We start from the raw sequence: 112,481 nt of genomic DNA, 5'->3' as shown, positions 1-112,481 counted from the left end.
TAGGGATCTTCGACCGACTTGAGCCTGTGGCCCAGTGCCGCGAGACCCTCGACTGCCGAAGCGTTCATGCTTGCCTCCAGGTCCACGGAAGAGTCTCGATTCACTTTCCAACGGGGTGCATCGCAGGCGGCTTGCGGCTGCTGACCATAGTCGAGCATGCGCACCAGCGTCTGGACATGGCCCTGGGGCTGCATATCGCCACCCATTACCCCAAAGCTCATCTGCGGCCGCCCTGCGCGCGTGAGGAAGGCCGGGATGATGGTATGAAAGGGGCGTTTGCCAGGAGCAACGACGTTGGCAGACCGCGGATCACTGGAGAAGCCGGCGCCCCGGTTCTGCAGACTGACACCATAGCCGGGAACTACCACCCCCGACCCAAAGCCCATGTAGTTGGACTGGATGAAGGACACCATCATGCCGTCATCGTCTGCGGCGCTTAGATACACGGTTCCCCCGGCCTTGGGTATCCCGGCGCCAGGGATCTGCGCCCGACCTGGATCGATGGCCTTGGCCCGCTCCTTCAGGTAGCCCGGATCGAGCATCTGCTCGGGGCTAACTTCCATGCTGCGCGGGTCGGCGACGTAGCGATAGACGTCGGCGAACGCGAGTTTCATGGCCTCGATCTGCAGATGCTGGGATTGCACCGAATCCACCGGCAGCGACGCCATGTCGAATTGCTCGAGTAGCCCCAGTGCGATCAACGCAGCGATGCCCTGGCCGCTCGGCGGGATCTCATGCAATTCGTGACCTCGATAGCCCTGGCTGATCGGCGTCACCCATTCCGGCTGATAGTCGCGTAGATCCGCCGGGGTCAGGGTGCCCCCAGTGGCCCTTGCGTGTTCGAGAATCGCCTGGGCGATCTCGCCTTCATAGAAGGCGCGCCCGCCTTGCTCGCCGAGCAGCCGCAAGGTACGGGCCGCGTCGGCGAAAACGAACTTCTCACCGGTACCAGGGGCGCGTCCGGCCGGCATGAAGGTATTGGCGAAGCCAGGCTGATCTCGCAACTCGGGAACTGCCGCGGCCCACTTGTGCGCCACGATTGGAGCGAGGGTCACGCCGCGCTCGGCGACCTCCGCTGCAGGGGCCAGCACCTCGGCGAAAGGCCGGCGACCGAAGCGCTCGTGCAGCGCCGCCCAGCCGGCGACCGCTCCCGGAATAGTCACCGCATCCCAGCCTCGCACGGGCCGCCGCGCATGACCCTGGCCGTCCTCGCCATAGCGCTGCCGGAAATAGTCTGGCGTCCAGGCAGCGGGTGCCGTGCCGGAAGCGTTCAGGCCATGTAGTTGCTGGCCATCCCAGAGAATGGCAAACGCATCGCTGCCCAAGCCGCAGGAAACCGGTTCAACCACGGTTAGCATGGCCGCGGCAGCTATTGCCGCGTCTACGGCATTGCCACCGGCGAGCAACAGCCGGACGCCAGCCTGAGCGGCGATGGGGTGCGAGGTGGACACCACGTTACGCGCAAACAATGGAATGCGGATGGTGGGATAGGGGTTACGCCAGTCGAACATTGGAATCTTCTCCGTCAAGGTGTGCCGCGCCGGGCGGCGCCAGGCTCCCAGAAAACAACCTGCCGCTGCAGCCAACGGATACCCTGGGTCCCGCCCAGGCCGATAACTGCCAGCAAAATGACCCCGGAAAACATCGTCGCCAGGCTCATGCTCACCGAGCTTGCGGCGATGAGGTAACCCAGGCCGCGCTGGGCCGATAGGAACTCGCCGACCACTGCACCGATAAGGGCAAGGGACACGCCAATCTGCAGGCCGGCGAAGATGTCGCCAGCGGCCGCTGGCAGCTTTACATGCAACATGAGGTACGGCCGCGAGGCCGAAAAGGCGCGGCAGGCCTCGAGCAGATCGGGGTCGGTCCGACGCATACCGTTGATAGTGTTGACAAAAAGCGGAAAGAAGCAGACCAGTGCCACCAGAATGACCTTGGACGCCATGCCAAATCCGAACCACACCAGGATCAGGGGTCCCAGGGCAACCTTGGGCGTAGCCTGCAGGCCTATGAGCAAGGGATAGACGAAGCGCTCGAAAGTCCGCGATTCCGCCAGCAGTGCGCCGAGCAGGACCGCCAGTAAGCAGCCAATGGCGTAGCCGCTGAGCATTTCTCCGAGGGTGGCACCGACATGCGGCCACAGGCTGCCATCAGCGAATCCCTTGACCAAGGCGGCCTGCACCGCCGCCGGCGACGGCAGCAGGTAATCGGGAATGGTAAACAGGCGGATCGACAGGTCCCATGCCAGGATAAGCAGGGCCAGGCTGATCAGCGGATAGAGGATGGGTAGTAGTCTACGCATGAACAAAATGTCTCCTGAGTTGCTGGCAGAGCCCATTGAATTCAGGAGTGGCAAGCGTGTCCGGCGTCCGCGGGCGCGGCAGCGCGATGTTCACGGTGTCGACGATTCGCCCAGGCGTCGCCGACATCACCACGACCCGATCGGCGAGGAATACTGCCTCGGGAATGCTGTGGGTGATGAACAGTACCGATTTGCGTTGCCGGCTCCAGATGCGCTGCAGTTCCAGCGTCAAGCTTTCGCGAGACAGTGCATCCAGCGCGGCGAAGGGTTCGTCCATCAGCAACAGGGCGGGATCGTGCAGTAGCATGCGGGCGATACCGACACGCTGTTGCATACCCCCGGACAGCTCGAAGGGATAGTCTTTCGCGAAAGCGGCCAGCCCAACCAGCTCCAGCAAGGCCGTGGCTCGCTCCAGCGCCGCGGCTTTGGGCAGATTCAAGGTGCGGGCAGGCAACAAGACATTGGCCAGCACGCTTTGCCACGGCAGTAGGTTAGGTCTCTGGAACACCACACCGGTCTGCCGGCTGGGCCCGGCGACTGAGATACCCCGCACCTTGACTTCGCCGGTGCTCGCGTCGAGCAGACCGGCGGCGAGCTTGAGCAATGTCGACTTGCCACACCCGGAAGGCCCGAGTACAGCGACGAACTCGCCTTCGGCGATAGTGAGGTCTACACCATCCAACGCCTGGATCCGGCCGCGCCGGGTTGGGTAGCTGAGCCCGACGCTATGCAGGGCGAGTGCCGCCGTCATGGGTGGTGCTCCTGCGACGCCACGGCCTCGGCGAGAAACTCCAGTACGCCCTCCCAGCTCAGGCGGCTGGCGCGGGCATTACTGGCAGGGCTGCCGCCGCCGCTGATGAGCACTCCGGCCACCGGATGGACCTTGGCGATCTGGGTAGCGGGAACGAAGGGGATGCCTATGGCATGGCCCGCGCCTTCGTGACACAGATGCCTTACCGGCCAGGGATGCCTGCTGGCCGTCAGCTCAGCCTGGATACGAGCGCTGTAGGTACTGGAAGGCCAGAAACCATCGTCGGTACCTGAGATGAGCAGGATGGGACCGGCGATCCGCTCCACGGGGATGCGCGCCGCCGCCACGCTCTTGGCATGACCATCGACAGCGACGAAGGCCGCCACCTGGCGAATCGGTGCCCCTTGGACGGGCGCTACGTCGAAGGCCCGCCAATCGGCCAGAGGGTTGCCCTGCCAGACGTTACGCAGCGGCTGGTCGCGCCAGGTCCAGGCTGGCGCATCACGCGGTTCTTCCGGCTGCCCTGCTCTCAGGGTGCCATGCACTACCGCGCTGGGTACATAAGCGATCACCGCACGGATCCGTTCGGGGAAGGTTGCGCCAAGCAGCAGGGCCAGCTCGCCACCTCGCGACAGCCCGGCGACGGCGATAAAATTCCGGCGTGGCCGCAGTTCCCGTTGCGCCCAGGCAAGGGCATTCTCGAAGTATTCGAGGGGTGTGGCTGACAGATAATCAGGCCGGCCCGGCGCCTTGAAGTAGGCTAGGGCGAAGGCGGTGTAGCCATGCGCGGCATAGAGCGCGGCTCGCTGTTCCGGTGTCCCCCCGCCGGATCCATTGAGGACGATCACCACGGGATGCGGTCCGCTGCTCGCGGGGGTGAAGACCGTCCCCGACAGTCCTTCCTCTCGGATCTCCCGACGCTCGACACCAGCGGCGAGAAAGTGCTGGACCAGGCGTGCGGTCGCCGTGGCACCGCGCGCATCCTCGACGACCAAGGTCAGGGTCCGTGGCTCGAGGCTATTCTCGGCCTCCGCCGTTGTGGGCGCCCCCACCGGATTCAGCGACCAGATCGGCGCGAGCGGCTCGCGAGTCTGCCAGTCCCCCCCGATGGGCAGGTGAGCCTCAACGTCGAGCAGCCCATCGTCACCGATTGCGAAGGTCGCCTCGCTCTGCCAGCGGCTACCATCCGGATAGTCGAGCCAGGTGCCAAGACGTGCGGGGCCTGGTGCCAAGCCCCGCACGCGGATGTGCCGGGCCTGGTCGATCAGGCCTTCGCGGTGATCAATATCGAAGACCGGGCTCATTCCGCCGCCTCCGCCCGATGACGCAGGGCCTCGTGGTCGAAATCATTGAAGGCGGCGACGAAATCGTTGGAAAAGATTTGCTCCAGCGGCACATCGGCACTACGGATCTCACCGCTCTCGGCCATGGCTGCTACCGCTCGCCGAATAGCCGGCAGGTCATACTGGCCGGGCGTGCGGGGACGGCCATCGGCGAAGTACAGGGTCCGCTGCAGACGGCGACTGAGCAGCAGGCGAGCCTCTTCCAGGCCCTTGCCCTCGGCGTCGGCCGGCTTGCTCTCGGGATGCTGACGCCAGAAGGCCCGGACACAGAACGTTGGATTCGCCTCGCAGACGTATTGCGCCTCGGTGTAGGCCCGACCGAATCGACGGATTAGATCAGGGTGCTTGGCAAAGGTCTCTTCATGGGCGATGAAGCCATTGCCCGGCGACTCCTGGAACACCTCGGGATAGGCGATCCGGCGGATTGCCGTGCCGGAGGACTCGAGCATGTCGCCCCAGCTGCTGTTGAAGTTCAATGCATCCACCTGGCCACCGCGCAGTGCCTGGAACCCCGCACCGAGCGCGCCTACGGCGACGAACTCGACGTTCGCACCCGGCTCCAGGCCGGCCAGGCGCAAGGCAGCGCGGCTATTCGGCAGGGTGCCCCAGGTAAGGGCGCCCACGCCGATCCTATGCCCCCTGAGATCCTCCAGTGTCTTTACCGGCGAATCCGCCAAGACCTGGTACTCCATGGTCTGGCTGGGGACGCCATTGTAGAAATAGCGAAGCGGCAGGGGGTCCTTGCCATTGAGGTAGCTGGAGATGACGGGCTCGGCCACCGGGAAACCGAAGGTCACCCGCTGGCTGGCGACCTGGGGCAGCAGGGTGCCGGCGCCCTGGAAAACCAAGGTCTTGACCGCCAGTCCCTGTGCGGCGAAGAGCCCCAGTTCTTCCGCTGCGGCGTAGGCCGCGCCATCGTGGACGGCGGGCGGAATGGCCAGCGCGACGGTAACCTCATCCAGGGCTTGCGCCTGGCTGGCGACGGCGCTGCCCAGGGCGAGCCAGCAAATGAATGCCAAACGCATGGATACTATCCTCGGGGGCTGAAGGTAGCGAAGGTCTCGCGGGCGAGGCCCTCTAACGGGAGGGACTGACGTGCCCTTTCTCGCAGGGCGCGCCGATCGACCTTGTGGGTGGCGGCGAGCGGTAAGCTGTCGAGCGGCCATACCCGGCGCGGATGCTGGTAGGCCGGGGCTCGCTCCAAGACGAACGCTTTGAGCTCGTCCTCAGTCACCGTGGAGCCTGGCCGCAGGACGACAAAGGCCACTGGCTTGCAACCCTTGATCTCGTCCTCGACCGGTACCACACAAGCCTGCTGCACCGCGGGATGGCGCTCGAGCAACTTCTCGACCTCGCCCGGATAGATGTTCTCGCCCCCGCTGACGAACATGTCGTCCCGGCGACCGACGAAGGTGTAGAAACCCTGGGCGTCGCGACGGAAGACGTCACCCGTCACGTAGAAGCCGTCTGCGGTGAAGGGCGAACCGAGGTCCGGGCGCCGGTGATAGCCCGACATCAAGCCAGGGCTCCTGAGTTCAAGCACCCCCTCCTCCGCCAATTGGCCGTCGGCCGCGCGCAGCCGCACCTCTACCTGGGGATGGGCATGGCCAACCGCGAGCGGTGGCGCTGGCAGCCCCTGCGGATGAGGTCCGAAGACCACCGGCCCACCTTCGGTGGTGCCATAGGCATTGATGACCCGCGCGTCGGGCAGCAGTTGCTGGAGTTGTCCGAGTAGACTGCTGCTGACCGGCGCGGAGCCCATCCGTACCACCCTCACCGAGGATAGGTCGCTGCCCGCCAAGAGGCTGCGCTCGCGCAGGAGCATGGCAATCATGGGTGGCACTGCCGTGAGCCAGGTACAGCGATAGCGCGCGATGGCCGTTAGGTAAAGGTTGGCGCTGAATTGCGGCAGCAGGATGGCAGTGGCACCACTGGCCAGCGTCAATAGACTCAGGGCCAGAGCATTCATGTGATACAACGGCGCGGCGATCAGCGTTCGCTCCTCGGATAGAGGGGTAGCCTGCAGGCGGGAACGGACCACCCACAGCTGAGCGGCATGGCTGAGCACTACGCCCTTGGGACGTCCCGAGGAGCCCGAGGTGTAGAGCATCAGCGCGGGATCCGTGGCGCCGGGGCGGAAGGCCGTGAAAGCTCCCGGCTCGGCGAACGTGCTGAGCGCCGCCGCTTCCAGTGAGATCGTCGGCAGCGGGGGGGCGTCCGCGGCGTGGGCCGCATCGCAGAACAGCAGCAGTGCGCCGCTATCAGCGATCACCTCATGGATCAAGGCCCGGGGAAAACGATGATTGATCGGCACCGCGACCAGGCCGGCACGGAGGATGCCAAGGATGGTGGCGAGGCTGGCGATGGAATTGAAACCGAGCAGGGCAATCCGGCTGCCTGGCGGCATGCCGCGGGCCGTGAGCGAACGGGCGATACCATCGGCCAGCGCATCGAGTTCGCCGAAGGTGCTACGGGTCTCCCGGCCACTGTCATCGAGACTGATGAACGCCAGGCGCGACCCCGGGCTGCCGGGGCCGACCACCCCGCCGAGATTGACGGTGTCGGGACTCACGGCTCGAACTCCAGCAGGGTTTCGAAACGCGGCAAGCCCACCAAGAGGCGCTCGCCCGCTCGTTGCCAGGGGAGCTGCAAGGCAGCCGCGCGGCGTTGCAGCTCCGCGACGTTGCCTCCGCGCAAGGTGATGGCGGCGAATCTTTCGGGACGCCGACCGCCGCCGGGATCGAAACCGGCCAGGTGCTCCCGCCAGCGAGCCTCGTCGAGCACCTCCACGGCGAAATCGCCGGTGAAACGGCCGAGACGCTGGTACTCAGCCGCCGCGCGTCGAGGATCGGTGCTGAGCACCTTGAGCCGCGCCACGCCATGGACGCCATTGGCATGCTCGATCCACTCCGGCCGCCATACCAACTCCGGGGTCTCGTGGTGGCAGAAGTACACCCGCCCCGCCTCGAACTGCCCCGGCGCCAGGCGAACCGTGGCGAAACGGGCCGTGTGATCCGCCCCGTCGATCGGCACCGGTCGGGAGAAATGCTGCACTTCCTGAACCACGAATCCTTGGCGCTGTAAGTCCGCGTACGTCTGGTCGGGATCGGCGCTGGCCAGCACCAGGCCATCGAGTCCTTGCGGACTATCCAGCAACTCCTGGCGGAGCCATTCGCCATTCGGCGGCAGTCCGATGAGCTCGATATAGCCGGCGCCGAACATGAGCAGATGATTGATCGAGCCCAGCGTGTGATGCCCGCGCGGTGTCAGGGTGAAACCCAAGCCGGCAAACAACCGCGCGGCCTCGTCGAGCTCGAAGCGCGCATTGATCACCAGATGATCGAGGACGGCGCGCATGCTCAACTCCGGGGCGCCGGCGTGGCATAGACGCCACGGCCGCTGGCGACCAGTTGGCCCTCGGCATCGAATACCTGTGCCTCCGCCACCGACACCAGCTTGCCATGTTTGATGACCGTCCCCTTGACCCGCAGATCGCCTCGGGCCGGACGGTGGTAGTCGACCCGCAGGTCGATGGTAGGGACACCCTTGCCGGTACGGGCGACAAGTGCCCAGTCTGCGGTCAGATCCACCAACGCCGCGAGCACACCGCCATGGGTATAGCCGCCGTCAGGGTTCACCACCCAGTCTTCGCGCCAGCGCGCCGTGAGTTCGATACCATCGGCACTGACCGCCAAGACTTCGAGGCCCAGCCAGCGATGGTAAGGGGCTTTGAGCAGCCGCGCTTGAATATCGGCGGCGCTCGGTAGAGACGTATCGGTCATGTGCAAAATCCTCTAGGGGTGCCCACCGGGGCGCTTGGCCGGGATGGAGCGATTGGCGCTCAAGGCGCGACGATCACCTTGCCCAGCACCTCGCGGTCCTGGATAAGCGCGAGGCCCGCGGCCGCCTGTTCCAACGGCAGTACGCGGTCGATCAGGGGCTCTATGCGGCCACTGGCGACCAGTTCGAGTAGGCCGACCAGATTGTCTTCGTAGAAACTGTTCGAGCCTTTGATGTTGAGTTCGAAGCTCCAGACGTAGCGCAGGTCTTCCTGGGGCGCATGGCCGGCGGTAGCGCCGCAGACCAGCAGAGTTCCGCCACGCTTCAGGCACTTGAGTGAAGGCACCCAGGTATCGCCGCCGGTGAAATTGATCACTACGTCCACCCCGCCGTCGTGGGTGCGGCGCTGGGGCTTGCCATAACGGGCGATGGCCCACTTGGAAAAATCCGTTTCCCGATAGTTGATCACCTGGTCGGCGCCCAGCGCCCTGAGTCGTTCGCCCTTCTCCGCGCTACCCGCGCAGGCGATGACCTCGGCACCCAGCAGCTTGGCGAGCAAGACGCAGGCGGTGCCCACGCCACCGCTGGCGCCGAGGATCAGCACCCGGTCGCCCGGCTGCACGGTGCCATGGGTGACCAACATACGATGCGCCGTACCATAGGCCACCGGCAGAGCGGCCGCCTGGGCGAAGCTCACTGCCGCAGGAAGGCGGATCAGCTGCCGGGCATCGACCCGGGCGTACTCCGCCATGCCGCCGTCGACCATTTCTCCCATCAGACCAACATCGGGCTTGAGCGGATTGACCAGCACCCGGTCGCCCGGCTGCCACCCGGCCACCCCCTCGCCCACCGCGATGATAGTGCCGGCGAGGTCCAGGCCGATGATCACCGGTAGCGGCACCTTGATACCCGGCATGCCCTTGACGGTGAAAACATCGTGATAGTTGAACGACGAGGCGCCCACGCGAATCACCACGTGGCCGTGATCGGCCACGGGGAGCGGCTTGTCGGTGACGACGCGCAGACGGTCGAGATCGCCGTGCTCGTCGAGTACAAGGGCTTTCATGGTCTTGCTCACAGGTAGTGGGTCTCCGCTATCAATGGATGTGCTTGGCACGGGTATAGGGCTCAGTGGCGAACAGCGCGTCCTGCAGTTCGCCTTTGATCAGGCCACCGTCGACGAAGACGGCATGCTGGCGCCTCAGGGTTTCGAGATCGGCTGGCTCGAAGGCGACGCGGTTCATCGCCTCCCATTGGCCGACATAGATGCGGGCATCCTTTTCCGGCAGGTTCGCGCTTTGCTTGAGGATCTCGACGACCTCGTCCGGATGCGCCTTGCCCCAGGCCAGGGTGTCGCGCAAGGCAGCGATGACCCGGGCCACGGCATCGGGATTGGCGTCCACCAGCTTGGCGCTGGCGGCCCCTACGCCGATGTAGGGCACCGTGGTGGACTGGGTGAGCGCCTGCCACTCCTCAGCGAAGCTGGTGAGTCGCCGTAACTTGAGTTCGCCGTCGAGCTGGGCGATGGTCACCGAACGGAGCGCGGCGCCGTCCACTTGATCTTGCGCAAGGAACTGCGCCAGCCGTGATTCGTTGCCACCTACCAGCGCGAAATCGGCACTACCGATGCCGTGGTTGCCTGACAGCACGGCACTGGCAATGGCTGCCACCGAGGAGCCAGCGGGCGACATGCCAATCTTTTTGCCCTTGAGCTGGTCCAGCGACCGCACGGGTGAATCGGCCGGCACCACGAACTGCACGTCAGCCGGTTGGGTGGCGGCGAAGATCCGGATCGGTACCCCCTCCGCCGCCGTAGAAAATACGCCGGCGAGCGGCGCGCCGAAAGCCAGGTCGATGGACCCAGCCGCCAACGCCCTTAGCGGGGCGTTGACGTCGGGAAAATGGACGAATTGCGCCTCGATGCCGCGCCGAGTTAGGAAATCCTTGGCTTCGAGCACGGCGCCGTAGCCCAGGCTCACACCGCTGGTCCAATAGCCGATTCGGATCTGGTCGGCCGCCTGCACCAGCGGCGGCAAGATCGCAGCGATGGTCAGCGCGGCGGCGGCTAGAAATTTGCGCATGCGTATGCTCCTTGCGAATGAGAGGGTCAAAGGGCTTTCCAACGAAACAGCCAGCGTTCCAGAGGCTTGAGCACTCCGCCTTCGAGCGCCAACATCAGTGCCACCAGCAGCACCGTCCAGGCGAATACCTGGTCGCTCTGCACCAAGTCCGCTGCCTGACGTAGGCGGTAACCAATCCCGTCTGAAGCACCGAGCGTCTCGGCCACCAGAGAAACCCGCCATCCAAAGCCAAAGGCCAGCCGGGCACCGGCGAAAAAATGCGGCAGGATACTGGGCAGCGAAATCTTCAGCAGAATCTGCAGGCGTGACTGCCGAAAAGAGCGCGCCAGCTCCACGTATTGCTGCTCCACGGTCTGGGCGCCCTGCCATACGTTGGTGAGAATCAAGGGCATGGCGGTCATGAACACCACGAATACCGTGGTGGCATCGGAGATGCCGAACCAGATGATGGCGAAGATCGCCCAGATCGCCGACGAGACCGTGTTAAACACCGCCAGCACAGGCTCGAAGAAGCGCGCCAGGGCCCGGTTGCCTCCCAGCGCCAGGCCTAGGGGCGTCCCTACCAGGGTGGCCAGCACAAAACCACTAAGCACTCGACTGAGCGTGGCACCCAGGTCATGCAGGAAACTATCCTTCTGCAGCAGGTCGACCAGCGCACCGGCAACCCGCTCCGGTCCCGGCAGGACAAAGGACGGCAGCTGGCTAGCGGCATACCACCACAGCATCCCGACCACCGCGACGAGGGCCAGGCGCTGTAGGACAAGACGGGCAACACGGCGGGCAACCTTCATCTCAGAGTTCCAACCGCAGGCGGCGAATTTGCTCGCTCACCGCTGGATCGGTAGGTACGCGTGGCTTCGGCAGCAGCAGGCGCTGCAGCGCCTTGATCCGGCCCGGCCGCGGCTCCAGCACCACGACGCGGTCGGCCAGCACCACCGCCTCCTCCACGTCGTGAGTCACGAAGAGGATGGTCATGCCGGCCAACACCTGCAGCCGTAGCAGCTCCTCGTGCATCTGGGTGCGCGTTTGTGGATCGAGCTTGGAGAAGGGTTCGTCCATGAGCAGCAGCCGTGGCTGTCCGACCAGGCTCCGGGCCAGCGCAGCGCGGCTGCGCATGCCGCCGGACAACTGATGCGGCCAGGCCTTGGCGAACTCGGTGAGTCCTACCAGATCCAGCGCTTCGGCCACCCGCCGCGCCCGCTCGGCCTTGTCCAGTCGGCCCTCCAGACCAAACCCAACGTTGGCTTGTACGCTTCGCCAGGGTAGTAGGCGATCTTCCTGGAACATGTAGGCCACCTGCTCCCAGGCGGTGAAGCTGGCGGCCGGCGCGCCGAACAGCCGCAGGTCGCCACCATCGGCGCACAGCAGACCGGAGACGATATTGAGCAGGGTGCTTTTGCCACAACCGGACATGCCGAGTAGCGCGACGATCTCACCCTGATCAACGCTGAAGGAAACATCGTGCAGCACCTGCAGCTGCTCGAAGTGCTTATCGATGCCGCTCAATGCCACCGCTGGCACCGGCTGTTCGATGGTAACGGCGGCCGTCATCGGGCGAACCTCGCCGCCAACAGCGGTAACGAGGCTCCCGCCTCGCTTAGGCTGGCGTAGACCTTCTCCATGGTCATGCTTTGAAAGGTCTCGATGTGCCGCCGGGCGATCAACTCGGCACGCTTGCCGTCGCCTTCCTCGAATGCCGCGATCATGGCGTTGTGATCATGCTTGATCTCCGGCTTGGTGCCCTGGACGTTGAAACCCAGGGCGACCAGTCGGCTCATCTCATCCATCAGGCCGGACAGGGTTCGCAACAGGCGCTCGTTACCGGTGGCACGAGCGATCTCCAGGTGGAAAGCCTTGTTGGCATCCATGAAGACGTCGATCTGATCGTGCAGGGGGACGGCATAGCGCACTCGGCAAGCAGCCTCCAGCACCCTCAAACGCACGATGTCCACTCGCCCAACGGCTAGCCGCGCGGCCATCGGCTCCAACTGCACCCGTAAGGCGAATACTTCCTCGACGTCTTTCACCGTGACTGGCGCTACCTGATAACCCTTGCGTGGCCGGGACAGCACCAGGTGTTCGTGGCTCAACCGGGTCAACGCGATCCGGCAGCTGCTTTTGCCAATCCCGTAGCGCTCCATCAAGCCGGGCTCGGTGATCAAAACGCCGGGCATCAGCAGGCACGAGAGGATGTCGCGCCGAATGCGCCGATAGGCGGCCTCGGCTTGACTGTCTGCAGTGTTGGTTGAGCGAGAAGTCACGAGCGATGTGCATCCACGTTGATTGTGAGCAGCTCACAGCAGATGTCTGTGGCGATCACTGAGGCGCACCAGGCTACGTGAGCTAAACCAGCGGTAGAAATAACGCTTCTGGCTAAGGATCGAGGTATGGCGTCTATCGTGAGCCGCTCACACGGAAGGGATCGCGATCGCGCTGCGCGACGAAAAAATTCATCGTGGGTAACACGGGAAGTCGCACAGCGACCTGAATGAAACAGGCTGTGGCCGGTATGTCCCTCACCGGCAATGGATTCGTATCGAAGCTCAGGATCAGCTAGTACGGCGCTATGCAGAAGCCGTTCCTAAGACGTCAATTTGGTGCCATCGCATGCCGAACAGGACCACCTCAGCCCGCCTTGAACACCCCGCTCAAGACAAAGGCATAGCGTTCCGGCCGGATGTAGAAAGTGGTCAGGTCGCAACAGCGGCCGTCGGCGAAGCGCGAGGTGCGTTCGAGCACCAACAGCGCCGTCCCGCGCTTGACCTCGAGGCACTCGGCGAGCATTCGGTCAGCGGACTGGGCGCGGATCGCCAGGTCGGCGCGGGCCACCGGCTGGCCGGTGAGTCGTTCGAGTAGCGAGTACAACGGCACCTGGCCGAGGGCCTCCCAGTCCACGTCACCGAGTTCGTCCACCAGGTGGCTGCTGGCATAGGCGATGGGTTCGTCGTCGACCAGATGCACTCGCTGCACGGCCAGGCAGGTGCCGCTGAAAAGGTCGCACAACGAGTCAGGCACCATGATCCGCCGCTGACCGAGCAGGCGCATGCTGGGATTCAAGCCCTGCAGCAACAAGGCCTCGTGAAAGCTGCGCAAGGCATTCAGTTCATGGCGTACCTGGCGGGCGGCGACGAAGGTGCCCTTGCCTTGCTTGCGTTCCACTACCCCTTCCGCCTCGAGCCGGCCCAGGGCCAGGCGGATAGTGACCCGACTCACGGCGAAGCGCTGCACCAGCGCGGCTTCCGAAGGCAGCCGACCACTGGGGCCAAAGGCGCCCTGGCGGATTTCGTCGAGCAGCTGATTACAGATTTGCTCGTAGAGCGCGGTGGAGCTGTCTCGTTGCAGGGTCACGCAGGTCATCCTATCCAACGCTGAGCACTGGCCCTTTGCCTCTAAGGTTAGAAGGAAGGGTTCTTAGGCCAACTTGTATTAATACGTATTATTGCAACCATCCATTGTAAAGCAGTTGGGTCAGGTTGCCATGACGTCCATTCCCGCCACCGCCGCTTGCTATCCACCCGCCCTGAGTGTGGCCGCGGTGGAATTCGCCTATGCCAACGGTCAGCCGGTGTTCCAAGGGCTCGACCTGGCGGCGCAGCCTGGAGAATTCGTGGTCCTGCTTGGGCCTTCAGGGTGCGGCAAGACCACCCTGCTCAATCTCCTGTCCGGCTTCCAGCAGCCCCAGGCGGGCGAGGTGCTGATCAATGGCGCCCCCGCGCGCCCTGAGCTGCCTGAACTTGGCTACGTGTTCCAGAGCCCGCAACTCTTTCCCTGGCTGAGCGCCCTGGAGAACGTCCGCTTCGGCCTGCGGCTGGCCGCGCAGCTATCTGCCGCCGCCCAGCGGGAACGAGCCCTGGAGTATTTGCGTCTGGTCGGATTGGAGCAGGTCGCCCATCGCCTGCCGCGCCAGTTGTCCGGGGGCATGCAGCAGCGGGTCGCCCTGGCGCGCGCCCTGGTGCTGGAACCCAAGGTACTGCTGATGGACGAGCCCTTCGCAGCGCTCGATGCCATCAGCCGCGCCAGCCTCAACGAGGAAACCCTGCGGCTGTGGTCCCGCCTGGGCCAGACCGTGCTGTTCATCACCCATGACATCGACGAGGCCGTGTTTCTCGCCGACCGTGTCGTCTTGCTGGACGTGGCGCCCCGCGGCCTCCACAGCGAAGTGCGCATCGACCTGCCTCGGCCACGTCGCAATCTCGAGACTCGCCGCCTGCCCGCCTTCTTCGACTACCGCAACGAGCTGACGGAACGCATCGCCACCGTGATGGCGAAGACTTCGTCGCTGCCTGTGCCCTCCCCCTGAATACCTCGCCGAGTCCACACTGCCATTATCAAGAAGCTGCTCCTGCCCCTCGCCCTGGCCTGCACCACGCTGCTGGGCAGTGCCCAAGCTGCCGAACCCCTGAGGATCGGCTACGTCTTCGCCATGGCCAACGCGCCCGTGCTGATCGCCGAGCGCCTGGGCTATTTCAAGGAAGAAGGCCTAGCGGTGGAGGTCAAGCCGCTGGGCGACGGGCCGGTCATCCAGCAGGCGCTGGCCGCCCATGAACTGGACGTGGCCTACGTCGGTACCCCGCCGGTCTACCAGTGGTACGCCCGGGGCCTGAAGAGCGTGATCCTGGCCAAGGTGAACTACGGCCAGGCCGCCGTGCTGGCCGGAGCCCAGAGCGGCCTCCAGGACCTGGCCGGGTTGAAAGGCCACACGCTCGCCGGGGTCAAGAAGGGCAGTGGCATGGACGTGCTGCTGCGCGGTTATGTGCTCAAGGAGCACGCCGGGCTCGATCCGGATCGTGACTTGACCATCGTCGACCTGCCGCCGGGCAACATGAACGCCGCGCTGGACCGCGGGATCGTTGATGCCGCCTTCTCCTGGGAACCCTTCGTCAGCCAGGCGCTCCTGCGCGGTTCGGCGCGACTGCTGCTGGACGTCAACCAGGCGTTGCCGCAGTACCCCTGGTACGTGGTGATCGGCCTACCGGAAACCCTGCGCGACCGCCCCGACGACGTGGTCAAGCTGTTGCGCGCCCACCGCCGCGCCATCGCCTTCCTCAACGAACATCCCGCTGAAGCCAACCGCATCATCGCCGACGCCTTCAAGCTCGAACCCGTACAGCGCGCCGATGGCAGCACGGCGGACGGGGTGGCCATCGTCGCCGAAGCCCGTCACCGGCTGGGCTGGTCGGCGGACCTGGCACCCGCGGACCTGGCGTTCATCCAGCGGCTGATGGACTACTCGCGTGCGCTCAAATTCATGGACACCCAGGTGCCGCTCGCCGACCTGGTGGACACCGCCTATCTGCAACGTGCCAGCCAGTGACGCCGCCATGACTCTGCCACGCCCACATTGGGGCTGGGCTTCGCTGCCCTGCCTGCTCCTGGTCTGGATCGCCCTGGCCAGCCGCTTTCCCAGCTATGTGCTGCCGCCGCCCTGGATGGTGGCGGCCGAAGCCTGGCGCTGGCTGCAGGACGGCTCGCTCTGGCTGCAATTCAAGGCGAGCGTCCTGGAGGAATTGGCCGGCTTCGGCGCGGCGGTGCTGGTAGCCGTCCTGCTGGGAACGACGGCCGGCCTGTCGCGGCATTTCCGCGATTTCGTCGCACCGCTCAACAGCCTGTTCATGGCCATACCACCCATCGCCTGGGCGCCGCTGATCCTCATCGTCTTCGGTCTGGGTTTCTTCTCCATCGTCCTGGTGATCTTCATCGCCGCGGTCTTTCCCATGGCGGTGACCATCCAGGAGGGGGTGCTGGGCATCCGCGACGGCGAGGTGCGCGCCGCTCGCACCCTGGGCGCCAGCCGCTGGCAACTACTGGGTTACGTCTATCTCCCCGCCTCCCTGCCCTTTCTCACCGCGGCACTGCGCATCGGCTTCAGCCAGGGCTGGCGGGCCTTGGTGGCGGCGGAAATGATCGGCGCGTCCCAGGGCATCGGCTGGATGGTCTCCATGGGCGGCCAGATCGGCAACGCCAGCCAGGTGCTGCTGGGCATCACCCTCATCGGCCTGCTGGCCTGGCTGATGGAAAGCCTGGTGTTCCGGCGGCTCGAGCGTCACTACCAGGCCTGGCGAGCGGCCTGACGTCCCTTTCCTTTTCCCTTCCGAGGTAACCTCAGTGACCCAGACCTTCGATCCCCGGGACGCCGGCGACTACATAGCACCGCAGGGCCTCTATGCGCGTAACAAGGCGCGGCCCTTCCTCGGCAGTATCCAGTGCGATCGCCAGACGCTGGTAGCCGGACAATGGGACGAGTTGACCTTCGTCTACGAGGTGGGCGCGAGCGGCCTGGCCGATGGTGCCTGGCTCAAGCTGGCCTTCAAGTTCTATTCGGACTGGGCGTTGTTCCAGACCTCCGACCCGAGCGGCCCCAACTACGTCAGTGCCGAATACCAGGCGGGCGAACTAGTGCCGGGCCAGAGTCCCGCTACCGTTCAGCACCTGCAGGTTCGCTTCGACCAGAAGGGCCATGAGCGGCCCTTCCAGAAGGCCATCCTGATCGATATCGTCGACGGCTACCTGAACCCCGGCGATCGCATCGTCATCCGCCTTGGCGACCGCCGCCAGGGTGGCGCTGGGACCCGGGTGCAGAGCTTCGTCGAAAAGGACTTCCGCCTGCGGCTGTTCATCGATCCGCTGGGCAGCTCCAAGTTCGCCGAGGTACCTGGCGACCTGCTGCTGGACATCGTCCCCGGGCCACCCGTGCGCCTGCAGGCCATCGCGCCGCGGCTGGTCGGGCGGACGCAGCCCTTCGATATCCTGATCCGCGCCGACGACGCCTGGGGCAACACCTGCCGGCAACTGCCCTTGAACGGCCTGCTCACGCTCAGCGGACCTCAGGACCAGCGCCGCACCCTGCCCCTCACCCTGGCCGAACAGGGCTGGGCGGTGGTGCGCCTACCCGCCGTGACCCTGGACGCTCCCGGCGAGTGGTCGATCACTGCGGAAACGAGGCACGCGGGTGTGGCCAGCGCCCAGGCTTACCTCGACGTTGAGGCCGCCGTCACCGGTCTGCGGCCACTTTACGCCGATCTGCACGTGCATTCGGACGATACCGTGGGCACCAACGACACCCTCTACAACCTGAGCTACGGCCGCGACGTGGCCGGCCTGGACGTGCTCGGCTACACCGCCAACGACTTCAACATCACCGAGGCGCGCTGGGACGCGGCCGTAGCGCTGATCGGCGAACTCAACGAGCCCGGTCGTTTCGTCTGCTATCCCGGTACCGAATGGTGCGGCAACTCCTGCGCCGGCGGTGACCGCAACGTGATCTTCCTGCATGACGGCAAGCCCGAGTTCCCCTTCGACGCCCAGGGCCGCCTGGTGCGCTCCTTCGAGTGGAACGAATTCACCGCCGGCACCCTCAAGCCCGGCGCCTGGCCGGTGGACGAGCTCTATGCCGCCTATGCCAAGGACCCTGAGGGTCACCTGATGATGCCCCACGTCGGTGGCCGCCGCTGCAATCTCGACTGGCATCACCCGGAACTGGAACGCCTGGTGGAAGTGGGCTCGGCCTGGGGCCAGTTCCACTGGGTCTATGCCGAGGCGCTGCAAAGGGGCTATCGGGTCGGCGCCGCCGCCAACAGTGACGAGCACCAGGGGCGTTGCGGGGGCGGTGTGCCGGCGACGGCGGTCTTCGGCTCCCGGGGTGGTCTCACCGGAGTCCTTGCCGAGTCCTTCGACCGCGCCGGGGTCGGCCGCGCCTTGCGCGCCCGGCATACCTTCGCCACCACCGGCGAGCGCAGCCATGCCGAATTGCGACTGGGTGATCAGCTGATGGGCGACGTGGTGCGCGCGACCGCGGCAGATCGCCTGGACTATCGCCTGCTGGGCGATGCCGGCTGGGAGAGCCTGGAACTCTATCGGGGCGAGGCGCGGCTGTGGTCGCGCAACCTACACCGGGAGCTGGGCCTGGCCCCCGCCCGTATTCGCCTGCGCCTGGGCGGTGCGCGGATTAAGGATCGCTACCGCGGCGCCTACTGGAGCGGCGAGTTGCGTATCCTCGGGGCGACGCTCCAGGGCTTCCGCCTGCTGGGTGCCGATCACCCCGAGCAGTGCGTCTGGCGCCAGGATGCTACTACCCTGGCCTTCCGCACCGACACCAACGGCGACACCGACAGCCTGGAGATCGACCTGTCGCACCTGGAGGGCGTGCGTTTCGAGTTGGCCGTCCGTATCAATGGCTATATCAAGGTGGGCGATCCCCTCACGCCCCAGCCCCACGTGCAGGCGCCTCGCCTTGACCGCCGCATCGAAGGCGCCGAGTTGCTGGCCCGGGGCGAAGTGGTGGAGTCCCTGGCCGGCGCCGAGCTGCAGGTGGCCCTGGAGCGTGTCACCGACCAGTCGCTGCCGCGCGAGCTGAGCGGCAGTCTGGCCCTGGCCGATCTGGAGCTGGCAGCGGGCCGCGAACACCCGCTGTTCCTGGTGGGCCGTCAGCGCGATCAATCCCGCGTCTGGACCTCGGCACTGTTCGTTACCCTGTAGTGGGCACTGCCAGACACCCGGCAACGGGTGTCGGTAGCCACCGAACGGCATTACTCTGTCGCCTCGACACTATTTAGGGATTGCCGCCGATGATCGCCGTGCCGGGCACTGCCGCTTTCCTGGAGAGCACAGCGTGGAGCTGAACCTGCTGGGTCTCTTCGCCCTCGCCTTCACGGCCGCGGTCGCTTTGCCAGGGCCCAATGTCGCCTTCGCCGTCGCCCTGGTGTTGCGCCATGGTCGCGGCACCGCCCTGCCCGGCGCGCTCGGTTTCGCCCTGGCCACGGCGCTGCACGCTGGCGCGGTGCTGGCCGGCCTGGGGCTGCTGATCCAGCAGCACCGGGACAGCCTGCTGTACCTGCGCTGGGCGGGAGCGCTCTATCTGGTCTATCTCGCCGTGCGCGCGTTGCGCAGCTCCGCCGATCCAGGCGCATCCCAGGCCGCACCGCCAGCTGCCAGACGCCTGTTCCTGGATGCCCTGCTGATTTCCCTGAGCAATCCCAAGGGTTGGCTGGCCAGCCTACTGACCTATCCTGCCTTTATCGACCCGCAACGGCCCTACGCCCCCCAGGCCCTGCTGCTGACCCTGACGGCAGTGGCCATCTCGCTGTCGATCTACGGCGGCTACATGCTCCTCGCACATCGCGCCCGCGCCGCCTTCGCCAAGGAAACCCAGCTCAATCGCCTCTCGGCCATCATCTACCTGCTGGTGGCGCTGGGCCTGGTGCTGCTACCTCACTAGTCCTGCAAGGCCGCATCCAGGGGCACGCGATACCCCGTGGCCAGGCGATTGGTCTCGTTGGCCATGCCCACCACCGCCTGCAGCTCGCCGAACATGGCGTCCGTCATCCCCGCCCGGCGCGCGGCGGCCAGGTGCGAGGCGATGCAGTAGGGGCAGTTGTTGGTCACGCTGACCGCCATGTAGATCAGCTCCTTGGTGAGCGGGTCCAGTGCCCCGGGTTGCATCACCTCCTTGAGACTCTCCCAGGTCCGCCTGAGGGTCGGCGGGTGGGCCGCCAGGCACTTCCAGAAATTGTTCACGTCCTCGACCTGGCGCACCCGCTTGATGTCGTCGTACACCGCACGAACGTCCGCCGAAGCCTGTGCATATTCGATCAAGTGCTTGGACGTCATGGCGTTTGCCTCCTAGTTTTCGACGACACCTCATCGCCGGACAAGGAACCAGCCTAGATGCCAGCCACTCGCCTCGCCACTGCCCTCTGCATCGCCCTCTCGTGCGCCGGCCTTGCGCCGGTCCAGGCCGCCCAACCGGGCCTCTGGGACACCTATGCACAACTCAAGACCAAGCGCTGGGTCGACCTCACGCACCCGTATGATGAGAACGTTCCGCACTGGAAAGGCTTCCAGCCCGCCGAGCGCAAGCGCCTCTACAGCATCGAGAAGGACGGCTTCGCCGTGGATCAATACACCCATGTCGGTCAATGGGGGACCCATGTCGATCCGCCCGCGCACTTCCATACCGGCAAGCGCACCCTGGACCAGATCGAGGTCAAGGTGCAGTTACTGCCGCTGGTGGTACTCGACGTCCATCGCCAGGTGGCCGGCAATCCGGACTACCAGGTGACGCTCGCCGACGTCCAGGCCTGGGAAAAGCGCCACGGACCGATTCCCGCAGGCGCCTTCGTCGCCCTGCGAACCGACTGGTCCCAGCGCTGGCCAGACCAGCAGCGGATCCAGAATCTCGATGCCCAGGGGGTGGCCCACTACCCGGGCTGGAGTCGCGAGGTCCTCGCCTACCTCTACGAAACGCGCAAGGTCACCGCCTCCGGGCACGAGACCACGGATACCGATCCGGGCGTTGCCACCAGCCGCGACGACTATTCGCTGGAGTCCTACATCCTCGGGCGCGATCACTACCAGATCGAGCTGCTGGCCAACCTGGACCAGGTCCCCGAGGCCGGCGCCCTGATCTCCGTGACCTTTCCCAGGATCGCGCGGGGCACGGGCTTTCCAGCGCGGGCGTTCGCCATCCTGCCCGACTAGCTAGGCACTGGCGCGCCAGGCGGCTGCCAGGTCCTCGATCAGGGTGCTGGCGTCTTCGAGCCCGATATGCAGGCGGATCACCGGCCCCACGATGCCCCAGGGTGCCGGTCGCTCGCTGAAGGTCACCGGCATCACCAGGCTTTCGAAACCACCCCAGGAGGCGCCCAACCCGAACAGCCGCAGCCCGTCGACGAAGGCCCGGAAGCGCTGGGGATCGGCATCGCGCAGCTCGAAGGACAGCAGGCCATTGCAGCCGTGGAAATCGCGCTGCCACAGCTCATGGTCGGGATGCTCCGGCAAGGCGGGATAGAACACCCGTGCCACCTCCGGCCGGCCTTGCAGCCAGAGCGCCACGGCGGTGGCCTGGCGCTGGTGTTCGGCGAGTCGCACCCCCAGGGTACGGGCGCCGCGCAAGACCAGCCAGGCATCGTCAGGGCTGACGGTATTGCCCAGGGTATCGCTCGCCCGCGACAGCGGCGCCCAGGCGGACTCCCGGGTACAGACGCTGCCGAGCATGGCATCGCTATGGCCGCCGACATACTTGGTCAGCGCCATCACCGAGATGTCGGCGCCCAGCGCCAGTGGCCGGTAGAGGTAGCCGGAGCCCCAGGTGTTGTCCACCGCCAACAGCACGTCACGCGCCTGGCAGGCCTGCGCCAGGGCCGGCAGATCGCACAGTTCGTACAGGCCCGACCCCGGCACCTCGGTGTAGACCATCCGGGTGTTGGGACGCCAGCGCCCGTCGAGGTCATGGGCGGTAGCGGGAAAGAATTCCACCTGGATGCCCAGGGGCTCCAGCAGCTCGGCCGCGACGCGGCGGATCGGCCCATAGACGGCGTCGGTGACCAGCAGGTGGTCGCCGGGGCGTAGATAGGCCAGCAGCATCTGCGCCGCGGCGGCAAGGCCGGTGGGATAGAGCTTGGTGCGATAGCCGCCCTCCAGCTCGGTCACCAGGTCTTCCAGGGCGAAGGCGGTTGGATTGCCCCGGGCGCCGTAGCTGAGCAGGCGCTCCTGATCGCGGCGCCGACGGGCGTCCTCGAGGGCATCCAGGCTGTCGAAGAGCACGGTGCTCAGGCGCTCCACCGGCGGATTGACCGCGTAGCCACCGCTCGCTCGCTGAGGACGAGCGCCATGCACCAGTCGGGATTGCAGATCCTTCATGCCCTCCCCTCCGCCAGCAAGGGCCGGAAGCCGGCGCGTTCCTCGGCGCCGAGCTGGTCGAGCAAGCCCAGTTCCCAGGCCAGGTACTGGCGCGAGGCGGCCTTGTCGCCATCGTGGCGGCCATGGGTGAAGAACAGGAAGTCGCAGCGCTCGGCATCGCTCAACGGCGCGCCGCCCTGGCTCACGGCCAGGCCCGCGGCGTTCCAGGCGTCGGGACCGTCCAGCAGCACCTGTGCCCTGGCGGCCTGGGCGGGCGGCAATTCGCCCAAGGCCAGCGCGGCCACCGTGGGATCGCTGGCGATCAGCACCAGCGGCCGTTCCTCCTCGGCCAGGTCGGCCGCGAGGCGCGGGCGAATGGACCAGCGCGCGCCGGTCAGCCGGCTGGCAAGAAAGGCGGCGCTGGACCGCAGATCGACCAGGGCAACGGTGGCACCCAGGGCCGCCAGCGCCGCGCTGTCCACGATCGCCACGGGTGGCGTGACCGGCGCCTGCGGCGGAGCGAGCGCCAGGTCGCCATGGATACCCTGGCTCAACACATAGGCCTCATGACCGAGCTGGCGCAGCCAGCTGGCGGTGGTCGCCGCGCGGACGTCATCGGCGTCGACCAGCACCAGCCGCGCGCCGCGCACGCCCACGTACTGATCGGTCGCCTGCACCAGTTGGCCCCCTGGTGCGTGCTGCGCGCCCGGCAGACTGCCCGCGGCGAATTCTTCCGGGGTCCGGACATCGCAGAGGAACAGGCTACGGTCCGGCTCCGCCGCCCAGCGACGTACCTGGGCGGCGTCTACCCAGCGTACGCCGGCCCGCTCGGCCAGCTGCCGCGCGCTACCGGCCAGTGGCTGGGCATCGCCGGCCGGCCCCGTGGCATGGCGGCGCGTGGCGCCATGCTCCAGGTCGAGATCGGCGAGGAACCAGCCCTGGGTGCCGTTCTCCAGCGCATACACCGGGTTCTTCACCCCGAGATTGATCAACGTCTGGGCGCCGATGATGCTGCGGGTCCGGCCGGCGCAGTTGATGACGATGGGAGTGCTCTCGTCCGCCACCAGCTCGCCCAGCCGATAGGCCAGCTCGCCGTTCGGGCAGCAGCGCGACCCGGGAATGGTCATCTTGCGGAATTCTTCGAACGGTCGCCCGTCGAGCAGCAGCAAGGGCTCACCCCGCGCCTGGCGTTCGTGCAGTTCGTGTGCCGTCAGGTGCGGGGTATGGCACTGCAGCTCGACCAGTTCGCCGAAGGTCTTGGAGGGCACATTGACACCGGCGAACACCTCGAAACCGGCCTCCCGCCACCCCTGGAGTCCGCCCGCCAGGCGCCAGACCTGGCGATAGCCCAGGGCGCGCAGCCGTTCCAGAGCCCGCGGCGCGACGTCGTCGCCGCTTCCGTCGTAGATCACCAACCGGACGTTGGAATTGGGCGCCAGCCGGCCGACGTCGAGCTCCAGGCGGCTGTAGGGCAAGGAGACCCCGTAGAAGAGATGATCGGCGCCATAGTGGCCGTGCTCGCGCACGTCGAACAGCGCGATCTCGGCGCCATCGTGCAACCAGGTCTGCAGGGTATGGGGTGAAACCAGAGCGTTCATGGGCGGCCCGTGAGTGGCTGGAGGGAGGTCATTCGAGGTTCAGCGACGCTTCGCTGGGCGCGAGCGCGCGGCCGCGCGCATAGGCTCGCTGGATGGCCGGACGCGCCTTGAGGCGTTCGCGCCAGGCGGCGAGCTGGGGAAAGTCGGTGAGCCTGAGTCCCTGGCGCCGTGGCTGGATCCAGGGAAAGATCGCCATGTCGGCGATGGAATAGCCACCGGCGACATACTCGGCACTGGCCAGCCGCCGTTCGAGCATGCCGTACAGCCGCTCGGCCTCGCGTTGCAGCAACTGCTGGGCGAACACCTGCGGCTCCGGCGCCTTTTCACGCAAGACCTGCAACTGGCTCAGATAGGGCGTCACGTGGCCGACCTGCCAGAACAGCCATTGCTGGACCTGCCATGGATCGCCGGCGCCCTGGAAGCGTCCGGCCTTGGCGGCCAGGTAGCTCAGGATGGCACCCGACTCGAACAGCGCCAGGGGGCCCTCGCCGGTGGCCGGCTGGTGATCGACGATGGCCGGAATCCGCCCATTGGCGCTGATCGCCTGGAAGTCGGCGGCATGCTGCTCGCCCGCGCGGATGTTGACCGGCACCAGCCGATGGGGCAGCTTCAGCTCTTCGAGCAGGATGGCGATCTTGAGGCCGTTGGCGGTCGGCCAGAAATGCACGTCGATCATGCCCGTGGGACCGCCACCGAGGGTTCCATCTGCGACCTGTTGTAGTTCTGCACCCGCCCTTCCGGGCTCACGCCGAAGCGCCCGTCCAGGGCCTCCAGGGGGCGCCCGTAGAGGTGGAAATGCAGGGTCGGCTGGCTGCCTTCGGTACGGATGTCGTGGATGTCGTCACCGAGGAATTCGATGCTGGTCCCCGGCTCCACGGCGACCTCGCGGTCCAGCGCCAGGTCAGCGAAGGCCGGGTCGCGGCCGTCGTCACGGCGGCGGTAGACGCGATTGAATTCCTGGCCTTGGACGGCAACGATGATCGCCCAGGTCTCGTGGTTGTGCGGCACGGTCTGCTTGCCCGGCAGGAGCGCGTTCAGGTAGAGCGTCGGCGCCTCGTCACCGTGGTCGTTGAAGCGGTAGCGATGGGCGGTCTTGCCGGCGTCCGGTCCGGGCACCGGGAAGTGCGCCAGGTCGAAGAGATCGCGCCGCTCGGCCAGCTGCGCCAGGCGGGCGGCGATGGTTTTCAGGCGTTCCCGGTCGATACCCTGGGCCTGGAGTTCACGGACCTCCTCCAGGAAGTCTTCGACCAGGCGATGGTGTTCGGCATAGCTCATGGGGTGTCCTCGGGTGACTCAGACCGACAGGCTGCGCGGGCTGATGTTGACGATGAAGGGATCGGGGTTGCGGCGCGCCTGGGCGGCCGCGCGGCCCGCGCCGTGGCGCAGGAAGGCCTGGGTGCGCTCGTGGCGCGGCGCGTTGAACAGCTGCCATGGCTCGCCGTGCTCGACGATCACCCCGTGCTCGGTGAAGTACACCTGATCGCTGATCTCCTCGGCGAAGCTCATCTCGTGGGTGACCAGCACACAGGTCATGCCCTCTTCGGTGAGCTGGCGGATCACCGCCAGCACCTCGCCGACGGTTTCCGGATCGAGCGCCGAGGTCACCTCGTCGAACAGGATCAATTCCGGACGCATCGCCAGAGCGCGGGCGATGGCCACCCGCTGCTGCTGGCCGCCGGAGAGCTGGCCGGGAAAGGCTTCGGCCTTGTCCGCCAGACGTACCTTGGCCAGTAACGCCAAGGCCTCCTCACGGGCGCTGCCGGCTTCGCGGCCGAGCACCTTGCGCGGGGCGATCATCAGGTTGTCCAGCACCGACAGATGGGGAAAGAGGTTGTACTGCTGGAAGACGAAGCCGACCCGCTTGCGTAGTTCCAGGTGCGCAGCGTCGCCCTTCAGGCGGTGTACCTCGGTGTCACCGACGCGGATCTCCCCGGCTTGCGGCTTGAGCAGCCCGGTGATGCAGCGGAGGATGGTCGACTTGCCCGAGCCGGACGGACCGATGATGGACACCGCCTGGCCCCGCGCGACCTCCAGGTCGATGCCGCGCAGCACCTGGGTCGCGCCGAAGGCGAGCGTGACGTCCTTGAGGCTGACCAGGGGTCCTTCAGTGGCAGGCATAGCGACGCTCCAGATACTGGGTGAAACGCGAGATGGGATAGCAATAGGCGAAGAACAGCGCCATGACGCCGAAGTAGATCGCCACGGTGAAACCCACCTGGTTGACGGTGTTGCTGGCGATCTGGGCGGTATCGAGCAGATCGTGCACGCCCACCAGCGACGCCAGCGCGGTGCCCATGGTGATGATGGCGTAGAGGTTCATCCACGGCGGCAGCATGCGTGTGCAGCACTGCGGCAGGATGATCGAGCGAAAGATCTGCCCCCGGGTGAACGCCAGGGAACGCGCGGCCTCCCACTGGGTCGCCGGGATGGAATTGATCGCCCCACGCAGGATTTCCGCCACGTTGGCGCTGGCCGGCAGGGCCAGGCCGACCACCACCTTGAGCCAGTCCGGGAACGGCAGGTAATGGCCGGCCAGGTGCAGCTCGAAGGGAAACACATAGGTGGTGAAATACAGCAGGACCAGCCAGGGCGCGTTGCGGAACACCTGGATCCACAGCCGCGCGGGCCAGCGCAGGAGGCGCGTGCCGGACAGGTTGAGCACGCCCACCAGCAGGCCCGCCAGGGTGCCGAGTCCGATCGCCAGCAGGCTGATGAGGATGTTCAGGGCAAACCCCGCGCCCAGGGCCGGTGACCAGCGCCATAGCGGCTCGACCAGGCTGCGCGACGGCGCGCCCAGCGCCAGCCAGCCCAACACCAGCAGCGGCAGCAGCCACAGGGCCGGTCGACGCAACGGCCAGACCCGTCGTGGAGCGAGCGACGCGATCAGTTCAGTGGCCATAACCCGGCATCCTCAGGCGCGCTTCCAGCAGGCGCCCCAGCAGATTCACCACGAAACTGAGCAGGCCGAAGAAGGCCAGCAGCAACACCATCAGCTCCAGCACGTTGTCGCGCTGGGTCCAGATCATGATCGACGCGTAGGTGATGTCGTTGACGGCGATGGCCGAGGCCACCGCCGAGGACTTCACCAGGTCGATCAGGTTGTTCACCAGCGATGGCAGGGCGAAGCGGGTCGCCAGCGGCAACTGGACCTCGAGGAGCAGCTGCCGCCGGTTGAAACCCAGCGACGTCGCCGCCTCCAGCGTCACCGACGGCACCGCCTCGATGCCCGCGCGCAGGGCTTCGGCATGGAAGACGCCCTTGTGCAGCGAGAGCACGATCACCACCCAGGCGAAGGGGCCGATGGGACTGCTGGCGCCGTCCAGGCCGCGGACGATGAGCATGTTGAGGACCAGGAAGGCGCAATACAGCTGCACCAGCGTCGGGGTGTTGCGGGTGATCTCGACGAACACCCTGGCCGGACGAACCAGCCAGGCGCGCCCGGAGGTGAGCGCGGCGGCGAGCAGCACCCCCACCGCCAGGCTGCCGACGATGGTCAGCAGGCAGATCGTCACGGTGGTCAGGGCGCCGTCGAGGAAGGCATCGCGTTCGTAGGCGCTGGCGAGAAAGCGATAGTCCAGGCCGAGGTGGGCGACGGCGCCGACGATGGCCTCCAGCGGCTGGCTCATGGCGCTGCGCCCTCGGTGAGTTGCGCGCAGGCCGCGGCGATCCGTTCACCGGCCAGGACGACGCTGTCGGTCGCGGTGGCGATGGACAGCCGCAGGTAGGGCGACAGGCCGTAGGCACTGCCAGCCACGCCGGATACGCCCTGCTCCAGGAAGTAGGCCAGGACGTCCGCCTCGCTGGCGAGCAGCGCACCGTCGGGGCGACGCTTGCCGAGCAGTCCCGCGCAGCGCAGGAAGACGAAGAAGCCGCCTTCCGGGACGAGGAATTCGAGGCCGGCCACAGGGGCCAGGGCCGCCAGCAGCAGGTCGCGCCGCTGGCGATAGGCGGCGACCTGGGGCGCGAGGAAGTCCAGTCCGCCGCGGTAGGCCGCCAGGGCGGCCGCCTGGCTGATCGAGCAGGCACCCGAAGCGGCCTGGGACTGCACCACCACCATGGCCTGGGCCAGTGCCGCCGGCGCCGCGCCGAAGCCGATGCGCCAGCCGGTCATGGCATATGTCTTGGAGACGCCGCCCACCAGCAGGCTGCGGGCCTGCAGGTCCGGCGCGACCTGCAGCAGGCCCGGTGCGCGCTCCTCGGCGAACTGGATGTGCTCGTAGAGTTCGTCGAGCAGCACCCAGACCTGCGGATGGCGCCGCAGCACCGCTGCCAGGGTCTCGAGTTCCGCGGGGCGATAGACCGCGCCGCTGGGATTGCCCGGCGTATTGAGGATCAGCCAACGGGTGCGCGGGGTGATGGCCGCTTCCAGCTGCGCCGGCGTCAGGCGATAACCCTGCTCCAGCGGACAGGGCAGGAACACCGGCTCGCCGCCATTGAAGCGGACGCTGTCGGGAAAGGTCGGCCAATAGGGAACCGGCACCAGGACCTCGTCATCGGGCTCCAGGGTGGCGGCGAAGGCATTGAAGATCACCTGCTTGGCACCGTTGGCGATGACGATCCCGGCCAGGGGATAGTCCAGGCCGTTTTCCCGGGCCAGCTTCTCGCGTACTGCCTCGCGCAGCGCCGGGACGCCGGCGGTGGGCGTATAGCCGGTGTCGCCGCGGTCGATGGCGGCACGGGCGGCGGCCTTGATGTGGTCGGGGGTGTCGAAGTCCGGCTCGCCCGTGGTGAGGTCGAGCACATCGACGCCGCGCTCGCGCAATTCGGTGGTTTTCAGCTTGGCCGCGGCATTGGCCGACAGCGAGACCCGCTGCACGCGGGTCGACAGGCGCAGACTCATGAGGGGATCACCAGGACTTTTCCGGGATTGAGCAGGTTGTGCGGATCGAGCGCCTGCTTGATACGGCGCATCAGCTCCAGCTCGACGGGGCTCTTGTAACGTGGCAACACATCGCGCTTGCGCTGGCCGATGCCGTGCTCGGCACTGATCGAGCCACCCAGGGCATGGGCGCTGTCATGCACGATCTCGCTGACCGCCGCGTAGTGGGCCATGTGCGCCGCGACGCTCTGGTCCAGCGGATGGGCCACGTTGTAGTGCAGGTTGCCGTCGCCCAGGTGGCCGAAGGTGTAGTGGCGTACCCCCGGGAAACGCGCCTGCAGCAGCGCGCCGGTGCGTTCGACGAAAGCGTCGATCTGCGAGATCGGCAGCGAGATGTCATGCTTCATGTTGCGCCCGGCGCGGGCCTGGGCGTCGCTGAGGTTTTCGCGCATCAGCCACAGCGCCTGGCTCTGCGCCAGACTGCCGGCCAGCAGCGCGTCGTTGAGCAGCCCGCGCTCCAGGCCGTCGCCCAGTACCGCCTCGAGGCGCGCCTGGGCGTCGCCCTGGGTGGCGCTGGAGGAAAATTCGAGGAGCGCGTACCAGGGTTCGCGCCGCTCGGGAAAGGGATTGGGGCCCTCGGGAAATTGCTCGTGCAGCAGGGTGAGGCAATCGGCCGAGAGCAGTTCGAAGGCGGTCAAGCCCGCGTCCAGCCCCTGGCGCGCCAGGGACAGGAAGGCCACCGCCTGGGACAGCGCGGCGAAGGACACCAGCGCGGTGAGCCGGGTGCGCGGCAGGGGAAACAGCTTGAGCGTGGCCGCCGTGATGATGCCCAGGGTGCCTTCGCTGCCGATGTAGAGGTCGCGCAGGTCGTAGCCGGTGTTGTCCTTGCGCAGACCGCGCAGGCCGTGCCAGATCTCGCCTTCGGCGGTGACCACCTCGAGGCCCAGGGTCAGTTCGCGGGTATTGCCGTAGCGCAGCACCGCATTGCCCCCGGCATTGGTGGCGAGATTGCCGCCCAGGGTGCAGCTGCCCTCGGACCCCAGGCTCAGGGGAAACAGCCGGTCCACCGCCTGGGCGGCCTGCTGCACCCGCTGCAGGACACAGCCGGCCTCCACGGTGAGGGTGTCGTTGTCGGTATCGATGGCGCGGATGCGGTCGAGCCGGTCCAGGCGCAGCAGCACCGCCTGGCCACTCTCATCCGGCGTCGCCGCGCCCATCAGGCCGGTGTTTCCACCCTGCACCACCACCGGCACCCGCTGCTCGGCGCACAGCTTTACCACCGCGGCGACCTCGGCGGTATCGGCCGGCCGCACCAGCGCCTGGACCCGGCCGTGGTAGCGGCGATGCCGATCGCTCAGTTCCGCGCTGTCGGCCGGGGGCAGGGTCGCATAGCGTTCCCCTACCCGTGCGCGCAAGGCATCGAGCAAGGCGCTCATGGCTGGGCCACCAGGGGGGCATCGTTCTTGTGCTGCTCGTGCAATTGGCGCAGCGCCGCCGAGGGGTGCATGCCGGTGCGTTCGCCCAGGGCGATCAGCCAGCCGCTGCGGTGCCAGTCACGCACGATGGCGTCCAGCCTGGCCTGGATGTCGTGTTCTCCCTTGCGCACCCAGATCACCGATGGAGACGGGATCAGATCGGTCGGCAAAGGAATCTCGTAGGCGGACCACTCGGCATCGCCGAGCAGGGTGTGCATGGTCGGGCTGACATGCACCGCCGCTACGCAACTGCCACCGCGTAATGCCAGCAGCGATTCGGACTGGCTGCGGAACGCCTTGATCTGCGCGCCGTAGGTTTCGGTCAGGGGCTTGATGAAGTTGCTGCCCTGGGAGACGCAGACCGGCTGGTCCTTGAGGTCTTCCCAGCGGGTGACACCGGCGCCCTTGCGAATCAAGGCCGCGCCGCCCACTTCCTCATAGGGGGTGGGTACGAAATCCAGGATCTGGGCGCGCTCCTCGGTGAATTGCATGTTGGCCACCAGCAGGTCGACCTTGCCCTGCTGGAGGAACTGCACCCGATTGGGGGCGAGTACCGAGACGGTTTCCAGCTTCACCCCCAGCCGCTCGGCGATGCCCTTGGCCAGCTCGACGTTATAGCCCTGGGGCTCCCGGGTTACCGGATCGATGGTGCCGAACGGCGGGCCGCTGAGGATGACCCCAACGGTTACCTGCTGCCGGTCATGAATGCGGTCGAGGGTGGCGTCGGCCCTTGCCAGGGAGGTAGTAGCCAGGCCGGCCAGGGCCAGTGCAAGAAGTCGGAGCGAAAATGGGCGCATGGTCAGGTCTCGGGTCAGCGGGTGCCGGCCAAGGCCTGGTCGTGCAACTCGACCAGGGTCTTGGAGGCGGGAGTGATGGCGTTGCGCGCCTCGGTCTGGATCAGCCAGCCGGAGCGGTGCCAATCACGCACGATGGCATCCAGCTTGGCCTGGGTATCGCCCTCGCCGGGACGGGTCCAGATGACCGACGGCGCGGGATTCAGCTCCGGCTGCAGGGCGCGGTAGCCCTGCCATTCGGAATTGCTGGCGAGCAACGGGTTGATCAGGGTGGCGTCATGCACCGCTGCCACGCAGTTGCCGCCACGCAGCGCCAGGAGGGATTCGCTGGAGCTCTTGAAGGCCTTGAGCTCGGCGCCGTAGGCCGCCAGCGGGGCGACATAGCTGCTGCCCTGGGAGGTGCACACCGGCTGCCCCTTGAGATCCTCCCAGCGCTGGATGGCACTACCTGGCGGCAGGGCCGCCGTCCCGCCCACGGTGTAGAACGGCGTGGGCACATGGCCCAGCAGCTGACCGCGCTGCTCCGTCCACTCCATGTTGGCGATGAGGATGTCCACCTTCCCTTGCTGCAGGAACTGCACGCGGTTGGCCGGCAGCACCGCCACCAGGTCAGGCTTCACGCCCAGGCGGCTGGCCAGTTCTTTGGCCAGGTCCACGTTGAAGCCACGTGGCTCCCGCGTCTGCGGGTCCAGCGAGCCGAAGGGACCGCCCGAAAGCAGCACCCCCACCGTCAGTGTCTGCCGATCCTGGATTCGCTCCCAGGTCGCATCGGCATGGGCCAGAGACCCGGCCAACCCCAGGAGCGTACCCAAGAGGGCCGCGCCCAGGCAGCGCCCATCGCGCTGCTTTGCTTTCCTTTCCCCTGCGCTGTGCATGTCCTACCCCTAGCGTCCAAGCGACTTTCAGTGGCGGCGATGCTAGGGAAAGCGGCAGGCGACGAGAAAATCATCATTAGGAATATTCTTATGCGGTACTTATCGAATCGCAGGTGCAGTCCGCTGAAAGCCGCGTAAAATCTGGAATCGATAAATCCGCGCTAGCGAAATCCATAAGATCTTCTTATGGTTTTCTCTTCCTTCCTCATCGAATGAGCAGAGTTCCATGGCCGAGACGCCCGCGTTGGACATCGATTTGCTGCGCACCCTCATCGCCGTGGCCGACAGCCAGAGCTTCACCCAGGCGGCGCAACGCCTGGGGCGGACCCAATCGGCCGTGACCCAGCAGATGAACCGGCTCGAGTCCTTGCTGGCGGTTCCCCTGCTGCGCAAGGTGGGTCGGCAGAAGCAGCTGACCGAAGCCGGCCACCGCGTCCTGCTGCAAGCCCGGGAAATGGTCGAACTCAACGAGGCGCTCTATCACTCGGTGCAGGACGACAGCCTCAGCGGCGTGTTGCGCGTCGGCTCGCCCCATGACGTGGCGGACACCCTGCTGCCGCCCATCCTCACCCACGTCGCCCGCGCCGCGCCGCGGCTGCGGTTGGAGATCGACGTCGGCCGCAGCCCCTTCCTCATGGAAGACCTGCACCGCGGCAAGATCGATATGCTGATTTCGACCCGCGAGGACGCGCGCCTGGAGGGCTTCGCGCTGCGGACCTCGCCGGTCTGGTGGATCTGCTCGTCGCGCTATGTGCATTCTCCGCGCGAACCCTTGCCGCTGATCCTGGTGGACGAGCCCAGCATCTATCGGCGCTACGCCATCCAGGCACTCGACGCCCGGCGCATCCCCTGGCGCCAGGCGTACCTGGCCTCCAACCTGATCGGTATCAAGGCCGCCATCCGCGCAGGCCTCGGGGTCACCGCGCGGAGCATGGAGCTGCTCGGGCCGGATATGCGGGTGCTGGGCGCCAACGAGGGGCTGCCGGCACTACCGGAAGTCACCTACTACCTCTGGATCCGGCCGGGCAGCCTCAATCCGCTCACCCGCCGCGCCTACGACCTGATCCGGCACAACTGCCGGTTCTGACGGCCATGCGCCAACCACCCTGCGCGGACTTCCCCGTCGAGGTAGCGCCGTGCGCAACACCGTTGCCGCGCTGTTGCCGAGGCAACTTCCGTTGCCTGCCCAGGAACAGCCACGCCTTGCCGGCTCCGGCCAAAGCCCTGCGAATCAATTAGTTAGACGATTGGCACAGCGGTTGCTCCGGTACCTCCCGTTCCCGATCACCGGAAGGTAGCCATGACCGCCCACGCCTCGCCCCTCGACTTCGCCGACAGTCCCCTATCGCGCGCCTTCGCCCAGCCGCTGTTCCTCGGGCTGTTCCTGCCGGTGCAAGCGGGCGGCTGGAGTGCATCGGCGCTGCCACGCGGCACTACCTGGACCTACGACTACAATCGTGCCCTGACGCTGAAGGCCGAGGCGCTGGGCTTCGAGCTGGTGTTCGCCCTGGCGGAATGGCTCGGCAAGGGCGGCTATGGCGGTGACATCCGCTACCACGATGAATCCCTGGACGCCTTCATCACCCAGGCGGCCCTGGCCGAAGCCACCTCGCGCATCCTGCTGGTCTCCACCCTGCATGTGCTCTACGGCCCCTGGCATCCGCTGCACCTGGCCAAGTTCGGCGCCACCCTGGATCACATCAGTGGCGGGCGCTGGGGGCTGAACCTGGTCACCGGGCATCGCCACCGCGAGCATCGCCGCTTCGGCCAGGCGCCCATCGAGCATGACCAGCGCTATCGCCAGGCCGATGAATTCATCCGCATCGTCGAAACGCTCTGGCAGGCGCAGGACAACCTGGATTTCCATGGCGACCACTACCGCCTGGAAGAAGCCTACGTCAGCGTCAAGCCGCGCTACGGCCGGCCGGTCCTGGTCAATGCCACCGGTTCCAGCGCCGGAATCGACTTCGCCGCGCGTCACTCCGACATCGTCTTCACCACCAGCCCGGGCAGCGCCGAGATCGAAGATGCCCTGGCCAAGCTGCCCGACCATCTGCAGCGCATCAAGGCCGCGGCGCGTGGCCATGGACGCCAGGTGCGCACCCTGATCAATCCCCTGGTGATCTGCCGCGACAGCGACGCGGAAGCCTGGGAGTACCACGCCGCCATCACCGCGGCGGGCGATCCCGGCGCGCTGGCCGGCGCGGCTCGGGAAGCCAGCGACGCCCATGCCTGGCGCGGCCATCTCCCCGCGCAGAAGTACGTCGGCGGCAACATCCAGCTGGTCGGCAGTCCGGAGACGGTGGTGCGCGACATCATCCGGCTCAAGGAAGCCGGCATTGATGGCCTGCAGCTGGCCTTCTACGACTTCGCCCCCGAACTCGACTACTTCGGCGAGCGCGTCTTGCCGCTCCTGTACCAGGCCGGCCTGCGCCGCTGATCCGCCTTCTTCTGACAAGGACGATTCCCCATGAGCGTCACCCGCCGTCATTTCGTGGCCGGTCTTTCCACCCTCCCCCTGCTCGGTGGCCTCGGCTGGACACCGGGGGCCCAGGCTGCAGTAGAGGCACCGCCCGGTGTACTGACCCTGCTGGTCAACCCCGAACCGCCGAGCCTGTCGGCCTTCCACACCAGTGCCGGCACCTCGCTGACCGCCAGCAGCAAGGTCCTCGAGGGGCTGCTGACCTATGCCAACGACCTCAGTCCTCAGCCGGTGCTGGCCACCCACTGGGACATCGCGCCGGACGGCCTGACCTACACCTTCACCCTGCGCCAGGGCGTCAAATGGCACGACGGCCAGCCCTTCAGTGCCGCCGATGTGGCCTTTTCCCTGGACCTGGTCAAGCGCTACCACCCGCGCGGGGGCAGCACCTTCGCCAGTCTGGAGCGGGTCGAGACGCCGGACGAGCACAGCGTGGTGCTGCACCTGAGCAAGCCGGTGCCCTATCTGATCCGCGCCTTCGCCGGCAGCGAGACGCCGATCCTGCCGCGGCACCGCTATGCCGAGGGCGATCCCCTGAGCAATCCGCTCAACAACGCCCCCATCGGCACCGGTCCCTTCCGCTTCAAGAACTGGGTGCGTGGCAGCCACATCGAGTACGAGCGCAATCCAGACTACTGGCAACCCGGGCAACCGACGGTGGCGGGTCTGATCCTGCGGGTGGTGCCCGACTCGGCGGCGCGCCTGGCGGCCTTCGGCAATGGCTCGCTGCTGCTCGGCGGCGAAAGCCCGGTGCCGCTGAGCGACCTGGATCGGCTCACCCAGGGCGGCACGCTCAAGTTCACCACCGAGGGCTACCAGTACAGCGGCACCGAGACCCTGCTCGAATTCAACCTCGACGATCCGCTGCTCGGGCGGCTGGAAGTGCGCCAGGCCATCGCCCACGCCATCGACCGCGAGGTGATCAAGAAGATCGTCTACTACGGCTACGCCGAGGCCAGCGCCGCGCCGATTCCCAGCAACTTTCCCCATTACCACTACGAAGGCGCCAATCCCTATCCGCCGGATGTGCAAAAGGCCAATGCCATCCTCGACGCCGCCGGGCTGCCGCGCCAGGGCAACTGGCGCTTCCCGCTGACCCTGGACCCCCTGCCCTACGGCGACAGCTATCAACGCACCGCGGTCTACATCAAGTCGGCCCTGGCGCGCATCGGCATCGAGGTGCAGTTGCGCAACCAGGACTTCCCCTCCTATATCAAGCGCGTCTACAGCGATCGCGCCTACCAATTCGCGGTGAACGGCATGAGCGTGCTGTTCGATCCCACCGTGGGGTTGCAACGGCTGTACTGGTCGAAGAACTACCGCCAGGGGGTGCCGTTTTCCAACGGCACCCATTACGCCAATCCCGAGGTGGACCGCCTGCTGGAAGCGGCGGCAGTGGAGCCCGACGAAGCCCGGCGTGGCGAGTTGTTTCGCGCCTTCCAGGCCATCGTGATGCGCGAGATCCCTTCGCTGACCCTGGTGCTGCAGCGCCAGGTCACCCTCTACAACGCGCGGGTGGGCGGCTTCGCCGAGAACGCCTCGGGGGTCAACGGCAGCCTCGCCGGGGTGACCCTGGCCGGGCCGGAGCACGCCCATGGCTGAGCCGCGCCGCCTCTGGCGCCTGACCCGGCGCACCCTGTGGCAGGCCCTGCCGACCCTGGCGGGCATCCTGCTGCTCAACTTCGTCCTGCTGCGGCTGATCCCGGGCGATGCGGTGGACGTGCTCGCCGCCGAATCCGGCGGTGCCAACGTGGCGACGCTGGCCCAATGGCGCAGCCACTTCGGCCTGGACCTGAGCCTGCCGCAACAACTGTGGCACTACCTGGCCCACCTGGCGCGGTTCGACCTGGGGCTGTCGCCGCGCTTCAATGCGCCGGTCACCCAACTGATCCTCGACCGCCTGCCCAACACCCTGTTGCTGATGGGCTGCGCCCTGGGCCTGGCACTGGCACTGGGCATAGCGGCCGGCGCGGTCATGGCCACCTGGGTCGGCCGCTGGCCGGACCGGCTGCTGTCGCTGGTGGTGCTGGTGCTCTACTCGACCCCCGGCTTCTGGATCGGCTTGATGGCGGTGGTGCTGTTCTCGGTGCGCCTCGGCTGGCTGCCCAGCGATGGCGTCGCCACCCTGGGCCTGGACCTGCACGGCCTGGCCTGGCTGGGTGACCGACTGGCACACCTGCTGTTGCCGACCCTGGCCCTGGCGTCCTTCTACATCGCGCTCTATGCCCGGCTCACCCGCGCCGCCATGCTCGAGGTGCAGCGCCAGGACTTCGTGCGGACCGCCCGGGCCAAGGGCCTCGCGCCGCTGCGGGTAGTCCGCCGGCACGTGCTGCGCAACGCCCTGCTGCCGGTCACCACCCTGGCCGGCCTGCACCTCGCCGCCCTGCTCGGCGGCGCGGCCGTGACCGAAACCCTGTTCGGCTGGCCAGGCCTCGGTCGCCTCACCCTGGATGCCGTCCTGGCCCGCGACTACAACCTCCTGCTGGGCATCCTGCTGCTCTCCTCGTTGCTGGTGGTGGCGGTCAACGTCGCCGTCGACCTGCTACAGGCCTGGCTCGATCCCCGCATCCAACCCGACTGACCCGGAGCCCTCCCATGCCCCTCCTGCACCCTTCACCACCGCGGCTGGCCGGCCAGAGCGAACGCCTGGGCCAGGCGCTGCTGCGCAGCCCCACGGCCCTGACCGGTGGCCTGTTGCTGTTGCTGGTACTGCTGCTGGCCGCCAGCGCCGGTACCCTGTTTCCCCATGATCCGCTGGACATGGTCGGGATGCCCCTGCTGTGGCCCGGCGACGATCCCGCCTTCCCGCTGGGCACCGATTCCCTTGGCCGCGACGTGGCGGCCGGACTCGCCCACGGGGCCCGCACCTCGCTGCTCATCGCCCTGCTCGCCACCGCCCTGAGCGTGGTGCTGGGCGTGCTGGTGGGCGCCCTGGCCGGCTATCACGGTGGCTGGCTGGGCGATGCCCTGCAGCGCCTCACCGAGGTGTTCCAGACGGTGCCTTCCTTTTTGCTGGTGGTGGTCATCGTCGCCATCGGCACGCCCACCGTCGGCATCATCGCCCTGGCCATCGGCCTCGCTTCCTGGCCGACGGTGGCACGCATCGTGCGCGCCGAATTCCGCAGCCTGAAAGGCGCAGACTTCGTGCTCGCCGCGCGCAGCCAGGGTTTCGGCAACGGCGCCATCATCCTGCGCGAGATGCTGCCCAATGTGCTGGCCGCGGTGGTGGTCACCACCTCCATCCTCGTCGCCCAGGCCATCCTGGTGGAAGCCGGCCTGGCCTTCCTCGGCATGAGCGATCCCAACAGCGCCAGCTGGGGCGGCATGATCGGCAGCGGTCGCGAGCAGATCGCCAGCGCCTGGTACCTCACCGCCCTGCCGGGGCTGGCCATCGTCACCGTGGGTCTGGCCTTCAACCTGCTGGGCGACGGCCTCAACGACGCCCTCAATCCGCGCCTGCGCAGGTACCGCCCATGAGCCTGCTCGAGGTCCGCGGACTGACCGTCCACTACCAGGGTGAGGCCGCCGTGCAGCCGCTGGATTTCACCCTCGCCGCCGGCGAGACCCTGGCGCTGGTGGGTGAATCCGGCTGCGGCAAATCCACCACCGCCCTGGCGCTGATGGGTCTGCTGCCCGACACCGCCCGGGTGGCGGGTTCGATACTGTTCGAGGGTACCGACCTGCTGGCGCTGCGCCCGCGCCAACTCCGCCGGCTGCAGGGCGACCGACTGGCCATGGTGTTCCAGGAGCCGCTGTCCAGCCTCAATCCGGTGCTCACCCTGGGCGAGCAGTTGGTCGAGACCCTGCGCCAGCACACCGACCTGAGTCGCCGCCAGGCGCTGACCCGCGCCGAAGAACTGCTGGCGCAGGTCCGGCTGCCGCGCCCCGCCACGCATCTGCGCGAGTATCCGCAGCAACTCTCCGGCGGCCAGCGTCAGCGGGTGCTGATCGCCATGGCCATCGCCTGCCAGCCGCGCTTGCTGATCGCCGACGAACCCACTACCGCACTGGACGTCACCGTCCAGGCACAGATCCTGGAATTGCTCGACAGCCTGAGGCGCGCGCTGGACATGGGTCTGCTGCTGATCACCCATGACCTGGGCGTGGTCGCCCAGCAGGCCGACCGGGTGATCGTGATGCACGACGGCGCGGTCCTCGAGACCGGGCGCACCGCCCAGGTCTTCGCCCAGCCCCGGCACCCCTACACCCGGGGCCTGGTGGCGGCCTCGCTCGGCCGCGATCACCAACGCCATTATCGCCAGGAACGGCTGGTGGAGATCCGCGTGGAACGCCCTCCCGCCCAGGCGCCCCGCTATGGACTGAGTTCGGAGCGCTATGCGCCGGGCCGCCAGCCACGGCCACCGCAGGGCACCCCCTTGCTGCGCGCCGAGGGGCTACGCCTGAGCTATCCGGGCCAGCCGCAGGCGGTACTGGATGATTTGTCCTTCACCGTCGGCGTGCGCGAGACGGTTGGGCTGGTGGGCGAGTCCGGCTGCGGCAAGTCCACCCTCAGCCGCGCCCTGCTGCGGCTCCAGCCCCTGGACGCCGGACGGATCGACTTCGCCGGCAGCGAGATCACCGCCCTGGCGGAGCGGCCGTTGCGCGCCTGGCGCCGCCACGCGCAACTGATCTTCCAGGACGCCCAGGCCGCGCTCAATCCGCGCCATGACGTCGCCACCCTGCTCGACCGGGTCCAGCGCCTGCACGGCCAGGAGGATGCTGCCGAACGCCAGCGCGCCCGGCTCGCCATCCTCGATGCCGTGGGCCTGCCCCGGACCAGCCTGGGACGCCTGCCGCACCAGTTCTCCGGCGGCCAGCGCCAGCGCCTGGGCATCGCCCGCGCGCTGATCCTCAAGCCGCGCCTGCTGATCTGCGACGAGCCGGTCTCGGCGCTGGACGTCTCGGTCCAGGCGCAGATCCTCAACCTGCTGGTCGAGTTGCGCGAGGCCTTCGACCTTTCCTACCTCTTCATCTCCCACGACCTCTCGGTGGTGCGCTACCTGGCCGACCGGGTGCTGGTGATGCAGCAGGGCCGCATCGTCGAGGAGGCCACACCGGCCCAGCTCTGGCAGCAACCGCGCCATCCCTACACCCGTACGCTGCTGGCCGCCGTTCCCGGCGTGGCGACAGCACCCACCGCCCCTACCGGCCTGCGCTTCGCCGTCGGCTGGTAATCAGGAGTCCTCATGAGCAAGCGTCGCGACACCCTCAAACTCGGTCTCTTCCTGCGCGCCACCGGTCACCACGTGGCCGCCTGGCGGCATCCCGGCGCCCAGGCCGACGCCGGTATCCGCATCGAGCACTACCAGGCCCTGGCGCGCCAGGCCGAGGCCGCCGGCTTCGACACCCTGTTCCTCGCCGACAGCGTCGGCGTACGGGGCATCGACTCACCGGTGTTCGACCGTCTGATCGCCCCGCACCTGACCTTCGAGCCCCTGACCCTGCTCGCCGCCCTGGCCACCGTGACCCGGCGCATCGGCCTGATCGCCACCGCCAGCACCAGCTATTCGGAGCCCTATAACCTGGCTCGGCAGTTCGCCTCCCTGGACCAGATCAGCGGCGGCCGCATCGGCTGGAACCTGGTCACCAGCAGCGACGCCGCCTCGGCCCATAATTTCGGCGGCAGCGGCCAGGCCGCCCATGCCGACCGCTATGCTCGGGCCCGCGAATTCCAGCAGGTGGTCGACAAACTCTGGGATAGCTGGGAAGACGATGCGCTGCTGCTGGATCGCGACGCCGGGCTGTTCCTGGATCGCGCCAAGCGTCATTTCACCGAGCACCGTGGCGAGCATTTCCAGGTGCGCGGTCCGCTCAATGTGCTGCGCTCGCCCCAGGGGAAGCCGGTACTGGTCCAGGCCGGCGCCTCCGAGGACGGGCGCGAACTGGCCGCCGCCACCGCCGAGGTGGTCTTTGCCGCCCACCAGAGCCTGGGCGACGCCCAGGCGTTCTACCGTGACCTCAAGGGTCGCGCCCAGGCCCTGGGCCGCAATCCCGAGCACCTCAAGATCCTGCCTGGGGTGACCATCTTCACCGGCGCCAGCGAAGCCGCGGCCCAGGCCAAGCACCGCGAGCTGCAAGAGCTGGTACAACCAGAGGTGGGCCGCGAATTGCTCAGCGGGCTACTGGGCGGGGTGGATCTCTCCCAGCTGTCGCTGGACGCGCCGCTGCCACGCGACCTGCCGCTGTCCAACGCTTCGCGCAGCCGCCAGGAGCTGATCCAGAAACTCGCCGACGAAGGCCTGAGCCTGCGTCAGCTCTATCTGCGCCTGGCTGGCGCGCGCGGGCACTGGACCCTGGTGGGCTCCGCCGAGCAGGTGGTGGACCGACTCGAAGCCTGGTTCCAGAGTTATGGCGCGGACGGCTTCAATATCCTGCCACCCACCTATCCCGAGGGCCTGGACGACTTCATCACCTTCGTACTACCGGAGTTGCGGCGCCGCGGCCTGGTACGCCAGGGCGACTACGAAGGCCGTACCCTGCGCGAACACCTTGGCCTGCCCTACCCACAGCATCCCGCCGCCCGTCGTGGGCAGGAGGCGGTGGCATGAGCCAGCTGACATCAGAGCAAGCCCTGCTCCTCGCTCGCGACCTCAGTGCCCGCTTCGCCGTGGACGCCGCGGCCAACGACCTCGCCGGTGGGCGGCCGCTCAGCCAGCTGGCTGCGTTGCGCGAGAGCGGCCTGCTCACCGCGTTGATCCCGCAGGCCTACGGCGGCCCCGGCCTGCCCTGGTCGACGGTACTGCAGGTGGCCCGCGAACTGGCCAGCGGCGACAGCGCCGTGGGGCATCTCTACGGCTACCACTTCCTCGCCCTCTCCGGCGTCCTGCTGCGCGGCAGCGAAGCCCAGCGGCAACGCCTGCTGGGCGCCTCGGCGCGGGAGCACTGGTTCTGGGGCAACTCGGTCAACACCTTTTCCCACTCGCTGTTCGGCCAGCGCAGTGGCGAAGACTACGTGCTCAATGGCTATCGACCCTTCAGTTCCGGCTCGCACATCGCCGACCGCCTGCTGGTGGCCTGGGAAGACCAGGACAGCGACGTCCGCTTCTTCGGCAGCCTGGCCGTCGATCAGCCGGGCATCACCCTGGCCCACGACTGGGACGGCTTCGGCCAACGCCAGACCGGCAGCGGCCGGGTGCTGTTCGAGAACGTTCGCATCCCCGCGGCGGACATCTACGGCGCGGCGGACAGCGGCGCGAATCTCTTTCCCTCGCTCGGCGCGGTCATCGCCCAGCAGGTGCTCATCGCGGTCTTCGTCGGCACCGCCTGGGGCGCCCTGCGCACGGCGCGCGACTATACCCGCGAGCACAGCCGGCCCTGGATCACCTCCGGGGTGGAGCGCCATGGCGACGATCCCTGGGTGCGCCGGGTCTATGGCGAGCTCTATACCAGCACCCTGGCCGCCGAAGGCCTGGCCGACCGTTCCCTCGCCCTGTTCGACCAGGCCTGGGCGCAAGGCTCGGCGCTGACCAGCGAAGCACGGGGCGAGGCGGCGGTGGCCACGGCAGCCGCCAACGTCTTCGCCGGCGACACCGCGCTGGACGTCACCACCCGCATCTTCGAGGTGATGGGCGCTCGTTCCGCCACCAAGACCCAGGGCTTCGATCGCTTCTGGCGCAACGTGCGTACCCATACCCTGCACAATCCGGCCGAGTACAAGACGCGCAACGTGGGCCACTGGTACCTCAACGGCGACTATCCCGAGCCGGGCATCTACCAATAGCGACCGACCGGGCCGCCGCCATGACAGCGGCGGCCCGGCACTGCCTCAGGTGCGGACGGGGCGCCCGCTGACGAAATGCGCGGGGTCGTTAAAGCCCGGCGTCGAGGCGTGGCCCGGGGTGACCAGGCTGTCGATGAAGGCCTCGTCCTCGGCGGTCAGCACCACGTCCAGCGCCTCGCGATAGCTCGCCCAGTGCGCCTCGGTGCGGGGCCCGGCGATGGCCGAACTCACCAGGGGATTGGCGAGCACCCAGGCCAGGGCGAAGGCCGCCGGGCTGACGCCACGGGCCTGGGCGTGCTCGGCGATGCGCTGCGCCAAAGCCAAGGACTCCGGACGCCATTCCGTCTCCTGGATGCGGCGATCATTGCGCCCGGCGCGGGTATCGGCCGCCGGCGCGGCACCCGGGGTGTACTTGCCGGTGAGCACGCCGCGCGCCAGGGGACTGTAGGGCACGATGCCCAGGCCATGGTGCGCCGCGGCGGTGAACTGCTCGGTCTCGGCCTGGCGGTTGACGATGTTGTACAGCGGCTGGATGGCGACCGGTGTATCGACGTTGAGCCGGCGCGCGACATTGACCACCTCGGCGATCTTCCAGCCGCGGTGATTGGAGAGACCCCAGTAGCGGATCTTGCCCTGGCGCAGCAGATCGCCCAGCGCCGAGACCGTCTCTTCCAGCGGTGTCTGGTGGTCTTCACGGTGCAGGTAGAACAGGTCGATGTAGTCGGTATCCAGCCGTTGCAGGCTCTGCTCCACGCTGTGCAGCAGGTGCTTGCGACTGCTGCCGCCGTTGTGCGGCAGCCTGGAGTCGCGGCGGGTCGGGCTACCGGCCTTGGTGGCCAGCACCCAGTCGTGACGATGATGGGCGATGGCACGCCCAACCACCCGCTCGGATTCGCCGTCGTTGTAGACGTTGGCGGTGTCGATGAAATTGATGCCCTGGGCGGAGGCTGCGTCGATGATGCGCCGGGACACGGCTTCGTCGGTCGGCCCGCCGAACATCATGCTGCCCAGGTTCAGGCGGGAGACCGTCAGGCCGCTGCGGCCAAGACTGCGATAGCTCATGGATACTCCTTATCGATAGGGGAATCGGAATGGGGTCAAGAACGCGCCGACAAGCCACGCCGCCAGCGCAAAAGGCGCGCCTCCAGCAGGGCCAGCAGCGCATTCAGCGCCAGGCCGACAACCGCCAACAGCAGGATGCCGGCATACATGCTGGGAATCTGGAACACCTCCTGGGAGTTGAGGGTGAGAAAGCCCAGCCCGGAATGGGCGCCGATCATCTCAGCGGCCACCAGCGCGGTGATGGAATAGGCGCCGGCCAGGCGAATGCCGGTGAAAATCGACGGCGACGCCGCTGGCAGTACCACCTTGAGGAACAGGAAGCGGCGGTTGGCGCCCATGGACAGCGCCGAATTCACCAGTAGCCCATCCACCTGCTTCACGCCACTGATGGTGCTCAGCAGGATCGGCCAGAACGACGCCCAGAAGATGATGGCGATCTTCGAGGCCTCGCCGATGCCGAGGAACAGGATGAACACCGGGAACAGCGCCAGGGCGCTGGTCTGGCGAAACAACTGCAGCAGCGGATCGAGCAACCGCTCCAGGCGGATGAACCAGCCCATCAGCAGTCCCAGGAGCACGCCCGCCCCTATGGCCAGCAGCAAGCCGGCCAGCGAGCGCAGCAGACTGGCGCCAAGGTGCCGCGCCAGGCTGCCGTCGCGAGCCAGGTCGAGGATGCTCTGCAGCACCACCGTAGGCGGACTCAGGTAGCCGGGATTGACCAGGCCCAGTCGCGGCAAGGCTTCCCAGAGCGCCAGGAACAGCAGGATGCCGAGGCTGCCGTCGAGCAGCCGGCGGGAACGACGCAGCAGGCTCATGCCCGTACCTCCTGGCGCCGCAAGGGCGTTTGCGCAGCGGGCCCGGGCACGCCGCGCAGGGCCTCCCAGGCCTGTTGGCGCAGGGCGGCGAAGGCCGGGGTGTTGCGCAGCTCGGCCGCCCGCGGGCGCGGCAGGTCGATGTCGAGCAGCCGGTGGACCCGCCCAGGGCGGGGCGTCATCACCGCGACCCGGTCAGCGAGGAAAATCGCCTCGTCGAGGCTGTGGGTGATGAAGACGATGGTCTTGCGTTGCCCGTCCCAGATACGTAGCAGCTCGTCCTGCAGATGCTCGCGGGTCTGGGCGTCCAGGGCGGCGAAGGGTTCGTCCATCAGCAGCACATCCGGCGCATAGGCCAGGGAACGAGCGATGGCCACTCGCTGGCGCATGCCGCCGGAGAGCTCGTGCGGGTAGCGGGCGCCCTGCCCCTCCAACCCTACCAGCGCCAGATACTCCCGCGCCGTCGCGAGCCGCTCGCGGCGCCCGACCCCACGAATCTCCAGGCCCAAGGCGATGTTGTCCAGCACCGAGCGCCAGGGCAGCAATGCATAGCCCTGGAACACCACACCCTGATGCGGATTGATGCCCTGCAACGGCCGGCCGTCGATGCTCAGCTCGCCCGAGGTCTTCTGCGCCAGCCCGGCGAGAATGTTGAGGAAGGTGGACTTGCCGCAGCCGGAAGGACCCAGCACCGCCAGGAATTCGCCCTGGCGTACCTCGAGGTCGAAGTCCTGCAGCACCGGTACCCGCTCCAGCGCGCCGCTTTCGCTACGACCGTCATAGGCCATGCCCAGGCCCCGGGCGACGATCTTGGCGCCCATCAGGCCGTCCCCTGGGAGGCCGTACCCTGGGCGAAGGGATTGAAGGCATTGGTGTAGACGTCCTTGACCTGGACCGCGCCGGCCTTGAGCTTGCCTTCGTGTTCGAGGATGTCGATGTAGTACTGGATCGGCGGCTCGGTGATGACCAGGTCGTCGACGTAGGCGAAGCGCTCGACCAGCTCCAGCTTCATACCCAGGCGCTCGGCAGTGATCTTGCGGGCATCGTCGGGATGCCCGTTGACCCAGTTGGCGGCCTTGGCCAAGGCCTGCACCACGTCCCGTGCGGCCTCGGGATGGTCGCGCAGGAAGCGGCCATGGGCGCTGTAGGGCGCCATGCCGCCCAGCCCTTCGTCCAGGTCGAAGTCGCTCCACAACTTGCGTAGCGCGGGATTGTGCTCGGCGCTGCCGGAGGTGGGCGGGTGGATGATCGCCAGGTCGATGTTGCCGGTGGCCAGGGTCTGCTCGGCCTGGACGTCCGGTACCACCACCCACTTGATGGTGTCGACGTCCACCCCACGCTGGCGGAGATACTTCTTGGTGACGAACTCGGCGCAGGCACCGAAGCTGTTGAAGCCCACGGTCTTGCCTTCGAGGTCCTTGGGTGCGCGGATGCCCGAGTCGTCGCGCACGAAGTACTTCATGTGCGGCGCTTCCTGCAACGTCTTGCCGCCGGCCGCCACCACCTTGAGGTCGAGGCCGCTGGCGATGGCAGAGATCACCAGGGGCACCATGCGGGTGCCGAAATCCAGCTCCCCGGTCCCCACCAGCGGGATGATCTGCGGCGCGGCGACTTTGCCAACGAACTGGGGACGCGCCCGAGTGCCCTCGAAGTAGCCCAGGGAATCGGCGACGTAGACCAGGTCGAAGGTGGGGTTGTCGGGATAGCGGAAGGAGACCACCTGGTCCGAGCGCTGGCCGATCACCGCCGGCCCTCCGGCCTGGGTCGCGGGCTTGTCGTCACAGCCGAACAGGCTGCCGCCCAGGGCGCCCAGCGCGGTTACCGTCCCTAGCTGCCGGATGAAGCGGCGGCGACTGAGATGCTCGAGGTCCATGGAGTCTCCTGTCCTGGTTGGCGTCGGATACGACGAAGGCTAGGCATGCTGCCCCAGGCAGGAAGAGGAACCCAAAGACCCAGATTCTTTATGAATAGATCGAATAGTTAGACGAAATAATGTTTCACGCTAACTATATTCTCCAGGCTAGCCACGCGGCAGAAAACGCTGGTGTAGCCGCCGCGCCAGGAAGTCGAGGGCGAAGCCTAGCAGGCCGATCAGCAGGACCAGGGCCATCAGCTCGCCATAGGCCAGGCGGTCGCGGGTGTCGAGGATGTAGTAGCCGAGGCCGGCGCTGACGCCGAGCATTTCGCAGGGCACCAGCACGATCCAGAGGATGCCGATGGCCAGCCGCACCCCGGTGAGCACCTGGCCGAGCACCCCGGGCAACACCACCCGCCGCAGCACCTCCCAGCGGGTGGCGCTCAGGCTGTGGGCCAGTTGCAGCCAGCGCGGGTCCAGGTGGCGCACGCCGGCCGCGGTATTGAGCAGGATCGGCCAGACCGCGGCGAAGGCCAGCAGGAAGTAGATGGGCTTGTCCCCTACCCCCATGACCATCACCGCCAAGGGCATCCAGGACAGCGGCGAGATCATCCGCAGGAACTGGAACGCCGGTGTGGTGGCCGCCTCCAGCGAGCGCCAGGAGCCGACCAGCAGGCCCAGGGGGACCCCGACCAGCAAGGCCAGGCCCAGGCCGATCAAGACCCGTTCCAGGCTGACCCGGATGTGCGGCCACAGCTCACCACCGGCCAACAGGTGCCAGAGGCTGGCGAAGGTGGCGTCGGGTGCGAAGCGGCGGGTCAGGCTGCCCGGCGCCGACAAGCCGTGCACCGCCGCCCACCAGAGCAGCACGAGCACCAGCAGGCCACCACCGCCGAGCAGTGCGCGCTTGAGCGAAGCGGCCTTCACACCGAGATCTCTTCCTGGCGCGCGAAGCCTTCGGCCAGGCCGAAGGTGCCCATGCCGCCCACCGCGGCGATGGCCTGGCGCACGTAGCGATCATCCACCAGATCGGCCGCGGCGCGCTCCGGGTCCAGTCCGGCGAGAAAACCCGCGTCGCCCTGGATCAGGGTGCTTTTGAGCCGGGTCACCAGCTCGCGGGTATAGCTGGGATAGGGATAGGGCTGGAAATCGATGCGCTCGTCGTGCCAGTCCGCATGGCGGATGGCGCCATCGGCGAGATAGCGGCCGCGCGCCTCGGCATTGGGCACCAGCACCTGCCGGAGCAGGCTTTCCGGGTGCGGCATATAGCGTCCGCTGCCCTCGCGGGCGAGCAGCGCCGCCGCTTCGGCGCGGTTTTCCCGGGTCCAGACCTGCGCCTTGACGATGGCATTGACCACCCGCTGCGACCATTCCGGCCGCTCGTTGAGATCCCGTTCGTGCATGAACACCACGCAGCAGGCGTGGTTGCGCCAGACATCGCCGGTGAAGCGCTGGATGCGCCCCACCTGCTGGCTCTCGGCCAGGGCATTGAACGGCTCGGCGACGATGTAGCCGGCGATGCGCTGGCTGGCAAGGGCCGGCGGCATGTCGGAGGGCGGCAGCACCAGCAGGTTGACCTCGTCGGCCGCGAGGCGGGCATCGGCTGGCCGACTCACCGCCTTGAGCCCGTGCTGGCGCAGCAATTCCTGCAGCACTACGTTGTGGATGGAGTACCAGAAGGGAATCGCCACGCTGCGACCGCCCAGCTGGTGCAAATCCTGGATGTCCGGCGCCACGGTCAGGCCCGAGCCGCCGACGTGGTTCCAGGCCACCACCTTGGCCGGCACCTGGCTGCCGTAGCGCGCCCAGACGGTCATCGGCGACAGCAGGTGGATGACGTTCACCTGACCGGACAGGAAGGCTTCGATCACCTGCGCCCAACTGCGCAACAGCACCGGCTTCTCGGCCTGGACCCCCTCGGCGTCGAACAGACCGCGGGCATGGGCCACCAGCAAGGGGGTGGCATCGGTGATCGGCAGGTAGCCGATGCGTACCGGGGCATCGGGTTCGGCCGCCGCGCGCGCCTCCAGGCTGCGCAGCAGGGGAAAGGCACCGGCGGCGCTGAACAGCGCGGCCAGCTTGAGGAATTCACGGCGCGAGGGACGGGGATCGTGCAGGCACATGGGCAGACTCCGCTGCGGAAAGGGAAGGGATTGGTCGGCTCGCCCGCCGTAGGGTTTGCAGGATCTCGATGCGCCGGGCGCCGAGGGCCTCGATGGCCTCGGTGCGGGGCTGCGCCACCTCGATGCGCCACTCGCCGATGACCCGCGCCGGGTGGTCACCCAGTAGCAGGACCCGGTCGGAGACCAGCAGCGCTTCGTCGATGTCGTGGGTGATGAGCACCGTGGCGGTCCCCTGCTCCGCCACCAGGCGCAGCAACAGCTGTTGCATGTCGGCGCGGGTGACTTCATCGAGGGCGCCGAAGGGCTCATCCAGCAGCAGTACCCGTGGCTGCCGCGCCAGGCAGCGAGCCAGGGCGGTGCGCTGGGCCATGCCACCGGAGAGTTCGGCGGGATAGCGCCTGGTCGCCGCGGTCAACCCCACCGCGGCGATGGCGTCGTCCACCCGTTGCCGAGCCAGGGTCGCCGCCAGGCGCGGCTGGCGGCGAAAGTCCAGGCCAAAGGCCACGTTGTCACGCAGGGTCAGCCAGGGCAGCAGGCAGGGGTCCTGGAAGGCCACGGCGACCTGGGGGTGGGGTTGCTGCAAGGGTTCGCCCAAGAGGAGCACCTCGCCTCGGGCGGCCGGTTGCAACCCGGCCAGGGCCCGCAGCACACTGGACTTGCCGACCCCGGAAGGCCCCAGCAGGCTTACCACCTCACCGGGCGCGACATCCAGGTCGAAGCCTTCCAACACCGGCTGCCAACCGTCCGCGCCGGCATAGCCGATCGCCAGGCCACGGGCGCTGAGGATGGCGCTCATGCGCCCGCCGCCTGGCGCGCCAGCTCGCCACGCAACTGCGTCAGGCTGGGGGTGACGATGGGGACGAAGGCGGCTTCCCGCCAGCGCCGGGCGAAGGCATCGCCGCGCTCCCGCAGATAGGCACCGCCGCCGCTGGCCTGCAGCTCCAGTTGCACTGCGGTGGCCGCCTGCTCGGCCAGGGCGATGCGCAGGCGGAACAGGTCCGCCGGCCGGTCGATGAAACGCTCGTTGGCCAAGCCTTCGTGCAACAGGCGGACGCTGAGCTGCAGTGCTTCGGCCAGGTTGTCGAGTTCGGCCTGCAGGGCGCGCCGCCCCTGGCCTTCGAGGCGCTGCGCCTCGGCCAGGCTGCGGCGAGCGAGGCCGATGGCCAGGCCACACTGCAAGCCGAGGAAGGCCGGACGGACCCGGGGCAGATAGAGCCGGGCTTCCTCGTGCAGCAGCCAGTCCTCGCTCAACTCGACGTCGGTCAAATTCAGGGCGGCGGTATTGCTGCCCTGCAGGCCCATCAGCTGCAGGTCGGGCGAGCGGCGCAAGCCAGAACTCTGGCTGGCCAGGGCGGTGACGAAGGGCCGTGCCTCACCGGCGCGCGCCACGGCGCCGGCGACCACGAAGCCACTCTTGCGCAAATTGGTCACCCAGGGCATGCAGCCGTCGAGGCGCCACCCCTGCTCGGTACGGCGGGCTTCGATCTGCAACTGCTCCAGGCCGGACAGGAACTTCATGGCGTTGGAAAGCCCGGTCGCCCCGGCCAATTGGCCTTTCAGCAAGCTGGGCAGCAGACGGTCGCGCAGGCCGGCGTTGGGGCTTTGCAGCAGGTACTCGATGAAGGCGCGCTGGCCCCAGCAGACGAAGGCCGCGGTCAGCGAGTGCTCGGCGAGCCAGGCGATGCCTTCCACGGCGTCGCCCAGGGTACCGCCACTACCGCCCAGTGCCTCCGCGACACCGCGGCCGAAGCAATCGCCAGCCGCCAAGCGTGGAAGCAGCGCCTCGGGATCGCAGATACCCTGGTCCAGGGCCTCGGCGTGTTCGTCGAGCCAGCCGCCCAGGGTCGAGCCTGGTGCAGCGGGCTCGCGAGGAGCGAATTCAGCCATGGGCCGGCTCCCAGCGGTAGGCGGCCAGCTCGGCGTTGAGCGGCGTCTGCGCGAGGACGTTGGCGAAGTTGCACAGGGTCGCCAGGCTGACGCCGAGGACCACTTCGAGCGCCTGGCCATCGCTGTAGCCTGCCTCGCGAAAGTGCGCCAGTTCGGCGTCGGCTACCGCCCCCCGGCTGGCGATGACCGCACGGGTGAAGGCCGCCAGGGCCTCCAGGCGCGGCTCGGGCAGGGTTTCGCCGGCACGCAGGGCAGCGATGATCGCCGGCTCCAGCTTGGCCTTGTGGGTGGCGACGGCGGTATGGCCGGCCACGCAGAAATCACAACCATGGGTAGTGGCCGCCACCAGCTGCACCACCTCGCGCTCGGGCAACCCCAGGCTGGCCTTGGCGTTGAGGCCGGAGACGGTCACGTAGGTCTCCAGCGCCGCCGGCGCATTGGCCAGTACGCCCAGCAGGTTGGGAATGAATCCCGAGGCTTGGCGGGCGTTGTCCAGGAATGGACGGGCGGCGTCCGGTGCGGTTTCCGGGGTGAGAATGGGCAGGCGCGACATGGCTTCGACTCCAGGGCAGGCAAGGGATGTCGACAAGTGTCTTGGTAATAAGAAGAGAGATCCATATTCTAAAGTCGCCATCCCTTGCTCCAGAGTCCAGGCCTTAGATGACTTTCTGCAGTGCTCCGACCGAATGGTTATTGGACAGCCTCGAATGCGACGCCAGCCTCTTCCACGCCGGCCGTTACTGCGGTGGCTGGCAAGCCTCCACCCAGGGCTCGGCCCGCGCCAGTTTCCACCTGCTGGTGGACGGCCAGTGCTGGTTGCACCTGGATGGGCAACCGGCGCAGTCCCTGAGCAGTGGCGACGCGGTGTTCCTGCTGCACGACCTGCCCTTTCGCCTGGCAAGCAGTGCCAGCGCTAGCGACGCAAGCCACCTGCCGCGCGGTCGGATGGGCGCCCTGGCCGAACGCCCTGGCGAAGGCGCCGGCTTGGTGTGTGGCTTCTTCGAATTCGCCGGCAGCCTGTCACGACTCATCATCGAGGCCTTGCCGCCCGTACTGGTGCTCCGCGCCGACGCGGCCCAGAGCCAGGGCCCCCAGGCGCTGTTCCAGTTGATCCGCAGCGAAGCCGCCGATTCGCGCGGCTCGGCCTTGGTGCTGGAGCGCCTGAGCCAGCTGCTGTTCCTCTATGTGCTGCGCGACCAGCTGACGCGACCCGCCGAACCGCTCGGCGGGCTGGTGGCCCTGGCCCGCCACCTGCAATTCGGTCCCTTGCTGGAGCGCCTCATAGCGGCACCGGAACAGCCCTGGTCCCTGGTGGAGATGGCGGCCGTGACCGGCCTGTCGCGCTCGGCCTTCAGCAAGAGATTCCTGGAGGTCAGCGGCCAATCCCCCGGCCAGGTACTGCTGGCCCTGCGCCTACGCCGTGCCTGTCGCGAGCTGGACGCTGACCACAGCGTGGAAACCGTGGCCGAGCGGATCGGCTATCGCTCGGTGGCCGCCTTCGTCCGCGCCTTCAGCAAGGAGTACGGTCTACCGCCCGGCGCCTATCGGCGGCGCAAGCGACCGGGGGCGTCGGCGTGACCTCCCTGCCACTGGCGCCACGGAGCGCAGACGCCAGAGGATTGAACCTCAGGCGCTGCACTGGGCGAAGGAGGCGATTGGGCCGCTGAGGCGACTGCCAGGCGCCTCATCCGGCGCTCCCGGAGCCGGGTCGCTATGGCTCGATCAGGCCACCAGCAACCAGGCACCGGCGCCGGCCGAAGCCAGTCCGAGCACCCGCACGATGGCGCCGTTGCTCATCGACAACCCGCGCGCCAGGGCGAAGCCAGCGCCGTGCAGCCCCAAGGTCGCCACCGTGAAGCCCAGCGCATAGGCGACCGGACTGCTCATCTCCGGTAATTCGAGGCCGTGGGCAATGCCGTGAGCCAGTCCGAACAGGGCGGTGATGGCCAGGGCCGCCACCTCAGGCGGACGCGCCGCTACCGTGACCAGCACGCCGAGGGTCAGGACCGAGGCGGCGATGCCGGTTTCCAGATAGGCCATGGCGAAGCCGGCGAACCCCAGCAGACCGCCGAGGACCATGCTGCCGACGAAGGTCAGGGGTAACAGCCAGCGCGCGCGTCCCCTTTGTTGGGCCGCCCAGAGACCGACGGCGAACATCGCCAGCAGGTGGTCGAGTCCGCTCAGCGGATGCGCGAAGCCTGCGAGCAGGCCTGATTCGTCATGCCCCGGGTGGGCGAAGGCGAACGCCGGAAGCAGGCCGAAGGCCGCGCCCAGCGACAGCCGTATCAATCGAGTCTTTTGCATCAAGGCACTCCTGCAGTTCAAGAATGGCCGGGTGCCGACAGCCGTACCGCCGACACCCTGCCCCGCTACCTCAGGGACGCGGCGGCTTGGGGAAGGCGCCACGGGCCTGCTCGTAGGCGTGGGCCACGCGCAAGGCCAAGGCGTCCTCGAAGCGCGGGGCGACGATCATCATCGCCACCGGTAGGCCGTCGGCCAGCCCCGTGGGCACCGAGGTCGCCGGGTGGCCGGTGAGGTCGAACGGCGCGGTGTTGGCCAGCATGTTCAGGGCGCTATGGACGTACTCCTCGATTGGCGCATCGGCGGCGGTCAAGGGAGTGGCCACGAAGGGCATGGTCGGCATCACCAGCACGTCGAAATCCTTGAACGCCTCGTCGTACTGACGGGTGAGCTCGGGGACCAGCATGCGGGCCTTGGCGTAAGAGGCGCCATGGAGGTTCTTCAGGCTGTAATGGCCGGTCAAGGCGACGGCACGGACACTGCTGGACAAGGCATCGGCGTGCTCCCGACGCTTGGCCCCGAAGTAGCTCATGATCTCCGGGTCGTAGTAGCCGTCCACGTTCATGCCATAGCCATTGCCTTGCAGCATCTGGTAGGCCGCGCCATCGGTGGCGACGACGTTCCAGATGTCCAGCGCCACGCCGGAATGCCAGGGCACGCTGGCTTCGCCGACCGTCGCGCCGAGGCGTTCCAGTTGGGCGATCGCCGCCTTCACCTGGGCATCCACCTGGGCCTCGGATACGCCCAGAATGCCGAAGCCTTCCCGCAGCACCCCCACGCGGAGCCCGGCCACGCCCTGGTCCAGGGTAGTCATGCAGCTGACGGCTGGCGGATTCTTCTGGCGCGAATCGAGGCCATCGGCGCCCGCGATGACATCCAGCATCAGGGCCACGTCGTGGACGCTGTTGGCCATGGGGCCGACGTGATCGATGGTCCTTTCGATCGGAAAGGCGCCGGTGTAGGGGACCAGCCCGTAGGTGGGCTTGTGGCCGACGATGCCACTCCAGGCCGACGGCATGCGGATCGAGCCGCCCTGATCGCCGCCAATCGCCATGTCCACCTCGCCCAGCGCGACCAGCACGGCACTGCCGCTGGAGGAGCCGCCGGCGTTGCGGGTCAGGTCCCAGGGATTCTTCACCGGGCCGCTAGCCGCGGTGAAGCTGGCGCCGGAAAAGCACAGGTCCTCGCATACCGACTTGCCGACCACGGTCGCGCCCGCGGCCAGCAACCGCTTGACCACCGTCGCATCCTCGGCGGGGATGTAGCCGTCCAGGCTGAGCGAGCCGTTGGCCAGCGGCACGCCGGCCACCGAGACATTGTCCTTGATCACCACGGTCTTGCCCGCCAGGGGGCCTTGGGCGGCGCCCGCGATGGTGGTCTTCACATACCAGGCGCCGTGCCGGTTATCGGCGTCAGCGGCCTTGCTGAAGGTACGCGCGGGTGGCTGCTGGGCGAGGGTTTGCGCATAGAGGGTATCGATGGCGTCGTAGGAGCCGAGGGTTTCGTCGGCCAGGTTCAGGAAGGACTCCAGCTGGCTGTCGCTCAGGTGATAGCCGTGGTCTTCGGCAGCGAGGAGGAAGTCGGCTTTGCTCGGGCGTTTGACGGGCATGGAAGGTTCTCCAGGTAGCGGATGAGGACTGTCCGGAAGCGGGCAGCCGTTGACTCGAACCCGCTGCGCGGTTGCGCAGGTCGCGGTTCGTTCCGGAGGACGCCGTTGTCCACGCCGGTCGCCACGCGGTGATCCATACCTGCCGATGAGGGCGTATGGCAGTCTTCCGCGCAGAAGAGGATCAGGCCCCTGGGGGCCGACACTCAGGAACAGGCTTGTTGAAACAACTCGTGGGCCTTGACCAGGGCTTCGGCGATCTTCTCCACCGGCTCACGCTTGGCCATGGCCTGGTCGCGCAGGGCGTTGTAGGCATCGATTTCCGACAGGCCCTTGGTTTCGATCAGGATGATCTTGGCCTGCTGGACGGTGCGCATCACTGCCATCCGGCCCTCCAGGCGCTTGACGTGCTTTTCGCGCTCGCGGGCCTTGCGTGACTGGCTCAACGTCAGCGTCAGTGCCGTGAGCAGACCGAAGGACCGCACCGGCGACGGGATCACCGAGCAGGCGTTGAGCTGCACCAGGGCCTCGACGATGATCGGGTTTTCGTAGGCGATCACCGGGATGATCGGCGGCGTGGCGGCATGCAACAGCCATGGCGTGTTGGTCGAAAGGCTTTCCGGGGACACCGCGAGCACGATCACGTCCGCCTCGGTAGTGAGGCGTTCCGGGATAGGCCATTGCACCCGCACCTGGCAGCCGATGCGTTGCAGTTGGCCGATCAGCTGACGGCCGTCGTCATCATCCGGATGCACCACCAGCACGCTGATGTCGCGCAGGTCCTTGATCCCCACGCCGGGATCGGTGCGTTGCCGCTTCTTTGCCGCGCGCAGGGTCATAGCGCCCTCCCCGTGTTGCTCGACCAGTCGTTCAGTCGCGGCGCTATGGCGTAGGGATCCGGCCGGAGGGCGCTCTGGCTTTCATAGAGGATGTCGAACTGGCCTTCGGCGTTGGCCCGTCCGATGCGCGAGAACAGGTAGGTGTGGTGGTTGTCCGCGTCGATGCGAACGCGCCCCTGGGGCGCATCGAACTCCAGCCCGCGCATCGCCCGCACCACCGCCGCGACCTCGGTGCTGCCGGCACGGAGAATCGCCTTGGCCAGCAGGTGCACCTGGAAGTAGGCCGCCTCCCAGCAGCGGTCGGTCACCTGGTCCTGACCGAAGAGTTCACGGTAATGCGCGATGCACTGGCGGTTGATGGCCGTGTCGACCGACTGGAAGTAGGTCGCCGCCGATATGTGCCCCGCCCCGAGATGGACCCCCATCTGCTTGATGTCGGTCTCGCTGGTAGTGAGGCTGGCGATCGGCATCACGGCGGGATCGAAACCGGCATCGGCGTACGCCTGGTACAGGTGCCCCATGGTCGCCCCGACCACCGTGGAAAAAATGAACGACGGCTTGAGCTCCCGGGCCTTGGCCATGAGCCTGGCGAAGTCCTCGGGGCGGGCATTCTTCAGCGGCAGGTAGTATTCGCCCAGCTTGATTCCGCCCCGCTCGTACAGCAGGTCGCTCATCAGCCGATTGGTTTCGTAGGGATAGACGTACTCGGACCCGATCATCAACACCCGCTTGCCGAAGTGGTCGAGCATGTAATTGCCCAGGGGCACGGCGTTGTGGTTCGGGGTCGCACCGGTGTAGATGATGTTGCGCGAGTACTCGAAGCCCTCGTAGTACACCGGGTACAGCAGCAAGGCGTCATAACGCTCCACGACCGGCAATGCCGCCTTGCGCGTGGCCGAGGTGTAGCAACCGAAGAAGAACCTCAGGTTTTCCTCGCGAATCAGCGACTCGACGTGCATGGCGTACAGCGCCGGCGTCGAATCGGGATTGCGGGTGACGAGCTCCAGCGGCCGCCCCCCTACTCCACCGGCGGCGTTGATCTGCGCGATGGCGAATTGCGCGCCGCGCCTTGTCGAGCCTTCGGCGGCGGCCGTGACTCCCGTATCGGAAAACAGACCGCCTATGCGGATCGCCTGGTCAACCATGCCTATCAACCTTGTTCAACGTGAGCGCACACGCCCGCTGTCCGCCAGGGAACGAGCCCTTTGCAAGGGAACAACGGACGAAGATTCGGTGAGCGATGGCCGTGGATTCGACGGCTGCTCTCAGGCGACCTGTGCCTGGAACCGGTGCGACTGCGCTGTCGCGGCCGGTCATGCGAGGGGCCTTCCACACCTGCCGGAAACGGGCGTGCGACAAGGGACCCTGCGAGGGTAGTGCCCTGCTCTCCTGCAGATTGCGGGCCACCTGGGCGGCAGCCGGACGCGCCTGGCGTCGGCAAACGCCGACGCGGGCGCGCAGCCCGCCCAGACGACCGTCACGGCAACGGCGATTCGTCCCGCTTTTGGTGCAGGGAACGGCGTCCCTGCGCCGAAGTGGCGCATGGCCAGCCTTCTGCGCAATTAATGCAAGGAACTCAGGCGACAGCCGCCGTCCGTCCCTGATCCGCGCCTTTCCGGCACCTGGCACCACCCTTGCAAAAGCGCTTGCGAGACATCGCGCCGGCTGTTTGCCCTACGCCCACTTGGCAAGTAGGGGGACACCCCGCGTACGACTGGATCGGACACTGTTGTCCCGCCAGATTCGGCACAAGAAGCCTGACCTCCCGGTTATTCGACCAACCGGGACGTCGGGCTTTTTTTATTCCTGGGGAGAAAGCAAATGCACAACGACAAGCGCCGTTTGATCAAGCATGCCCTGCTGTTGGGGGCCTTCAGCCTGTTGCCGCTGTCCCTGGCCAGCCAGGTCCAGGCGGCTGACACCGTCAAGGTGGGCATCATCCACTCGCTCACGGGCACCATGGCGATGAGCGAAACCTCCGTGGTGGATGCGGAAAAACTCGCCATCGACGAAATCAACGCCAGCGGTGGCGTGCTGGGCAAGACCATCGAGCCGATAGTCGAGGATGGCGCCAGCGACTGGCCGACCTTCGCCGAAAAGGCGCGCAAGCTGCTGGAGAACGACCATGTGGCGGTGACCTTCGGCGCCTTCACCTCGGCCTCGCGCAAAGCCGTGTTGCCGGTGTTCGAGCGCAACAAGGGCCTGCTCTACTACCCGACGTTCTACGAGGGGTTGGAGAAGTCCCCGGCCATCATCTACACCGGCGCCGAGGCCTCGCAGCAGACCCTGGCCGCGGTCGCCTGGCTGATGGCCAACAAGGGCAAGAGCGTCTACCTGATCGGCTCCGACTACATCTGGCCGCGCACCACCAACAAGCTCGCCCGCGTGGCGGTGACCAAGCAAGGCGGCTCGATCGTCGGCGAGGACTACCTGCCGCTCGGCAACATCGAGTTCTCCTCGGTGATCAACAAGATCAAGGCCGCCAAGCCGGACATCGTCCTGTCGACCGTGGTCGGCGGCTCGAACGTGGCCTTCTACAAGCAGCTCAAGGCGGCCGGTATCGACAGCAGCAACCAGACGCTGATGGCACTGGCCGTCACCGAGGAAGAGGTCACGGGTATCGGCGCCGAGAACCTCACCGGCTTCCTGACCTGCATGAGCTACTTCCAGAGCCTGAAGAATCCGGTCAACGACAAGTTCGTCGCCGCCTTCAAGACGCGCTACGGCCAGCAGCGCGTGGTCGGCGATCCCATGGCGGCCGCCTACACCGCGGTGTACCTGTGGAAGAAGGCGGTGGAAAAGGCCGGCAGCTTCGACGTCCCCGCGGTGATCGCCGCCTCTTCCGAGCTGACCCTCGATGCCCCGGAAGGCGAGGTCAAGGTGCACAAGGACAACCACCACCTGTGGAAGCGCGCGCGCATCGGCACGATCAACGCCCAGGGCCAGGTCGACGTACTCTACGAGTCCGCGCCCATCGAGCCCAATCCCTTCCCGAAACTGTGAAGCCCGGTGCCGGCGCGACTCGCCTCGCGCCGGTGGCCATCCAGGGGCGGTGAGCACGGCTCCGCCCCCGTGCAGCGACAGGTAGCGACGCTATGACTCTCGATATCTTGATAATGCAGGTGTTCAGCGGATTCTCGCTGTTCTCGGTACTGGTGCTGATGGCGCTGGGCCTGACCATCGCCTTCGGCCTGATGGGCGTCATCAACATGGCGCACGGCGAGCTGATGGCGCTGGGTTCCTACATGACCTACGTCACCTCCCTGGTCTTCCAGCGCTACCTACCCGAGTTCATGGGTTGGTATTTCCTCGTTGGCATCGGCGTGGCCTTCGCGGTGACCTTCGCCTTCGGCTTCCTGCTCGAACGCTGCTTCATCCGCTTCATGTACAACCGGCCCCTGGACACCTTGCTCGCCACCTGGGGCCTGTCCCTGGTGTTGCAGCAGGTGTTTCGCCAGGCATTCGGCCCCAAGGAGGTCAGCGTGCCGACCGTGCAGTGGTTGCAGGGCGCCTGGAAGGTCACCGCGGGGCTGGAGCTGCCGCTCAACCGGATCTTCATCATCGGCCTGACCTTCGTCATCGCCGGGGCCGTCTTCCTGTTCCTCTACCGCAGCCGCTGGGGCCTGCGCATCCGCGCGGTGACCCAGAACCGCGCCATGGCCGGGGCCGCCGGGATCAATACCGCGCGCGTCGACGCCGTGACCTTCGCCCTGGGGTGCGGCCTGGCCGGGATCGCCGGCAGTTCCTTCACCATGCTCGCCTCCACCGGCCCGGTCAGCGGCCAGCAGTACCTGGTGGATACCTTCATCGTGGTGGTGTTCGGCGGCGTGGAAAGCCTGCTCGGGACCTTCCTGTCCGCCTTCGCCATCGGCCAGACGCAGATATCGCTGGAGTACCTGACCACGGGCTCGATGGCCAAGGCCATCACCCTGCTGGTGGTGATCGTGTTGCTGTTCTTCCGCCCCAACGGCCTGTTCGCCGCGAAAGTGAGACGCTGAGATGAATGACATGACTGAAAAGCCCTTGGGCCGGCCGCAGGCAGCCTCCCTCGCCCAGCGCAGCCGCCGCGCGGGTTGGCTGCCCCTGATCGAGCGCCATGGATTGCTTTGGCTGTCGATCCTGCTGCTGGTCATCCTGCCCTTGAGCCTGGGTGACTTCCGCCTCGGGCTGGTCGGCAAATACCTGAGTCTGGCGTTCTGCGCCCTGGGCATGGTGCTGATCTGGGGCTACGGCGGCATTCTCAGCCTCGGCCAGGGCATCTTCTTCGGCCTGGGCAGCTACATGATGGCCATGTACCTGAAGCTCGAGGCCACCGCCACCGACGAAGCCGCCAGTGCCCTGGCGGCCTTCTATGGCTCCGCCCTGCCCGACTTCATGATCTGGAACAGCGTCGACGCCCTCCCCTGGTGGTGGAAGCCGTTCGAGTCGGCGACCTTCACCCTGGCCGCGATCCTGGTCATACCGCCACTGGTGGCGTTCGCCTTCAGCTACGCCTACTTCAAGAAACGCGTGGGCGGCGTGTACTTTTCCATCATCACCCTGTCGCTGGCGGCGATCATGTCGATCATGATCATCGGCCAGCAGGGCTACACCGGCGGCGTCAATGGCCTGACCGACTTCAAGACCGCCTTCGGCCTGAGCCTGCAAACCCCGCAGACCCCCTGGATCCTGTACCTCATCACGGCGCTGCTGTTGCTCGGCTGCGTGGCCCTGTGCGGCTTCATCCTGCGCAGCCGCCTGGGCAAGGTGGTGGTGGCCATCCGTGACCGCGAAGACCGGGTGCGCTTTTCCGGTTACAACACGGCGTTGTTCAAGGCGTTCATCTTCGCCGTGGCGGCGCTGATCTCGGCCCTCGGCGGAGTGATGTTCACCCTGCAGGTGGGCCTGGCCTCCCCCTCGCTGGTGGGCATCATTCCGTCCACCGAGATCGTCATCTACGCGGCCCTGGGCGGCCGCCTGTCGCTGGTCGGCGCCGTCTACGGGACCCTGCTGATCGGCCTGGCCAAGACCTATCTGTCGGAGAACTTCGTCACCTTCTGGCAGTACTTCATCGGCTTCCTGTTCATGGGCGTGGTGCTGTTCCTGCCGACGGGGCTGGCGGGGCTGGTGCAGCGCCTGAGCAACCAGGGAGACGAGCGATGAGCGCAATCCTCTTGAGTGTCGAGGACCTGACGGTGTCCTTCGATGGCTTCAAGGCCGTGGACGGCCTCAACTTCTACGTCGAGGAAGACCAGGTTCACGTGGTGATCGGTCCCAACGGCGCAGGCAAGACCACCCTGCTCGACATGATCTGCGGCAAGACCCGTCCCAGTGCCGGCAGCATCCGCTTCAAGGACCTGCAACTGGCCAACCTGATCGAGTACCAGATCACCCGCGCCGGCGTCGGTCGCAAGTTCCAGAATCCCTCGGTGTACGAGGACTTGACCGTCCGCGAGAACCTGGACATCTCGTCCCCGGACCGGCGCGGCCTGTTCAATTGCCTGTTCGCCCGCCAGGACCGGGCGCTGCACGCCGAAATCGAGCGTACCGCCGAGATGATCTTCCTGCACGAGCACCTCGGCCGCAAAGCGGGCTTGCTCTCCCACGGCCAGAAACAGTGGCTGGAGATCGGCATGCTGCTGATGCAGAGGCCCGAACTGCTGTTGCTCGACGAACCCGTGGCGGGCATGAGCGCCGGAGAGCGGGAAAAGACCGCGGGCTTGCTCAGGCAGATCGCCAAGGGGCGCGCCATGGTCATCATCGAGCACGACATGGAGTTCGTGAAGTCGGTGGCCGACAAGGTCACCGTCCTGCACCAGGGCAAGACCCTGGCCTACGGCTCGATGGATCAGGTGCAAAACGATCCGCGGGTCATCGACGTCTACCTGGGGCATTGAGCATGCTGACCGTCAACAACCTCAACGTGTACTACGGCGACAGCCATGTCCTGCGTAACCTCGACCTGAGTCTGGCGCCGGCGGAATCCCTGGCCATCATGGGCCGCAACGGCATGGGCAAGACCACCCTGCTGCGCAGCCTGGTAGGGATGCTGCCCGCCCGTAGCGGCAGCATCCAGTTGGCCGGCGAGGAACTCAGCGGGCGCAAGAGCTACGACCGGGTCGCGGCAGGCATCGGCTTCGTGCCCCAGGGCCGCATGATCTTTCCCTACCTGAGCGTGGAAGAGAACATCCTCAGTGGCATGCAGGGCGCACCGGCGGCGCCGATTCCCGACTACGTCTACGAATATTTCCCGGTGCTGTTCGAGATGCGGCGGCGCAAGGGCGGCAATCTCTCCGGCGGCCAGCAGCAGCAGCTGGCGATTGCCCGGGCGCTGGTCTCCAACCCCAAGGTGCTCATCCTCGACGAGCCCACCGAGGGCATCCAGCCCTCGATCATCAAGGACATCGCCCGCGCCCTGAACCTGCTGAAAAAGGAGCGCGGCTTTTCGCTGATCGTCTCCGAGCAGGTGCTGTCCTTCGCCATGGCCGTCGCCGACCGCTACCTGATCATCGAGAAGGGCGAGTTCGTCCACAGCGAGGTCCGCGAGACCGTCGACCGCGAGCGCATCCTGCGCTACCTGACCATTTGAACCGGCACCGGAGACCCCGCCATGTTGATCCTCGACCGCATCCTCGGCCAAGCCAGCGACCCGGCGCTCGCCGATAGGCTGCACGCCCTGAGCCACGGTGGCCAGGTGGAGACCCTGGTCCTCTCGACCAGCGATATCCAGCGGCATCGCCTGCGCCTGGCCAGCGACCAGGGCACCGACTGCGCCATTCGCCTGGAGCGCCATCAGCAGCTGCGCAACGGCTCGGTGCTGCTGCTCGAGGGTCAGCGCGCCATCGTCGTGCAGATGCAGGATCCGCAGTACCTGAGGCTACGCCCGCGCGACGCCGCCGCCGCGCTCGAACTGGGTTACTTCGCCGGCAACATGCACTGGCAGGTACGCTTCGCCGATGACCAGTTGCAGATTCCGTTGTCCGGGCCGGAAGCCGACTACCTCGAACGCCTGGCGCCGATGCTGGCCGACGGCCGGGTAGCGCGCGCATGAATTCGCTGCACAGCAGCCTGCTGGCGCTGCAACAGGCTGACAGCTTCTTCCCCGGCGGCGCGGTGGCCTGGTCCTGGGGGCTGGAGACACTGGTCGCCGACGGGCGCCTGGGCGGCGAGGCCCTGCCACGCCGCCAACGGGGGACGGTCCGGGATCGCAGCGCCCAGGTCAGTGGCTTCGTCACCGGCCAGCTGCGGCATCGCTGGGCCAGCTTCGACCGGGCATTCCTGGCCGCGGCCTGGAGCGCGACTGACCTGGCGGCCCTGGCCGACCTCGACGCCCAGGTCGAGGCGCTGACGCTCGCCGAAGAGCTGCGCCAGGGCTCACGGCGCCTGGGGCAGTCGCTGCTGGGCGTGCACGTCGCCATGGGCACCCCGGATGCCGCCGCCTATCAGCGCCAGGTGCTGGCGGGCGAGGTGCCGGGCCACCTGGCGGTGGTGCAGGGCTTGCTGTGGCAGCGCCTGGGCATGCAGCAGGAGCACTGCCAGCTGGCCGCCGCCCATGGGCTCTGTACCGGCTTGGTGAGTGCCGCCATCCGCCTGGGCGTCATGGGCCATCTGGATGCCCAGCGGGTCCTGACCGCGATCCAACCCCTGCTGCTGGACATTCTCGCCCAGCCCCTTCCCGCGCTCGAAGACGTCAGTGGCTTCACCCCGCTGGCCGAAATCGCCGTGATGCGCCACGAAACCCAGGAATTGCGACTGTTCGCCAATTGAGCCGGCCGCCCTGCGCACCGGCCAGATAGGAGCTAGACCATGCTGCTGACCCCTACGGAGCTCGAACGCCTGACGCTGTACACCGCCGCCGAGCTCGCGCGCAAACGTCGCGCCAAGGGCCTGCGCCTGAACTATCCGGAAGCCAGCGCCCTGATCGCCGACGAGATTCTCGAAGGTGCCCGCGAAGGCCGCAGTGTCGCCGAGTTGATCGGCTTCGGCTCGACCCTCCTGACCACCGATGACGTCCTGCCCGGCGTAAGCGACTTGCTGCCGGTGCTGCAGGTGGAAGGGACCTTTCCCGACGGCACCAAGCTGGTCACCGTGCACCAGCCCATCCGCCCCGGTCGACTGGCCCTGGAAGAGGGACCCACGCCCGGAGAGATCCTTTCCCCCGCCGGCGACATCCAGCTGAACGCCGGCCGGCCCACCGCGACGCTGCGGGCGGTCAACACCGGTGACCGGCCGGTGCAGATCGGCAGCCACTATCACTTCTTCGAGGTCAACAAGGCGCTGGACTTCCCGCGGGAAACCGCCTTCGGCATGCACCTGGACATCCCCGCGGGGACCGCCGTGCGCTTCGAGCCCGGCGAGTTGCGCGAGGTGCAGCTGGTGCAATTCGGCGGCAGCGGCGACATCCACGGCTTCAGCGGCCTGACCAACGGCAACCTGCACGATCCGGCGTGCAAGGCCACGGCCTTGCAGCGCGCCCGCGCACAACAATTCAAGGGAGCCTGAGCCATGGCGACGATGACCCGCAAGGAATACGCCGCGATGTACGGCCCCACCGTCGGCGACGCCGTCCGCCTGGGCGATACCTCGCTGCTGGCCGAGGTCGAGTTCGACCACTCGGTGCCCGGTGACGAATGCCTGCACGGTGGGGGCAAGACCCTGCGCGACGGCATGGGCCTGATGCCCGGGCACGACAGCGACGACGGCGCCCTGGACATGCTGATCTGCAATGCCCTGGTGATCGACCCGGTGCTCGGCATCGTCAAGGGCGACATCGGCATCAAGGAGGGCAAGATCGTCGCCATCGGCAAGGCGGGCAATCCCCAGGTCATGGATGGCGTGCACCCGCAGCTGGTCTGTGGGGTCGCGACCACCGTGCGCGATGCCGAAGGCCTGATCGTCACCCCCGGCGGCATCGACGTGCACGTGCATTTCGATTCGGCGCAACTCTGCGAGCACGCCCTGGCGGCGGGGCTCACCACCCTCATCGGCGGCTCGCTGGGGCCGATCACGGTGGGGATCGACTGTGGCGGTGAGTGGAACGTCGGCAAGATGCTGCAGGCCTCCGAAGCCTGGCCGATCAACTTCGGCTTCCTCGGGCGGGGCAATTCCAGCAAGCCCGAATCCCTGCTGGGCCAGCTGCGCGGTGGCTGCCTGGGGTTGAAGATCCACGAAGACTGGGGCGCGATGCCGGCGGTGATCGATACCTGCCTGAAGGTCGCCGACGAGTACGACTTCCAGGTGCAACTGCACACCGACACCCTCAACGAGTCGGGCTTCCTCGAAGACACCCTGGCCGCCATCGGTGATCGCACCATTCACATGTACCACACCGAAGGGGCCGGCGGCGGTCATGCGCCGGACATCATCAGCGTGGCCGGCAAGGCCAACTGCATCCCCTCCTCCACCAATCCGACCAATCCCTACACGGTGAACACCTTCGACGAGCACCTGGACATGATCATGGTCTGTCACCACCTCAATCCGGACGTACCGGAAGACGTGGCCTTCGCCGAATCGCGGGTGCGCCCCCAGACCATCGCCGCCGAGGACATCCTGCATGACACCGGGGCGATCTCGATCCTCGGCTCCGACAGCCAGGGCATGGGCCGGATCAACGAAGTCATCTGCCGGACCTGGCAACTGGCCTCCAAGATGAAGGACCAGCGCGGCCGGTTGCCGGAAGAGAGCACCCTGCTGGGCGACAACGAGCGCATCAAGCGCTACATCGCCAAGTACACCATCAACGCCGCCCGGGTGTTCGGTATCGACCGCTACATCGGCTCGCTGGAGCCGGGCAAGCTCGCCGACCTCGTGCTGTGGCGCCCGGCGTTCTTCGGGATCAAGCCGGAACTGGTGGTCAAGGGCGGCTTCATCGTCCATGGCGTCATGGGCGATTCGGCCGCCTCGCTCTATACCTGCGAGCCCTTGGTGATGCGCCCGCAGTGGGGCGCGTTCGGCGAGGCCAAGCAGGCGCTGGCGGTGAATTTCGTCAACCGCCTGGCCGTCGAGGCCGGCACCGCGGCCGCCCTGGGTCTCAAGAAGGCGCTGCTCCCCGCCATCGGCACCCGCACCTTGCGCAAGGGCGACATGCTGCACAACGACGCCTGCCCCGATATCCGCGTCGATCCGCAGACCTTCGACGTCTACGCCGATGGCGAGCGGCTGACCTGCGAGCCGGTCAGCCAGGTTCCGCTCGCCCAGCGCTACCTGCTGCGCTGATGTCCCTCGATACCAGGAGTGCCCTGATGAATACCCTCAACGCCGTCCAGACCTCAATCGAGGCGCTCACCCATGCCGGCGCCGCCCGGGTGGGCATCGGTGGCCCCGTGGGTTCGGGCAAGACCCGCCTGCTGGAACAGCTGATCCCGCGGTTCATCGCCCGTGGCACCGAACTCGCGGTGATCACCAACGATCTCGCGACCCGCGAGGATGCCGAGCGCGTCCGCCGCAGCGGCCTGATCGACCCTGAACGGGTACGCGCCGTGGAAACCGGCGCCTGCCCGCACACGGCGATCCGTGAGGACCCGACCCTGAACCTGCAGATGGCGGACGAGCTCGAGGTGCGCTTCCCCCGGCTGGACCTGATCCTCATCGAATCCGGGGGCGACAACCTGGCGTCGACCTTCTCGCTGGATCTGGTGGACTACTGGATCTTCGTCATCGACGTCGCTGGCGGTGACGACATTCCGCGCAAACGCGGTCCGGGCGTGCTGAGCTGCGACCTGCTGGTGGTCAACAAATACGATCTGGCGCCCTACGTCGGGGTGGATCTGGCCCGGATGCGCCGCGAGTCCGCCGACGCCCGTGGCGCCAAGCCGGTGTTGTTCACCAACTGTGCGACGGGGGAAGGCGTCGATGCGGTCGTCGACACCATCAGCCGCGCCGTGCTGTTCGACCGTCCATGAACGCGCCCCAGACGCTCTTTCGTCCGCTGACCGAAGCCGTCGCTCCCCAGGCGCGGATCACCTTCAGCGAGGCCCCGGCGGGTGGCAGCTATGTATCCGCCCAGCAGGTGGGCTACCCCTTCCATCTGGGGCGTACGCTGAGACTGCCCGACGATCCGCCAGGCATGGCCGCGGTGTACCTGCAATCCTGCTCTGGCGGCCTCTTCGCCGGGGAACACCTCCATCTGCAGCTAAGGGCCGAACCGGGCAGCCAGGCCTACCTGAGCACCGGCGCCGCCACCGTTGCCCACAGCATGCTCGAACAACCGGCGCGGCAGCTAGTGAGCCTGGAAGCCGGGACAGGGGCCTGGCTCGAATACCTGCCGATGGCGACGATCCTGTTCCCCCAGGCCCGGCTCCACAGCCAGGTCAGGGTGGTCTTGCATCCCCAGGCCCGGGTGATGCTCTGCGATGCCTTCAGCCTGCATGCGCCCGCTGGCAGTGCTGGGGTGTTCGACTTCTATCGCGCCGATCTGGAGGTACGCAGCCCGGACGGGCGCCTGCTGGCGGGCGATCGCCTGGCCCTGACCGGTGCCGACCTGCGTAGCGGTCTGCCGGGCGTCAGCGAGGAGATGCAGGCCCTGGCGACGTTCATGCTGGTGGGTCAGGAGCTGCCGGTGGAGGCGCTCAAGCAACGCCTGCGCGAGGCCCTGGGCACCCTGCCCGACAGCTATGTCGGCGTCAGCGCCCTGCCCAACGATTGCGGGGTCAGCGTGCGCCTGATGACAATGGATGCGGTGGCCTTGCGCAGCGGACTGCACCGCGCCTGGTCGAGCGTCCGTGAACAGCTGACCGGCGTGGCGCCCCGGCCGCGACGCAAGTGATAGCGCAGCGGCCGGACCATGGCCGCTCAGGGCGCCACTGCCCGCTCCAGTCGCCGCAGGCGGTCCTGGTAGACACGCCGCGCCGCCAGGGCTTCTTCCAGGGTCACGGCGACGAAACGCGCCTTCTGGTTGGGCTGCAGCTGGCCGATCAGGTCCAGGTCGCTGCTGATGACCGTGCCGATCATGGCGTAGCCGCCGCCAGAGACCGCATCGCGATGCAGGACGATGGGTTCGAGGCCCGCGGGCACCTGGATGGAGCCGATGGGATAGCAGCTGTCGACGATATTGGACGGATCCGAGCCGGCGCCGAAGGGTTGTTCGCGGGGCGTGAAGTCCAGCGGCCGGCCGCCCTTGAAGCGGTAGCCGATGCGATCGGCCTCGGAGCCCACCGTCCAGGTATCGGCGAAAAACGCCTCGGCCGCGTCCGCGGTCAGGCGGTGATGGTAGAGACCTGGCACGACACGCAGGGTCACCTCGCCACCACAGGCCGGTACCAGGTCGTCGGGCAAGCGGGTGCCAGGCTTGGCACTAGCGGTGGGTGTTCCCAGGGCCAAGTCGTCGCCAGCGGCCAGGCGCCGGCCCTGGAAGCCGCCGAGACTGCCCAGGGTGTAGGTCGAACGACTGCCCAGCACCTCGGGCACGGCGAAACCGCCGGCGACGGCCAGGTAGCCACGAGCGCCGGCCTTGAGGTAATCGAACTTGAGCACCTGCCCGGCCCGCACGGTGAAGGCCTGGTCCAGCGGCATCTCGGCGCCATCCAGGCGCGGGGTCATGCGCGCGCCGCTCAGGGCCACCAGGGCGTCCTCGCCGAAGTGCAGCTCCGGGCCGAGCAGGGTGCATTCCAGGGCGGCGGCGCCGGGTGCGTTGCCCACCAGCAGATTGGCCGCGCGCAAGGCGTAGCTGTCCATGGCCCCGGACGGCGGGATGCCCAGGTGGTAGTAGCCTTCGCGGCCGAGGTCCTGGATCGAGGTGGCCAGGCCGGGTTTGAGTACCTTGATCATGCCGGCTCCTCCATCAGGGTGCGCGGATAGCCGCGGGGGTCGTCGAGAAAGGCGTCCAGGGAGAAGGCCACCGGACGGATATTCAGGGTGAAGCTACCCTCCTCCACCTCGGCCAGCATCCGGTCGTACTCGGCGCGGTCGATGGCGCGGAAACGGACGATGTCACCGGGTCGGAAGAACACCATGTGGTCCTGCAGGTAATCGAGGCGCTGCGCCGGATCGTAGATGGGCGCCGGCGTCACGCCGAACATCTGGTAGCCGCCGGCACCGCGAACGGAATAGATGCAGCCGAAGCAGCCGCCGTGGCCCAGGGTCTGCTTGGGCGTATCGGTACGGGGGCGCAGGTACTTGGGCACCTGCAGCTGCCGCTCGGGCTCGACCATCTGGAACATGAAGGGCAGCCCGGCGACGAAACCCACCATGGAGACGAACCAGGGCGCGCCGCTATGGGCGGCGATGAACGCCTCGACATCGGCCAGGCCATTGATACGGGCCGCGTATTCCAGGTCGGTGGCGGTCGGATCCTGGTGGCGATCGCGAAAGCGCATCAGCGTCTCGTGGGTCCAGGGATCGTTGTAGAGCACCGGGATCTCGATCAGCCGGGTGGCCAGCTGGCGCTCGGCCACCGCCTGGTCTTCCACGCCCTGGACGGCTGCCAGCAGCTGGTCGGGCGGCAGCACGTCGGGATCGAAGCGGATCTGGAAGGAGGCGTTGGCCAGGCAGATGTCGTGGATGCCGGGCAGTTGCAGGGCCTGCACCGCGCGGGTCATGGCCAGGCCACGGAAAAATGCCTCCAGGGACATGCTCTCGGACAGCTCAACGAACAGGTGCTCGTCACCACCGAAGCTGTAGCGGATTGCGCTCGTCATGCGGGAATCTCCTCGGCCAGCCAGTGTTCCAGGGTACCGGTGTCGAAGCGGGCTTCGATCACCCAGGGCTCGTCCAGCAGGCGGCGATGCAGGGCTGCGGTAGTGGCCATGCCGGTCAGGTGCAGCTCGGCCAGCGCCTGACGGGTGCGGGCCAGGGCTTCGCCGCGATCGGCGCCGTGGGCGATGAGCTTGGCCAACAGCGAGTCGTAGTACGGCGGGACCCGGTAACCAGCATAGAGATGGCTGTCGACGCGGATTCCCGGCCCGCTCGGCCAGCGCAACCGCTCGACGGTACCGGGGCTGGGAAAGAAGTTGCGCGCCGGATCCTCGGCATTGAGCCGCAGCTCGATGGCTGCGCCCTGCAGATGGATATCTTCCTGGCGCAACCCCAGGGGCTCGCCGCCAGCGATGCGCAACATGGCCTGGACCAGATCGATGCCGGTGACCATCTCGGAGACCGGATGCTCGACCTGGATGCGGGTGTTCATCTCGATGAAGAAGAACTCGCCCCGGGCTTCGTCGAACAGGTACTCCAGGGTACCGGCGCCGCGATAACCGAGGCGTTCGGCCAGGCGGACGGCGCTGGCGCAGAGGGCTTCGCGCTGGGCCGCGCTCAGGACTGGCGAGGGTGCTTCCTCCAAGAGCTTCTGGCGGCGACGCTGCAACGAACATTCGCGCTCGAACAGGTGCACGGCGCGCTGGCCATCGCCGAGGACCTGAACCTCGATATGGCGAGCCCGTTCGATGAAGCGTTCCAGATAGAGGGCGCCGCTGCCGAAGGCGGTCTGGGCCTCGCGCTGGGCAATAGGAAATTCCCGCGCCAGCTCGGCGGCATCGCGCGCCAGGCGGATGCCCCGGCCGCCGCCCCCGGCCGAGGCCTTGATCAGCAGCGGATAACCCACCGTCTCGGCTGCTGCTATGGCAGCCTCGATATCGGCGGGTTCGCTGGCGGAACCCGGTACCACAGGTACACCGGCGGCCAGCGCGGTCCGCCGTGCCTCGGCCTTGTCGCCCATGCGGCGGATGATGTCACCCGAGGGGCCGACGAAGACCGCACCGGCCGCCTCCACCGCGTCGGCGAAGGCCGCGTTCTCGGCCAGGAAGCCATAGCCGGGATGGACCGCGTCGGCGCCGCTGTCACGCAAGGCGGTGAGCAGCGCCTCTATATTGAGGTAGCTGCGATCCGCCCGCGCCGGGCCGATCACCACCACGGCATCGGCCTGGCGCGCCGCCAGGGAGTCCTGGTCGGCCTCGCTGCAGGCCAGCACCGTCTCGATGTTCAAGGCCTTGGCGGCGCGCAGGATACGCACCGCGATCTCACCGCGGTTGGCGATCAGCAGGCGGCGGATGCCGCGCCCGGTCGCGCTCACGACGCCACTCCACTCAGGGTCGCCAGCACCTGGCCAGGCTCGACCGGATCGCCGTCCTCCACCGCGAAGGCGATCAGGGTCCCGTCCACCTCGGCCTGGACCTCCGAGAATTGCTTCATCACTTCGACCAGGCCGAGCACCGTGCCGGCGGTGACGGTTTCCCCGACGTCCACATAGGGCGCCGCGTCGGGCGTGGGTTTGCGATAGAACGTCCCGGGCAGGGGCGAGAGCACCGAATGTTCGGCCATGACGATTCCTCTTCTAGGCGATGTTGTCGGAAAGGCAGGCGGAGCGAAGCAAGGGAGGACCCGGTGTCTGGGCACCGGTGTCCTTGAAAGACGGTTCAGCCGGCGCCGGGTGCGCGCACGGCGATCCCGGCGGCGTCCAGGCGCTGGCGGATCGCCCGGGCCAGGCCCAGGGCGCCAGGGGTATCGCTGTGCAGGCAGATGGACTCGAAGGCCACCTCGACCTCACCGCCCTCCACCGTGGCGACCCGGCCGTGCTGGCAGGCCCGCAGTACCCGTTCGGCCACGGCCTCGGGGTCGAGGGCGGTCATGCGGCGCACCAGCACGATGGAGCCGCTGGCGTCATAGTCCCGGTCGGCATAGAACTCGCGCACCAGGGGCTGACCCAGTTCGCGACCGATTCGCCAGGTGGCCGAATTCGGCAGGCAATAGAGCAGCAGGTCGGGTTCGAGCCGTTGCAGCGTCTCCACCAGCAGCCGGGCCGCCGCCTCGTCCCGCGCCAGGTGCATGAACAGCGCGCCATGGGGCTTGAGGTGTTGCAGGCGCAGGCCGTGCAGCCGGGCGAATTCGCGCAGCGCACCGAGCTGGTAGACGATGTCCGCCACCAGCTCTTCGGCGGGCATCTGCAGGGGACGACGACCGAAGCCCACCAGGTCGCGATAGCCCGGATGGGCACCGATGGCCACGTTGCGCGCCCTGGCCTGCAGCACGGTGCGCTGCATGAGGCTGGGGTCGCCGGCATGGAAGCCGGTGGCGATGTTGGCCGAGCTGACCAGCTCGAGCAGGTGCTCATCCACGCCGTCGCCCAGGGTCCAGGCGCCGAAGCCCTCGCCCATGTCGGAATTGAAATCCACCTCGGTCATTGCGGTATTCCCTGGCAGCGGTACGTTGGCCTCGACCTTAGGACTGCCCTGCCCCCTTGGGAAGATTTATTATCCAAGGTTCAGCGTTCGGAAAAATCGATACCCCAGGACGATCGCCATGGCCCTTACCCTGCGCCAGCTCCGCTACTTCACCGCCACCGCCGAACTGGGGCAGATCTCCCAGGCCGCCATCCACCTGAACATCTCCCAATCTGCGGTCACCAGTGCCATCCAGGAGCTGGAGGGCCTGCTGGGCGCCAGCCTGTTCGTCCGCTCGACCCAGGGCATGGCCCTGACCGACGCCGGCCGGCATTTCCTCAATCATGCCTACGGCATCCTGCGCGGGGTGGACGATGCGCTAAGCAGCGCCCTGCCCGACCACCGCGCCAGCGGCGAGCTGCGCATCGCCGCCAGCTACACGGTGATCGGCTACTTCCTGCCGCACCACCTGCAACGGCTGGCGCAGCTCTATCCCGAGGTGACGGTCGCGGTCCACGAGCAGGAACGCCAGGCCATCGAAGAGGCGCTGCTGGACAAGCGCATCGACATGGCGGTGGTGCTCACCGCCAACCTGACCCACGAAGACATCGTCTCCGAGACGCTCTTCAACTCGGAACGCCGTCTCTGGCTGCCCAGTGGCCATCCGCTGCGCGATCATCCCAACGTCAGCCTGGCCGATGTGGCGCGCGAGCCCTATGTCCTGCTCACCGTCGACGAGGCCGAGCAGAGTGCGATGCGCTACTGGCGCCAGGCCGGTCGGGAACCCCAGGTGCTGCTGCGCACCAGTTCGGTGGAGGCCGTGCGCAGCATGGTGGCCAACGGCAGCGGCGTGGCCATCCTCTCCGACCTGGTCTATCGACCCTGGTCGCTGGAGGGCAAGCGGCTGGAGACCCGTACCCTGGTGGAACCCATCACCCCCATGAGCGTCGGGCTGGCCTGGCACCGCGAACGCCCCCTGACGCCGGCCATGCAGGCCTTTCGCAGTTATTTCCATAGTGCCTTCCTGGCGCCTCAGCAGATCGGGGCGCGGCGGTGAGCCAGGGTGAAAATCCTCACGAGCGAAAGGTTTCTGACCGTTTTCTCGGTTTGATCGGGTGAATCCTCATGAGCGTGAGGATTGGCAACGCCAGGCACCCTGAGCTAACATAATCCTCACGCTCGTGAGGACTACTTATGCAGATCGTACTCAAGAATGCCGCCGACTTGGGCGCCCTGGTCCGCCAGGCCCGCAAGGCCCAGGCCCTGCGCCAGGACGATGCCGCGGGCAGCCTCGGGGTCAGCGAGAACTTCCTCGGCAAGGTCGAGCGCGGCGGCGAAACCGTCCAATGGGGCAAGTTGTTCCAGGTGCTCGACGGCCTGGGCGTGCGGCTGATCGTCGACCTGCCCGCCGAGCTGGATACTCCGCCGGATGCCGGGACGCCATGAAACGCGAACTCCTGGCCTGGATCGACGACCAGTTGGTGGGGCGGCTGAGCGACGAGAACGGGATCTGGTCGTTCCGCTACGAACCCGGCTGGCGGGCCTTCGGGCTTTGCCCTCAGCTACCGCTGCAAACGGAGCCGCTGCGCGATGGCAGCTCCCAGCGGCCGGTGCAGTGGTACTTCGACAATCTGCTGCCGGAGGAAGGCCAGCGCCACTTGCTCGCCCAGGACGCGCGGCTGGATGCCGCCGATGCCTTCGCCCTGCTGGGCTGGTACGGCGCCGAATCGGCCGGCTCCCTTACCCTGCTCGCCGAGGGCCAGCGCTTGCCCCCGGGGAATCGCCGCCCGCTGAGCGACGCCGACCTCTCCCGGCGGATCCAAGCCATGCCGCAGTTGCCCTTGACCCACGAGGCGCTCAAGCGCATGTCGTTGGCCGGCGCCCAGCACAAGCTGGCGGTGATCCTCGATGACCAGGGCCTGCAGGAACCCGTGGGCGCCCTGCCCTCGACCCATATCCTCAAGCCGGATCATCCCCACGAGGCCTTCGCCCATTCGGTGATCAACGAATGGTTCATCATGCGGCTGGCGGGTATGGCTGGGCTGAGCGTTCCCACCGTCGAGCGGCGCTACGTACCCGAGCCGGTCTATCTGATCGAGCGTTTCGACCGCGTCCGTACCGCTACGGGCTGGCAGCGACGGCATGGCATCGATGCCTGCCAGATGCTGGGGCTCGATCGGCACTTCAAGTACCAGGCCGGCAGCGTGGAGCGGCTGGCCGAATTGGCCCTGCTGTGCGAGGCACCTGCCGTGACCCGGACGCGGCTATTCAACTGGCTGGCGTTCAATGTGCTGGTGGGCAACACCGATGCCCATCTGAAGAATCTCGGCTTCCTGGTCTCGCCCCGTGGCCTGACCCTGGCACCCTGCTACGACCTGCTCTGCACCGCCGTCTACGAGAGCCGCGCCTTCGACCAGCAGCGCTGGCCGGAGGCAACCACCCTCGCCTGGCCCATCCTCGGCGAAAGCCGGCTGATCGCCATCGACCGCGAGCGGCTGCTGGACGCCGCCGAGGTGCTGGGCATCAAGCGCTCGCCGGCCGCTGCCCAGTTGCAGCGCCTGCGCCAGCGTCTGCCACTCCAGGCGCAGCAATTGCTGGAACAGACCGAGCGGGAAAATCAGACCCTGGCCGGTGCGCGGCCGGCGTTGCGGGCGGTCTTCGCCGGCGAGTTGCGCTGCCTGCGGGCGATCAGGGCGCTGATCGCCGAACAGGTCGAGCGGCTGGCCTAACGGCCCCGCTGCTGACGGCTCCGCTCAAAGCGGCAACACCGCCAGCAGGCGTTCGCGTCTGAGCCGTTGCAGGCGGGCGATCAGCTCGGTCGTCGACGTGCCGCTGGTGAAACGTTGCAGGCGCTGACCGGCGACCGATCCCAGCCATTCCAGCTCGGTCGAGCCCTCCGGCTCGACCGCCAGCAGCAGGCAATCGCCGCCCAGCCGGGACAACAGCCCCACGATCCGGCTGTGCGCCCCCTGCGCCAGCCACTCCTCGTGCAACCCAGCGGCGTCCTCCAGTTGCAGCAGCGGAAGGTCGCTGCAACCGGGTAACCCGTTGCGCAATTCAGCCGTCATCGTGGGGTCGAGAGCGCCATGCAGGATGACCAGCGCCACGGCTGGCCGCAGGTCGTCTACCGCTGTCCAGGGTTGGCTCGTCATGCCGGACCTCCTCCTGACCGGTCGTGGCCTGGGCTCAGGCGAAGGCGTTGTGGTAGGCGTTGAGCGCCGGTGCGCCGCCAAGGTGGACATAGAGCACCCGGCTACCCTTGGCGATCTCGCCGCTGCGCGCCATGGCGATCAGCCCGGCCATGGATTTGCCCTCGTAGACCGGATCAGTGAGCATCCCCTCCATCTGCGCGGTGTAGCGGATGGCCTCGACGGTGGGGCCGTCCGGCAGGCCGTAGTCCGGACCGCAGAAGCGCGGATCGATGATGACGTCCTCGTCGCGGATCTCCTGCTTCAGGCCAATCATCTCGGCGGTATTGCGCGCGATCTTGGTCACCGCAGCGCGGGTCATCTCGGCATCGGCGGCGGTGTCTATGCCGATCAACCGGCGTTCCCGCTCCTGGGCGCGAAAGCCCACCACCATGCCGCCCTGGGTGGAACCGGTGCAGGTGGCCGTGACCACGGTATCGAAGAAGACGCCCTGCTCGCGCTCCTGGGCGGCCAGCTCATCGGCGAAATGGGCATAGCCGAGGCCACCCAGGGGATGGTCCGAAGCACCGGCGGGAATGGCGTAGGGCTTGCCGCCCTCGCGCCGCACCTCGTCAAGGGCGCGCTCCCAGGTGGCCTTCACCGCGGTGGAATAGCCCTCGCCTTCCAGCAGCGTCTGGGCGCCCATGAGGCGGGACAGCAGGATATTGCCGACCTTGTCGTAGACCGGGTCTTCCCACTTGGTCCACTCCTCCTGGACCAGTCGGCACTTCATGCCCAGCACCGCGGCGACGGCCGCGACCTGACGCGTGTGGTTGGACTGGATGTTGCCGATGGACACCAGGGTATCGCAGCCCTGCGCCAGGGCATCGGCCGCCAGCCATTCCAGCTTGCGCACCTTGTTGCCGCCGTAGGCGAGACCGGACGAGACGTCGTCACGCTTGGCCCAGAGTTCGATACCGAGGTCCTTCGACAGGCGCTCCAGCTTGTGCAGCGGGGACGGGAAATAGCCGAGCTTGACTCGGGGAAAGCGCTTTTCGAGATCCAGGGACATGGTGGCGACTCCAGGGGTTGAAAGGACGCCATCCATGCTAGGCAAAGCCCTGGAGAAGGTGCTTTCTAATGTGCGGTACGAAAGCTGCTTTCCTTTCCAGAATGCTGGACGTAACGCCCAGACATTCTGGAAATTCCCGCTGCTGAAGGAGAATCTTTCGATGAGCGATACCGCGGAACTCACTCCGGTCGAACGCAAGATCCTGAGGGCGCTGCAACAGGACGGGCGCCTGAGCAATGCCGAGCTGGCACGCCAGGTGTCCCTCAGTCCGAGCGCCTGCTGGAACCACACCCGCAAGCTGTTCGACAGCGGCGTCATCACCGGCGTCAGGGCCCAGGTCGATCCCAAGGCCGTGCAGCGGGAGACGGCGGTGCTGGTGGGCGTGGTGCTGGACCGGTCGACCCCGGAATCCTTCCAGGCCTTCGAGGCGGCCGCGCGCGCCCTGCCACCAGTGCTCGAGTGCTACTTGGTGGCCGGGGACGTGGATTACTTCATCAAGCTCAGGGTCAAGGACATCGCCGCCTTCAATCGCCTGCACAGCGAACGGCTGATCGCCCTGCCCGGCGTGCGCCAGGTGCGCACCTTTTTCGTGCTGAACGAAGTCAAGACCGAGGGACTGTTGCCCATCTGAACGGGCGGATGGCGCCCAGGGAGGGACGGGTGCCGAGCGGCGCCCGTTCGGATAAGGGGTTTCACAGATAGCGGCGTCCTGATTCGACGCCGCCTCAGCTCATTACACGACCACGTTCAACAGCAACACCACAATCAAACCGACCACGGCGACGATCGATTGCACCACCGAAATCGTCTTGGTGGCTTCGCCCATCGTCATGCCGAAGGATTCCTTCACCATCCAGAACCCTGCATGGTTGGCGTAGTTGAAGAACAGCGAGCCACAGCCAATGGACAAGGCCAGCAGCGGCAGGTTAAGGGTGGGATCAGCACCGGCAAGCGGCGCCAGCAAGCCGGCAGCCCCGACGATACCTACCGTGGCGGAACCGGTAGAGACCGAAAGCAACATGGCGATCAACCAACCGAGGACCAGCGGAGGGAACGCCGACTGCTGAGTCAGGTGCACAATCGCATCGCCCACCTTGGCGCTGGTCAGCAGTTGCTGAAATGCACCGCCGCCGGCGATGATCATGATGATCGAGGCGATTGGCTTGAGGCTCTTGCCCAGCGATTCGCGCAATTGCTCCGCATCGCCGCCGCGTGCGAGTACCAGACTCGCCCCAGCGAACAGCACGCCCAGCAGCATCGCTATCAGCGGATTACCGAGGAAACCGGCCATTTTCAGTAGCGCATTGTCCTTGGCCAATACCATCTCGGCGACGGCATGAATCAGCATCAGGATCGCCGGCAGCAAGGCTGCCAGCACGCCAAGGTATACGCTGGGGCTTGGTTTATCGTCGGCTTTTTCAGCCAGGGTGAACTGATCCAGCAACACCTGATCGGGCCGAGTGCTCATGCGCGGGGAAATGAACGCGCCATACAGTGGGCCGCCTAAAATCATGGCCGGGATAGCCGCCAGGAAACCATAGAGCATGGTCGGCCCGACCGAGGTTTTCAGCGCGGCGATGGCCGTCAACGGGCCAGGGTGCGGCGGGACCATACCGTGCATGGCGGCCAGTGCGGCAATCACCGGGACGCCCACATAGACATACGCTGAACCCTTGAAGCGCGCCTGACTTTCCAGCTTGCGCGCCACGCTGAAGATCAGCGGCAGCATGATCACCAGGCCGACCTCGAAAAACATCGGAATGCCAATGACAAACGCGACCATCATCATCGCCCACGGAATCATCCGATCCGATGTGCGCTTGAGGATGACCGCAGCAATCTGCTCGGTGACGCCGGCGTCCGCAAGTATTTTGCCGAGCATCGCCCCCAGCGCGATGACCACCCCCACTGCCCCCAGTGTCTTGCCGGCGCCGGTGACCAGTTGCGAGACGATGCGATCTGGCTCCATACCGGTTGCAAAGCCTACGCCGACGGAAACTACCAGCAAAGCCAGCAGCGGGTGCATTTTGAGGCGCGAGACGATCAGCGCTACCAGCACCAGGACGCTGATCAATGCAGTCAGTAACAGATCTATATCTAAGGGAGTCATGAAAGGTTCTCGGTTGGGCTGGTGCCAAACTCTTGTAAGTGGATGAGGTGAATGGCATCTGCAACGGCTAAGTTGCAGCGTTCGTCTTTTTAGAAACCAAATAATCTGCGAGGCGCTTGCACCAGCAGCGAGGCGCTGGCTTGCGCCGAAAGCTCCAGGGCTTGCAACTGTTCGACGACGGTGGCGAAACCTATGCTTTGCTCATGCTGCGTATGCGGCCAGTCGCTACCCCATACCAACCGATGCAGGCCAAAGCTTTCTTCCAGCAACGGTAATGCCCTTCGAGCGAAATCAATGTTCTGTTGTGGCGTACCTCCCAGACGATAGATTCCCGATACCTTGATCCAGATCAAACCTTTCGATCCGGCCTCAAGCAACTCGCCAAACCCGGGCTGATCGAGACCCGCATTCGCGTCCGGCCGCCCAAAGTGATCGATCACCAATCTCACGCCGAACGGCGTCAGTTGCTGGATCAAGCCCGGCAGATCCTTGACTTCCCGGTGCAACTCGACATGCCAGTCGAGATCAGCGATATCCCTGAAGAACCCTTGCCAGGCGCTGTCACGAAAATCAGGTAACGCCTTGCCGATCAGGTTCAGGCGCACGCCGACCACGCCCAGTTGAGCCATGTCATTCAAGGTAGAACGACTGATGCCTGGCTCCAGCACTACCACACCGCGCAACTGCCGAGGTGCTTGCTTCAACGCCGCCAACAGGTAGCTATTGTCGGTGCCAAGGAAACTTGGTTGCACCAATACACCGTGACTCAGACCATGCGTTTGCAAATGCTCAAGGTACTGGTCAAGCGTGGCGTCGTACTCAGGACTGTAGCGCCGTGCACCGATCAGCTGCAGATCACGGCTGAACACATGGGCATGGGCGTCAATGCCGGTGATCGACTTGGGGCTTGGAGCTGACATGGGTTTTATCTACTGAAAGTTGGGATCATCACGCCCGAGCGCGCTGATTGCCGTTGATATTGGCCGGAACGGAGGTGGCATTGGCTGCAAGGTCCCTGCCCCGGGTTTCAGGCAGGCAAAGTGCGGCAAGCACTCCCACGCCGTAGGCGATTCCGGCATCGATACCTATCGCTGAACCCAGCGACATGGAATCACTCATGTGCCCGACCAGGAATGGAAAGACAGCGGACAGCACCCGGCCAAAGTTGTAGCAAAAGCCAACGCCGGCGCCGCGTACATCGGCAGGGTAAAGTTCGTTGAAGAATGCTCCCAGACTGGCCGGGATGCCGGCGGCGAAGAACCCCAACGGGAACCCCAGGAACAGCATCTGCGTATTGGTCAGCGGCAAAAATACGTAGCACTGCACCGTGACCACGCAGCACAGGGCAAACAGCACGATATTCTTACGACGGCCAATGCGATCGATCAAATAACCGCTGGCCACACAACCACACCAGAAGGCGAAGATGATCACCGCCAGATAGCCGCCCGAGTTCAGCACAGACAGATTGCGCTCGGTCTTGAGGAAAGTCGGTAGCCAGGTCATTACCGCGTGATAGCCACCGTGCGCGCCCAGTCCCAACAGGCCGCCAAACAGGGTCACGCGAATCAGTTCCGGGCGAAAAATGCCCGCGAGCGACTTGAAGAAACTCTGCGGAATGGCGTTGTCTTCTTGCAGACGCCGGAAGCTGTCCGGCTCCTCGACGTTACGACGCACCCAGATGATCAGGAACGACGGCAGCAACCCGACAAGGAACATCGCACGCCAGGCCATGTCCTGCGGCACCGAGGTATAGATCAGCGTGAACACCCCGACCGCCAGGCCCCAACCCACCGCCCAGGCACTTTGTACAGTGCCCATGACCTTGCCGCGATAGTGCGGATTGATCGTCTCAGCCATCAGCACCGCGCCGGCCGCCCACTCCCCGCCAAGCCCGAAACCCTGCAGCGCCTTGACCACCAAGAGCTGATTGAAGCCCGTGACGAAAGCCGAGAGAAAGGTGAAGAACGAGAACCACAAGATCATCAACTGCAACGTGCGCACACGGCCGTAGCGGTCAGACAACGTCCCACCCACCCAGCCACCGAGTGCCGAGGTGACAAGGGTAACGCCGCTGATCAATCCGGCATCGCCCTTGGTCAGCGCGAAAGCGGCAATCAGCGCCGGAATCGCCAGACCGAACATCTGTACTTCCAGCGCGTCGAGCGACCATCCGCCGAAGCAGGCCCAGAATGTCTTGCGCTCACGAGGAGTGATCTGGCGATACCAGCTGAACATGATTCTTATCCTTATAGATGCTACTGCCAGGCAGCCGACGCCCAACCCCACCGCGACAGGGTCAACGTTGGCAAACAAACAGCAATCGGGCGGCGATCTAGCCGCCGCAGAAGGCTTCGCTACCCAGACAGGCGTTAGCGAATATCCACGCTGTAGCGGAAATGCTCCGCGTGGCCGCGCGAGCGACGCCATTCCAGCGGGTTACCCGCGTAATCGCGGGCCAAACGCTCGATCACGATCACCGGACTGTTGACCGCTACCTGGAGCAATCGGGCCTGCACGTCATTCACCGATTCAGCGGTTAGCGTTTCTTCGGCCGATGCAACAACCTGTCCGCACACTTCTTCGTAGATCGGATACAGCAGCGGCCCTTCGCGGCTGAGGTCGATCTCCAGCAGCGCCTGAAACCGCTGGCGGGGCAACCAGATTTCTTCGGCGAGCACCGGCTTAACATCGAGCAGACGCACACGGACAATACGAATGACCGGCGCATCGGCGGGCAACCCTAGCGCTTGCGCTACGGCCGAAGGTGCTGCAACGGGCTCGATCGAGAGGATGCGACTCTCCGGGACCTGGCGCTCACCGGAAACAGTCTGGAATCGGAAGAAGCGGAACAGGGAGGATTGAAACTGCGCCCGTCGAATGAACGTCCCGCGCCCTTGCTGACGTTCCAGAATGCCCTCACTGACTAACGCATCAATCGCTTTGCGCACCGTGCCGGTGGACAGCTGATATTCTGCAGACAGCGCCGCTTCGGTAGGGATCGCCTCCCCCGGACGCCAGCGATTATTGGCGATCTGCTCAGCCAATTGGTCACGCAGGCGCTGGTACAGCGGCAATCGGACATCACTGGACAAGGAATTCATCGACTTTATTCACCTTGTTATCTAGTCATCTATATGAATCTCGTGGCGAGTATTTGCCCAGACAACTCGGCTGTCAAGGAAGGACCTTTCGTCTCGCTGACGAAGGGCTGCCCTACCGCCTTGTCATCGACATGCAGGTCTTCGCCGGCAATGTCGGATTCTGGCCGATTGTTGCCCCGAACCAAGGGCAGCTATGGGTCGATGGTTCGAAGACCTGAAGCCGCCAATTGAGGCCCTCGCCGGCTAGGAGTCGCACCTGTTTCGGAAACCGGCAAGAGGATCAGGCCTTTACGGCCAGGGCCAGGATGGTGGCGACCAGCGCCTGGGTGCGCGGGACCAGGCTATCGAGCACCAGGAACTCGGCATCGGTATGGGCCTTGGCGCCCACCGGACCCAGGCCGCAGAGGGTGGGCACGCCGAGGCTGGCGGTGAAGCCCGAATCGGCGCAGCCGCCGGTGAATTCGCCGTCCACGCTGAAGCCAAGCGCCTGCGCCTCGCGCTGGTAGAGCGCCAGCAGGTCACGGCTCAGGTGCTCTTCCATCGGCAGGAACAGGCAGGTGGGCGTGACGCTGGCCGAGGTACCCGGCACCTCCACCTCGGCTATGATGGCCTCGATGCGCGCCTGCAGCGCGGGCCAATCGGCCAGGGCCACGAAGCGCACGTCCAGGCGTGCGCTGGCGCTGGGCGCGACGGTGTTGCTGGACGTACCGCCCTCGATCAGGCCGACGTTGGTGGTGATGCCGCGCTCGTAGTCGGTCAGGGCGTGCAGCTTGACGACCTTGAGCGCCAGGGCCTGGATGGCGCTGGCACCCTCGGCGTGGCTGACCCCTGCATGGGCCGCCCGGCCGCTCACGCTGATGCTCAGGGTGGCGCCGCCCTTGCGCGCCTTGACCACGTTGCCACTGACGCGCCCGGGCTCGCAGTTGAGCACGGCCCGCGCGTCGCGCGCAGCCGCTTCCAGGTGCGGCCGCGCCGTGCCGGAGCCGATTTCCTCGTCACCGGTGTAGAGCACCCGTACCGGAAACGGCAGCTCGCCGGCGCGCTTGAGGGCGCGCAGGGCGAAGCAGCTCGCCACGAGGCCGCCCTTCATGTCGGCGACGCCCGGGCCGTAGGCCTGGCTGGCATCACGGGTGAAGCCCCGGCTGGCCACGGTGCCCGGAGGAAACACGGTATCCCGGTGGCCCAGCAGCAATACCGCCGGGCCCGTGGCGGCGCCCACCTGGGCGGCGAGGACGTCGCCGAATTCGGCGATCGGGGTGCGGGCGACCTCGATGCCGTCCTCGGCCAGGGCCGCGGCGAGGACCGCGCCGACGGCATCGACGCCCGCCTTGTCGTAGCTGTTGGAATCGGTATCGACCAGGCGTTGCAGGAGGCTGGTCATGGCTTCGCGTTGGGTGGTGAGCCACTCCAGGGCGGCGGTCTTGGCAAGCGGCATCAGTGGCGACTCCAGCGATCACCCAGGTCCCAGAACAGGCCGGCCATGAGTTGCAACCCCTGCCGCGCGACCGGGGCCAGGAGGTGCTCGTTGGGCGCGTGCTGGGAGCAGGCGGGATAGGAATGGGGCACCCACAGCGTGGGTAGGTCGAGGATGTCGGCAAAGATGTCGTTGGGCAAGCCTCCGCCGAAGTTGGGCAGCAGCGCGGGCTTCTCGCCCAGGGTGCGGGTCAGGGAGGTCAGCGCCCAGTCCACCCAGGGATTTTCCGGGTCCAGCCGCGAGGCCTGGAGGATCTCGTCCTTGGCGCGGATCACCCGCACGGCGGCGAAGCCCTGCTCGGCCAGGTGCGCCTCGATCAGGGGAATGAAGGTGTTGCAGTCGCAGCCGGCGACGAAGCGGATCTGGCAGTGGGCCCGGGCGCTGCCGGGAATGGCATTGACCGGGGCCTCGGGGTTGCCGGTGGTGAAGGCCAGCAGCTCGAAGGTGTTCCAGCCGTAGACCCGCTCGGCCGGCGTCAGCCCCGGCTCGCCCCAGCCCGGATCGATGGCCGGATCGCCCGGGGCGCCGCCGACCTCGATGTCGGCCAGGGCCCGCCGCACCGCCGCGGGCAGCTCGCTGGGCTTGAGGCCCGGGACGCGGATCTGGCCGCGGGCGTCCACCAGGCTGGCCAAGGCATGGGCGAGGACGATGCCAGGGTTGGCCAGCAGTCCGCCCCAGTTGCCGGAATGATGGCCGCCCTCGCGCAGGTCCAGGTGCAGGTCGAAGTTGAAGGTGCCGCGGGCGCCGAGGAACAGCGTCGGGCGCGTCGCCGCGACCCGGGGACCGTCCGAGGCGATGAAGAGGTCGGCGGCCAGGGCCGCCCGCTGCTGCTGGCAGAAAGTACGCAGGCCCACCGAGCCGATCTCCTCGCCCATTTCCAGCAGCAGCTTGACGTTGTAGCCCAGGCGGCCGCTGCGGGCGGCGATCACCTGTTCCAGGGCCGCCAGGTTGAGCAGGTGCTGGCCCTTGTTGTCGGCGGTACCCCGGCCGTACCAGCGCTCGCCCTCCTCCACCAGCGTCCAGGGCGCGAGTCCTTCGCGCCAGCGGGTGGCATCACCCCGGACGACATCGCCATGGCCGTAGCTGAGCAGGGTCGGCAGCGTCGGATCCTCGATGCGCTCGGCGATCAGCAAGGGCCCCTTGCCGGCGACGGGATTGTCCAGCCGCTGGCTGGTGAAGCCGAGACCGGCCACGTAGGGCGCGATGAACCCCTCCAGGTAGCGGCCCAGCTCCGCCTGGCGCTCGGGCTCCTGGCTTTCGGTGGGCAGGGCGACCGCGGCGGCGAGCCGCTCACGGAAGGCGCCGCTGTCGAAATGAGCGGCGGCGAGGTCGAGGGCGTGGGTACGACTGGTCATGTCAGGCTCCGGTGGTAGACGAGGGATCGGGCAGGCGCGCGACCCGGATCAGGCGGGTTCCGGCAGATGGCAGCGCTTGCTGCCACCGGGGATGTCCGCGCGCTCGGGATAGCGCTCGGCGCAGGGGCCGAAGCAGCGCGGGCAGCGGGGATGGAAGGCGCAGCCGCTGGGCGGGTTGATGGGGTTGGGAAAGCTGCTGCCGAGCCCCAAAGCCGGCAGGCCCAGGGCCGGATCGGGGGTGAGCACCGCATCGAGCAGCGCCCGGGTGTAGGGATGCGCCGGCTGGGCGAACAGCGCCGCCCGCTCGCGCTCCTCGACGATCTTGCCGAGGTACATCACCGCCACCCGGTCGGCCAGGTGCTCCACCACCGCCAGGTTGTGGCTGATGAGCAGATAGGTCAGGCCGAATTCGCGCTTGAGCTCCAGCAGCAGGTTGAGGATCTGCGCCTGTACCGAGACGTCCAGCGCCGAGGTGGGCTCGTCGCAGATCAGTACGTCCGGGCGCATCACCAGGGCGCGGGCGATGGCCACGCGCTGGCGCTGCCCGCCACTGAGCTGGCCGGGATGGCTGTCGGCGGCGCGCCGCGGCAAGCCCACCACGTCGAGCATCTCGGCGACTCGCCGGCGCTGCTCCTCGGCCGACCCCAGGCCATGCACCCTGAGCGGCAGGCCGACGATCTGACGCACCGTCTTGCGCGGATTGAGCGAGGAGTAAGGGTCCTGGAAGATCGGCTGGATATGCCGCGCCATGCGCTTGCGATCCACCCCGCGCAGATGCTCGCCGCCGACCAGGATGTCGCCGCTGGAGGGCGCCAGCAGACCCAGTAGCAGCTTGGCCAGGGTGCTCTTGCCGCAGCCGGATTCCCCCACCAGGCCAAGGGTCTCGCCGCGGTAAAGCCGCAGGGAGATGCCATCCACCGCCTTCAAGGTAGCCGGCGGACGGAACAGCCCGCGACTCAGGCTGAATTCCCGGCGGATATCACAAAGTTCCAGGGCGATCTCGCGGCTCATCGCACACCTCCCACGCGGCGCAGGGGTTCAGGGCGCACGGCGAAGTGGCAGCGGGCCAGGTGCGCGCCCTCCTCCACCAGCGGCACGCTGTCGGCGCAGGCCGCCACCGCCTGCGGGCAGCGGTTGCGGAAAGCGCAGCCGTGCTGTTCGCCCACCAGGCTGGGTACCAGGCCGGGAATGGCCCCCAGCGGCTGTCCGGGCCGGGTCTGGCCGGGCACCGGGATGCTCGCCAGCAGGCCACGGGTGTAGGGATGCCGCGGTGCGGCGAAGAGGTCGGCGGCCGGCGCCTGTTCGACGATCTGCCCGGCGTACATCACCGCCACCCGGTCGGCGATGCGTGCCACCAGCCCCAGGTCGTGGGTGATGAAGACGATGGCCGTGCCGAATTCGCGCTGCAGGCCGCGCAACAAGTGCAGGATCTGCGCCTGGATGGTCACGTCCAGTGCCGTGGTGGGTTCGTCGGCGATGATCAGGTCCGGCTCGCAGAGCAGCGCCATGGCGATGACCACGCGCTGACGCAGGCCGCCGCTGAGCTGGTGCGGATACTGCCGCAGGCGCTCGCCGGCGTTGCTGATGCCGACCTTCTCCAGCATGGCCTCGGCCCGCGCCCAGGCGCTCTTGCGGTCCAGCTTGCGGTGCCGGCGCAAGACCTCGGCGAGCTGGTCGCCGATGCTGTAGGCCGGATTGAGGGCGGTCATGGGCTCCTGGAAGATCATCGCCAGGCGGTTGCCGCGCAGGTCGCGCATGCCTTTTTCACCCACGGCCAGCAGGTTGTGCCCGCCCAGGCTCAGCCGGGCCGCCTGGCGCCGCGCCTTGGGCGGCAGCAGGTCCATCAGCGCCAGGGAGGTGAGCGACTTGCCGCAGCCGGATTCGCCCACCAGGCAGAGCATCTCGCCCCGCTCCACCTGCAGGTCCAGGCCGCGGACGGCGTGCAGGGTGTCGTCGCCCAGGGGGATGTCGATGCGCAGGTCGCGTACGTCGAGCAGTGCCATGGTCAGACCTCCAGTCAGTTGCGGCCGTCGGGGGCGGCCAGGTCACGGATGCCGTCGCCGACCAGGTTGATGGCCAGCACCAGCAGCATCAGGGCGATGCCGGGAATGGCGATCACCCAGGGCGAAAAAAACATGTAGGGCTTGCCCTCGGCGATCATCAGCCCCCAGGACGGCAGTGGCGGCTGCACCCCCACGCCGAGAAAGGACAGCGTCGCTTCCAGCAGGATGGCGTGGGCCATCTCCAGGGTGATCACCACGATCAGGGCGCCCAGCAGGTTGGGCAGGATCTCGCCGACGATGACCCGCCAGGTGGAGCAGCCCAGCGCCTGGGCGGCGGTGACGTACTCGGCATCGCGGATCTGCTGCACCGCCGCGCGCACCACCACGGCGAAGCGATCCCACAACAGGCAGCCGAGCAGGATCACCACCACCTGCAGCGAGCCGCCGACCAGGGAGGCCGCGGCGAGGGCCACCATCACCACCGGCAGCGCCAGGCGGGTGGTCACCAGGTAGCTCACCAGGGCATCGACCTTGCCGCCGTAGTAGCCGGCCAGCACCCCCAGCAGCGTGCCGATGGCGCCGGAGATGAGCGCCGCGGCGAGGCCGATGAACAGCGAGATGCGCGCGCCATAGAGCAGGCGGGACAGGTAGTCGCGGCCGAGCTTGTCGGTGCCCAGCGGATGGGCCCAGGTGCCCTTGGCCATCCACACCGGCGGCTTCATCCGTTGCATCACGTCCTGGGCGTAGGGGTCGTGGGGCGCCAGCCAGGGCGCGGCCAGGGCGGCCAGCACGATGAGCAGGAGCAGCAGCGCGCCGAGGGCGAAGCCGCGGTGGCCGAACCAGCGGCGCAGCTGGCGATTGAGGGTCGGGCGCGGTGGCAGGTAGTCGTCGAGGACGAAGGGGTTGGCGACGGTCATGGTGCCTCCTAGCGCACGCGGATGCGCGGGTCGAGCAAGGCGTTGAGCAGATCGGCGACCAAGGTCAGCACGATGTAGATCAGCGCGATCAAGAGGACGATGGCCTGTACCACCGGGAAGTCGTTGCGGGCGATGGCGTCCCAGGCCAGCTGGCCGATGCCCTGCAGGGAGAACACCGCCTCGATCACCACCGAGCCGCCCAGCATGAAGCCGAATTCCACCGCGGCCAGGGCCACCACCGGGATGAGGGCATTGCGCAGCGCATGCTTGAACAGCACCCGCGCCGGGCTTAGGCCCTTGGCCCGGGCGGTGCGGATGTAGTCGGCGCCGAGCACGTCGAGCATGCCGGCGCGGGTCAGGCGCATCAGCGACGGGGTGGCGTAATAGCCCAGGGCGACCGCCGGCAGGATGAAGTGCTGCCAGGTGGTGTTGCCGGAGACCGGCAGCCAGTGCAGGGTCACGGCGAAGACGACGATCAGCACCAGGGCGAACCAGAAGCTCGGCATCGCCTGGCCGAAGGTGGCCAGGGTCAGGGCCAGCCGGTCGATCCAGGTGTCGCGCTTGACCGCGGCCAGCACCCCCAGGGGGATGGCGATCAGCAGGGCCACCGCCAGGGCGATGGCGCCCAGGGTCAGGGTGATGGGCAAGCGGGTGGCGATGAGGTCACGCACCGATTCCTGGAAGAAGAACGACTGGCCCAGGTCCAGGCGCAGCAACTGCCCCACCCACTCCACGTACTGGGTGGGCAGGGGCTTGTCCAGCCCGTGCTGGTGACGCACCACCTCGATCTGCTCGGCGGTGGCTTCCGGTCCGGCGATGGCGGTGGCCAGGTCGCCGGAGAGGTGCAGCAGGAAGAAGCTGACCAGGGAAACGGTGAAGGCTACGGCCAGGGCGATACCCAGGCGGCGCAGGAGATATCCGGACATGCGCGGTTCCTCGGCGGGAGGCGCCCCCGCGGGGGGCGCGGGGGACGGATCAGTTCCAGTGCGCCAGGGCGAAACGGGGCAACTCGTCGGGATAGGGCTGGAAGGCCAGGTCCGCGGTGAAGGCGTAGTTGATGGAGTAGTTGAACACCGGCGCCCAGTAGGCCTGGGCGGCGATCCGCTGCAGCGCCTTGCGGTAGTTGTCCTTGCGTACCTCTGGGTCCATGGCGGTGTCGGCCACCTTGAGCCAGTCGATCACCTGGGGATCCTTGGCCACGTCGTCGGCGTTGCCCTTGAAATAGACGCCGGTGGCCGCCGAGGCGTCGGCGATGGAGAAGGACCCCCAGGCGAGAAAGGCCATGGGCACCTTGCCGGCGCGCTGCTGGTCGCGCAGGGCGGCGTACTTCAGGTAGCGCAGCTTGGCGTCGATGCCCACCGCGCGCAGGTCGCCGATCAGCGCCTCGACCACGTCCCGCTCGCGGTAGGCGAAGATCTCGGTGCTGAAGCCATTGGGATAGCCGGCGGCCTTGAGCAGGGCCTTGGCCTTGGCCGGGTCGTAGGCATAGCCCGGTACCGCCTTGGCGTCGCAACCGAATTGCTGCGGATAGCAGGCCACCTGCAGCGGCTGGCTGCCGCCGCCCATGAGCTGGCTGGCGATGGCCTGGCGGTTGATGGCGTAGTTGACCGCCTGGCGCACCTTTGCCTTGGCGAAGGGCGAGTCCGGCGAGGAGGTGCCCTGGGCGTCCATGCTGAGGAAGCCGATCCGCATGCTGGCACCGCTTTCCACCGTCAGGTTGGGCGCCGCCTTGAGCTGCTCGGCCTGGTCCGGCGCCACGCGCCAGGCCCAGTCGATGCCGCCGGTCATGAGTTCGGCGAGGCGCGTCTCGGCATCCGGGATGACGCGGAATTCGATATGGCCGATGCGCGGCTGCCCCTGAGGACTGTCCTTGAAGTAGTCGGGATTGCGCTCCAGCTTGACGCCCTGCCCGCTGGTGACCGAGACGATGCGGTAGGGCCCGGTGCCCACCGGCTTCTGCGCGAAGCCGGCCAGGCCGACCTGCTGGAAGTACTTGCCGGGGTAGATGGGCAAGGGATTAGCGAGGTATTCCAGGGCCGCGGGAAAGGGCTGCTTGAGGTGCAGGCGGACCTTGTAGTCGCCCAGCTTCTCGGCGCTCTTGATCCAGTTGACGTTCTGCTGGGTGACCACCTTGCCCTCGGGCGAAGCCACGTAGTTGAAGGTGAAGACCACGTCGTCGGCGCTGAAGGGATCGCCATTGTGGAAGGTCACGCCCTGGCGCAGGTCGAAGTCCAGGGTCAGCGGATCCACCTGCTGCCAATGGGTGGCCAGCATGGGCCGGTACTCGCCGGTCTCAGGATCACGGTAGACCAGGGTATCCCAGGCCAGGTGGGCGAGGATGACGCCTTCCCGGGCGTCGTTGTGATAGGGGCTGACGTTCTCGGGCTCGGTATCGGAGGCGTAGACCAGGGTGTCGTCCGCCTTGCCGGCGAAGGCCTGGCCCTGTGCCAGGAAGAGGGAAAACGCGATGCCACAAGCGAAACCTTTGAGTCCCATGCCGTCTGTCTCCGGGGCGGTGGTTGGTCAAAGGCAGGTCCGCGAAGCGCGGGAAAGGTGGTGTCGGCGTTACCTGTTGTTGGTCTCTGCAATCGACTCTAGGTCTTGCCATCCCATGCCACAAGCAGAATATTTAGATGCAAGCCATGCCTTTTCGGCAAAGGAGACGTCATGCATCTGCACGGGATCCAGTCCACCGCGCTGCGCTATTTCCTCGAGGTGGTGCGCTGCGGCTCCATCAGCGAAGCGTCCCAGCGCCTCAACGTCGCGGCCAGCGCGGTGAGCCGGCAGATCGCCAAGCTCGAACGGGAGCTGGAGACGCCGCTGCTGGAACGCCGTGCCCGTGGCGTGGTACCCAGCGCTGCCGGCGAGCGGCTGGCAGCCCACGCGCGCAAGGCGCAGCTGGCCAGCGAGCAGGTGGCCGCCGAACTGCGCGGGCTGTCGGACCTGCACCGTGGCCAGGTGCGTCTGGCCACCACCGAGGGCTTCTCGCTGGACTTCCTGCCCGAGCTGATCGTCGCCTTTCGCCGGGGCTACGCCGGTATCCAGTTCTCCCTGGAAGTCGGGGCGCCGGCCACGGTGACCCGCCGGGTGCAGGAGGGCGATGCCGACCTGGGCCTCACCTTCAGCCTCAAGCCCGCGCCGGACATCCGCGTCGAAGCCACCCTGAGCGGCGCCATCGAGGCCATCGTCGCGCCCGACCACCCTCTCGCCGGGCGCACCGGCCTGGCGCTGGTCGATCTGCAGCCCTATCCACTGGCGATCCCCATGCCCGATACCACGGTGCGCCAGCTGTTCGACATCTGCTGCGGTGTCCAGGGGCTGTCCTTCGATCCGGTACTGGTGAGCAACAACATGCAGGCGCTCTACCGCTTCGCCGCGCTGGGCGGCGGCGTCTGCCTGTCCAGCGAACTGAGCCTGCGCAGCCGGCTGCGCGAAGGCCAGCTGGTCGCCTTGCCGCTGCTGGACGAAGGCCTGGCCGCGCGCCGGATCGAGTTGCAGAGCATGGCCGGGCGAGAGCTGCCGCCGGCGGTGGCGGCCTTTCGGGAGGTACTGGTCAAGGCGCTCGGCTGCTGAAGCCGGCGCAGCCACGCAGCGGCCCCTGGTGAAAGACGCCTGCCCTTCCCCCTGGCTCAAAGCGGTGCAGCCGGGCGCCGTGGGCGCACTGCAACGGAGCGCCGCTTGCCCGCCTCTGCGCGTTCCGATGGCCGCCATCCCCCTGGGCACGGGGCTTGGCGGCAACTGGCACGCATCTGGCTTTGCCTAGGACGTGCAGGAGCACCGGCCAGCCGGTTTGATGCACCACAATCTGCAATGGATGACTAGGGTTCCGGCTCGCCACGGCGAGTGTCTGGTCCGAGAGTCGTCGACCTCTGATGGGGTTACACGGCGGGACAAAAGCCCGGGAGACACAGCGCCAGTCGCGTGCTCCTGTCCCGTCGTCCATCCTATTGGAGGTCCCATGCGCCATCCCCTGCTCGCCTCGCTCGTTCTCGGCTGTTCCCTGCTGCTCGGTGCCACCGCTCAGGCGGCGCCGCGTGACGACTTCAAGGTGTGCTGGACGATCTACGCCGGCTGGATGCCCTGGGGCGAAGCCCAGGCCCAGGGCATCATCGACAAGTGGGCCAAGAAGTACGGCATCCACGTCGAGGTCGTGCAGCTCAACGACTACGTCGAATCCATCAACCAGTACACCGCCGGCCAGTTCGATGGCTGCGCCATGACCAACATGGATGCCCTGACCATTCCGGCCGCCGGTGGCGTGGACAGCACCGCGCTGATCGTCAGCGACTACTCCAACGGCAACGATGGCGTCGTGCTGAAGGGCAAGGGCAAGACCCTCGCCGACCTCAAGGGCCAGCAGGTCAACTTGGTGCAATTCTCGGTCTCCCACTACCTGCTGGCGCGGGCGCTGCAGACCGTGGGGATGACGGAAAAGGACCTTACCACCGTCAATACCTCCGACGCCGATATGGTCGCCGCCTTCCAGACGCCCGACGTGCGCAACGTGGTGACCTGGAATCCCCTGCTGGCCGAGATCAAGGCCCAGCCGGACACCACCGAGGTGTTCGACTCCAGCAAGATCCCCGGCGAGATCCTCGACATGCTGGTGGTGAATACGGCGACGCTCAAGGACAACCCGGCCCTGGGCAAGGCCCTGACTGGCGCCTGGTTCGAGATGATGACCCTGATGCAGGCCGGCGATGCCAAGGGCAAGGCGGCCCTGGAGGCCATGGCCAAGGCCTCCGGCACCGACCTCGCCGGCTTCCAGGCGCAGCTCGACAAGACCCGGCTGTTCGCCACGCCCGCGGAGGCCGCCGCCTTCGTCCAGGACCCCGCGCTGCCCGCCACCATGCAGCGGATCGCCCACTTCTCCTTCGAGCACGGCCTGCTGGGCCAGGGCGCGCCTAGTGCCGACGCCATCGGCATCGCCTATCCCGGCGGCAAGACCAGTGGCGATGCCAATAACCTCAAGCTGCGTTTCAACCCGACCTTCGTGCAGCTGGCTGCCGACGGCAAGCTCTGAGCCCGGTCGCGAGGACTACGCCCATGCGCTTCATCAATCGGCATCCCGACCGTGGTGGCCGGCTCCTGCTGGTGCTGCTGCCCTTCGCCCTGCTGGCCCTGCTCTATCTGGTCGGCTCGGCCTCCCGGCTGGCGGAGAACTCCAACGACAAGCTCCTGCCGAGCGTGGCGCAGATGGCTGATGCGGTGCAGCGCCTGGCCTTCACCGCCGATGTCCGCACCGGCGGCTATCCGTTTTGGCAGGACACCCTGGCCAGCCTGCAACGGCTCGGCATCGGCCTGGGCATCGCCGCGCTGATCGCCCTGGTGGTGGGCATCGCCGCGGGGAGCCTGCCGCTGGTAGGCGCGCCGCTGTCGCCGCTGGTCACGGTACTGTCGATGATCCCGCCGCTGGCGGTCCTGCCGATCCTCTTCATCGTCTTCGGCCTGGGTGAGTTGGCCAAGGTCATGCTGATCGTGATCGGGGTGACGCCGGTGCTGATCCGCGAGCTGGACCAGCGCGCCCGGGAGTTGCCGCGGGAATTGCTGATCAAGGCCCAGACCCTCGGGGCCAACAGCTGGACGGTGATCCTGCGCCTGGTGCTGCCGCAGCTGCTGCCACGCCTGCTCATCGCCCTACGGCTGCAACTGGGCGCGGCCTGGTTGTTCCTCATCGCCGCCGAGGCCATCGCCGCCACCGATGGACTGGGCTATCGCATCTTCCTGGTACGGCGGTACCTGGCGATGGACGTGATCCTGCCCTATGTCGCCTGGATCACCCTGCTCGCCTGGCTGATGGACGCGGGACTGCGCCTGCTCACCCGGCGCGCCTTTCCCTGGTATGGGGAGGAGCGCTGATGATCGAGGTGCGCAATCTCTGGCAGCGCTACGGCGAACAGGTGGTCTTGGAAGGCCTGAACCTGCAGGTGCGCGAAGGCGAATTCTGCGCCCTGGTCGGCGCCTCCGGCTGCGGCAAGTCCACCTTCCTGCGCCTGCTGCTCGGCCAGGAGCGGCCCAGTCGCGGCGAGATCCGCATCGATGGCCGGCCGCTGTCGGCGGAGCCGGACCCCGAGCGCGGGGTGGTCTTCCAACGCTACTCGGTGTTTCCCCACCTGACCGTGCTGGACAACGTCGCCCTGGGCCTGGAGCTGCCCAGGTCCCCGCTGCTCGGCCGGCTGCTGGGCACCGCCAAGCGCGAGGCCCGGGAACAGGCCGCCGCCCTGCTTGAACGCGTCGGCCTGGGCCAGGCGCTGGGCAAGTACCCGGGCCAGCTCTCCGGTGGCATGCAGCAGCGGCTCGCCATCGCCCAGGCGCTGATCGTCCGGCCACGCATCCTGTTGCTGGACGAGCCGTTCGGCGCCCTGGACCCGGGCATCCGCAAGGACATGCACGCCCTGCTGCTGGAGCTCTGGCACGAACGGCCACTGACCGTGTTCATGGTCACCCATGACCTGCACGAGGGCTTCAGCCTGGCCACCCGGGTACTGGTGTTCGACAAGGTCCGCCAGGACCCGCAAGCCCCCGGCGCCTATGGCGCCCGCATCACCTACGACCTTCCCTTGACCGCCAAGACTCGTACCGTCGCCCCGGCGACGGTCCAGCCGGCCCTTACCTGACGAGGTCCCCCCATGCCTGACGACCTGCTCTACCAGGAACGCATCCCCGGCGGCGGTACCGCCTCCTTCATCCTCCGCCGCGGCCAGGTCCTGCGGCTGACCGATGTGGAAGGCGGTGCCAACGTCAGCCTGCTGCTGTTCAACGCCGACGACCGCAGCGAACGCCTGAACCTGCCCGACACCCTCAAGGGCCAGCACACCGCCCGCCTCACCGCCGGCCACTGCCTCTACTCCGACATGGGCCGCGTGCTGGCGGCGCTGGTGCGCGACACCTGCGGCTGGCACGACAGCTTCGGCGGCGTGGCCAATGCCGCGGAGGTGGCCGAGCACTACGGCGAGGGCCGCTACCAGGAACTGCGCAACGGCTTCCATCGCAACGGTACCGACAACCTGCTGGTGGAACTGGCCAAGTGGGGCCTGGGCCTCGAAGACCTGCTGATGAACCTCAATCTGTTCAGCCGCGTGGACGTGGATGCCGAGGGCGCCTTCCGCTTCGTCCCGGGCAACTCCCGCGCCGGCGATGTCGTCGAGCTCTATGCCCCCATGAACACCCTGGTGGTGCTCACCGCCCTGCAGCATCCGCTGGACCCGGATCCGGTCTATGCGCCGCGCCCGGTCGATCTCGCCCAGTTGCGCGCCGCGCCCGAGGTGGCCGAGGGCTGCCGCACCTCGCGCCCGGAAAACGCGCGCGCCTTCCAGAACACCGCCCGCTACTTCGTCTGAGGCCTCGCCATGACCCTGAATGCCAGCACCAAACGCCCGGAAGAAGCCAGCTACCGCGCCGTCCTGCCCGCCGGGGCGCCGTACCTCAAGGAGATCAAGGCCGGCCAGACCCTGCGCATCCATGACCTGGAAGGCAACCAGGCGGTGGACACCCTCTTCTACGCCGCCGCCAACCCCCAGGAACGCTACGACCCCCAGCGCACCCTGAGGCGCCAGGGGCGGGTCTATCTGTCGACCGGCAGCGTGCTCTATTCCAACCTGGGCAATCCGCTGCTGACCATCGTCGCCGACACCTGTGGCCGCCATGACACCCTCGGCGGCGCCTGCTCCCAAGAGAGCAACACGGTGCGCTACGCCCTCGACCGGCGCCAGATGCACAGCTGCCGCGACAACTTCCTCTGCGCCGGTGGCCATGACGGGCGCCTGGGCAAGCGCGACATCGGCGCCAACATCAACTTCTTCATGAACGTGCCGGTCACCGCGGACGGCGGCCTGACCTTCGAGGACGGCATCTCCGGCGCCGGCAAGTACGTGGAGCTGCGTGCCGAGATGGACGTCATCCTGCTGATCTCCAACTGCCCGCAGCTGAACAACCCGTGCAATGGCTGGAATCCCACCCCGGCGGAGGTGCTGCTATGGGACTGAGCCGTACCAAGCGCGTCTGGCACTGGCTGCGACCGCGCCTCCAGCGCTTCTGCGAGCTACGCGCCGGGCGCTACTGATGCGTGCCCAGCCCTGATCAGCCGCCTTCGTGCGCCTCTCGTGGACGACCCCGAGAGCTCCTACCCGGCGGGACGGCCCGCCACCTTCGAGGATGCCTCGAATGTTCACCACCCTGCTCATCGCCAACCGTGGCGCCATTGGCTGCCGAATCCAGCGCACCCTGCGCGAGCTGGGCGTCGCCTCCGTTGCCGTCTACAGCGAAGCCGACCGCGCCAGTCGCCATGTCAGCGGCGCCGACCAGGCCTTCAGCCTCGGTGAGGGCGCCGCCGCGGCGACCTATCTCGACACCGCCAAGCTGCTCGACGTGGCCCGCCGCCGCGGCGCCCAGGCCATCCACCCCGGCTATGGCTTCCTCTCCGAGAACGCTGCCTTTGCCGAGGCCTGCGAGGCCGCCGGCATCGCCTTCGTCGGCCCTACTCCCGAACACCTGCGCACCTTCGGCCTCAAGCATACCGCTCGCGCCCTGGCCCGCGCCCAGGGCGTGCCGCTGCTGGAAGGCACCGAGTTGCTGGAAGACCTCGCCGCTGCCCTGAGCGCTGCCGAACGGATCGGCTATCCGGTGATGCTCAAGAGCACCGCAGGTGGCGGTGGCATCGGCATGCGCGTCTGCCGCTCGGCCAGCGACCTGACCGAGGCCTTCGAGACGGTACGCCGGCTGGGCCAGAACAACTTCAGCGATGCTGGCGTGTTCCTGGAGAAATACATCGAACGGGCGCGGCACCTGGAGGTGCAGGTGTTCGGCGATGGCCAGGGCGAGGTGCTGGCCCTGGGCGTGCGCGACTGCTCGGTGCAGCGGCGCAACCAGAAGGTGCTGGAGGAAACCCCGGCGCCCAATCTGCCGGCCGGCATGGCCGAGGCGCTCTGTGCTGCCGCCCTGGATCTGACCCGTGCGGTGGGCTACCGCAGCGCCGGTACCGTGGAATTCGTCTACGACAGCGCCGCCGACCGTTTCTACTTCCTCGAGGTGAACACCCGGCTGCAGGTCGAGCACGGGGTCACCGAGCAGGTCTGGGGCGTCGACCTGGTGCGCTGGATGATCGAGCTGGCCGCCGGCGACCTGCCGCCGCTGGCCGAGCTGGCCAAGGCGCTGCACCCCGCGGGCCATGCCATCCAGGCGCGCCTCTATGCCGAGGACCCGGGTCGCGACTTCCAGCCCAGCCCCGGCCTGCTGACCCAGGTCGACTTCCCGCCCGCGGATGGCCGCGCCCTGCGCCTGGACACCTGGGTCGAGGCCGGTTGCGAAATCCCGCCCTACTTCGATCCGCTGGTGGCCAAGCTGATCGCCTGGGCCCCGGACCGTGAAGGCGCCCGCCTGCGCCTCGACCGGGCCCTGGCCGAGACCCAGCTCTACGGCGTGGAAACCAATGGTGACTACCTGCGGCAGATCCTCGCCGCCGCGCCCTTCGCCGAGGGTCGCCCCTGGACCCGCTGCCTGGAAGGACTCAGCTACCAGGCCACCACCCTGGAGGTGCTCAGCGCCGGCACCCAGACCACGGTGCAGGATGCCCCCGGGCGTCTCGGCTACTGGTCGGTGGGCATTCCCCCTTCCGGCCCCATGGACGACCGCGCCCTGCGCCTGGGCAATCGCCTGCTCGGCAACGACGGCCGCGCCGCCGCCCTGGAAATCACCCTGGCCGGACCTACGCTCAGATTCAATACGGACGCCGTGGTGGCGGTCACCGGCGCGCCCGTGCCGATCCTGCTGGACGACCAGCCCCAGGCCATGGACAGCGTCTTCCGGGTACCGGCCGGTGCCACCCTGCACCTGGGCGCCATCGCAGGTGCCGGTGCGCGCAGCTATCTCTGCCTGAGAGGCGGCCTCGACCTGCCCGAGTACCTGGGCAGCCGCAGCACCTTCACCCTCGGCCAGTTCGGCGGTCATGGCGGCCGTGCCCTGCGCGCCGGTGACGTGCTGCACCTTCACCCACTGAGCGATCCGGCCGTCGGAGCCCAGCTGCCCGCGGCGCTCACCACCCACCTGCCCGCCATTCGGACCCTGCGCGTCATCTACGGTCCGCATGGTGCACCGGATTATTTCAGCCCAGCCTATCTCGACCTCTTCCTCGCCACCGACTGGGAGGTGCACTTCAATTCCAGCCGCACCGGGGTACGTTTGATCGGGCCCAAGCCGGAATGGACCCGCGAAGACGGCGGCGAAGCCGGCCTGCATCCCTCTAACATCCACGACAACCCCTATGCGGTGGGCGCCGTGGACTTCACCGGCGACATGCCGGTCATACTCTGCCCGGACGGGCCCAGCCTGGGCGGCTTCGTCTGCCCGGTCACGGTGATCGAGGCCGATCTCTGGCAACTGGGCCAACTCAAGGCCGGTGACCGGGTGCGCTTCCTGCCGGTGGACCTGGCCACCGCGCGGCGTCTGCAGCGGGCACGCCTGGCCGAGGAAAGCAGCTTGCAGCCGCAGGCGGAGATCGCCGTTACCCCCAAGCGCGGCGATCCCGTGGTGCTGGACCTGGGCCAGGGTGCCGAGCGACTGGTGGCGCGGCTCTCCGGAGATACCCATCTGCTGTTGGAGATCGGCCCGGCGGAGCTGGACCTCGCCTTGCGCTTTCGCGGTCACGGCCTGATGCAGGCGCTGGCCGCCTTGGCGCTGCCCGGCCTGTGCGAACTCACCCCCGGCATCCGCTCGCTGCAGGTGCACTACCAGCCCGAGGCGCTGCCGCTGACCGAGCTGCTGGCGGCGGTCGGTCGCTGCTGGCAGGCGCTGGGCGATGCCCAGGACCTGCGGGTGCCCTCGCGCATCGTTCACCTGCCGCTGTCCTGGGACGATCCGGCCTGCCGCCTGGCCATCGAGAAGTACGCCACCACGGTGCGCAAGGACGCCCCCTGGTGCCCGAGCAACCTGGAATTTATCCGTCGGGTGAATGACCTGGACTCCCTGGAGGCGGTCAAGCGCATCGTCTTCGATGCCAGCTACCTGGTGATGGGCCTGGGTGACGTCTACCTCGGCGCCCCGGTGGCCACGCCCCTCGATCCACGTCATCGGCTGGTCACCACCAAGTACAACCCGGCGCGCACCTGGACCGCGGAAAACTCGGTGGGTATCGGCGGCGCCTACCTCTGCGTCTACGGCATGGAGGGCCCGGGTGGCTACCAGTTCGTCGGGCGCACCCTGCAGATGTGGAATCGCTATCGCGAAGTGGAGGCCTTCCACGGCCAGCCCTATCTGCTGCGCTTCTTCGACCAGATCCGCTTTCATGAAGTCTCGGCGGACGAACTGCTGCGCATCCGTGCCGACTTTCCGCTCGGTCGCGTGCCGCTGCGCATCGAGGAAAGCGAGCTGTCGCTGGCCGACTACCAGGCGTTCCTGGCCCGCGAAGCCGAGGGTATCGCCGCCTTTCGCAGCCGCCAGCAGGCTGCCTTTGCCGCCGAGCGACAGCGCTGGATCGACTCCGGCCAGGCGCACTTCGACAGTGTCGAGCCCCTGGCCGAGCCGACCACGGACGCGCCGCTCAGCGCTGGCCAGCAGGCGCTGGAAAGCCCGGTGGCCGGCAATCTCTGGCAAGCCCAGGTCCAGCCTGGCGATGAGGTGGAAGCCGGCCAGCCGCTGCTGGTCCTCGAATCCATGAAGATGGAGATTCCCCTGCTCGCCCCCTGCAGCGGCCGGATTCGCGACCTCCAGGTCCAGCCCGGTTCGCCGGTCCGCGCCGGCCAGCGCCTGCTCGTCATCGACCAGAATTGAAGGAAGCCGCGATGCCATTCGACCTGCGCCTCACCACCCTGCGCGCCGCCTATGCCGCCGGCACCCAGACGCCACGGGCCCTCATCACCGCGCTACGGGAACAGGCCGCCCAGCTCAATCCCGAGTATCGGCTGTTCATCCACCTGCTGACCCCGGCGGAACTGGAGCCCTATCTGGCCGCCCTCGACGGCCGCGATCCGGCCGAGCTGCCGCTGTACGGCATCCCCTTCGCGCTCAAGGACAACATCGACCTCGCCGGCATCCCGACCACGGCGGCCTGCCCGGCCTACGCCTATGTGCCCGAGCGCTCGGCGACCCTGGTGGAGCAGCTGATCGCCCTGGGCGCCGTGCCCCTCGGCGAGTGCAACCTCGACCAGTTCGCCACCGGCCTCAACGGCACCCGCTCGCCCTATGGCGCCTGCCGCAACAGCGTTCATCCGGACTACCCGGCCGGGGGTTCCAGCGCCGGCTCGGCCCTGGCCGTGGCCCTGGGCGTCGCCAGCTTCGCCCTGGGCACGGATACCGCGGGCTCCGGCCGGGTGCCGGCGGCGCTGAACCACCTGGTCGGGCTCAAGGGCAGCAAGGGCCTGCTCTCCACCGCCGGGGTGGTACCCGCCTGCCAGACGCTGGACTGCGTGACCTATCTCACCGCCACCGCCGCCGAGGCCAGCGAACTGCTGGCCCTCACCGCCCGCCGTGACCCACGCGATCCCTACAGCCGCGCCAATCCGCAGTGGAACGACGCCAGTGCCTTCGGCAGGCCGCGGCCCTTCCGCTTCGGGGTACCGACCCAGCTGGAATTCCTCGGTTGTGCGGAAAGCCCGGCGCTGTTCGCGGCCGCCAAGTCGCAGCTCGAAGCCCTGGGTGGCGAAGCCGTGCCGCTGGATCTTGCGCCCTTCCTCGAAGCCGCCCGCCTGCTCTATGAAGGCCCCTGGGTGGCCGAGCGCTACGCCGTCGCCGGCGCCCTGATCGAAGCCGATCCGGACGCGGTCCTGCCGGTGATCCGCGCCGTGTTGGAGAAGGCGCCGCGCACCACGGCGGTGGAGGCCTTCCGCGCCGGCTACCGGCTACAGGCACTGAAAGCCCAGTGCGATGCCCTGCTCGCCGAGCTGGATTGCGTGCTCACCCCGACCTATCCGCGCCCAGTCACCCTCGCGGAGCTGGCCGCCGAGCCGGTGGCGCGCAACGCCGACCTCGGCTACTACACCAACTTCATGAACCTGCTGGACTACGCGGCCGTGGCCGTACCCGCCGGGGTCATGGCCAATGGCCTGCCCTGGGGCGCGACGCTGTTCGGCCGGGTGTTCACCGACCAGTACCTGCTCAGCCTGGCGGCGGCGCTGCAGGAAGTCCAGGGTCTGCCCCTGGTCGGCGGTACGCTGCCGAGCGCCAACCTGCCGACGCACCCCGCCCGCCATGATCGCGCCCGCCTGGTGGTCTGCGGCGCCCACCTGCAGGGGCTGCCGCTCAATGGCCAGCTGCTCGCCCGTGGCGCCCGGCGCCTGGCCCTGACCCGGAGCGCCCCGCGCTATCGCCTCTATGCCCTGGCCGGCGGACCGCCCCAGCGGCCCGGCATGGTCCGGGTCGCCGAGGACGGCGCGGCCATCGAGGTGGAGGTCTGGGAATTGCCCAGCAGCGAACTGGGCAGCTTCCTCACCGGTATCCCCGCCCCGCTCGGCCTGGGCAAGGTGGAGCTGGCCGACGGTAGCTGGGAAACCGGCTTCATCTGCGAGCCCTATGGCCTGGCGGGGGCCGAGGACATCACCGCGCACGGCGGCTGGCGTGCCTGGCTGGCGGCGGGTAACCGCCGCTAGCCGCCGCGCAGGAGCCTGACGGTGTCGACGCCCGTCTAATCGAGAGAACGAATCTGCACTTCTTGCCCGCGCGCTTCGGCCAACAGGCGACAGGCCTCGGGCCGCTCCAGCAGAAAGGCGGCCACGGCCGGCTCCAGTACCCGCCGCAGGCGGCGGACCAGGTCACGGGCGCCGAAGCGGGCGTCGTGCCCCTGGCAGAGCAAGGCCCTGGCGCCTTCGTCCAGCTCCAGGCTGCGCCCGCGGCGAGCCAGGCGCTGGTTGAGCTTGTCCAGCTCGATATCCAGCAGGCCGGGCAGCCAGTCGTGCTCGAGGCGCTGGAAGGCCAGGATGCGATCGATGCGGTTGAGGAATTCCGGATCGAAATGGTCGTGCAGCGCCTCTTCCAGCACGCGATCTTGGTCGAGAGGCAGGAGGTTGAGCCAGCGGCGCCAGCCGTGTTCGAAGCGGGCGCGGTAGGCCTGCACGGCGCGGGCGCCCAGGTTGCTGGTCATGAAGATCAGGCTGTTGCGGAAGTCGAGGCGCTTGCTGCCGGCGCTCAGCACCAGCTGGCCGCTGTCGAGCACGTTCAACAGGGTGCGGATGACCTGCCGATCGGCCTTTTCCAGCTCGTCGAACAGCACGATGCCGGGCCGACCATAGCTGCCGGCGATGGCCTCGGCATCGAACAGCGTGGTGCCTTCCTTGCTGCCCACATAGCCGGGCGGCGCGCCGGCCAAGGCCGCGGCGTAGTGTTCCTGGGCCAGGGTATTCATGTCGATGCGGCACAGGGCGTCCGCGCGGCCGTGGATGGCCTGGGCCAGCAGCCGCACGAGTTCGGTCTTGCCGACGCCGGTGGGGCCGATGAACAGGCTGACGCCGAGCGGCCGCTCCGGATCGCCGATGTCGGCCTTGACCACCTTGAGCAGGGCTTCCAGCTGGTCGAGCACCCTGTCCTGGCCGAGGATGCGCCCCCGCAGCAGCGCCATCACCGCCGCCGGCTCGAAGAGGAAGCGCGAGGGCAGCGGCGCCTGGCCCTCACGGGCCAGCTGGCTGCGGTTGTGCTCCAACAGGTCGTTGACGAATGGCATGCTCACTCCCCGCGCGACCCGCGTCAGCCCAGCTGGCGTTCCTGGCCCGGATGCGGCAGCTCGCCCACCGGGCAGTCGGCCACCCCGATGGTGGAACGGGTCATCCGCTCGACGTCCGCCTGGGCCTTCTGCGCATCCAGCACCCAGGTGCGGTAGAAGTCGAAGGGGCAATCGGCCACGCCCTTGTCACCATCGCCGGAGTTGTAGACGCCGGTGTAGCCGCGGTGGAGCAACTTGAACAGGTGGTTCTGCGATTGGTCGTTGCCGCGGGCGTCGCGGATCTGCGAGACCGACAGCTGGGCGTACTGGATACCCATCTCCTCCTCGCCGCATTCGCCCAGGGTGCGGCCATCGAAGCCGATCAGCGCCGAGTGGCCGAAGTAGCTGTACACGCCGTCGAAGCCGGTGGCGTTGGCCACCGCCACGTAGCAGTTGTTGGCCCAGGCCATGGTCTTGGCCATCAGCACCTGCTGCTCCTTGGCCGGGTACATGTAGCCCTGGCAGCGCACGATCAGCTCGGCGCCCTTCATCGCGCAATCGCGCCAGATCTCCGGGTAGTTGCCGTCGTCGCAGATGATCAGGCTGATCTTCAGGCCCTTGGGACCCTCGCTGACGTAGGTACGGTCACCGGGATACCAGCCCTCGATGGGGCACCAGGGAATGCACTTGCGGTACTTCTGCACGATCTCGCCCTGGTCATTGATCAGTACCAGGGTGTTGTACGGGGCCTTGTGCGGGTGCTCCTCGTGCCGCTCGCCGGTGAGGGAAAAGATGCCCCAGGTCCTGGCTTCGCGGCAGGCGGCGGCGAAGATCGCCGTCTCCTCGCCGGGGATGGTCGCGGCGGTGGCCATCATCTCGTCGCGGTCGTACATGATCCCCATGGTGCTGTATTCGGGGAACACCACCAGGTCCATGCCCGGCAGGCCGAGTTTCATGCCCTTGATCATCGCGGCGATCTGGCGGGCGTTGTCGAGGACCTCCGCCTTGCTGTGCAGGCGCGGCATCCGGTAGTTGACGACAGCCACGCCGACGGTGTCGGGGCTGCTGGAGATATCGCCATGGCGCATCGGGTTGCTCCTTCGGAAGGGATGAAGCGGAGATCAGTGACTGATCATCCAGGGCCGGGTCGATGGACTGGTCTTCAGCCCGTGGGGATTGGCCTTGCTGCGCGCCGCCGGCTTGCTCGGCGCACAGCAGCTGCAGCCGGCGCCGTGGCTGCGCCTGGCCTGGTACTCCTGCAGCGACTGGGGCGCGTGGCGCGCGCGCTCGTTGGTCTCGTGGGCGCGGCGCTGGCCACCACCCAGGGTCGCCAGGCCCGGCGCGCTGAGGATCACCCGCGGGCTCGGCGTCGCGCAGGCGGGGCAGCTGCAGGGATCGTCGCGCTGGGCCATGGGCCGCAGCAGGGTGAAGTCCCCGCACTGCGGGCAGTCGTATTCGTAGATCGGCATGGCGAACTCCTGGCGGGCGGACCGCTACTTGTCGTAGGCGATGGGCATGTCGATGCTGCCGTCCAGGTAGCGGGTCGGGCCGGCAGCGCTGGGGTTGATGTCGAATTCGAAGATGTCGGTCGGCAGCCAGAGGGTGGCGCAGGCGTTGGGGATGTCGACCACCCCGCTGATATGCCCCTGCACCGGCGCCGAGCCCAGCAGCGAGTAGCCCTGGGCGCCGCTGTAGCCGAATTTCTTCAGGTACTCGATGGCGTTGAGGCAGGCCTGCTGGTAGGCCAGGTTGACGTCCAGGTAGTGCTGCTTGCCGGCATCGTCCACCGAGATGCCTTCGAAGATCAGGAAGTTGTTGTAGGTGGGCACGATGGGGCTGGGCTTGAAGATGGGATTCTTGATGCCGTACTTGGCCATGCCGCCCTTGATCAGCTCGACCTTCATGTGCACCCAGCCGGCCATCTCGATGGCGCCGCAGAAGGTGATCTCGCCATCGCCCTGGCTGAAGTGCAGGTCGCCCACCGAAAGCCCGGCGCCCTCGACGTAGACCGGGAAGAAGATCTTCGAGCCGCGCGAGAGGTCCTTGATGTCGCAGTTGCCGCCGTGCTCGCGCGGCGGCACGGTACGCGCACCGGTGGCGGCGGCGGCATCACGGGCGGCGCCGGTGAGCTTGCCCATATGGGCGGTGGCGGCGAACGGCGGGTTGGCCAGCGGCGGTACCCGGGCCGGGTTGCTGTCGATCAATTCCTGTTCGCGGGCGTTCCAGTTGGCCAGCAGCTTGGGATCCGGCAGGCAGCCGATCAGGCCGGGATGGATCAGCCCGGCGAAGCGCACGCCCGGGATGTGCCGGCTCTTGGTGAACATGCCTTCGAAGTCCCAGATGGACTTCTGCGCCGAGGGGAAGTAGTCGGTGAGGAAGCCGCCGCCGTTCTGCTTGGAGAAGAAGCCGTTGAAGCCCCACTGCGACTCGGCCTTGGCGCCGATGTCGAGCAGGTCGACCACCAGCAGGTCGCCCGGCTCGGCGCCCTTCACCCCCACCGGACCGGACAGGTAGTGCACGGTGGAGAGGTCGACATCACGGACGTCACTGGCGTCGTCATCGTTCTTGATGGCGCCGCCGGTCCAGTCGTAGGTTTCCAGGATGAAGTCGTCGCCCGGCTTGACCCAGCAGGCCATGGGGATGTCGGGGTGCCAGCGGTTGTGGACATTCTCGTTGTCGGTGGCGGCCTGATTGAGGTCGACCTGGATCAGGGTGTCGGTCATGACGAAGCTCCTTGGACCTGGTAGGTAGCCCGCGCAGCGGGGCCGGGGTGGGTGCCGGAGCTAGTCTTGATGCCAGGACGAACGGGGGGAATACGTTGGATGACGTAGCGACCGTCACGAGGAACCCTGCATCCGCAGGTTGCGGGAGGGCACGCCCGCTGGATCGGTGAGTGCGCTACAGTTCACCGGCGGCGCCCGCCGGCCCTCATCGCCAACCCGAGGTTGGTGCAACCCGCTCATGCCTGGACCCCGTCGATGAGTGCAGAAGACTCGACCCCGCCCGCCCCCTCCGACCCGCTGTTCAACCTGTCCCTGGGCAAGGGCCTGCAGGTCCTGCAGACCTTCATGGCGCAGCGCACCCTGACGCTCGGCGAGATCGCCCGGCTGACCGACATGAACAAGGCCTCCGCCCAGCGCGCCGTGCACACTCTGGAAGTGCTGGGCTACGTGGGTCGGGACCCCCGCAGCCGGCGCTTCCGTCTGCTGCCGAAGGTCATCGAGCTGGGCTTCAATTATTTGGTGGGTCATCCCCTGGTGCGGCTGGCGCATCCCTACCTGGCCCAGCTCGCCCAGGCCTCCGGCGAGACCGCCAGCCTCACCGAGCCGGTCGACCAGAGCATGGTCTACATCGCCCAGATCATGACCACCCAGACCATCCCGGTGCTCACGCCGGTGGGGATGCGCATTCCCATGTACTGCACCAGTTCGGGCCGCGCCTACCTGGGGTGCCTGGACGACGCCGACATCCGGGCCGTGCTGGGTGCGGGGCCGCGCGAGGCCCGCACCCCCAGCACCCTGACCGACGTCGAGGCCATCCTCACCCGCATCCAGACCGCTCGCCACCTGGGCTACGCCATCAATTGCGAGGAGTTGTTCCTCGGCGACATGGGTATCGCCGCCCCCATCGTCGATCGCTACGGCGTACCGGCAGGCGCCGTGCACCTTTCGCCGCCGACCAGCCGCTGGACCCTGGAAGAGGCGACGCAGCGACTCGCGCCCCTGGTGCGCGACTGCGCCCGCAGCATTTCCGAGTCCCTCGCGCATTAACGGCGCACGGCCGCCGGGTCGGCGCACCGTTTTGACTGAGGCCAGGTCGGCGGGTCGGCTGCCTGGGTGGTACCGCGGGACGTCTGGCGCACGCCCTCGCCCCAGGTGATCGTCAAGTTGAATCGATAATCGATATATGTATATCGATTGGCACGTGCGTTGCTTTTTCACCCTCAGCCACTTTCAACCGATGAGGGATCCCGATGAGCGATGACACCTACCGTTCCGCGCCGATTGCCCGGCTTGCCGGTCTGACCCTCGCCCTGGCCTGCGCCCTGGGCGGCAGCAGCCTGGCCGCGGCGCAGGAGAAGACCCTGCGTATCGCCATGACCGCCGGGGACATCCCCCGTACCCTGGGCCAGCCGGACCAGGGCTACGAGGGCAATCGCTTCACCGGTATCACCCTCTACGACGGCCTGACCCAGTGGGACCTCAGCGCGGCGGACAAGCCCAGCGTGCTCATTCCCGACCTGGCGGAATCCTGGACGGTCGACCCGAACGACCACACCAAGTGGTTCTTCAAGCTGCGCCCGGGCGTGACCTTCCACGACGGCTCGCCCTTCGATGCCCAGGCGGTGGTCTGGAACGTCGACAAGGTGCTGAACAAGGCGGCGCCGCAATACGATCCCTCGCAGATCGGCGTCACGGCCTCGCGCATGCCGACCCTGAGGTCCGCCCGGGTGATCGACGCCGCTACCGTCGAACTCACCACCGCCGAGCCGGATTCCTTCCTGCCCTACAACCTGACCAATCTGTTCATGGCCTCGCCGACCCGCTGGCAGGCCAAGTTCGACGCCGTGCCGGCCGCCGTGACCGATCCGGCGAAACGCGCCCAGCAGGCCTGGACGGCCTTCGCCGCCGACGCCTCCGGCACCGGCCCGTTCAAGATGGCCAAGTTCGTCCCCCGCGAGCGGCTGGAGCTGGCGGCCAACCCCGCCTACTGGGATCCCAAGCGCCGCCCACGCATCGATCACGTGGTGCTGCTGCCCTTGCCGGAAGCCAGCGCCCGCACCGCCGCCCTGATGTCCGGCCAGGTGGACTGGATCGAAGCGCCGGCGCCGGATGCCCTCGACGCCATCAAGGCGCGTGGCTACAAGATCTATTCCAACCTGCAGCCGCATCTCTGGCCCTGGCAGTTTTCCCTGCTGCCACAGTCGCCCTTCCACGACAAGCGCGTGCGCCAGGCGGCGAACCTCTGCGTGAACCGCGACGAACTCAAGACCCTGCTCAGCGGGCAGATGGAACCGGCGACTGGTGTGGTGGAGCCGGGCGACCCCTGGCGCGGCTCGCCCAGCTTCCAGGTCCGCTACGACGTGGCCGCGGCGCAGAAGCTGATGGCCGACGCCGGCTATTCCGCCGACCACCCGGCCAAGATCAAGGTGCAGACCTCCGCCTCGGGCTCCGGCCAGATGCAGCCGCTGCCGATGAACGAGTACATCCAGGAAAACCTCAAGCAGTGCTTCTTCGACGTGCAATTCGACGTCCTGGAATGGAACACCCTCTATTCGAGCTGGCGCCTCGGCGCGAAGGACCCGGCGGCGCACGGCGCGGATGCGACCAACGTCAGCGCGGCGACCATGGACCCCTTCTTCGCCATGGTGCGCTTCGTCAGCAGCAAGGCCTTGCCGCCGGTCTCCAACAACTGGGGCTACTACACCAACGAGCAGACCGACCAGCTCATCGCCAAGGCCCGCACGTCCTTCGATGAACAGGCGCGCAACCAGGCGCTGGGCGTGCTGCACGCCAACATCGTCGACGAGGCGCCCTTCCTGTTCGTCGCCCACGACGTCGGCCCGCGCGCGCTCTCGCCGAAGATCGGGCACGTGGTGCAACCGCGGAGCTGGTTCATCGACATCGCCACCATGACGATGGACTGACGCCGCCCGAACCGCCCCTCCCGGGGCGGTCAGCCCCGTGCCGCGCCGGCACGGACTCCAGCAGGCTCAGGCCCGGAGGCTTACCCCCATGCTCGGCTATCTGCTTCGCCGTCTGCTCTATGCACTCCCCATCATGCTCGGGGTGGCCTTCCTCTGTTTCATGCTGGTGCACATAGCACCAGGTGACCCGCTGGTGTCCATCCTGCCCGCCGATGCCTCGGCCGAGCTGCAGCGGCGGATGATGAGCGTCTACGGCTTCGATCGACCGCTGCCGGAGCAATTCCTGCGCTGGGTGTGGCGGGCGCTGCACGGCGACCTGGGTACCTCCATCGCCACCAGCCGACCGGTCACCGGCGAGGTGCTCAAGGCAGTCGGCAACACCCTGATGATCGCCGTGCTCGCCAGCCTGATCGGCTTCAGCCTGGGCTCGCTGTTCGGCTTCGTCGCCGGCTACTTCCGCAATTCCTGGGCCGACCGCCTGGCGTCGCTGGTGTCGGTCATTGGCGTGAGCCTGCCCAACTACTGGCTGGGCATGGTGCTGGTCATCGTCTTTTCCGCCCAGCTGATGTGGCTGCCGGCCACCGGCGCCGGCCCGGGCGGCTCCAGCGACTGGCGCTGGGACTGGGCCCACGTCCAGTACCTGATCCTGCCGGCGGTAACCATGTCCTTCATCCCCATGGGCATCGTCGCCCGTACTGTGCGGGCCCTGGTGGCCGACACCCTGGCGCAGGAGTTCGTCATCGGCCTGCGCGCCCGCGGCCTGAGCGAAGGCGGGGTGCTGCGCCACGTGGTGAAGAACTGCGCGCCCACCGCCCTGGCGGTGGTGGGCCTGCAACTGGGTTACCTGCTGGGCGGCTCGATCCTGATCGAGACGGTGTTCGCCTGGCCCGGCACCGGCTTCCTGCTCAACCAGGCGATCTTCCAGCGCGACCTGCCGCTGCTGCAGGGCTCGATCCTGATCCTGGCGCTGTTCTTCGTGCTGCTCAATCTCCTGGTGGACGTGCTGCAGACCGTCCTCGACCCCCGTATCGAACGAGGCTGACATGACCGCCGCCATCCAGACGTCCCTCACCCCCGCCGCGCCCGGCGTCGTGCGCTCGCGCAGCCACCTCGCCAACGTGCTGCATCGGCTGGTACGCAATCCGCTGGCGATGGTCTCGGCCAGCCTCATCCTGCTGCTGATCCTCATGGCGGTGTTCGCGCCCTGGATCATGCCCCACGATCCCTTCGCCACCTCGATGCTCAAGCGACTCAAGCCCATCGGCACGCCGGGGCTGCCCCTGGGCGGCGACGAACTCGGGCGGGACCTGCTCTCGCGGCTGATCCTCGGCGCCCGGTTGTCACTGTTCATGGGCATCGCCCCGGTGATCCTGGCCTTCGTCCTCGGTGGCACCCTCGGCATCGTCGCCGGCTACGCCGGTGGCTGGCTGAACACGGTCATCATGCGCTGCATCGACGTGCTCTACGCCTTCCCCTCGGTGCTGCTGGCCATCGCCCTGTCCGGGGCGCTGGGGGCGGGCATCACTAATGCGCTGGTGTCCCTGACCATCGTCTTCGTGCCGCAGATCGCCCGCATCGCCGAGAGCGTGACCACCGCGGTACGGCGCAGCGACTACGTCGACGCGGCGCGGGCCAGCGGCGCCTCGGCGCTGCTGATCGTGCGCAAGCACGTGCTGGGCAACGTCATAGGGCCCATCTTCGTCTATGCCACCAGCCTGATCTCGGTGTCGATGATCCTGGCCTCGGGGCTGTCGTTCCTCGGCCTCGGCGTCAAGCCGCCCGAGCCGGAGTGGGGGCTGATGCTCAACACCCTGCGCACCGCCATCTACAGCCAGCCCTGGGTCGCCGCCCTGCCCGGCCTGCTGATTTTCGTCACCTCGGTGTCCTTCAACATGCTCGCCGACGGCCTGCGGTCGGCCATGGAGGTCAAGCAATGAGCCCGTCGCCCCTGCCCGCCCCGAACGACCCGCGCGACCTCGGCGGCCCCGCCCAGCCGCTGCTGATCGTGCGGGACTTGAAGAAGCATTTTCCCCTGAAGAAGACCGGTTTCAGCCTGCGCCGGGAGCGCCTGGCCGTGCGCGCGGTGGATGGCGTGAGCTTCACCCTGCTCAAGGGCGAGACCCTCGGCGTGGTGGGCGAATCCGGCTGCGGCAAGTCCACCACCGCCCGGCTGCTGATGCAGCTCACCCGCCAGGACAGCGGCGAGCTGGTGTTCGACGGCCAGACCGTCGGCGCGGTGCTCCCCCTGCGCGACTATCGCCGGCAGACCCAGATGGTCTTCCAGGACAGCTACGCCTCGCTCAACCCGCGCATGACCCTCGAGGATTCCATCGCCTTCGGCCCGACCGTGCACGGCGTCTCCCGCGCCGAGGCCCTGGCCCGCGCCCATGACCTGCTGGCGCGGGTCGGGCTGGAACCGGGCCGCTTCGCCGGACGCTATCCCCACGAGCTGTCCGGCGGCCAGCGGCAGCGCGTCAACATCGCCCGGGCGCTGGCGCTGGAGCCGCGGCTGATCATCCTCGACGAGTCGGTCTCGGCGCTCGACAAGTCGGTGGAGGCCCAGGTGCTGAACCTGCTGGCGGACTTGAAAGAGGCGCTGGGACTGACCTACCTCTTCATCAGCCATGACCTCAATGTGGTGCGCTACGTCTCCGACCGGGTACTGGTGATGTACCTCGGCGAGGTGGTCGAGGTGGGCGAGGCCGATGCCCTGTTCGAGCGGCCGCTGCATCCGTACACCCGGGCGCTGCTGCGCTCCATGCCCAGCACCGATCCCCTGCACCGGACCGAGGAAGCGCCCCTGGCGGGCGATCCGCCTAATCCCATCGCGCCCCCGTGCGGCTGCCGTTTCCACACCCGCTGCGACTACGCGCAAGCCGTCTGCGCCCAGCGCGCGCCGCGCTTCGCCGAGGCCGAGCCGGGTCGCAGCGTGGCCTGCCTGCGCTACGAGGCCGACTCCGGCTACCGCCTTTCCGCCACCTCGACCCCGGAGGCGAGCCATGTCTGAAGCCCTCATCCAGTTGCGTGACTTGCACGTGGAGTTCCACCCGCCGGGCAAGCGCATCCAGGCCGTCAACGGGGTATCCCTGGAGGTCGGCCAGGGCGAGGTGCTGGCGCTGATCGGCGAGTCCGGCTCCGGCAAGAGCGTGACGCTGCGCGCCCTGATGCGGCTGCATCCGGAACGGACCACCCGCTATGCCGGCGGCCTGCAGATCGCCGGGGAAGATGTGCTGGCGCTGTCGTCCAAGGCGCTGACCCGGCTGCGCGGCAAGCGCGTCGCCATGATCTTCCAGGAACCGCTGCTGGCCCTCGACCCGGTCTACACCCTCGGCCAGCAGATCGGCGAGGCCATCCGCCGCCACGAGGGGCTGAGCAAGGCCGCGGCCCGGGCGCGCGCCCTGCAGCTGTTCGAACGGGTGCGCATCCCCAGCCCGGAGCGGCGCCTCGACGCCTTTCCCCATGAGCTGTCCGGCGGCATGCGCCAGCGCGCCATGATCGCCCTGGCCCTGGCCTGCAATCCGCAGGTGCTGCTGGCCGACGAGCCGACCACGGCGCTGGACGCCACGGTGCAGATCCAGATCCTGCTGTTGCTGCGCGAGCTGCAACGCGAGCTGGGCCTGTCCATCGTCTTCGTCACCCATGACATCGGCGCCGCCGCCGAAGTCGCCGACCGCCTGGCGGTGATGTACGCCGGCCGCATCGTCGAGGAAGGCCCGGCGGCCGTGCTGCTCACCCAGCCCCGCCACCCCTATACCCAGGCGCTGCTGAAAAGCCGTAGCGAGGGGGCACTGCAGAAGGGCAAGCGCCTGGACAGTATCGGCGGCGCGCCGCCGGACCTGTCCCGCTTGCCGGCCGGCTGTGCCTTCGCCGAACGCTGCGGACTGGCCCAGGAGCACTGCCACCAGGCCGTCCCGGAGGCGACCCCGCTCGGCAGTGGCCACCGCGCGGCCTGCTGGCAACTGGCGCAGACCGCGCCGCCCAGCGCCTCTCATTGAATCCCGTTCGAACGCCTGCGGAGCCCCCATGAACGCCCACGCACACTGCTATCTGCCCTACCCCGACAGTCCCGTCCCCCATGCGGACAGCGGCCCCCTCGGCAACCTGAGCTTCGCCGTCAAGGACCTCTTCGACGTCGCCGGCTACCCCACCGGCTGCGGCAATCCACACAAGCTCGCCGCGTCCGGACTCAAGTCCAGCCATGCCCCGGTTGTCCGGCAGCTGCTCGACGCCGGTGCCCGCTTCACCGGCAAGGTCATCACCGATGAGCTGGCCTTTTCCATGACCGGCAAGAACGCCCACTTCGGCACACCGCGCAACGGCGCGGCCCCGCTACGGATTCCCGGTGGCTCCAGCTCCGGCTCGGCCTCGGCGGTGTCCAACGGCCTGTGCGACTTCGCCCTCGGCACCGACACCGGCGGCTCGGTGCGGGCGCCGGCCAGCCATTGCGGGCTGCTCGGCTTGCGGCCCACCCACGGCCGCATCAGCCTCGACGGCTGCATGCCGCTGGCCCACAGCTTCGATACCTGCGGCTGGTTCGCCCGCGAGCTAAACACCTTCGCCCAGGTCGGCGACGTCCTGCTCGGCGCGGATCCCACCCCCTTGCCGGCACTGCCGCGCCTGCTGCTGGCGACTGACCTGCTGGCGCTGGTCACCCCCAACGTCCGCGAAGCCACCCGCGCCCTGCTGGACGAACTCGAACTGCTGCCGACCCCGGTGAAGGGCGCGGTGCTGCCCCTGGACGACCTCTACTGGGCCTTCCGCCACATCCAGGGCCGCGAGGTCTGGGAGAACCAGGGTGACTTCCTCTCGCGCCATCCGGTCCAGCTCGGGCCGGGCGTGAAGGAACGCGTGGCCTGGGCCCAGACCCTCGACGACGGCCGGGTCGCGTCCGCCAGGCAGACGGCGCAGGACTTCGCCGCAAGATTCCAGGCGCTGCTCGGCCGGGACGGCGTGCTGCTGCTGCCGACCATGCCCGATGTCGCGCCGCTGCTGAGCACGTCGGACGAGGCGCTGGAGGACTACCGCAACCTGTCCATCCGCCTGCTCTGCCTGTCGGTGCTATCCGGCTGCCCGCAGCTCTCCCTGCCGCTGCTGCACCTCGACGGCGCGCCCCTGGGGCTGTCGCTGATCGGCCCGCGCGGCAGCGATCTCTCCCTCATCACCCTGGCCCGTCGCCTGACCGGCCAGCGTCTGTCCTGACTGGAGCTACCCATGACCCTGCAGATCGATTCCGACCGCCTCTGGCAGTCCCTCATGCACCTCGCCGAGATCGGTGGCACCGCCAAGGGCGGCGTCTGCCGCCTGGCGCTGACCGACCTGGACCGCCAAGGGCGCGACCTCTTCGTGGCCTGGTGCCGGGAAGCCGGGCTGGAAGTGCGGGTGGATGCCATCGGCAATATCTTCGCCCGCCGTGAAGGCACCGACCCCAGTCGCCGGGCCATCGCCATGGGCAGCCATATCGATACCCAGCCCACCGGCGGCAAGTTCGATGGCAACTTCGGCGTGCTCGCTGGCCTGGAGGTGCTGCGCACGCTCAACGACGCCGGCATCCGCACCGCTGCGCCGCTGGAGGTGGCGGCCTGGACCAACGAAGAAGGCTCGCGCTTCGTGCCGGTCATGATGGGTTCCGGGGTGTTCAGTGGCGCCTTCGGCCTGGACGAGGTGCTGCCGCAACAGGACATCGACGGCCTGACCGTGGGCGGCGAACTCGCGCGCATCGGCTACGCCGGTAGCCAGGCGCCCGGCGAGGTGCCCAACGGGATGTTCGACGCCTATTTCGAAGCCCATATCGAACAGGGGCCGGTCCTCGAAGCCCACGACCTGACCATCGGCGTGGTCCCCGGCGCCCTCGGCCAGCGCTGGTACGACGTGGTCGTCACCGGCATGGAGGCCCACGCCGGCCCCACGCCCATGAACCAGCGCCACGATGCACTGCTGGCCGCCGCCCAGCTGGTACAGCGCATCAACCAGATCGCCCTCGACCACGCCCCCCATGCGCGGGCCACGGTCGGCTTCATGCAGGTGTCGCCCAACTCGCGCAACACCATCCCCGGGATGGTGAAGTTCTCCGTCGACCTGCGCGCCCTCGACGACGAAGTGCTGTCCGCCATGGACCAGGCGCTGCGGGACGGTTGCGCGGCGCTGATGGCCAGCGATCCCCGGCTGGAGGTCGCCGTGGAACAGGTCGTCTACTTCAAGCCCTGCCACTTCGATGCCGACTGCATCGGGCTGGTGCGCAGCGCGGCGGACACCCTGGGGCTGGCCAGCATGGACGTGGTCAGCGGCGCCGGCCACGACGCCGTCTACCTGGCCGCGGTGGCGCCCAGCGCCATGATCTTCGTGCCCTGCAAGGACGGCATCAGCCACAACGAGCTGGAGGACGCCCAGCAGGAGCACCTCGCCGCGGGGGCCAACGTGCTGCTGCACGCGGTGCTGGCCCGGGCGTCCTGAGGGATCTCCTCGTGGGGTGCTTCAGAGGCCCACACTAGCAAGCGGACAACGGACGTTCGCTAGCGCGGCAATGGAGATCCGCCGTAGCGACCGCCCCCACCGGGCGGCGTAGGTTGGGTTGAGCGCAGCGAAGCCCAACACGGTCTCTGGGCGCCGGTCATGTTGGGCTTCGACGATGGAGCCGTCTCAACCCAACCTACGGTTTATCACGGCCATGGCGGCGATAAGACAGTTGCTCATACAGGGCAATCCGTACGGTAGGAGCGGTCGCTACGGCGCACCTCCATGGCCGCGATCGAGGTGGATAGCGCCCCTTCCCGGACCAGCGAGGAGGAGCAGGCCCTCAAACCGACAGATAGCGGCTGATGGTCGCCTCGTCGACCTTGTCGCGGGTCTCCTCCACC

106 protein-coding genes, 1 pseudogene and 1 riboswitch (2 of these 108 running past the window's edge) are annotated in these 112,481 nt (G+C 67.5%); of the genes and pseudogenes, 46 read left to right on the top strand and 61 right to left on the bottom strand.

The annotated features are described in order from the left end of the window. The 14 genes from FSV73_RS01295 to FSV73_RS01230 all read right to left on the bottom strand — a co-directional run. Positions 1 to 1,511 carry the 5' portion of a gamma-glutamyltransferase family protein gene (locus FSV73_RS01295; RefSeq protein ID WP_186309134.1) on the bottom strand. It extends 109 nt beyond the left edge of the window, so 1,511 of the gene's 1,620 nt are visible here — the first part of the coding sequence; its start codon is at positions 1,509 to 1,511; its stop codon lies off the left edge, out of view. A 14-nt stretch (positions 1,512 to 1,525) separates the two neighbouring features. After that, complete coding sequence (locus tag FSV73_RS01290) at positions 1,526 to 2,302, bottom strand: ABC transporter permease (RefSeq protein WP_145002739.1); 777 nt, start codon at positions 2,300 to 2,302, stop codon at positions 1,526 to 1,528. Continuing rightward, complete coding sequence (locus tag FSV73_RS01285) at positions 2,295 to 3,053, bottom strand: ABC transporter ATP-binding protein (RefSeq protein WP_145002736.1); 759 nt, start codon at positions 3,051 to 3,053, stop codon at positions 2,295 to 2,297. The genes FSV73_RS01290 and FSV73_RS01285 overlap by 8 nt, the downstream gene beginning before the upstream one ends. Beyond that, positions 3,050 to 4,357 (bottom strand): acyl-CoA thioester hydrolase/BAAT C-terminal domain-containing protein, encoded by a 1,308-nt coding sequence (locus FSV73_RS01280; protein ID WP_145002733.1) that lies wholly within the window; start codon positions 4,355 to 4,357, stop codon positions 3,050 to 3,052. The genes FSV73_RS01285 and FSV73_RS01280 overlap by 4 nt, the downstream gene beginning before the upstream one ends. Further along, complete coding sequence (locus FSV73_RS01275; protein WP_145002730.1) at positions 4,354 to 5,421, bottom strand: ABC transporter substrate-binding protein; 1,068 nt, start codon at positions 5,419 to 5,421, stop codon at positions 4,354 to 4,356. Before FSV73_RS01275 ends, FSV73_RS01280 begins: the two co-directional genes overlap by 4 nt. Before the next feature lie 5 nt (positions 5,422 to 5,426). Continuing rightward, complete coding sequence (locus tag FSV73_RS01270; protein WP_186309133.1) at positions 5,427 to 6,968, bottom strand: class I adenylate-forming enzyme family protein; 1,542 nt, start codon at positions 6,966 to 6,968, stop codon at positions 5,427 to 5,429. After that, complete coding sequence (locus FSV73_RS01265) at positions 6,965 to 7,753, bottom strand: VOC family protein (protein WP_145002727.1); 789 nt, start codon at positions 7,751 to 7,753, stop codon at positions 6,965 to 6,967. The genes FSV73_RS01270 and FSV73_RS01265 overlap by 4 nt, the downstream gene beginning before the upstream one ends. Before the next feature lie 2 nt (positions 7,754 to 7,755). Beyond that, positions 7,756 to 8,178, bottom strand: a complete 423-nt coding sequence (locus tag FSV73_RS01260) for a PaaI family thioesterase (protein WP_145002724.1) — start codon at positions 8,176 to 8,178, stop codon at positions 7,756 to 7,758. Positions 8,179 to 8,237: 59 nt separating this feature from the next. Next, positions 8,238 to 9,242, bottom strand: a complete 1,005-nt coding sequence (locus FSV73_RS01255) for a zinc-binding dehydrogenase (protein WP_186309132.1) — start codon at positions 9,240 to 9,242, stop codon at positions 8,238 to 8,240. 31 nt (positions 9,243 to 9,273) lie between these two features. Continuing rightward, positions 9,274 to 10,257, bottom strand: a complete 984-nt coding sequence (locus FSV73_RS01250) for an ABC transporter substrate-binding protein (RefSeq protein ID WP_145002718.1) — start codon at positions 10,255 to 10,257, stop codon at positions 9,274 to 9,276. Positions 10,258 to 10,283: 26 nt separating this feature from the next. Beyond that, complete coding sequence (locus tag FSV73_RS01245; protein ID WP_145002715.1) at positions 10,284 to 11,048, bottom strand: ABC transporter permease; 765 nt, start codon at positions 11,046 to 11,048, stop codon at positions 10,284 to 10,286. Between the two features lies 1 nt (position 11,049). Then, positions 11,050 to 11,808, bottom strand: coding sequence for an ABC transporter ATP-binding protein (locus FSV73_RS01240; protein ID WP_145002712.1), 759 nt, complete (start codon positions 11,806 to 11,808; stop codon positions 11,050 to 11,052). After that, a complete protein-coding gene (locus FSV73_RS01235) occupies positions 11,805 to 12,518 on the bottom strand; it encodes a GntR family transcriptional regulator (RefSeq protein ID WP_260856005.1) in 714 nt (237 codons plus the stop codon). The genes FSV73_RS01240 and FSV73_RS01235 overlap by 4 nt, the downstream gene beginning before the upstream one ends. A 364-nt stretch (positions 12,519 to 12,882) precedes the next feature. Further along, complete coding sequence (locus FSV73_RS01230; RefSeq protein WP_145002710.1) at positions 12,883 to 13,605, bottom strand: GntR family transcriptional regulator; 723 nt, start codon at positions 13,603 to 13,605, stop codon at positions 12,883 to 12,885. Positions 13,606 to 13,735: 130 nt separating this feature from the next. On the opposite strand from FSV73_RS01230, the gene FSV73_RS01225 reads away from it, so the two are divergent. From FSV73_RS01225 to FSV73_RS01205, 5 genes are all read left to right on the top strand, one after another. Next, positions 13,736 to 14,557, top strand: coding sequence for an ABC transporter ATP-binding protein (locus FSV73_RS01225; RefSeq protein ID WP_145002707.1), 822 nt, complete (start codon positions 13,736 to 13,738; stop codon positions 14,555 to 14,557). 24 nt (positions 14,558 to 14,581) lie between these two features. Then, positions 14,582 to 15,571, top strand: coding sequence for an ABC transporter substrate-binding protein (locus tag FSV73_RS01220; RefSeq protein WP_145002703.1), 990 nt, complete (start codon positions 14,582 to 14,584; stop codon positions 15,569 to 15,571). Between the two features lie 7 nt (positions 15,572 to 15,578). Then, entirely contained in the window at positions 15,579 to 16,328 is a 750-nt protein-coding gene (locus FSV73_RS01215) for an ABC transporter permease (RefSeq protein ID WP_145002700.1), read from the top strand. A 34-nt stretch (positions 16,329 to 16,362) separates the two neighbouring features. Beyond that, complete coding sequence (locus FSV73_RS01210; protein WP_145002697.1) at positions 16,363 to 18,732, top strand: hypothetical protein; 2,370 nt, start codon at positions 16,363 to 16,365, stop codon at positions 18,730 to 18,732. A gap of 133 nt (positions 18,733 to 18,865) precedes the next feature. Further along, on the top strand, positions 18,866 to 19,471 hold the full coding sequence (locus FSV73_RS01205) for a LysE family translocator (RefSeq protein ID WP_145002694.1): 606 nt from the start codon (positions 18,866 to 18,868) through the stop codon (positions 19,469 to 19,471). Here the strand turns inward: FSV73_RS01205 and FSV73_RS01200 are convergent. After that, entirely contained in the window at positions 19,468 to 19,863 is a 396-nt protein-coding gene (locus FSV73_RS01200; protein ID WP_145002690.1) for a carboxymuconolactone decarboxylase family protein, read from the bottom strand. The two genes, FSV73_RS01205 and FSV73_RS01200, sit on opposite strands and share 4 nt — an antisense overlap. Positions 19,864 to 19,920: 57 nt before the next feature. On the opposite strand from FSV73_RS01200, the gene FSV73_RS01195 reads away from it, so the two are divergent. Beyond that, positions 19,921 to 20,733, top strand: a complete 813-nt coding sequence (locus FSV73_RS01195) for a cyclase family protein (protein WP_145002687.1) — start codon at positions 19,921 to 19,923, stop codon at positions 20,731 to 20,733. On the opposite strand, the pseudogene metC reads toward FSV73_RS01195, so the two are convergent. From metC to FSV73_RS01140, 10 genes and pseudogenes are all read right to left on the bottom strand, one after another. Continuing rightward, positions 20,734 to 23,471: pseudogene (gene metC / locus FSV73_RS25720) on the bottom strand (cystathionine beta-lyase). 28 nt (positions 23,472 to 23,499) lie between these two features. After that, a complete protein-coding gene (locus FSV73_RS01180) occupies positions 23,500 to 24,147 on the bottom strand; it encodes a glutathione S-transferase family protein (protein ID WP_145002678.1) in 648 nt (215 codons plus the stop codon). Next, entirely contained in the window at positions 24,144 to 24,746 is a 603-nt protein-coding gene (locus FSV73_RS01175) for a cysteine dioxygenase family protein (protein ID WP_145002675.1), read from the bottom strand. Before FSV73_RS01175 ends, FSV73_RS01180 begins: the two co-directional genes overlap by 4 nt. 18 nt (positions 24,747 to 24,764) lie before the next feature. Further along, on the bottom strand, positions 24,765 to 25,589 hold the full coding sequence (locus tag FSV73_RS01170) for an amino acid ABC transporter ATP-binding protein (RefSeq protein WP_145002672.1): 825 nt from the start codon (positions 25,587 to 25,589) through the stop codon (positions 24,765 to 24,767). Beyond that, entirely contained in the window at positions 25,576 to 26,370 is a 795-nt protein-coding gene (locus FSV73_RS01165) for an amino acid ABC transporter permease (RefSeq protein ID WP_145002669.1), read from the bottom strand. The genes FSV73_RS01170 and FSV73_RS01165 overlap by 14 nt, the downstream gene beginning before the upstream one ends. Continuing rightward, positions 26,360 to 27,097 carry an amino acid ABC transporter permease gene (locus FSV73_RS01160; protein WP_145002666.1) on the bottom strand — a complete coding sequence of 246 codons (738 nt, stop codon included), beginning with the start codon at positions 27,095 to 27,097 and terminating at the stop codon, positions 26,360 to 26,362. Before FSV73_RS01160 ends, FSV73_RS01165 begins: the two co-directional genes overlap by 11 nt. Further along, a complete protein-coding gene (locus FSV73_RS01155; protein WP_145002663.1) occupies positions 27,094 to 28,311 on the bottom strand; it encodes an aminotransferase class I/II-fold pyridoxal phosphate-dependent enzyme in 1,218 nt (405 codons plus the stop codon). The genes FSV73_RS01160 and FSV73_RS01155 overlap by 4 nt, the downstream gene beginning before the upstream one ends. Next, entirely contained in the window at positions 28,308 to 29,726 is a 1,419-nt protein-coding gene (locus FSV73_RS01150) for an FAD-binding oxidoreductase (RefSeq protein ID WP_145002660.1), read from the bottom strand. Before FSV73_RS01150 ends, FSV73_RS01155 begins: the two co-directional genes overlap by 4 nt. Then, a complete protein-coding gene (locus tag FSV73_RS01145) occupies positions 29,723 to 30,562 on the bottom strand; it encodes a transporter substrate-binding domain-containing protein (RefSeq protein WP_145002657.1) in 840 nt (279 codons plus the stop codon). The genes FSV73_RS01150 and FSV73_RS01145 overlap by 4 nt, the downstream gene beginning before the upstream one ends. Before the next feature lie 14 nt (positions 30,563 to 30,576). Beyond that, on the bottom strand, positions 30,577 to 31,434 hold the full coding sequence (locus FSV73_RS01140) for a transporter substrate-binding domain-containing protein (protein ID WP_145002654.1): 858 nt from the start codon (positions 31,432 to 31,434) through the stop codon (positions 30,577 to 30,579). 226 nt (positions 31,435 to 31,660) lie between these two features. Between FSV73_RS01140 and FSV73_RS01135 the strand changes: the two genes are divergently transcribed. From FSV73_RS01135 to FSV73_RS01100, 8 genes are all read left to right on the top strand, one after another. Further along, complete coding sequence (locus FSV73_RS01135; RefSeq protein WP_145002651.1) at positions 31,661 to 32,521, top strand: LysR substrate-binding domain-containing protein; 861 nt, start codon at positions 31,661 to 31,663, stop codon at positions 32,519 to 32,521. A 213-nt stretch (positions 32,522 to 32,734) separates the two neighbouring features. Further along, entirely contained in the window at positions 32,735 to 33,874 is a 1,140-nt protein-coding gene (locus FSV73_RS01130; RefSeq protein ID WP_145002648.1) for an LLM class flavin-dependent oxidoreductase, read from the top strand. A 30-nt stretch (positions 33,875 to 33,904) separates the two neighbouring features. Continuing rightward, positions 33,905 to 35,518, top strand: coding sequence for an ABC transporter substrate-binding protein (locus FSV73_RS01125; protein WP_145002646.1), 1,614 nt, complete (start codon positions 33,905 to 33,907; stop codon positions 35,516 to 35,518). Next, positions 35,511 to 36,497 carry an ABC transporter permease gene (locus FSV73_RS01120; RefSeq protein ID WP_145002643.1) on the top strand — a complete coding sequence of 329 codons (987 nt, stop codon included), beginning with the start codon at positions 35,511 to 35,513 and terminating at the stop codon, positions 36,495 to 36,497. Before FSV73_RS01125 ends, FSV73_RS01120 begins: the two co-directional genes overlap by 8 nt. Before the next feature lie 14 nt (positions 36,498 to 36,511). Continuing rightward, on the top strand, positions 36,512 to 37,393 hold the full coding sequence (locus FSV73_RS01115; RefSeq protein ID WP_145002640.1) for an ABC transporter permease: 882 nt from the start codon (positions 36,512 to 36,514) through the stop codon (positions 37,391 to 37,393). Next, positions 37,390 to 39,090, top strand: a complete 1,701-nt coding sequence (locus FSV73_RS01110; protein ID WP_145002637.1) for a dipeptide ABC transporter ATP-binding protein — start codon at positions 37,390 to 37,392, stop codon at positions 39,088 to 39,090. The genes FSV73_RS01115 and FSV73_RS01110 overlap by 4 nt, the downstream gene beginning before the upstream one ends. A gap of 12 nt (positions 39,091 to 39,102) precedes the next feature. After that, the gene (locus FSV73_RS01105; RefSeq protein ID WP_145002634.1) at positions 39,103 to 40,464 is read left to right on the top strand and encodes an LLM class flavin-dependent oxidoreductase; all 1,362 of its coding nucleotides are present in this window, start codon (positions 39,103 to 39,105) and stop codon (positions 40,462 to 40,464) included. Further along, positions 40,461 to 41,636 carry an acyl-CoA dehydrogenase family protein gene (locus FSV73_RS01100; RefSeq protein WP_145002631.1) on the top strand — a complete coding sequence of 392 codons (1,176 nt, stop codon included), beginning with the start codon at positions 40,461 to 40,463 and terminating at the stop codon, positions 41,634 to 41,636. Before FSV73_RS01105 ends, FSV73_RS01100 begins: the two co-directional genes overlap by 4 nt. Before the next feature lie 45 nt (positions 41,637 to 41,681). Here FSV73_RS01100 and FSV73_RS01095 read toward each other — a convergent pair whose 3' ends face one another. From FSV73_RS01095 to FSV73_RS01055, 9 genes are all read right to left on the bottom strand, one after another. After that, positions 41,682 to 42,698, bottom strand: coding sequence for an aldo/keto reductase (locus FSV73_RS01095; protein WP_145002628.1), 1,017 nt, complete (start codon positions 42,696 to 42,698; stop codon positions 41,682 to 41,684). 35 nt (positions 42,699 to 42,733) lie between these two features. Beyond that, complete coding sequence (locus tag FSV73_RS01090; protein ID WP_145002625.1) at positions 42,734 to 43,513, bottom strand: ABC transporter permease; 780 nt, start codon at positions 43,511 to 43,513, stop codon at positions 42,734 to 42,736. After that, positions 43,510 to 44,331, bottom strand: a complete 822-nt coding sequence (locus FSV73_RS01085; protein WP_145002623.1) for an ABC transporter ATP-binding protein — start codon at positions 44,329 to 44,331, stop codon at positions 43,510 to 43,512. The genes FSV73_RS01090 and FSV73_RS01085 overlap by 4 nt, the downstream gene beginning before the upstream one ends. Then, the gene (locus tag FSV73_RS01080) at positions 44,331 to 45,383 is read right to left on the bottom strand and encodes an ABC transporter substrate-binding protein (protein ID WP_145002621.1); all 1,053 of its coding nucleotides are present in this window, start codon (positions 45,381 to 45,383) and stop codon (positions 44,331 to 44,333) included. Before FSV73_RS01080 ends, FSV73_RS01085 begins: the two co-directional genes overlap by 1 nt. Positions 45,384 to 45,530: 147 nt before the next feature. Continuing rightward, positions 45,531 to 46,292, bottom strand: a complete 762-nt coding sequence (locus tag FSV73_RS01075; RefSeq protein WP_145002618.1) for an ABC transporter permease — start codon at positions 46,290 to 46,292, stop codon at positions 45,531 to 45,533. After that, entirely contained in the window at positions 46,289 to 47,488 is a 1,200-nt protein-coding gene (locus tag FSV73_RS01070; protein WP_145002615.1) for an ABC transporter substrate-binding protein, read from the bottom strand. Before FSV73_RS01070 ends, FSV73_RS01075 begins: the two co-directional genes overlap by 4 nt. Then, positions 47,454 to 48,284 carry an ABC transporter ATP-binding protein gene (locus FSV73_RS01065; RefSeq protein ID WP_145002612.1) on the bottom strand — a complete coding sequence of 277 codons (831 nt, stop codon included), beginning with the start codon at positions 48,282 to 48,284 and terminating at the stop codon, positions 47,454 to 47,456. Before FSV73_RS01065 ends, FSV73_RS01070 begins: the two co-directional genes overlap by 35 nt. Next, complete coding sequence (locus FSV73_RS01060; RefSeq protein ID WP_145002609.1) at positions 48,281 to 49,375, bottom strand: acyl-CoA dehydrogenase family protein; 1,095 nt, start codon at positions 49,373 to 49,375, stop codon at positions 48,281 to 48,283. Before FSV73_RS01060 ends, FSV73_RS01065 begins: the two co-directional genes overlap by 4 nt. After that, positions 49,368 to 49,928 carry a carboxymuconolactone decarboxylase family protein gene (locus tag FSV73_RS01055; RefSeq protein ID WP_145002606.1) on the bottom strand — a complete coding sequence of 187 codons (561 nt, stop codon included), beginning with the start codon at positions 49,926 to 49,928 and terminating at the stop codon, positions 49,368 to 49,370. The genes FSV73_RS01060 and FSV73_RS01055 overlap by 8 nt, the downstream gene beginning before the upstream one ends. 107 nt (positions 49,929 to 50,035) lie before the next feature. On the opposite strand from FSV73_RS01055, the gene FSV73_RS01050 reads away from it, so the two are divergent. Next, complete coding sequence (locus FSV73_RS01050; protein ID WP_145002602.1) at positions 50,036 to 50,953, top strand: AraC family transcriptional regulator; 918 nt, start codon at positions 50,036 to 50,038, stop codon at positions 50,951 to 50,953. Positions 50,954 to 51,097: 144 nt separating this feature from the next. On the opposite strand, the gene FSV73_RS01045 is transcribed toward FSV73_RS01050, so the two are convergent. The 4 genes from FSV73_RS01045 to FSV73_RS01030 all read right to left on the bottom strand — a co-directional run bounded on the left by FSV73_RS01045 (position 51,098) and on the right by FSV73_RS01030 (position 55,266). After that, on the bottom strand, positions 51,098 to 51,679 hold the full coding sequence (locus FSV73_RS01045) for a HupE/UreJ family protein (protein ID WP_145002599.1): 582 nt from the start codon (positions 51,677 to 51,679) through the stop codon (positions 51,098 to 51,100). A 70-nt stretch (positions 51,680 to 51,749) separates the two neighbouring features. Next, a complete protein-coding gene (locus FSV73_RS01040) occupies positions 51,750 to 53,285 on the bottom strand; it encodes an amidase (RefSeq protein WP_145002596.1) in 1,536 nt (511 codons plus the stop codon). Positions 53,286 to 53,488: 203 nt separating this feature from the next. Then, complete coding sequence (locus FSV73_RS01035; protein WP_145002593.1) at positions 53,489 to 54,121, bottom strand: ANTAR domain-containing response regulator; 633 nt, start codon at positions 54,119 to 54,121, stop codon at positions 53,489 to 53,491. Further along, positions 54,118 to 55,266, bottom strand: a complete 1,149-nt coding sequence (locus FSV73_RS01030) for a transporter substrate-binding domain-containing protein (protein WP_145002590.1) — start codon at positions 55,264 to 55,266, stop codon at positions 54,118 to 54,120. Before FSV73_RS01030 ends, FSV73_RS01035 begins: the two co-directional genes overlap by 4 nt. Before the next feature lie 676 nt (positions 55,267 to 55,942). Between FSV73_RS01030 and urtA the strand changes: the two genes are divergently transcribed. From urtA to FSV73_RS00975, 11 genes are all read left to right on the top strand, one after another. Beyond that, complete coding sequence (urtA, locus tag FSV73_RS01025) at positions 55,943 to 57,124, top strand: urea ABC transporter substrate-binding protein (protein WP_145002587.1); 1,182 nt, start codon at positions 55,943 to 55,945, stop codon at positions 57,122 to 57,124. Positions 57,125 to 57,216: 92 nt separating this feature from the next. Further along, positions 57,217 to 58,119 (top strand): urea ABC transporter permease subunit UrtB, encoded by a 903-nt coding sequence (gene urtB, locus FSV73_RS01020; RefSeq protein WP_039976323.1) that lies wholly within the window; start codon positions 57,217 to 57,219, stop codon positions 58,117 to 58,119. Position 58,120: 1 nt separating this feature from the next. Continuing rightward, positions 58,121 to 59,263 carry an urea ABC transporter permease subunit UrtC gene (gene urtC / locus FSV73_RS01015; protein ID WP_145002584.1) on the top strand — a complete coding sequence of 381 codons (1,143 nt, stop codon included), beginning with the start codon at positions 58,121 to 58,123 and terminating at the stop codon, positions 59,261 to 59,263. Further along, positions 59,260 to 59,997, top strand: coding sequence for an urea ABC transporter ATP-binding protein UrtD (gene urtD / locus FSV73_RS01010; protein ID WP_007162455.1), 738 nt, complete (start codon positions 59,260 to 59,262; stop codon positions 59,995 to 59,997). The genes urtC and urtD overlap by 4 nt, the downstream gene beginning before the upstream one ends. A 2-nt stretch (positions 59,998 to 59,999) precedes the next feature. Next, a complete protein-coding gene (gene urtE / locus FSV73_RS01005) occupies positions 60,000 to 60,689 on the top strand; it encodes an urea ABC transporter ATP-binding subunit UrtE (RefSeq protein ID WP_007162456.1) in 690 nt (229 codons plus the stop codon). A gap of 21 nt (positions 60,690 to 60,710) precedes the next feature. Next, on the top strand, positions 60,711 to 61,151 hold the full coding sequence (ureE, locus tag FSV73_RS01000) for an urease accessory protein UreE (RefSeq protein WP_145002581.1): 441 nt from the start codon (positions 60,711 to 60,713) through the stop codon (positions 61,149 to 61,151). Continuing rightward, positions 61,148 to 61,867 carry an urease accessory protein UreF gene (locus FSV73_RS00995; RefSeq protein ID WP_145002578.1) on the top strand — a complete coding sequence of 240 codons (720 nt, stop codon included), beginning with the start codon at positions 61,148 to 61,150 and terminating at the stop codon, positions 61,865 to 61,867. Before ureE ends, FSV73_RS00995 begins: the two co-directional genes overlap by 4 nt. Positions 61,868 to 61,906: 39 nt before the next feature. Continuing rightward, entirely contained in the window at positions 61,907 to 62,602 is a 696-nt protein-coding gene (locus FSV73_RS00990) for an urease subunit beta (RefSeq protein WP_145002576.1), read from the top strand. Between the two features lie 3 nt (positions 62,603 to 62,605). Beyond that, a complete protein-coding gene (gene ureC / locus FSV73_RS00985) occupies positions 62,606 to 64,318 on the top strand; it encodes an urease subunit alpha (protein ID WP_145002573.1) in 1,713 nt (570 codons plus the stop codon). Positions 64,319 to 64,344: 26 nt separating this feature from the next. Then, positions 64,345 to 65,004, top strand: a complete 660-nt coding sequence (gene ureG, locus FSV73_RS00980; protein ID WP_145002570.1) for an urease accessory protein UreG — start codon at positions 64,345 to 64,347, stop codon at positions 65,002 to 65,004. Then, positions 65,001 to 65,867: an urease accessory protein UreD gene (locus FSV73_RS00975; protein ID WP_260856004.1), complete on the top strand. Its 867-nt coding sequence runs from the start codon at positions 65,001 to 65,003 to the stop codon at positions 65,865 to 65,867. Before ureG ends, FSV73_RS00975 begins: the two co-directional genes overlap by 4 nt. A gap of 26 nt (positions 65,868 to 65,893) precedes the next feature. On the opposite strand, the gene FSV73_RS00970 is transcribed toward FSV73_RS00975, so the two are convergent. The 5 genes from FSV73_RS00970 to FSV73_RS00950 form a co-directional block, all read right to left on the bottom strand. Next, a complete protein-coding gene (locus FSV73_RS00970) occupies positions 65,894 to 66,868 on the bottom strand; it encodes a biotin-dependent carboxyltransferase family protein (RefSeq protein WP_145002567.1) in 975 nt (324 codons plus the stop codon). Then, entirely contained in the window at positions 66,865 to 67,737 is an 873-nt protein-coding gene (locus FSV73_RS00965) for a 5-oxoprolinase subunit B family protein (RefSeq protein WP_145002564.1), read from the bottom strand. The genes FSV73_RS00970 and FSV73_RS00965 overlap by 4 nt, the downstream gene beginning before the upstream one ends. Then, positions 67,734 to 69,086 carry an acetyl-CoA carboxylase biotin carboxylase subunit gene (locus FSV73_RS00960; protein ID WP_437179253.1) on the bottom strand — a complete coding sequence of 451 codons (1,353 nt, stop codon included), beginning with the start codon at positions 69,084 to 69,086 and terminating at the stop codon, positions 67,734 to 67,736. Before FSV73_RS00960 ends, FSV73_RS00965 begins: the two co-directional genes overlap by 4 nt. A gap of 17 nt (positions 69,087 to 69,103) precedes the next feature. After that, positions 69,104 to 69,355 carry an acetyl-CoA carboxylase gene (locus FSV73_RS00955; RefSeq protein ID WP_145002558.1) on the bottom strand — a complete coding sequence of 84 codons (252 nt, stop codon included), beginning with the start codon at positions 69,353 to 69,355 and terminating at the stop codon, positions 69,104 to 69,106. 95 nt (positions 69,356 to 69,450) lie between these two features. After that, positions 69,451 to 70,215 carry a 5-oxoprolinase subunit PxpA gene (locus tag FSV73_RS00950; protein WP_145002555.1) on the bottom strand — a complete coding sequence of 255 codons (765 nt, stop codon included), beginning with the start codon at positions 70,213 to 70,215 and terminating at the stop codon, positions 69,451 to 69,453. A 118-nt stretch (positions 70,216 to 70,333) separates the two neighbouring features. Here FSV73_RS00950 and FSV73_RS00945 point away from each other — a divergent pair, with 118 nt between their 5' ends. The 3 genes from FSV73_RS00945 (at position 70,334) to FSV73_RS00935 (ending at position 72,923) form a co-directional block, all read left to right on the top strand. Continuing rightward, positions 70,334 to 71,251 carry a LysR family transcriptional regulator gene (locus tag FSV73_RS00945; protein WP_145002552.1) on the top strand — a complete coding sequence of 306 codons (918 nt, stop codon included), beginning with the start codon at positions 70,334 to 70,336 and terminating at the stop codon, positions 71,249 to 71,251. A gap of 137 nt (positions 71,252 to 71,388) precedes the next feature. Beyond that, on the top strand, positions 71,389 to 71,640 hold the full coding sequence (locus FSV73_RS00940) for a helix-turn-helix domain-containing protein (protein ID WP_145002549.1): 252 nt from the start codon (positions 71,389 to 71,391) through the stop codon (positions 71,638 to 71,640). Continuing rightward, positions 71,637 to 72,923: a HipA domain-containing protein gene (locus tag FSV73_RS00935; protein WP_145002546.1), complete on the top strand. Its 1,287-nt coding sequence runs from the start codon at positions 71,637 to 71,639 to the stop codon at positions 72,921 to 72,923. Before FSV73_RS00940 ends, FSV73_RS00935 begins: the two co-directional genes overlap by 4 nt. Positions 72,924 to 72,947: 24 nt before the next feature. On the opposite strand, the gene FSV73_RS00930 is transcribed toward FSV73_RS00935, so the two are convergent. Together FSV73_RS00930 and FSV73_RS00925 are read right to left on the bottom strand one after the other, a co-directional pair. Continuing rightward, a complete protein-coding gene (locus FSV73_RS00930) occupies positions 72,948 to 73,346 on the bottom strand; it encodes a hypothetical protein (protein WP_145002543.1) in 399 nt (132 codons plus the stop codon). Between the two features lie 34 nt (positions 73,347 to 73,380). Next, positions 73,381 to 74,394 (bottom strand): 1-aminocyclopropane-1-carboxylate deaminase, encoded by a 1,014-nt coding sequence (locus FSV73_RS00925; RefSeq protein ID WP_145002538.1) that lies wholly within the window; start codon positions 74,392 to 74,394, stop codon positions 73,381 to 73,383. 160 nt (positions 74,395 to 74,554) lie between these two features. On the opposite strand from FSV73_RS00925, the gene FSV73_RS00920 reads away from it, so the two are divergent. Continuing rightward, complete coding sequence (locus FSV73_RS00920; protein WP_145002535.1) at positions 74,555 to 75,025, top strand: Lrp/AsnC family transcriptional regulator; 471 nt, start codon at positions 74,555 to 74,557, stop codon at positions 75,023 to 75,025. Between the two features lie 102 nt (positions 75,026 to 75,127). Here FSV73_RS00920 and FSV73_RS00915 read toward each other — a convergent pair whose 3' ends face one another. From FSV73_RS00915 to FSV73_RS00865, 11 genes are all read right to left on the bottom strand, one after another. Next, positions 75,128 to 76,504 (bottom strand): GntP family permease, encoded by a 1,377-nt coding sequence (locus tag FSV73_RS00915; protein WP_145002532.1) that lies wholly within the window; start codon positions 76,502 to 76,504, stop codon positions 75,128 to 75,130. Positions 76,505 to 76,593: 89 nt separating this feature from the next. Continuing rightward, the gene (locus tag FSV73_RS00910; protein WP_145002529.1) at positions 76,594 to 77,424 is read right to left on the bottom strand and encodes an amidohydrolase family protein; all 831 of its coding nucleotides are present in this window, start codon (positions 77,422 to 77,424) and stop codon (positions 76,594 to 76,596) included. A 28-nt stretch (positions 77,425 to 77,452) separates the two neighbouring features. Further along, positions 77,453 to 78,742, bottom strand: coding sequence for an MFS transporter (locus FSV73_RS00905; RefSeq protein WP_145002526.1), 1,290 nt, complete (start codon positions 78,740 to 78,742; stop codon positions 77,453 to 77,455). Between the two features lie 134 nt (positions 78,743 to 78,876). Then, positions 78,877 to 79,608 carry a GntR family transcriptional regulator gene (locus tag FSV73_RS00900; protein WP_145002523.1) on the bottom strand — a complete coding sequence of 244 codons (732 nt, stop codon included), beginning with the start codon at positions 79,606 to 79,608 and terminating at the stop codon, positions 78,877 to 78,879. 280 nt (positions 79,609 to 79,888) lie between these two features. Next, positions 79,889 to 81,043 (bottom strand): M20 family metallopeptidase, encoded by a 1,155-nt coding sequence (locus tag FSV73_RS00895; protein WP_145002520.1) that lies wholly within the window; start codon positions 81,041 to 81,043, stop codon positions 79,889 to 79,891. Further along, a complete protein-coding gene (locus FSV73_RS00890; protein ID WP_145002517.1) occupies positions 81,043 to 82,437 on the bottom strand; it encodes a M20 family metallopeptidase in 1,395 nt (464 codons plus the stop codon). The genes FSV73_RS00895 and FSV73_RS00890 overlap by 1 nt, the downstream gene beginning before the upstream one ends. A gap of 48 nt (positions 82,438 to 82,485) precedes the next feature. Continuing rightward, positions 82,486 to 83,448 (bottom strand): ABC transporter ATP-binding protein, encoded by a 963-nt coding sequence (locus tag FSV73_RS00885; RefSeq protein ID WP_145002514.1) that lies wholly within the window; start codon positions 83,446 to 83,448, stop codon positions 82,486 to 82,488. Beyond that, positions 83,445 to 84,440 carry an ABC transporter ATP-binding protein gene (locus FSV73_RS00880; protein WP_145002511.1) on the bottom strand — a complete coding sequence of 332 codons (996 nt, stop codon included), beginning with the start codon at positions 84,438 to 84,440 and terminating at the stop codon, positions 83,445 to 83,447. Before FSV73_RS00880 ends, FSV73_RS00885 begins: the two co-directional genes overlap by 4 nt. 14 nt (positions 84,441 to 84,454) lie before the next feature. Beyond that, positions 84,455 to 85,357: an ABC transporter permease gene (locus FSV73_RS00875; protein ID WP_145002508.1), complete on the bottom strand. Its 903-nt coding sequence runs from the start codon at positions 85,355 to 85,357 to the stop codon at positions 84,455 to 84,457. Positions 85,358 to 85,365: 8 nt separating this feature from the next. Then, positions 85,366 to 86,283, bottom strand: a complete 918-nt coding sequence (locus FSV73_RS00870; RefSeq protein ID WP_145002505.1) for an ABC transporter permease — start codon at positions 86,281 to 86,283, stop codon at positions 85,366 to 85,368. Between the two features lie 49 nt (positions 86,284 to 86,332). After that, positions 86,333 to 87,853, bottom strand: coding sequence for an ABC transporter substrate-binding protein (locus FSV73_RS00865; protein ID WP_145002502.1), 1,521 nt, complete (start codon positions 87,851 to 87,853; stop codon positions 86,333 to 86,335). Between the two features lie 171 nt (positions 87,854 to 88,024). Here FSV73_RS00865 and FSV73_RS00860 point away from each other — a divergent pair, with 171 nt between their 5' ends. The 8 genes from FSV73_RS00860 (at position 88,025) to atzF (ending at position 98,934) form a co-directional block, all read left to right on the top strand. Beyond that, positions 88,025 to 88,930: a LysR family transcriptional regulator gene (locus FSV73_RS00860; RefSeq protein WP_145002499.1), complete on the top strand. Its 906-nt coding sequence runs from the start codon at positions 88,025 to 88,027 to the stop codon at positions 88,928 to 88,930. A 234-nt stretch (positions 88,931 to 89,164) separates the two neighbouring features. Next, positions 89,165 to 89,264, top strand: a riboswitch (guanidine-I (ykkC/yxkD leader). Between the two features lie 51 nt (positions 89,265 to 89,315). After that, positions 89,316 to 90,380 (top strand): putative urea ABC transporter substrate-binding protein, encoded by a 1,065-nt coding sequence (locus tag FSV73_RS00855; protein ID WP_145002495.1) that lies wholly within the window; start codon positions 89,316 to 89,318, stop codon positions 90,378 to 90,380. A 23-nt stretch (positions 90,381 to 90,403) separates the two neighbouring features. Then, positions 90,404 to 91,216 (top strand): ABC transporter permease, encoded by an 813-nt coding sequence (locus tag FSV73_RS00850; protein ID WP_145002493.1) that lies wholly within the window; start codon positions 90,404 to 90,406, stop codon positions 91,214 to 91,216. Then, entirely contained in the window at positions 91,216 to 91,974 is a 759-nt protein-coding gene (locus FSV73_RS00845; protein WP_145002490.1) for an ABC transporter ATP-binding protein, read from the top strand. The genes FSV73_RS00850 and FSV73_RS00845 overlap by 1 nt, the downstream gene beginning before the upstream one ends. 12 nt (positions 91,975 to 91,986) lie before the next feature. Further along, the gene (locus FSV73_RS00840; protein ID WP_145002487.1) at positions 91,987 to 92,697 is read left to right on the top strand and encodes an urea amidolyase associated protein UAAP1; all 711 of its coding nucleotides are present in this window, start codon (positions 91,987 to 91,989) and stop codon (positions 92,695 to 92,697) included. A 9-nt stretch (positions 92,698 to 92,706) separates the two neighbouring features. Beyond that, positions 92,707 to 93,342 (top strand): urea amidolyase associated protein UAAP2, encoded by a 636-nt coding sequence (locus FSV73_RS00835; protein ID WP_145002484.1) that lies wholly within the window; start codon positions 92,707 to 92,709, stop codon positions 93,340 to 93,342. Between the two features lie 178 nt (positions 93,343 to 93,520). Continuing rightward, on the top strand, positions 93,521 to 97,120 hold the full coding sequence (gene uca, locus FSV73_RS00830; RefSeq protein ID WP_145002481.1) for an urea carboxylase: 3,600 nt from the start codon (positions 93,521 to 93,523) through the stop codon (positions 97,118 to 97,120). An 11-nt stretch (positions 97,121 to 97,131) separates the two neighbouring features. Further along, positions 97,132 to 98,934: an allophanate hydrolase gene (gene atzF, locus FSV73_RS00825; RefSeq protein WP_145002478.1), complete on the top strand. Its 1,803-nt coding sequence runs from the start codon at positions 97,132 to 97,134 to the stop codon at positions 98,932 to 98,934. A gap of 35 nt (positions 98,935 to 98,969) precedes the next feature. Here the strand turns inward: atzF and FSV73_RS00820 are convergent, their stop codons facing one another. Genes FSV73_RS00820 through fmdA form a run of 4 tightly spaced genes read right to left on the bottom strand, consistent with a single transcriptional unit; the run spans position 98,970 to position 102,703 of the window. Next, complete coding sequence (locus FSV73_RS00820; RefSeq protein ID WP_145002475.1) at positions 98,970 to 100,001, bottom strand: AAA family ATPase; 1,032 nt, start codon at positions 99,999 to 100,001, stop codon at positions 98,970 to 98,972. A gap of 23 nt (positions 100,002 to 100,024) precedes the next feature. Continuing rightward, entirely contained in the window at positions 100,025 to 101,068 is a 1,044-nt protein-coding gene (locus FSV73_RS00815; protein ID WP_145002472.1) for an aliphatic amidase, read from the bottom strand. Positions 101,069 to 101,101: 33 nt separating this feature from the next. Next, positions 101,102 to 101,449: an FmdB family zinc ribbon protein gene (locus tag FSV73_RS00810; protein ID WP_145002469.1), complete on the bottom strand. Its 348-nt coding sequence runs from the start codon at positions 101,447 to 101,449 to the stop codon at positions 101,102 to 101,104. A 24-nt stretch (positions 101,450 to 101,473) separates the two neighbouring features. Further along, complete coding sequence (gene fmdA, locus FSV73_RS00805) at positions 101,474 to 102,703, bottom strand: formamidase (protein WP_145002466.1); 1,230 nt, start codon at positions 102,701 to 102,703, stop codon at positions 101,474 to 101,476. 255 nt (positions 102,704 to 102,958) lie between these two features. On the opposite strand from fmdA, the gene FSV73_RS00800 reads away from it, so the two are divergent. The 8 genes from FSV73_RS00800 (at position 102,959) to FSV73_RS00765 (ending at position 112,077) form a co-directional block, all read left to right on the top strand. Beyond that, on the top strand, positions 102,959 to 103,750 hold the full coding sequence (locus FSV73_RS00800) for an IclR family transcriptional regulator (RefSeq protein ID WP_145002463.1): 792 nt from the start codon (positions 102,959 to 102,961) through the stop codon (positions 103,748 to 103,750). A 203-nt stretch (positions 103,751 to 103,953) separates the two neighbouring features. Beyond that, positions 103,954 to 105,627: an ABC transporter substrate-binding protein gene (locus FSV73_RS00795; RefSeq protein WP_145002460.1), complete on the top strand. Its 1,674-nt coding sequence runs from the start codon at positions 103,954 to 103,956 to the stop codon at positions 105,625 to 105,627. 88 nt (positions 105,628 to 105,715) lie between these two features. After that, entirely contained in the window at positions 105,716 to 106,669 is a 954-nt protein-coding gene (locus tag FSV73_RS00790; protein ID WP_145002457.1) for an ABC transporter permease, read from the top strand. Position 106,670: 1 nt separating this feature from the next. Then, entirely contained in the window at positions 106,671 to 107,564 is an 894-nt protein-coding gene (locus FSV73_RS00785; protein WP_145002454.1) for an ABC transporter permease, read from the top strand. Continuing rightward, on the top strand, positions 107,561 to 108,634 hold the full coding sequence (locus FSV73_RS00780; protein ID WP_145002451.1) for an ABC transporter ATP-binding protein: 1,074 nt from the start codon (positions 107,561 to 107,563) through the stop codon (positions 108,632 to 108,634). The genes FSV73_RS00785 and FSV73_RS00780 overlap by 4 nt, the downstream gene beginning before the upstream one ends. After that, positions 108,627 to 109,622 (top strand): ABC transporter ATP-binding protein, encoded by a 996-nt coding sequence (locus FSV73_RS00775; RefSeq protein WP_145002448.1) that lies wholly within the window; start codon positions 108,627 to 108,629, stop codon positions 109,620 to 109,622. Before FSV73_RS00780 ends, FSV73_RS00775 begins: the two co-directional genes overlap by 8 nt. A gap of 28 nt (positions 109,623 to 109,650) precedes the next feature. Further along, positions 109,651 to 110,826: an amidase gene (locus FSV73_RS00770; RefSeq protein WP_145002445.1), complete on the top strand. Its 1,176-nt coding sequence runs from the start codon at positions 109,651 to 109,653 to the stop codon at positions 110,824 to 110,826. Positions 110,827 to 110,838: 12 nt separating this feature from the next. Beyond that, on the top strand, positions 110,839 to 112,077 hold the full coding sequence (locus FSV73_RS00765; protein WP_145002442.1) for a Zn-dependent hydrolase: 1,239 nt from the start codon (positions 110,839 to 110,841) through the stop codon (positions 112,075 to 112,077). Between the two features lie 343 nt (positions 112,078 to 112,420). Here the strand turns inward: FSV73_RS00765 and urtE (FSV73_RS00760) are convergent, their stop codons facing one another. Then, a protein-coding gene (urtE, locus tag FSV73_RS00760) for an urea ABC transporter ATP-binding subunit UrtE (RefSeq protein ID WP_145002439.1) crosses the window boundary here: on the bottom strand, positions 112,421 to 112,481 show its 3' portion. Its footprint extends 629 nt past the window's final position; 61 of the gene's 690 nt are visible here — the last part of the coding sequence; its start codon lies beyond the right edge, outside the window; the stop codon is at positions 112,421 to 112,423.

This window comes from Pseudomonas oryzihabitans, assembly GCF_007665395.1.
Taxonomy (GTDB): Bacteria; Pseudomonadota; Gammaproteobacteria; order Pseudomonadales; family Pseudomonadaceae; genus Chryseomonas; species Chryseomonas psychrotolerans_C.
This window is presented reverse-complemented; position numbering and strand designations above follow the sequence as displayed.

Coding starts and splice junctions, on each gene's coding strand:
- FSV73_RS01290 (WP_145002739.1), bottom strand. CDS start 2,302: ATGCGTAGACTACTACCCATCCTCTATCCGCTGATCAGCCTGGCCCTG.
- FSV73_RS01285 (WP_145002736.1), bottom strand. CDS start 3,053: ATGACGGCGGCACTCGCCCTGCATAGCGTCGGGCTCAGCTACCCAACC.
- FSV73_RS01280 (WP_145002733.1), bottom strand. CDS start 4,357: ATGAGCCCGGTCTTCGATATTGATCACCGCGAAGGCCTGATCGACCAG.
- FSV73_RS01275 (WP_145002730.1), bottom strand. CDS start 5,421: ATGCGTTTGGCATTCATTTGCTGGCTCGCCCTGGGCAGCGCCGTCGCC.
- FSV73_RS01265 (WP_145002727.1), bottom strand. CDS start 7,753: ATGCGCGCCGTCCTCGATCATCTGGTGATCAATGCGCGCTTCGAGCTC.
- FSV73_RS01260 (WP_145002724.1), bottom strand. CDS start 8,178: ATGACCGATACGTCTCTACCGAGCGCCGCCGATATTCAAGCGCGGCTG.
- FSV73_RS01255 (WP_186309132.1), bottom strand. CDS start 9,242: ATGAAAGCCCTTGTACTCGACGAGCACGGCGATCTCGACCGTCTGCGC.
- FSV73_RS01250 (WP_145002718.1), bottom strand. CDS start 10,257: ATGCGCAAATTTCTAGCCGCCGCCGCGCTGACCATCGCTGCGATCTTG.
- FSV73_RS01245 (WP_145002715.1), bottom strand. CDS start 11,048: ATGAAGGTTGCCCGCCGTGTTGCCCGTCTTGTCCTACAGCGCCTGGCC.
- FSV73_RS01240 (WP_145002712.1), bottom strand. CDS start 11,808: ATGACGGCCGCCGTTACCATCGAACAGCCGGTGCCAGCGGTGGCATTG.
- FSV73_RS01225 (WP_145002707.1), top strand. CDS start 13,736: ATGACGTCCATTCCCGCCACCGCCGCTTGCTATCCACCCGCCCTGAGT.
- FSV73_RS01215 (WP_145002700.1), top strand. CDS start 15,579: ATGACTCTGCCACGCCCACATTGGGGCTGGGCTTCGCTGCCCTGCCTG.
- FSV73_RS01200 (WP_145002690.1), bottom strand. CDS start 19,863: ATGACGTCCAAGCACTTGATCGAATATGCACAGGCTTCGGCGGACGTT.
- FSV73_RS01195 (WP_145002687.1), top strand. CDS start 19,921: ATGCCAGCCACTCGCCTCGCCACTGCCCTCTGCATCGCCCTCTCGTGC.
- FSV73_RS01180 (WP_145002678.1), bottom strand. CDS start 24,147: ATGATCGACGTGCATTTCTGGCCGACCGCCAACGGCCTCAAGATCGCC.
- FSV73_RS01175 (WP_145002675.1), bottom strand. CDS start 24,746: ATGAGCTATGCCGAACACCATCGCCTGGTCGAAGACTTCCTGGAGGAG.
- FSV73_RS01170 (WP_145002672.1), bottom strand. CDS start 25,589: ATGCCTGCCACTGAAGGACCCCTGGTCAGCCTCAAGGACGTCACGCTC.
- FSV73_RS01165 (WP_145002669.1), bottom strand. CDS start 26,370: ATGGCCACTGAACTGATCGCGTCGCTCGCTCCACGACGGGTCTGGCCG.
- FSV73_RS01160 (WP_145002666.1), bottom strand. CDS start 27,097: ATGAGCCAGCCGCTGGAGGCCATCGTCGGCGCCGTCGCCCACCTCGGC.
- FSV73_RS01155 (WP_145002663.1), bottom strand. CDS start 28,311: ATGAGTCTGCGCCTGTCGACCCGCGTGCAGCGGGTCTCGCTGTCGGCC.
- FSV73_RS01150 (WP_145002660.1), bottom strand. CDS start 29,726: ATGAGCGCCTTGCTCGATGCCTTGCGCGCACGGGTAGGGGAACGCTAT.
- FSV73_RS01145 (WP_145002657.1), bottom strand. CDS start 30,562: ATGCGCCCATTTTCGCTCCGACTTCTTGCACTGGCCCTGGCCGGCCTG.
- FSV73_RS01140 (WP_145002654.1), bottom strand. CDS start 31,434: ATGCACAGCGCAGGGGAAAGGAAAGCAAAGCAGCGCGATGGGCGCTGC.
- FSV73_RS01135 (WP_145002651.1), top strand. CDS start 31,661: ATGGCCGAGACGCCCGCGTTGGACATCGATTTGCTGCGCACCCTCATC.
- FSV73_RS01130 (WP_145002648.1), top strand. CDS start 32,735: ATGACCGCCCACGCCTCGCCCCTCGACTTCGCCGACAGTCCCCTATCG.
- FSV73_RS01125 (WP_145002646.1), top strand. CDS start 33,905: ATGAGCGTCACCCGCCGTCATTTCGTGGCCGGTCTTTCCACCCTCCCC.
- FSV73_RS01120 (WP_145002643.1), top strand. CDS start 35,511: ATGGCTGAGCCGCGCCGCCTCTGGCGCCTGACCCGGCGCACCCTGTGG.
- FSV73_RS01115 (WP_145002640.1), top strand. CDS start 36,512: ATGCCCCTCCTGCACCCTTCACCACCGCGGCTGGCCGGCCAGAGCGAA.
- FSV73_RS01110 (WP_145002637.1), top strand. CDS start 37,390: ATGAGCCTGCTCGAGGTCCGCGGACTGACCGTCCACTACCAGGGTGAG.
- FSV73_RS01105 (WP_145002634.1), top strand. CDS start 39,103: ATGAGCAAGCGTCGCGACACCCTCAAACTCGGTCTCTTCCTGCGCGCC.
- FSV73_RS01100 (WP_145002631.1), top strand. CDS start 40,461: ATGAGCCAGCTGACATCAGAGCAAGCCCTGCTCCTCGCTCGCGACCTC.
- FSV73_RS01095 (WP_145002628.1), bottom strand. CDS start 42,698: ATGAGCTATCGCAGTCTTGGCCGCAGCGGCCTGACGGTCTCCCGCCTG.
- FSV73_RS01090 (WP_145002625.1), bottom strand. CDS start 43,513: ATGAGCCTGCTGCGTCGTTCCCGCCGGCTGCTCGACGGCAGCCTCGGC.
- FSV73_RS01085 (WP_145002623.1), bottom strand. CDS start 44,331: ATGGGCGCCAAGATCGTCGCCCGGGGCCTGGGCATGGCCTATGACGGT.
- FSV73_RS01080 (WP_145002621.1), bottom strand. CDS start 45,383: ATGGACCTCGAGCATCTCAGTCGCCGCCGCTTCATCCGGCAGCTAGGG.
- FSV73_RS01070 (WP_145002615.1), bottom strand. CDS start 47,488: ATGTGCCTGCACGATCCCCGTCCCTCGCGCCGTGAATTCCTCAAGCTG.
- FSV73_RS01065 (WP_145002612.1), bottom strand. CDS start 48,284: ATGAGCGCCATCCTCAGCGCCCGTGGCCTGGCGATCGGCTATGCCGGC.
- FSV73_RS01060 (WP_145002609.1), bottom strand. CDS start 49,375: ATGGCTGAATTCGCTCCTCGCGAGCCCGCTGCACCAGGCTCGACCCTG.
- FSV73_RS01055 (WP_145002606.1), bottom strand. CDS start 49,928: ATGTCGCGCCTGCCCATTCTCACCCCGGAAACCGCACCGGACGCCGCC.
- FSV73_RS01050 (WP_145002602.1), top strand. CDS start 50,036: ATGACTTTCTGCAGTGCTCCGACCGAATGGTTATTGGACAGCCTCGAA.
- FSV73_RS01045 (WP_145002599.1), bottom strand. CDS start 51,679: ATGCAAAAGACTCGATTGATACGGCTGTCGCTGGGCGCGGCCTTCGGC.
- FSV73_RS01040 (WP_145002596.1), bottom strand. CDS start 53,285: ATGCCCGTCAAACGCCCGAGCAAAGCCGACTTCCTCCTCGCTGCCGAA.
- FSV73_RS01035 (WP_145002593.1), bottom strand. CDS start 54,121: ATGACCCTGCGCGCGGCAAAGAAGCGGCAACGCACCGATCCCGGCGTG.
- FSV73_RS01030 (WP_145002590.1), bottom strand. CDS start 55,266: ATGGTTGACCAGGCGATCCGCATAGGCGGTCTGTTTTCCGATACGGGA.
- urtA (WP_145002587.1), top strand. CDS start 55,943: ATGCACAACGACAAGCGCCGTTTGATCAAGCATGCCCTGCTGTTGGGG.
- urtB (WP_039976323.1), top strand. CDS start 57,217: ATGACTCTCGATATCTTGATAATGCAGGTGTTCAGCGGATTCTCGCTG.
- urtC (WP_145002584.1), top strand. CDS start 58,121: ATGAATGACATGACTGAAAAGCCCTTGGGCCGGCCGCAGGCAGCCTCC.
- urtD (WP_007162455.1), top strand. CDS start 59,260: ATGAGCGCAATCCTCTTGAGTGTCGAGGACCTGACGGTGTCCTTCGAT.
- urtE (WP_007162456.1), top strand. CDS start 60,000: ATGCTGACCGTCAACAACCTCAACGTGTACTACGGCGACAGCCATGTC.
- ureE (WP_145002581.1), top strand. CDS start 60,711: ATGTTGATCCTCGACCGCATCCTCGGCCAAGCCAGCGACCCGGCGCTC.
- FSV73_RS00995 (WP_145002578.1), top strand. CDS start 61,148: ATGAATTCGCTGCACAGCAGCCTGCTGGCGCTGCAACAGGCTGACAGC.
- FSV73_RS00990 (WP_145002576.1), top strand. CDS start 61,907: ATGCTGCTGACCCCTACGGAGCTCGAACGCCTGACGCTGTACACCGCC.
- ureC (WP_145002573.1), top strand. CDS start 62,606: ATGGCGACGATGACCCGCAAGGAATACGCCGCGATGTACGGCCCCACC.
- ureG (WP_145002570.1), top strand. CDS start 64,345: ATGAATACCCTCAACGCCGTCCAGACCTCAATCGAGGCGCTCACCCAT.
- FSV73_RS00975 (WP_260856004.1), top strand. CDS start 65,001: ATGAACGCGCCCCAGACGCTCTTTCGTCCGCTGACCGAAGCCGTCGCT.
- FSV73_RS00970 (WP_145002567.1), bottom strand. CDS start 66,868: ATGATCAAGGTACTCAAACCCGGCCTGGCCACCTCGATCCAGGACCTC.
- FSV73_RS00965 (WP_145002564.1), bottom strand. CDS start 67,737: ATGACGAGCGCAATCCGCTACAGCTTCGGTGGTGACGAGCACCTGTTC.
- FSV73_RS00955 (WP_145002558.1), bottom strand. CDS start 69,355: ATGGCCGAACATTCGGTGCTCTCGCCCCTGCCCGGGACGTTCTATCGC.
- FSV73_RS00950 (WP_145002555.1), bottom strand. CDS start 70,215: ATGACCGAGGTGGATTTCAATTCCGACATGGGCGAGGGCTTCGGCGCC.
- FSV73_RS00945 (WP_145002552.1), top strand. CDS start 70,334: ATGGCCCTTACCCTGCGCCAGCTCCGCTACTTCACCGCCACCGCCGAA.
- FSV73_RS00940 (WP_145002549.1), top strand. CDS start 71,389: ATGCAGATCGTACTCAAGAATGCCGCCGACTTGGGCGCCCTGGTCCGC.
- FSV73_RS00935 (WP_145002546.1), top strand. CDS start 71,637: ATGAAACGCGAACTCCTGGCCTGGATCGACGACCAGTTGGTGGGGCGG.
- FSV73_RS00930 (WP_145002543.1), bottom strand. CDS start 73,346: ATGACGAGCCAACCCTGGACAGCGGTAGACGACCTGCGGCCAGCCGTG.
- FSV73_RS00925 (WP_145002538.1), bottom strand. CDS start 74,394: ATGTCCCTGGATCTCGAAAAGCGCTTTCCCCGAGTCAAGCTCGGCTAT.
- FSV73_RS00920 (WP_145002535.1), top strand. CDS start 74,555: ATGAGCGATACCGCGGAACTCACTCCGGTCGAACGCAAGATCCTGAGG.
- FSV73_RS00915 (WP_145002532.1), bottom strand. CDS start 76,504: ATGACTCCCTTAGATATAGATCTGTTACTGACTGCATTGATCAGCGTC.
- FSV73_RS00910 (WP_145002529.1), bottom strand. CDS start 77,424: ATGTCAGCTCCAAGCCCCAAGTCGATCACCGGCATTGACGCCCATGCC.
- FSV73_RS00905 (WP_145002526.1), bottom strand. CDS start 78,742: ATGTTCAGCTGGTATCGCCAGATCACTCCTCGTGAGCGCAAGACATTC.
- FSV73_RS00900 (WP_145002523.1), bottom strand. CDS start 79,608: ATGAATTCCTTGTCCAGTGATGTCCGATTGCCGCTGTACCAGCGCCTG.
- FSV73_RS00895 (WP_145002520.1), bottom strand. CDS start 81,043: ATGCCGCTTGCCAAGACCGCCGCCCTGGAGTGGCTCACCACCCAACGC.
- FSV73_RS00890 (WP_145002517.1), bottom strand. CDS start 82,437: ATGACCAGTCGTACCCACGCCCTCGACCTCGCCGCCGCTCATTTCGAC.
- FSV73_RS00885 (WP_145002514.1), bottom strand. CDS start 83,448: ATGAGCCGCGAGATCGCCCTGGAACTTTGTGATATCCGCCGGGAATTC.
- FSV73_RS00880 (WP_145002511.1), bottom strand. CDS start 84,440: ATGGCACTGCTCGACGTACGCGACCTGCGCATCGACATCCCCCTGGGC.
- FSV73_RS00875 (WP_145002508.1), bottom strand. CDS start 85,357: ATGACCGTCGCCAACCCCTTCGTCCTCGACGACTACCTGCCACCGCGC.
- FSV73_RS00870 (WP_145002505.1), bottom strand. CDS start 86,283: ATGTCCGGATATCTCCTGCGCCGCCTGGGTATCGCCCTGGCCGTAGCC.
- FSV73_RS00865 (WP_145002502.1), bottom strand. CDS start 87,853: ATGGGACTCAAAGGTTTCGCTTGTGGCATCGCGTTTTCCCTCTTCCTG.
- FSV73_RS00860 (WP_145002499.1), top strand. CDS start 88,025: ATGCATCTGCACGGGATCCAGTCCACCGCGCTGCGCTATTTCCTCGAG.
- FSV73_RS00855 (WP_145002495.1), top strand. CDS start 89,316: ATGCGCCATCCCCTGCTCGCCTCGCTCGTTCTCGGCTGTTCCCTGCTG.
- FSV73_RS00850 (WP_145002493.1), top strand. CDS start 90,404: ATGCGCTTCATCAATCGGCATCCCGACCGTGGTGGCCGGCTCCTGCTG.
- FSV73_RS00845 (WP_145002490.1), top strand. CDS start 91,216: ATGATCGAGGTGCGCAATCTCTGGCAGCGCTACGGCGAACAGGTGGTC.
- FSV73_RS00840 (WP_145002487.1), top strand. CDS start 91,987: ATGCCTGACGACCTGCTCTACCAGGAACGCATCCCCGGCGGCGGTACC.
- FSV73_RS00835 (WP_145002484.1), top strand. CDS start 92,707: ATGACCCTGAATGCCAGCACCAAACGCCCGGAAGAAGCCAGCTACCGC.
- uca (WP_145002481.1), top strand. CDS start 93,521: ATGTTCACCACCCTGCTCATCGCCAACCGTGGCGCCATTGGCTGCCGA.
- atzF (WP_145002478.1), top strand. CDS start 97,132: ATGCCATTCGACCTGCGCCTCACCACCCTGCGCGCCGCCTATGCCGCC.
- FSV73_RS00820 (WP_145002475.1), bottom strand. CDS start 100,001: ATGCCATTCGTCAACGACCTGTTGGAGCACAACCGCAGCCAGCTGGCC.
- FSV73_RS00815 (WP_145002472.1), bottom strand. CDS start 101,068: ATGCGCCATGGCGATATCTCCAGCAGCCCCGACACCGTCGGCGTGGCT.
- FSV73_RS00810 (WP_145002469.1), bottom strand. CDS start 101,449: ATGCCGATCTACGAATACGACTGCCCGCAGTGCGGGGACTTCACCCTG.
- fmdA (WP_145002466.1), bottom strand. CDS start 102,703: ATGACCGACACCCTGATCCAGGTCGACCTCAATCAGGCCGCCACCGAC.
- FSV73_RS00800 (WP_145002463.1), top strand. CDS start 102,959: ATGAGTGCAGAAGACTCGACCCCGCCCGCCCCCTCCGACCCGCTGTTC.
- FSV73_RS00795 (WP_145002460.1), top strand. CDS start 103,954: ATGAGCGATGACACCTACCGTTCCGCGCCGATTGCCCGGCTTGCCGGT.
- FSV73_RS00790 (WP_145002457.1), top strand. CDS start 105,716: ATGCTCGGCTATCTGCTTCGCCGTCTGCTCTATGCACTCCCCATCATG.
- FSV73_RS00785 (WP_145002454.1), top strand. CDS start 106,671: ATGACCGCCGCCATCCAGACGTCCCTCACCCCCGCCGCGCCCGGCGTC.
- FSV73_RS00780 (WP_145002451.1), top strand. CDS start 107,561: ATGAGCCCGTCGCCCCTGCCCGCCCCGAACGACCCGCGCGACCTCGGC.
- FSV73_RS00775 (WP_145002448.1), top strand. CDS start 108,627: ATGTCTGAAGCCCTCATCCAGTTGCGTGACTTGCACGTGGAGTTCCAC.
- FSV73_RS00770 (WP_145002445.1), top strand. CDS start 109,651: ATGAACGCCCACGCACACTGCTATCTGCCCTACCCCGACAGTCCCGTC.
- FSV73_RS00765 (WP_145002442.1), top strand. CDS start 110,839: ATGACCCTGCAGATCGATTCCGACCGCCTCTGGCAGTCCCTCATGCAC.